This window comes from Verticiella sediminum (assembly GCF_007558815.1).
Classification (GTDB): Bacteria; Pseudomonadota; Gammaproteobacteria; order Burkholderiales; family Burkholderiaceae_B; genus Verticiella; species Verticiella sediminum.
Genome location: NZ_VLTJ01000026.1, coordinates 1 through 115074 on the forward strand (window position 1 = coordinate 1; position 115074 = coordinate 115074).

The 115074-nt window shown below is 68.5% G+C and carries 93 protein-coding genes, 3 tRNA genes and 2 pseudogenes (1 of these 98 only partly in view); 45 read left to right on the forward strand and 53 right to left on the reverse strand.

Annotated features, from left to right (window positions below; all coding sequences use genetic code 11):
* The first annotated feature begins 139 nt into the window (after positions 1-139).
* From thiC to FOZ76_RS13055, 3 genes are all read left to right on the forward strand, one after another.
* Positions 140-2053, forward strand: coding sequence for a phosphomethylpyrimidine synthase ThiC (gene thiC, locus FOZ76_RS13045; RefSeq protein ID WP_143948713.1), 1914 nt, complete (start codon positions 140-142; stop codon positions 2051-2053).
* A 105-nt stretch (positions 2054-2158) separates the two neighbouring features.
* Entirely contained in the window at positions 2159-2950 is a 792-nt protein-coding gene (locus tag FOZ76_RS13050) for a thiazole synthase (RefSeq protein ID WP_143948714.1), read from the forward strand.
* Between the two features lie 169 nt (positions 2951-3119).
* The gene (locus FOZ76_RS13055; RefSeq protein ID WP_143948715.1) at positions 3120-3956 is read left to right on the forward strand and encodes a symmetrical bis(5'-nucleosyl)-tetraphosphatase; all 837 of its coding nucleotides are present in this window, start codon (positions 3120-3122) and stop codon (positions 3954-3956) included.
* Between the two features lie 10 nt (positions 3957-3966).
* Here FOZ76_RS13055 and FOZ76_RS13060 read toward each other — a convergent pair whose 3' ends face one another.
* From FOZ76_RS13060 to FOZ76_RS13065, 3 genes are all read right to left on the reverse strand, one after another.
* Entirely contained in the window at positions 3967-4746 is a 780-nt protein-coding gene (locus tag FOZ76_RS13060; protein WP_143948716.1) for a DNA-binding transcriptional regulator, read from the reverse strand.
* Between the two features lie 112 nt (positions 4747-4858).
* Positions 4859-5005, reverse strand: a complete 147-nt coding sequence (locus tag FOZ76_RS27510; protein ID WP_170235427.1) for a hypothetical protein — start codon at positions 5003-5005, stop codon at positions 4859-4861.
* 8 nt (positions 5006-5013) lie between these two features.
* Complete coding sequence (locus FOZ76_RS13065; protein WP_143948717.1) at positions 5014-5967, reverse strand: tripartite tricarboxylate transporter substrate binding protein; 954 nt, start codon at positions 5965-5967, stop codon at positions 5014-5016.
* A 197-nt stretch (positions 5968-6164) separates the two neighbouring features.
* Between FOZ76_RS13065 and FOZ76_RS13070 the strand changes: the two genes are divergently transcribed.
* Positions 6165-6617: a nuclear transport factor 2 family protein gene (locus FOZ76_RS13070; protein WP_143948718.1), complete on the forward strand. Its 453-nt coding sequence runs from the start codon at positions 6165-6167 to the stop codon at positions 6615-6617.
* A 99-nt stretch (positions 6618-6716) separates the two neighbouring features.
* Here the strand turns inward: FOZ76_RS13070 and FOZ76_RS13075 are convergent, their stop codons facing one another.
* From FOZ76_RS13075 to phoB, 5 genes are all read right to left on the reverse strand, one after another.
* Positions 6717-7574 (reverse strand): cupin domain-containing protein, encoded by an 858-nt coding sequence (locus FOZ76_RS13075; protein ID WP_143948719.1) that lies wholly within the window; start codon positions 7572-7574, stop codon positions 6717-6719.
* A 26-nt stretch (positions 7575-7600) separates the two neighbouring features.
* Positions 7601-8227, reverse strand: a complete 627-nt coding sequence (locus FOZ76_RS13080) for a flavin reductase family protein (RefSeq protein WP_143948720.1) — start codon at positions 8225-8227, stop codon at positions 7601-7603.
* Between the two features lie 9 nt (positions 8228-8236).
* A complete protein-coding gene (locus FOZ76_RS13085) occupies positions 8237-9091 on the reverse strand; it encodes an amidohydrolase family protein (RefSeq protein ID WP_143948721.1) in 855 nt (284 codons plus the stop codon).
* A 216-nt stretch (positions 9092-9307) separates the two neighbouring features.
* Entirely contained in the window at positions 9308-10639 is a 1332-nt protein-coding gene (gene phoR / locus FOZ76_RS13090; protein ID WP_143948815.1) for a phosphate regulon sensor histidine kinase PhoR, read from the reverse strand.
* A 94-nt stretch (positions 10640-10733) separates the two neighbouring features.
* Positions 10734-11435: a phosphate regulon transcriptional regulator PhoB gene (gene phoB / locus FOZ76_RS13095; protein ID WP_143948722.1), complete on the reverse strand. Its 702-nt coding sequence runs from the start codon at positions 11433-11435 to the stop codon at positions 10734-10736.
* Between the two features lie 173 nt (positions 11436-11608).
* Between phoB and FOZ76_RS13100 the strand changes: the two genes are divergently transcribed.
* The 5 genes from FOZ76_RS13100 to ubiB all read left to right on the forward strand — a co-directional run bounded on the left by FOZ76_RS13100 (position 11609) and on the right by ubiB (position 16463).
* Positions 11609-11998 (forward strand): gamma-butyrobetaine hydroxylase family protein, encoded by a 390-nt coding sequence (locus FOZ76_RS13100; protein WP_143948723.1) that lies wholly within the window; start codon positions 11609-11611, stop codon positions 11996-11998.
* Between the two features lie 121 nt (positions 11999-12119).
* The gene (gene ubiE / locus FOZ76_RS13105; protein WP_143948724.1) at positions 12120-12890 is read left to right on the forward strand and encodes a bifunctional demethylmenaquinone methyltransferase/2-methoxy-6-polyprenyl-1,4-benzoquinol methylase UbiE; all 771 of its coding nucleotides are present in this window, start codon (positions 12120-12122) and stop codon (positions 12888-12890) included.
* Between the two features lie 154 nt (positions 12891-13044).
* On the forward strand, positions 13045-14055 hold the full coding sequence (locus tag FOZ76_RS13110) for a Tim44 domain-containing protein (protein ID WP_143948725.1): 1011 nt from the start codon (positions 13045-13047) through the stop codon (positions 14053-14055).
* A 246-nt stretch (positions 14056-14301) separates the two neighbouring features.
* A complete protein-coding gene (locus tag FOZ76_RS13115) occupies positions 14302-14901 on the forward strand; it encodes a ubiquinone biosynthesis accessory factor UbiJ (protein WP_143948726.1) in 600 nt (199 codons plus the stop codon).
* A complete protein-coding gene (gene ubiB / locus FOZ76_RS13120; RefSeq protein ID WP_143948727.1) occupies positions 14898-16463 on the forward strand; it encodes a ubiquinone biosynthesis regulatory protein kinase UbiB in 1566 nt (521 codons plus the stop codon). The genes FOZ76_RS13115 and ubiB overlap by 4 nt, the downstream gene beginning before the upstream one ends.
* A gap of 95 nt (positions 16464-16558) precedes the next feature.
* Here the strand turns inward: ubiB and FOZ76_RS13125 are convergent, their stop codons facing one another.
* The 3 genes from FOZ76_RS13125 to FOZ76_RS13135 form a co-directional block, all read right to left on the reverse strand.
* The gene (locus tag FOZ76_RS13125) at positions 16559-16918 is read right to left on the reverse strand and encodes an arsenate reductase (protein WP_143948728.1); all 360 of its coding nucleotides are present in this window, start codon (positions 16916-16918) and stop codon (positions 16559-16561) included.
* Between the two features lie 93 nt (positions 16919-17011).
* Complete coding sequence (locus FOZ76_RS13130) at positions 17012-17482, reverse strand: HIT family protein (protein ID WP_143948729.1); 471 nt, start codon at positions 17480-17482, stop codon at positions 17012-17014.
* Positions 17483-17678: 196 nt separating this feature from the next.
* The gene (locus tag FOZ76_RS13135; protein WP_143948730.1) at positions 17679-18221 is read right to left on the reverse strand and encodes a YqaA family protein; all 543 of its coding nucleotides are present in this window, start codon (positions 18219-18221) and stop codon (positions 17679-17681) included.
* Between the two features lie 162 nt (positions 18222-18383).
* On the opposite strand from FOZ76_RS13135, the gene ilvA reads away from it, so the two are divergent.
* Entirely contained in the window at positions 18384-19895 is a 1512-nt protein-coding gene (gene ilvA, locus FOZ76_RS13140; RefSeq protein ID WP_143948731.1) for a threonine ammonia-lyase, biosynthetic, read from the forward strand.
* A gap of 42 nt (positions 19896-19937) precedes the next feature.
* Here the strand turns inward: ilvA and FOZ76_RS13145 are convergent, their stop codons facing one another.
* Positions 19938-21392 (reverse strand): hypothetical protein, encoded by a 1455-nt coding sequence (locus FOZ76_RS13145; RefSeq protein WP_143948732.1) that lies wholly within the window; start codon positions 21390-21392, stop codon positions 19938-19940.
* Between the two features lie 256 nt (positions 21393-21648).
* Here FOZ76_RS13145 and FOZ76_RS13150 point away from each other — a divergent pair, with 256 nt between their 5' ends.
* On the forward strand, positions 21649-22500 hold the full coding sequence (locus FOZ76_RS13150) for a response regulator (protein WP_143948733.1): 852 nt from the start codon (positions 21649-21651) through the stop codon (positions 22498-22500).
* Positions 22497-24806, forward strand: coding sequence for a sensor histidine kinase (locus FOZ76_RS13155; protein ID WP_143948734.1), 2310 nt, complete (start codon positions 22497-22499; stop codon positions 24804-24806). The genes FOZ76_RS13150 and FOZ76_RS13155 overlap by 4 nt, the downstream gene beginning before the upstream one ends.
* Before the next feature lie 86 nt (positions 24807-24892).
* Here FOZ76_RS13155 and lnt read toward each other — a convergent pair whose 3' ends face one another.
* Positions 24893-26470, reverse strand: coding sequence for an apolipoprotein N-acyltransferase (gene lnt, locus FOZ76_RS13160; RefSeq protein WP_246129490.1), 1578 nt, complete (start codon positions 26468-26470; stop codon positions 24893-24895).
* On the reverse strand, positions 26467-27321 hold the full coding sequence (locus FOZ76_RS13165) for a CorC family transporter (protein ID WP_143948735.1): 855 nt from the start codon (positions 27319-27321) through the stop codon (positions 26467-26469). The genes lnt and FOZ76_RS13165 overlap by 4 nt, the downstream gene beginning before the upstream one ends.
* Positions 27322-27436: 115 nt before the next feature.
* Here FOZ76_RS13165 and FOZ76_RS13170 point away from each other — a divergent pair, with 115 nt between their 5' ends.
* The 3 genes from FOZ76_RS13170 (at position 27437) to FOZ76_RS13180 (ending at position 30030) form a co-directional block, all read left to right on the forward strand.
* On the forward strand, positions 27437-28267 hold the full coding sequence (locus FOZ76_RS13170; RefSeq protein WP_143948736.1) for a tRNA threonylcarbamoyladenosine dehydratase: 831 nt from the start codon (positions 27437-27439) through the stop codon (positions 28265-28267).
* A 59-nt stretch (positions 28268-28326) separates the two neighbouring features.
* On the forward strand, positions 28327-29097 hold the full coding sequence (locus FOZ76_RS13175) for a M23 family metallopeptidase (protein WP_143948737.1): 771 nt from the start codon (positions 28327-28329) through the stop codon (positions 29095-29097).
* 135 nt (positions 29098-29232) lie between these two features.
* Positions 29233-30030 (forward strand): phosphodiesterase, encoded by a 798-nt coding sequence (locus tag FOZ76_RS13180; RefSeq protein ID WP_143948738.1) that lies wholly within the window; start codon positions 29233-29235, stop codon positions 30028-30030.
* A 57-nt stretch (positions 30031-30087) separates the two neighbouring features.
* On the opposite strand, the gene FOZ76_RS13185 is transcribed toward FOZ76_RS13180, so the two are convergent.
* On the reverse strand, positions 30088-30891 hold the full coding sequence (locus FOZ76_RS13185) for an IclR family transcriptional regulator (protein WP_170235428.1): 804 nt from the start codon (positions 30889-30891) through the stop codon (positions 30088-30090).
* Positions 30892-31074: 183 nt separating this feature from the next.
* Between FOZ76_RS13185 and FOZ76_RS13190 the strand changes: the two genes are divergently transcribed.
* Together FOZ76_RS13190 and FOZ76_RS13195 are read left to right on the forward strand one after the other, a co-directional pair.
* On the forward strand, positions 31075-32007 hold the full coding sequence (locus FOZ76_RS13190) for a Bug family tripartite tricarboxylate transporter substrate binding protein (protein ID WP_246129493.1): 933 nt from the start codon (positions 31075-31077) through the stop codon (positions 32005-32007).
* Between the two features lie 14 nt (positions 32008-32021).
* Positions 32022-32837 carry an HpcH/HpaI aldolase family protein gene (locus FOZ76_RS13195; RefSeq protein ID WP_170235430.1) on the forward strand — a complete coding sequence of 272 codons (816 nt, stop codon included), beginning with the start codon at positions 32022-32024 and terminating at the stop codon, positions 32835-32837.
* Between the two features lie 982 nt (positions 32838-33819).
* Here the strand turns inward: FOZ76_RS13195 and FOZ76_RS28355 are convergent.
* The 4 genes and pseudogenes from FOZ76_RS28355 to FOZ76_RS13210 all read right to left on the reverse strand — a co-directional run.
* A pseudogene (locus FOZ76_RS28355) lies at positions 33820-36195 on the reverse strand (excinuclease ABC subunit UvrA); the annotation flags it as partial.
* A 111-nt stretch (positions 36196-36306) separates the two neighbouring features.
* Positions 36307-38814, reverse strand: a pseudogene (uvrA, locus tag FOZ76_RS28360) (excinuclease ABC subunit UvrA); the annotation flags it as partial.
* Between the two features lie 185 nt (positions 38815-38999).
* Complete coding sequence (gene purU, locus FOZ76_RS13205) at positions 39000-39854, reverse strand: formyltetrahydrofolate deformylase (protein ID WP_143948743.1); 855 nt, start codon at positions 39852-39854, stop codon at positions 39000-39002.
* Between the two features lie 101 nt (positions 39855-39955).
* Positions 39956-41164 carry an NAD(P)/FAD-dependent oxidoreductase gene (locus FOZ76_RS13210; protein WP_143948744.1) on the reverse strand — a complete coding sequence of 403 codons (1209 nt, stop codon included), beginning with the start codon at positions 41162-41164 and terminating at the stop codon, positions 39956-39958.
* A gap of 216 nt (positions 41165-41380) precedes the next feature.
* Between FOZ76_RS13210 and FOZ76_RS13215 the strand changes: the two genes are divergently transcribed.
* The 4 genes from FOZ76_RS13215 to FOZ76_RS13230 all read left to right on the forward strand — a co-directional run bounded on the left by FOZ76_RS13215 (position 41381) and on the right by FOZ76_RS13230 (position 45946).
* Positions 41381-42895, forward strand: coding sequence for a helicase HerA-like domain-containing protein (locus FOZ76_RS13215; protein WP_143948745.1), 1515 nt, complete (start codon positions 41381-41383; stop codon positions 42893-42895).
* Positions 42896-43139: 244 nt separating this feature from the next.
* Entirely contained in the window at positions 43140-44471 is a 1332-nt protein-coding gene (locus FOZ76_RS13220; RefSeq protein WP_143948746.1) for a fimbria/pilus outer membrane usher protein, read from the forward strand.
* 79 nt (positions 44472-44550) lie between these two features.
* The gene (locus FOZ76_RS13225; RefSeq protein ID WP_143948747.1) at positions 44551-45405 is read left to right on the forward strand and encodes a helix-turn-helix transcriptional regulator; all 855 of its coding nucleotides are present in this window, start codon (positions 44551-44553) and stop codon (positions 45403-45405) included.
* Between the two features lie 136 nt (positions 45406-45541).
* A complete protein-coding gene (locus tag FOZ76_RS13230) occupies positions 45542-45946 on the forward strand; it encodes a cupin domain-containing protein (protein WP_143948748.1) in 405 nt (134 codons plus the stop codon).
* A 22-nt stretch (positions 45947-45968) separates the two neighbouring features.
* Here the strand turns inward: FOZ76_RS13230 and FOZ76_RS13235 are convergent, their stop codons facing one another.
* From FOZ76_RS13235 to FOZ76_RS13250, 4 genes are read right to left on the reverse strand one after another with little or no spacing between them, the layout of a single operon-like run.
* Positions 45969-46820, reverse strand: coding sequence for an IclR family transcriptional regulator (locus tag FOZ76_RS13235; RefSeq protein WP_143948749.1), 852 nt, complete (start codon positions 46818-46820; stop codon positions 45969-45971).
* Between the two features lie 54 nt (positions 46821-46874).
* The gene (locus FOZ76_RS13240) at positions 46875-47969 is read right to left on the reverse strand and encodes an NAD(P)H-dependent flavin oxidoreductase (protein WP_170235431.1); all 1095 of its coding nucleotides are present in this window, start codon (positions 47967-47969) and stop codon (positions 46875-46877) included.
* A 55-nt stretch (positions 47970-48024) separates the two neighbouring features.
* On the reverse strand, positions 48025-49017 hold the full coding sequence (locus FOZ76_RS13245) for a Bug family tripartite tricarboxylate transporter substrate binding protein (RefSeq protein ID WP_143948751.1): 993 nt from the start codon (positions 49015-49017) through the stop codon (positions 48025-48027).
* A gap of 57 nt (positions 49018-49074) precedes the next feature.
* Positions 49075-50313, reverse strand: coding sequence for a CaiB/BaiF CoA transferase family protein (locus tag FOZ76_RS13250; protein ID WP_143948752.1), 1239 nt, complete (start codon positions 50311-50313; stop codon positions 49075-49077).
* A gap of 386 nt (positions 50314-50699) precedes the next feature.
* Between FOZ76_RS13250 and FOZ76_RS13255 the strand changes: the two genes are divergently transcribed.
* Positions 50700-51209 (forward strand): MarR family winged helix-turn-helix transcriptional regulator, encoded by a 510-nt coding sequence (locus FOZ76_RS13255; RefSeq protein ID WP_143948753.1) that lies wholly within the window; start codon positions 50700-50702, stop codon positions 51207-51209.
* A 30-nt stretch (positions 51210-51239) separates the two neighbouring features.
* Here the strand turns inward: FOZ76_RS13255 and FOZ76_RS13260 are convergent, their stop codons facing one another.
* The 4 genes from FOZ76_RS13260 to hmgA are packed head-to-tail and all read right to left on the reverse strand — an operon-like array spanning position 51240 to position 55151.
* Complete coding sequence (locus tag FOZ76_RS13260; protein WP_211366233.1) at positions 51240-51641, reverse strand: RidA family protein; 402 nt, start codon at positions 51639-51641, stop codon at positions 51240-51242.
* Positions 51638-52690, reverse strand: coding sequence for an ABC transporter substrate-binding protein (locus tag FOZ76_RS13265; protein WP_143948755.1), 1053 nt, complete (start codon positions 52688-52690; stop codon positions 51638-51640). The genes FOZ76_RS13260 and FOZ76_RS13265 overlap by 4 nt, the downstream gene beginning before the upstream one ends.
* A complete protein-coding gene (locus FOZ76_RS13270; protein WP_143948756.1) occupies positions 52687-53802 on the reverse strand; it encodes an amidohydrolase family protein in 1116 nt (371 codons plus the stop codon). The genes FOZ76_RS13265 and FOZ76_RS13270 overlap by 4 nt, the downstream gene beginning before the upstream one ends.
* Entirely contained in the window at positions 53799-55151 is a 1353-nt protein-coding gene (gene hmgA, locus FOZ76_RS13275; RefSeq protein WP_143948757.1) for a homogentisate 1,2-dioxygenase, read from the reverse strand. The genes FOZ76_RS13270 and hmgA overlap by 4 nt, the downstream gene beginning before the upstream one ends.
* Positions 55152-55325: 174 nt before the next feature.
* Here hmgA and FOZ76_RS13280 point away from each other — a divergent pair, with 174 nt between their 5' ends.
* Positions 55326-55970, forward strand: coding sequence for a flavin reductase family protein (locus FOZ76_RS13280; protein WP_143948758.1), 645 nt, complete (start codon positions 55326-55328; stop codon positions 55968-55970).
* A gap of 27 nt (positions 55971-55997) precedes the next feature.
* On the opposite strand, the gene FOZ76_RS13285 is transcribed toward FOZ76_RS13280, so the two are convergent.
* The 6 genes from FOZ76_RS13285 to FOZ76_RS13310 form a co-directional block, all read right to left on the reverse strand.
* Positions 55998-57242 carry an FAD-dependent monooxygenase gene (locus FOZ76_RS13285; RefSeq protein ID WP_143948759.1) on the reverse strand — a complete coding sequence of 415 codons (1245 nt, stop codon included), beginning with the start codon at positions 57240-57242 and terminating at the stop codon, positions 55998-56000.
* A 33-nt stretch (positions 57243-57275) separates the two neighbouring features.
* On the reverse strand, positions 57276-58265 hold the full coding sequence (locus FOZ76_RS13290) for a Bug family tripartite tricarboxylate transporter substrate binding protein (protein ID WP_143948760.1): 990 nt from the start codon (positions 58263-58265) through the stop codon (positions 57276-57278).
* Positions 58266-58751: 486 nt separating this feature from the next.
* A complete protein-coding gene (locus FOZ76_RS13295) occupies positions 58752-60173 on the reverse strand; it encodes an efflux transporter outer membrane subunit (protein WP_170235432.1) in 1422 nt (473 codons plus the stop codon).
* Positions 60170-63244 carry an efflux RND transporter permease subunit gene (locus tag FOZ76_RS13300; RefSeq protein WP_143948762.1) on the reverse strand — a complete coding sequence of 1025 codons (3075 nt, stop codon included), beginning with the start codon at positions 63242-63244 and terminating at the stop codon, positions 60170-60172. The genes FOZ76_RS13295 and FOZ76_RS13300 overlap by 4 nt, the downstream gene beginning before the upstream one ends.
* Positions 63244-66333, reverse strand: coding sequence for an efflux RND transporter permease subunit (locus tag FOZ76_RS13305; protein ID WP_143948763.1), 3090 nt, complete (start codon positions 66331-66333; stop codon positions 63244-63246). The genes FOZ76_RS13300 and FOZ76_RS13305 overlap by 1 nt, the downstream gene beginning before the upstream one ends.
* Positions 66330-67499: an efflux RND transporter periplasmic adaptor subunit gene (locus tag FOZ76_RS13310; protein ID WP_143948764.1), complete on the reverse strand. Its 1170-nt coding sequence runs from the start codon at positions 67497-67499 to the stop codon at positions 66330-66332. The genes FOZ76_RS13305 and FOZ76_RS13310 overlap by 4 nt, the downstream gene beginning before the upstream one ends.
* 211 nt (positions 67500-67710) lie before the next feature.
* Between FOZ76_RS13310 and FOZ76_RS13315 the strand changes: the two genes are divergently transcribed.
* The 3 genes from FOZ76_RS13315 to FOZ76_RS13330 all read left to right on the forward strand — a co-directional run bounded on the left by FOZ76_RS13315 (position 67711) and on the right by FOZ76_RS13330 (position 71759).
* Positions 67711-68229 carry a sigma-70 family RNA polymerase sigma factor gene (locus FOZ76_RS13315; RefSeq protein ID WP_143948765.1) on the forward strand — a complete coding sequence of 173 codons (519 nt, stop codon included), beginning with the start codon at positions 67711-67713 and terminating at the stop codon, positions 68227-68229.
* Positions 68226-69230 (forward strand): FecR family protein, encoded by a 1005-nt coding sequence (locus FOZ76_RS27515; protein WP_170235433.1) that lies wholly within the window; start codon positions 68226-68228, stop codon positions 69228-69230. The genes FOZ76_RS13315 and FOZ76_RS27515 overlap by 4 nt, the downstream gene beginning before the upstream one ends.
* A 153-nt stretch (positions 69231-69383) precedes the next feature.
* Positions 69384-71759, forward strand: a complete 2376-nt coding sequence (locus FOZ76_RS13330; RefSeq protein WP_143948767.1) for a TonB-dependent siderophore receptor — start codon at positions 69384-69386, stop codon at positions 71757-71759.
* Between the two features lie 69 nt (positions 71760-71828).
* Here FOZ76_RS13330 and FOZ76_RS13335 read toward each other — a convergent pair whose 3' ends face one another.
* The 4 genes from FOZ76_RS13335 to FOZ76_RS13350 form a co-directional block, all read right to left on the reverse strand.
* Positions 71829-72848 carry an LLM class flavin-dependent oxidoreductase gene (locus FOZ76_RS13335; RefSeq protein ID WP_143948768.1) on the reverse strand — a complete coding sequence of 340 codons (1020 nt, stop codon included), beginning with the start codon at positions 72846-72848 and terminating at the stop codon, positions 71829-71831.
* A gap of 65 nt (positions 72849-72913) precedes the next feature.
* Positions 72914-73765 carry a universal stress protein gene (locus tag FOZ76_RS13340; protein WP_143948769.1) on the reverse strand — a complete coding sequence of 284 codons (852 nt, stop codon included), beginning with the start codon at positions 73763-73765 and terminating at the stop codon, positions 72914-72916.
* A gap of 97 nt (positions 73766-73862) precedes the next feature.
* Positions 73863-74525, reverse strand: coding sequence for a TetR family transcriptional regulator (locus FOZ76_RS13345; RefSeq protein ID WP_143948770.1), 663 nt, complete (start codon positions 74523-74525; stop codon positions 73863-73865).
* Positions 74526-74874: 349 nt separating this feature from the next.
* A tRNA-Asp gene (locus tag FOZ76_RS13350) sits at positions 74875-74951 on the reverse strand.
* Positions 74952-75153: 202 nt separating this feature from the next.
* Between FOZ76_RS13350 and FOZ76_RS13355 the strand changes: the two genes are divergently transcribed.
* Entirely contained in the window at positions 75154-76548 is a 1395-nt protein-coding gene (locus FOZ76_RS13355; protein ID WP_143948771.1) for a TAXI family TRAP transporter solute-binding subunit, read from the forward strand.
* A gap of 24 nt (positions 76549-76572) precedes the next feature.
* Here the strand turns inward: FOZ76_RS13355 and FOZ76_RS13360 are convergent, their stop codons facing one another.
* Complete coding sequence (locus FOZ76_RS13360) at positions 76573-77484, reverse strand: LysR substrate-binding domain-containing protein (RefSeq protein ID WP_143948772.1); 912 nt, start codon at positions 77482-77484, stop codon at positions 76573-76575.
* A 322-nt stretch (positions 77485-77806) separates the two neighbouring features.
* Between FOZ76_RS13360 and FOZ76_RS13365 the strand changes: the two genes are divergently transcribed.
* Both FOZ76_RS13365 and FOZ76_RS13370 read left to right on the forward strand, forming a co-directional pair.
* A complete protein-coding gene (locus tag FOZ76_RS13365; protein ID WP_143948773.1) occupies positions 77807-79006 on the forward strand; it encodes an acyl-CoA dehydrogenase in 1200 nt (399 codons plus the stop codon).
* Between the two features lie 99 nt (positions 79007-79105).
* Positions 79106-79591: an AtaL-like protein gene (locus tag FOZ76_RS13370; RefSeq protein ID WP_143948774.1), complete on the forward strand. Its 486-nt coding sequence runs from the start codon at positions 79106-79108 to the stop codon at positions 79589-79591.
* 130 nt (positions 79592-79721) lie between these two features.
* On the opposite strand, the gene FOZ76_RS13375 is transcribed toward FOZ76_RS13370, so the two are convergent.
* Positions 79722-80117: a DUF2784 domain-containing protein gene (locus tag FOZ76_RS13375; RefSeq protein WP_143948775.1), complete on the reverse strand. Its 396-nt coding sequence runs from the start codon at positions 80115-80117 to the stop codon at positions 79722-79724.
* A gap of 283 nt (positions 80118-80400) precedes the next feature.
* Here FOZ76_RS13375 and FOZ76_RS13380 point away from each other — a divergent pair, with 283 nt between their 5' ends.
* Complete coding sequence (locus tag FOZ76_RS13380; protein ID WP_143948776.1) at positions 80401-82491, forward strand: TonB-dependent receptor; 2091 nt, start codon at positions 80401-80403, stop codon at positions 82489-82491.
* A gap of 102 nt (positions 82492-82593) precedes the next feature.
* Here FOZ76_RS13380 and FOZ76_RS13385 read toward each other — a convergent pair whose 3' ends face one another.
* On the reverse strand, positions 82594-83160 hold the full coding sequence (locus FOZ76_RS13385) for a cytochrome b (RefSeq protein WP_143948777.1): 567 nt from the start codon (positions 83158-83160) through the stop codon (positions 82594-82596).
* A 463-nt stretch (positions 83161-83623) separates the two neighbouring features.
* Here FOZ76_RS13385 and FOZ76_RS13390 point away from each other — a divergent pair, with 463 nt between their 5' ends.
* The 6 genes from FOZ76_RS13390 (at position 83624) to FOZ76_RS13415 (ending at position 92209) form a co-directional block, all read left to right on the forward strand.
* On the forward strand, positions 83624-84136 hold the full coding sequence (locus FOZ76_RS13390; protein WP_246129491.1) for a sigma-70 family RNA polymerase sigma factor: 513 nt from the start codon (positions 83624-83626) through the stop codon (positions 84134-84136).
* A 58-nt stretch (positions 84137-84194) separates the two neighbouring features.
* Positions 84195-85235 carry a FecR domain-containing protein gene (locus FOZ76_RS13395; RefSeq protein WP_170235434.1) on the forward strand — a complete coding sequence of 347 codons (1041 nt, stop codon included), beginning with the start codon at positions 84195-84197 and terminating at the stop codon, positions 85233-85235.
* 252 nt (positions 85236-85487) lie between these two features.
* Positions 85488-88028, forward strand: a complete 2541-nt coding sequence (locus FOZ76_RS13400; RefSeq protein WP_170235435.1) for a FepA family TonB-dependent siderophore receptor — start codon at positions 85488-85490, stop codon at positions 88026-88028.
* Positions 88028-89452, forward strand: a complete 1425-nt coding sequence (locus FOZ76_RS13405) for a class I SAM-dependent methyltransferase (protein ID WP_143948780.1) — start codon at positions 88028-88030, stop codon at positions 89450-89452. The genes FOZ76_RS13400 and FOZ76_RS13405 overlap by 1 nt, the downstream gene beginning before the upstream one ends.
* A 96-nt stretch (positions 89453-89548) precedes the next feature.
* Entirely contained in the window at positions 89549-90991 is a 1443-nt protein-coding gene (locus FOZ76_RS13410) for a YncE family protein (protein WP_211366239.1), read from the forward strand.
* Between the two features lie 102 nt (positions 90992-91093).
* On the forward strand, positions 91094-92209 hold the full coding sequence (locus tag FOZ76_RS13415; protein WP_143948781.1) for an ABC transporter substrate-binding protein: 1116 nt from the start codon (positions 91094-91096) through the stop codon (positions 92207-92209).
* Between the two features lie 480 nt (positions 92210-92689).
* Here the strand turns inward: FOZ76_RS13415 and FOZ76_RS13420 are convergent, their stop codons facing one another.
* The 5 genes from FOZ76_RS13420 to FOZ76_RS13440 form a co-directional block, all read right to left on the reverse strand.
* Positions 92690-93535, reverse strand: a complete 846-nt coding sequence (locus FOZ76_RS13420) for a 3-ketoacyl-ACP reductase (protein ID WP_143948782.1) — start codon at positions 93533-93535, stop codon at positions 92690-92692.
* A 113-nt stretch (positions 93536-93648) separates the two neighbouring features.
* Complete coding sequence (locus tag FOZ76_RS13425) at positions 93649-94623, reverse strand: Bug family tripartite tricarboxylate transporter substrate binding protein (protein ID WP_143948783.1); 975 nt, start codon at positions 94621-94623, stop codon at positions 93649-93651.
* Between the two features lie 116 nt (positions 94624-94739).
* A complete protein-coding gene (locus tag FOZ76_RS13430; RefSeq protein WP_170235436.1) occupies positions 94740-96149 on the reverse strand; it encodes an FAD-dependent oxidoreductase in 1410 nt (469 codons plus the stop codon).
* 382 nt (positions 96150-96531) lie between these two features.
* Positions 96532-97989 carry an FAD-dependent oxidoreductase gene (locus FOZ76_RS28175; protein ID WP_281283000.1) on the reverse strand — a complete coding sequence of 486 codons (1458 nt, stop codon included), beginning with the start codon at positions 97987-97989 and terminating at the stop codon, positions 96532-96534.
* On the reverse strand, positions 97976-98812 hold the full coding sequence (locus tag FOZ76_RS13440) for an IclR family transcriptional regulator (RefSeq protein WP_143948786.1): 837 nt from the start codon (positions 98810-98812) through the stop codon (positions 97976-97978). Before FOZ76_RS13440 ends, FOZ76_RS28175 begins: the two co-directional genes overlap by 14 nt.
* Before the next feature lie 113 nt (positions 98813-98925).
* Here FOZ76_RS13440 and FOZ76_RS13445 point away from each other — a divergent pair, with 113 nt between their 5' ends.
* The 6 genes from FOZ76_RS13445 (at position 98926) to FOZ76_RS13470 (ending at position 106073) form a co-directional block, all read left to right on the forward strand.
* Positions 98926-99915, forward strand: coding sequence for a Bug family tripartite tricarboxylate transporter substrate binding protein (locus FOZ76_RS13445; protein WP_143948787.1), 990 nt, complete (start codon positions 98926-98928; stop codon positions 99913-99915).
* Between the two features lie 21 nt (positions 99916-99936).
* A complete protein-coding gene (locus tag FOZ76_RS13450) occupies positions 99937-100932 on the forward strand; it encodes an NAD(P)H-quinone oxidoreductase (protein WP_143948788.1) in 996 nt (331 codons plus the stop codon).
* 61 nt (positions 100933-100993) lie between these two features.
* Positions 100994-101860 (forward strand): fumarylacetoacetate hydrolase family protein, encoded by an 867-nt coding sequence (locus FOZ76_RS13455; protein ID WP_143948789.1) that lies wholly within the window; start codon positions 100994-100996, stop codon positions 101858-101860.
* A 1-nt stretch (position 101861) separates the two neighbouring features.
* Positions 101862-103937 carry a hydantoinase/oxoprolinase family protein gene (locus tag FOZ76_RS13460; RefSeq protein WP_143948790.1) on the forward strand — a complete coding sequence of 692 codons (2076 nt, stop codon included), beginning with the start codon at positions 101862-101864 and terminating at the stop codon, positions 103935-103937.
* The gene (locus FOZ76_RS13465) at positions 103934-105697 is read left to right on the forward strand and encodes a hydantoinase B/oxoprolinase family protein (protein ID WP_143948791.1); all 1764 of its coding nucleotides are present in this window, start codon (positions 103934-103936) and stop codon (positions 105695-105697) included. The genes FOZ76_RS13460 and FOZ76_RS13465 overlap by 4 nt, the downstream gene beginning before the upstream one ends.
* Before the next feature lie 7 nt (positions 105698-105704).
* Positions 105705-106073 carry a hypothetical protein gene (locus FOZ76_RS13470; RefSeq protein ID WP_143948792.1) on the forward strand — a complete coding sequence of 123 codons (369 nt, stop codon included), beginning with the start codon at positions 105705-105707 and terminating at the stop codon, positions 106071-106073.
* A gap of 213 nt (positions 106074-106286) precedes the next feature.
* On the opposite strand, the gene FOZ76_RS28365 is transcribed toward FOZ76_RS13470, so the two are convergent.
* Both FOZ76_RS28365 and FOZ76_RS28370 read right to left on the reverse strand, forming a co-directional pair.
* Complete coding sequence (locus tag FOZ76_RS28365) at positions 106287-106616, reverse strand: Ku family protein (RefSeq protein ID WP_425473277.1); 330 nt, start codon at positions 106614-106616, stop codon at positions 106287-106289.
* A gap of 11 nt (positions 106617-106627) precedes the next feature.
* Positions 106628-106927: a Ku protein gene (locus FOZ76_RS28370; RefSeq protein ID WP_425473279.1), complete on the reverse strand. Its 300-nt coding sequence runs from the start codon at positions 106925-106927 to the stop codon at positions 106628-106630.
* A 388-nt stretch (positions 106928-107315) separates the two neighbouring features.
* Between FOZ76_RS28370 and FOZ76_RS13485 the strand changes: the two genes are divergently transcribed.
* Positions 107316-107579 carry a type II toxin-antitoxin system prevent-host-death family antitoxin gene (locus FOZ76_RS13485; RefSeq protein ID WP_143948794.1) on the forward strand — a complete coding sequence of 88 codons (264 nt, stop codon included), beginning with the start codon at positions 107316-107318 and terminating at the stop codon, positions 107577-107579.
* A 58-nt stretch (positions 107580-107637) separates the two neighbouring features.
* Positions 107638-108081: a type II toxin-antitoxin system VapC family toxin gene (locus tag FOZ76_RS13490; protein ID WP_143948795.1), complete on the forward strand. Its 444-nt coding sequence runs from the start codon at positions 107638-107640 to the stop codon at positions 108079-108081.
* A 525-nt stretch (positions 108082-108606) separates the two neighbouring features.
* Here the strand turns inward: FOZ76_RS13490 and FOZ76_RS13495 are convergent.
* From FOZ76_RS13495 to FOZ76_RS13520, 6 genes are all read right to left on the reverse strand, one after another.
* Positions 108607-108984, reverse strand: a complete 378-nt coding sequence (locus FOZ76_RS13495) for a ribonuclease HepT family protein (RefSeq protein WP_143948796.1) — start codon at positions 108982-108984, stop codon at positions 108607-108609.
* A gap of 208 nt (positions 108985-109192) precedes the next feature.
* Positions 109193-109268 (reverse strand) — tRNA-Glu (locus FOZ76_RS13500).
* Positions 109269-109366: 98 nt separating this feature from the next.
* A tRNA-Ala gene (locus FOZ76_RS13505) sits at positions 109367-109442 on the reverse strand.
* A 118-nt stretch (positions 109443-109560) separates the two neighbouring features.
* Complete coding sequence (gltX, locus tag FOZ76_RS13510) at positions 109561-110985, reverse strand: glutamate--tRNA ligase (RefSeq protein ID WP_143948797.1); 1425 nt, start codon at positions 110983-110985, stop codon at positions 109561-109563.
* 149 nt (positions 110986-111134) lie between these two features.
* On the reverse strand, positions 111135-111587 hold the full coding sequence (locus FOZ76_RS13515; protein WP_143948798.1) for a MaoC family dehydratase: 453 nt from the start codon (positions 111585-111587) through the stop codon (positions 111135-111137).
* Positions 111588-112044: 457 nt separating this feature from the next.
* A complete protein-coding gene (locus FOZ76_RS13520; RefSeq protein WP_143948799.1) occupies positions 112045-112695 on the reverse strand; it encodes a YiaD family glycine zipper/OmpA-like lipoprotein in 651 nt (216 codons plus the stop codon).
* A 286-nt stretch (positions 112696-112981) separates the two neighbouring features.
* Between FOZ76_RS13520 and FOZ76_RS13525 the strand changes: the two genes are divergently transcribed.
* Positions 112982-115074, forward strand: partial view of a bifunctional acetate--CoA ligase family protein/GNAT family N-acetyltransferase gene (locus tag FOZ76_RS13525; protein WP_143948800.1) — the 5' portion only. It continues 349 nt past the right edge of the window; 2093 of the gene's 2442 nt are visible here — the first part of the coding sequence; the start codon lies at positions 112982-112984; its stop codon lies beyond the right edge, outside the window.

Genomic DNA, 115074 nt, shown 5'->3' on the forward strand with positions numbered 1-115074 from the left:
CGACCGGGCCTGACGGGGTGAGAGCAAACCCTTCGTACCTGTGCGGATAATGCCGAAACAGGGAGCGTTTCTCCGCCGGGCACAGCACGCGCCCGGCGGGCTCGCCTCGTTTTCGGCTCCAACGTCATTTGGAGCTTTCATGAGTACTCAGCCTGCCTTCCTCGCCACGACGGCCGAGGTCGATGCGGCGGCCATCGCGCCGCTGCCCCGTTCCCGCAAGATCCACGTCACCGGCTCCCGGCCCGACCTGCGGGTACCCTTTCGCGAAATCGAGCAATCCCCCACACCGACGAGCTTCGGCGGCGAGCGCAATCCGCCCGTCACCGTCTACGACACCAGCGGGCCCTATACCGACCCGACGGTGGCGATCGACATCCGCTGCGGCCTGCCCGCGCCGCGCGCCGGCTGGATCGACGAGCGCGGCGATACCGACGTGCTCGCCGGGCCGTCGAGCCGCTACGGCCGGGAGCGCCTGGCCGACCCGGGGCTGGCCTCGCTGCGCTTCGATCTGCATCGCCCGCCGCGCCGCGCACGGCCGGGCGCCAACGTCACCCAGATGCACTACGCGCGCCGCGGCATCGTGACGCCGGAGATGGAATTCATCGCGATCCGCGAGAACCTGCGCCGTGAGGCGTATCTCGCGGCGCTGCGCCAGAGCGGGCCTACCGGCGATCGGCTGGCCGATCTGCTCTCGCGCCAGCATCCCGGCCAGGCCTTCGGCGCCGCCCTCCCCGCGCGCATCACGCCCGAGTTCGTACGCGACGAGGTGGCGCGCGGCCGCGCCATCATTCCGGCCAACATCAACCATCCCGAAACCGAGCCGATGGTGATCGGGCGCAACTTTCTCGTGAAGGTGAATGCGAACATCGGCAACTCGGCGGTGACCTCGTCCATCGGCGCGGAAGTGGAGAAGATGACCTGGGCCATCCGCTGGGGCGCGGACACCGTCATGGACCTGTCCACCGGCAAGCACATCCACGAGACGCGCGAGTGGATCATCCGCAACAGCCCGGTGCCCATCGGCACGGTGCCGATCTACCAGGCACTGGAGAAGGTGGACGGCAAGGCCGAGGAACTCACCTGGGAGATATTCCGGGACACGCTGATCGAACAGGCCGAGCAAGGGGTGGACTACTTCACCATCCATGCGGGCGTGCGCCTGGCCTTCGTGCCCCTGACTGCCCGGCGCATGACCGGCATCGTCTCGCGCGGCGGCTCGATCATGGCCAAGTGGTGTCTGGCCCACCATCGCGAGAGCTTCCTGTACGAACATTTCGAGGACATCTGCGCGATCATGAAGGCCTACGACGTGAGCTTCTCGCTCGGCGACGGCCTGCGGCCCGGCTCGATCCACGACGCCAACGACGAAGCCCAGTTCGCCGAGCTGAAGACCCTGGGCGAGCTGACGCAGATCGCCTGGCGGCACGACGTGCAGACCATGATCGAGGGCCCCGGCCACGTGCCGCTGCACATGATCAAGGAGAACATGGACCTGCAGCTCGAGCACTGCCACGAGGCGCCGTTCTATACGCTCGGGCCGCTCACCACCGACATCGCGCCGGGCTACGACCACATCACCTCGGGCATCGGCGCGGCCAACATCGGCTGGTACGGCACGGCCATGCTCTGTTATGTGACGCCCAAGGAACATCTCGGGCTGCCCAACAAGAAGGATGTCAAGGACGGCATCATCACCTACAAGATCGCAGCGCATGCCGCCGATCTCGCCAAGGGCCACCCGGGCGCGCAGATCCGCGACAACGCGCTCTCCAAGGCGCGCTTCGAGTTCCGCTGGGAAGACCAGTTCAATCTGGGCCTGGACCCGGACACCGCCAAGGACTTCCACGACGAGACCCTGCCCAAGGACTCCATGAAGGTCGCGCACTTCTGCTCGATGTGCGGGCCGCACTTCTGCAGCATGAAGATCACCCAGGAAGTGCGCGACTATGCCGCGCGCCAAGGCGTGAGCGCGGCGCAGGCGCTGGATCATGGCATGCGCGAGAAGGCCGTCGAGTTCGTGCGCCAGGGCGCGCAGATCTATCAGCAGACCTGAACCTCCCGCGGCTCGGCCCGGCCACGCCGGCGGGCTGCGCCGCGACCAGCGCAGGCCTGGCCTGCGCCAACCGTCGGCCGCGCGCCGACCGATTATCATTCCATCATGACAGACACACTCACCATCGCCGGCAAGAGCTTCGACTCCCGGCTGCTCGTCGGCACGGGCAAGTATCGCGACTTCGAGCAGACCCGCGAGGCGATCGAAGCCAGCGGCGCCCGGATCGTCACCGTGGCCATTCGCCGCACCAACATCGGCCAGCAGGCGGGCGAACCCAATCTGCTCGATTACCTGCCGCCGGACCGCTATACCCTGCTGCCCAACACGGCGGGTTGCTACAGCGCGGACGAGGCCGTGCGCACCCTGCGCCTCGCGCGCGAGCTGCTCGACGACCATCGCCTGGTCAAGCTCGAGGTGCTGGGCGATCCGCACACCCTGTTTCCGAACATGCCCGAGACGCTGGCTGCGGCCAGGACCCTGGTGGCCGAAGGCTTCGAGGTGATGGTGTATTGCACCGACGACCCGGTGCAGGCGCGCATGCTGGAGGACATCGGCTGCGTCGCCGTGATGCCGCTCGCCTCGCTGATCGGCTCGGGCATGGGCATACTGAACCCCTGGAACCTGCGCCTGATCATCGAGCAGGCCAAAGTGCCCGTGCTGGTGGACGCCGGCGTGGGCACCGCCAGCGATGCCACCATCGCCATGGAACTGGGCTGCGACGGCGTGCTCATGAACACCGCCATCGCCGGCGCGCAAGACCCGGTCCTGATGGCCCAGGCCATGCGCCTGGCCGTGCAATCCGGCCGCGCCGCCTTCCGCGCCGGCCGCATGCCGCCCAAGCACTACAGCGCCTCGCCCAGCTCGCCCACCGCGGGGCTGATCGGCAAGGCGGCCTGAGCGCTTGCGACATTGCGACAGTTGGGCCCCTCCCATCGCTTGCGCGCGGCCGCCCGCAGGAAACACGGGCGCGGATATTGCGGGTGCGCCGGGAGTCCGCGGGGTCGTGTATCGTTCCCCCTTTTCCACTTGCGCGCGCCCGTTTGCGGCGCCTTGACAGGAGTTGTGCATGAATCCGGTCTGGGCCATTGGTGACATCCAAGGATGCTGCCAGGCACTCGACAGGCTGCTTTCCCTGCCCGTCGTCGCCGCCGATGCCGACCGGAAGTTCTGGTTCGCCGGCGACCTTGTGAATCGCGGCCCGCAGTCGCTCGCCGCGCTGCGCCTGGTGATGTCGCTGGGCGAGCGCGCCGTCACCGTTCTCGGCAATCACGACCTGCACCTGCTGGCCGCCGCTGCCGGCAAGCGCAAGCTTCGCAAGAGCGACACCCTTGCCGAGATCCTGGACGCGCCCGACGCCGCCGAGATCCTCGACTGGGTGCGCCACCGTCCGCTCGCGCACGCCGAGGACGGCTATCTCCTGGTGCATGCCGGCGTGCTGCCGTCCTGGACGGTGGACCAGACCCTGGCCCGCGCGGCCGAGGTCGAGGCCGTGCTGCGCGGCAGGAACTGGCAGGACTTCCTCGGCAGCATGTACGGCGACGAGCCCGACGCCTGGAGCGACAAACTGCGCGGCGCCGACCGCTTGCGCGTGATCGTCAATGCCCTCACCCGCATGCGCTTTTGCAGCGCCGACGGCCGCATGGAGTTCGCCACCAAAGGGGAAGCCGCCGCGCCGCCCGCCGGCTACATGCCATGGTTCGAGGCGCCCGAGCGGCTCACGCGCGATACCACCGTGGTGTTCGGCCACTGGTCCACCCTGGGCCTGCGCATGACCGACGGCGTGATCGCCCTGGACACCGGCTGCGTCTGGGGCGGCAAGCTCACCGCCGTGCGGCTGGCGGATCGCAAGATTGCGCAGATCGAGTGCGCCGGGCTGCCGGGCATGCGCCAGCCCGAGGAATGAACACCGGCCGCTAAACCTCCTCGGCCAGTTCGGCCAGCCGCGCGCTGATGCCCTCGGCCAGTTCGCGCAGCTCCGGCAGAAAGCGCGCGACGGCCTGCTCGACCGTGACGGTCGACGAGAAGAAGGTCATCCCCACGCTGGCGACCAGCCGCCCCGTTTGGTGCACCGGCACCGCGAGGGTGTTGGACACCGGCCGCACGCCGGCCTCGCGCAGGGCGTAGCCCTGGGCGCGGATGCGTTCCAGCTCCACCTCCAGCGCATTCCAGTCGCGCCGCGGGCCGATCTCCGGGTCTTCCGACCGGCGCAGCGTACAGAGCAGCGCGGCGCGCTGCTCGTCGTCGCAGAACGCCAGGTAGGCCCGGCCCAGGGCCCGCGTCACCAGGCTCAGCCGCATGCCCAGCGAGGAATGCAGCAGGGCCAGGGGCGAGATCGGGATGGTGCTGTAGCGCACCACCACCGCGTCGCCGTCGGGCACGGCGATCGCGGCCGGCCATTTCAGCCGCAGCGTGAGCGCATCCAGCAGCGGCGCGCTGGCCTCCACGATCATGGGCTCGCTGTGATAGCCGGCGGCAAGCGAACGCACGCCCGAGGTCAGGTAGTAGGAGCCGTGCTGCGGCGCGTGACGCACCAGCTCCAGGCTCTCCAGCGTGCGCAGCAGGCGCACGATGGTGGACTTGGGCAGGCCGGTGCGCACGTGCAGCATGTCCAGGCTGGACAGGGGTTCGTGGTTCAGCGCACGCAGCACGGCGATAGCGCGCACGACCGAACGCACCGGCGGGGATGGAATCATGACGGGGACCTCGATACTTGCGCCCCGCCCCCGCGGCCGGCATGCGCCGTGCGGGGACGCGCAGCAGGGGCGATCAGTATCGCACCCGCGCCGTACGGCCGCGCGGGCTCGTTCAGGCCTTCGCGTGCGGCCTCGCCCCGTCCGGGCGGACGATGCCCAGCGCCGCCGGTCGCAGCAGCGATTGGTCCGGGCCGATGACGAACCGGTCGGTGCCCCCGGCGGTGAAAGCGTCGCGCGCAATCGTCTCGCGCATGCTCATGCCCGCGTTCATGGCGCCGCCCCCACGCCGGCCTGGTCCATCAGGCCGCCGAAATAGCGGTCCTCCTCCTGCACGGCGCTTGTATAGTCCTGCGGCCCCAGGAAGGCCACGTCGTTGTAGCCCTTGCGCATGGTCGCCACATAGGCGGGGTCGGCCACGGCGGCCTGGATGGCCCCGGCCAGGCGGCGCACGATGGCCTCGGGCGTGCCGCGCGGGGCGAAGAAACCGTAGTTCGCCACCACGTGCACGTCGACGCCGAACTCGCCCACCGCGGGCACGTCGGGCGTGGGCGCGAAACGCGCCGGGCCGGTCACCGCCAGGGCGCGCAGTGTGCCGGCTTCGACCTGCGGCATGACGATGCTGGGAGCGCCTATCATGGCATCGACGTGGCCGCCGAGCACGGCGCTCAATGCCGGCGCGCCGCCCTGGTAGGGGATCTCCGTCACCGCCGCGCCGCCGGCGGCCAGGATGGCATCCGCACCCATCTGCGTGGAGGTGCCGTGGCCGGGCGAGGCATAGCTCAACGTGCCCGGCCGGCTGCGGCCGAGCTCCAGCAGGCGGGCGAAGCTGTCGATCGGCGAGTCCTGCCGCACCACCCAGGTGAAGGGGATGGCGACCACGTTGGCGACCGGCGCGAAATCGCGCCAGGTGTAGCTCGCGCCGGTCAGGCGCGGCGCGGTGATGATGGCGCCCGTGCCGGCGAACAGCAGGGTGTAGCCGTCGGCCTCGCTGCGCGCGGCCTTGGCCGCGCCGACCGCGCCGCCGCCGCCGCCGACGTTCTCGATGACCAGGGGCTGGCCCAGGGCGGCCTGGAGCTTTTCCTGCAAGGGACGGATATACAAGTCCGCCCCGCCGGCGGCGTAGGGCACGATCACGCGGATCGGCTTGACCGGGTAGTCAGCAGCATGGGCGGCGAGCGCAACGAACGCGGACAGGCAGCCCAGGACGGCGCGTCTGAACATGATGGATCTCCTTTGGGGCCGGCCGGTCCGGGTGCCGGCCGTCTTCTGGCGGCGAGTATAGGTAGGGGCCGCGGGCGCTCCAATCGCCTCGTCGGCGTTTTCCGCCACGCGGAAAGTCGCTATGCCCGCATGGCTGGCCGCACGCGGGGCGCTGTAGGATGCGGCCGCATACCGCCCATACCACCACGGAGACAGCCATGACGATCCCCAACCCCGCCACCGCCGACCGGCTCGTGCTGAGCCAGGAACTGCAGGCCCTGGTGCTCGAGTACTGGTACGAAGTCGACATGCACCACGGCCGGCAGGCCCATCTGTTCTATACCGAGGACGCGGTGTTCGAGACCAGCCTGAAGCGCCGCCAGGGCCGTGACGCCATCCGCGAGTTCTACGCCGGGCGTGAGCAGCGCGGCCCCCGTGTGTCGCTGCACCTGGTGCACAATTTCCGCACGGTCCCGCAGGCCGACGGCACGGCGGCAATCAACTATGTGCTGGCCCTGCACGCGGCCGACGGCGCGCCCGTGCTGCCGTCCCGGCCCGCGATCATGCTGGCCGACGCCCGCGAAACCGCAGTGCGCACGGCGGACGGCTGGCGGTTCTCGTCGCGCACGCTGCGCCCGCTGTTCCGCGACGACACGCCGACGACGGGCTGAAGACTTCGCCGGTACCTGCGCCACGACGGTTCGGCAAGGCGCGAACCGCGTTGCGTGCTCGGCCTCGCGCGTATTCGGAAGGAGCAGATCCTCCGCGGCTCACCCCGCCGCGTAGTCCGCCGAGTTCGCGACCCAGCCCTTGGCGATGAAGTCCGCGCGCGGCGGCGCGAAGATGTCGAGCAGCAGATGGCGGCCCGCGCCCACGCCCTCGGTGGTGTGCATCAGGTTGACCGGCACCACCAGCAGCGACGGCGACGACGCTGGCAAGTGTTCGTCGTCCTGCCAGAGGTCGGCGTCGCGGCCCCAGGGCGCGCGCAGGTGGTGAACGAAGTCGCCCGCCACGGCCAGCGACCCCTGTTCGAACGTGGCATGGCTGTGCGGGCTCAGCGCCTTGCGGTCGCGCTGGCCGTCGTATTCCACCCAGTTGATGCTCAGGGTGTCGGTCTGCAACATCTTCAGCCTGGGGTTGTCGGCCGGCGCGCGGATCGCGTCGATGTCGTGCACCGCAATGCGCCCCGGTTCGCGCAGGCGCCGGTAGGGCCGGCCAACCTCGGCAATGCGCGGATCGGGCTCGCGGTAGGCCGCGGCGTTGAGCGCCTCGGCCAGCTCCAGGTCGGGCCGCTGCGAGGCTAGAACCACCAGGTTGCCCGCGCCGGCGGCGCGGATGCGGTGGCGGCCGGCCGGCAGGATGCACAGCGCGCGCGCCACAGCCTCGGTCGGCGCACCATGCCCGGCCTCGATGCGCGCAGCCACGTCCGGCAGGACCAGCAGGATCTCGACCGGGCTTGCCACATCGAAGGCCGCGCCTGGCGCGTCCGCGCGCACCCATTGCACGCAGAAGTTCTGGCCGCGCATCAGCCAGTGCGCGGCGCCGTCGCGTACACGCGGCGGCTCGCGGTTCAGGTCCATGAAGCTGCGGGGGCGTACGGGCTGCGGGGTGGTCGTGGTCGGGGACATGTCTATCGGCCTTGCTGGGGTTTGTCTTACCGGGCGCGCGCGAAGTGCGAAGGCAGTTCGAAGATCTCGCCGGGTGTGGCGTATTGCAGGCCGCCCAGCCGGGTGAGCGGCCGCGCCCTGGCCGTGTCGAAGCGGCCCTCGGGCGTCACGTGGGCATCGTCCAGGTGCACCCCCACCACGCGGCCGAACACCACGTGGCTGACGGTTTCGCCGGGATGCTCGGCGGGCAGCTCGATAATGCGCATGACGCGGCATTCCAGGCTCGCCGGCGAGGCCGCCACACGCGGCGCGCGCACGTACACGGCGTCGGCCTTGGCGAGGCCGGCCAGGACGAACTCGTCCTCGCCGGGGGGACAGGGGGTAGAGCTCAGGTTGACCGCCTCGCGCAGTTCCCAGGTCGCCAGGTTGGCGACGAACTCGCCGTTGCGCCGGGCGTTGGCGAGGGTGTCCTTCTCTGGCCGGTCGTCCGGCGTGTTGCAGGAGAACATGACCACCGGCGGTGCGGTGGAGACCAGGTTGAACTGCGAGAACGGCGCGAGGTTGGCGCGGCCCTCGGCGTCCAGCGTGCTGATCCAGCCGATGGGCCGGGGCGCGACGATGGCGTTGAACAGGGTGCGTTTGAAGCCGGGCGTGTGCAACGGATCGAGGAACACGGCCGGCCCTCAACGAAAGCCGAACAGCCGGGACGGGTTGTCCCACAGCAGGCGGCGGCGGTCGGCCGGGTCCGGGAACCAGCGCGACACCGGGTGCAGCTCCGGGCCGTAGTCCACCCGGGTGCCGGCGCGCAGGAACGGCCAGTCCGAGCCCCAGACGCAGCGCTCCAGCGTGCAGGCGTCGACCAGGGCACGCACGTAGTCGTCCACGTCCTCATAGGGCCAGCCGGCCTTCGAATAGCGAAACGGCGCGGACAGCTTGACGTGCGCCCCCTCGCGGCCCAGTTCCAGCAGGGCTTGGAAGCCGGGCTGCGCCAGGCCGCGCTCCAGGTGCGGGCGGCCGCAGTGGTCGAACACCAGCGGCAGCCCGGCGCGCCGCAGCACCGGCACGGCCTCCAGGATGTGCGCCTCCTCGTGGTAGTGGACCTGGGCGAACAGGCCGCGCTCGCGGGCCAGCGCGAGCAGGCGCTGGCCGCCCGCGCCGAACAGCGAGGGACTGGCCGGAAAGCTCAGGTTGAAACGGATGCCGACCACGCCGCCGGCCACCAGCGCGTCCAGCTCGGCCTCGGCAATGTCGTGCGGCACCACCGCCACACCCTTGAAGCGGCCGGCGGACTCGGCGAGGATCTGCATCATGTTGCGGTTGTCCACGCCGTAGCCGCCCAGCGGGTTGATGAGCAGGGCGTGCGAGAAGCCGTGGCTGTCGAGCACCGCGGCGTACTGGCGCGCGGTGCCGGGCTCGTTGGCCAGCAGCGAGAAGCCGCTGCTCGGATGGAAGGGGAAACGCGCCAGGTCGAATACGTGCGCGTGCGAATCCACCGCCCGCGCCAACCCGGTCATGCCGCTCGTGGATGATGCCGCCATGGCCTGTCACCTGCCTGCTGTACTTGGGATGGCAGAGTGTAGGAAGGCGCCGGAAAGAGGGTCAATCGCGGTCTTGGTGTTTTCCGCGCCGTGGAAAGCATGCCACGCCAGGCGCGCGGGGCCGGCTCGCACGAGCCTGTGCCGTGCGGGCCGGAGGGGCAAAGCAGCGGGGGCCGGCGCCGCCGGTCAGTCGGCCGCGCCGCCCGTCCCGCCTGCTCACGCCGGCTCTGGCGAGACCGCCTCCAGCATGGGCGTCTGCACCACGCGCTCCCGCGGAAACACGATCGAGAACGTGCTGCCCCGCCCCGCGTCGCTGGCGATCTTCAGCTCGGCGTCGTGGCGGATGACCACGTGCTTGGTGATGGCCAGGCCCAGGCCGGTGCCGCCCGAGGCCCGCGAGCGGCTGCGATCCACGCGATAGAAGCGTTCGGTCAGGCGGGGCAGATGCTGGGGTTCGATGCCGATGCCGGTGTCGCTCACGCTCAGCATGGCGCCGCCCTCGTCGGTGGGCTGCCATTCGACGGTGATGGTGCCGCCGGCGGGCGTATAGCGGATGGCGTTGGTAACCAGGTTCGAGACGGCCGAGGACAGCTCCGACGCGGTGCCGAGCACGTCCAGCGCCGGCGCCAGGTGCCAGCGGATCGTGTGCTGCCCGCCCGACAGTGCGCTCGCCTGTTGGCGCACCGTTTCGATGATCGCGCCCATGCCCGCCGGATTCGGCCGCTCGCTGGCGCGCGAAGACTCCAGGGTGGACAGGGTGAGCAGGTCGGCCACGATGCTCTGCATGCGCTGGGTCTGTTCGCGCATCAGGTCCATAAAGCGCGTGCGCTGCTCGGCGCTGAGCGCGCCGGCGGGTGCATCGCGCAGGGTTTCCAGGAAGCCGACCAGGACGGTGAGCGGTGTGCGCAGCTCGTGCGAGACATTCGCCACGAAATCGCGCCGCATGGTCTCGAGACGTTCGATCTGGGTGACGTCGCGCGCCACCAGCAGGTGCTGGTGACGGCCGTAGGGGATGACCTGCACCAGCAGATGACGGTCCGGCCGGCCGGGACCCGGCACCACGCGCGGCTCCGGCCATTCGGACTGCTGCGCGTAGCGCACGAACTCGGGGCTGCGCACCAGATTGAGCAGGTGCTGGCCGCGGTCGGCGGGCAGGCGCAATCCCAGCATGCGCCGCGCCTCGCGGTTGCACCAGTCGATGTGGAAATCCTCGGTGAGCGTGACCACGCCATCGGGCAGGGCCTGCGAGGCCGCCAACCAGCTCTGCACCGTCTCGCGCGCCTCGGCCAGTTCACGGTCGCGCTGCCGGCGCTGGCGATACAGGTTCACGAACACGTCTTCCCAGCTACCCTTGGCCGTCGGCGGCGGCTGGCGCAGATCCTGCAGCCAGACGAGCAGGCGCTGCAGATGCAGCAGGTGCCAGGCCAGCAGGCCCGCCAGGCCCAGGCACACCGTGACGAGCGCACCGACGTCGCCGGAAGTCAGACGGACGATCAGAGCCAGAAGGCCGATCGCAATCAGCCAGAACAGGGTACGCAACCAGACCATGGACGAAACGCGCAAGAGGGCCATCGCGCTGCGCCCCGCAGGGCCGCCCTCGCATGGCCGGGGGATACACCCGCCCGCGGACGCGGGCGCGGCCCTATGATACTTTGCCGGGTTCCTCGGCGAAGCGATAGCCGCTGCCGCGCACGGTCTCGACGTGAACGTCGTGCCCGCTCGCCGACAGCGCCTTGCGCAGGCGTCGGATGTGTACGTCCACCGTGCGCTCCTCGACGAACACGTGATCGCCCCACACTTGATCGAGCAACTGCGCGCGCGAGAACACGCGCTCGGGGTGGGTCATGAAGAAGTGCAGCAGGCGGAACTCGGTGGGGCCGACCGTGAGCTGCTGGTCATGGCCGATCACGCGATGCGTGGCCGGGTCCAGCTTGAGCCCGCCGACGTCGATCTGATCGTCCGTGAGCTGGGGCGCGCGGCGGCGCAGCACGGCCTTGATCCGCGCCATCAGTTCGCGCGGCGAGAACGGCTTGGTCATGTAGTCGTCGGCGCCGGTCTCCAGGCCCTCGACCTTGTCCTGCTCGTCCGTCTTGGCGGTCAGCATGATGAGCGGCACGTCGCGCGTGCGCGCTTCCGAGCGCAGGCGGCGGGCGAGCTGGATGCCCGAGGCGCCGGGCAGCATCCAGTCGAGCAGGATGAGGTCCGGCAGTTCGTCCCGGATGAGCTGCTGGGCCTGCTCAGCGTCGTCGGCGCGCAGCACGCGATGGCCCGCGATGCCGAGATTGACGGCGATGAGTTCCTGGATGGCGGGTTCGTCTTCGACGACGAGTACGGTGCTCGGCATGGATGGAGGCAGTTGGCTTGACTCTGGGCATAGTATGGGGCATTTGTTGCACCCGTGTGACGCTGTGGCCGAGGCCTGTGACAGACGCATGACACCCCGCGCGCACAGCATGACAGCCCCATGGTGTACAAACCGGGCATCCGCCCCGCGGGGCCCCACGACGAGAGACGAGCATGGCAGGATTGCAACGCGACACCCCGATTCCCGAGCGCATCGTGCTGCACCAGCGCTCGCGCGTGCTCGAGGTCGCCTTCAACAATGGCGAGACCTATCGCCTGCCCTTCGAGCTGCTGCGCGTGTACAGCCCGAGCGCCGAAGTCCAGGGCCACGGCCCGGGCCAGGCGGTCCTGCAGACGGGCAAACGCGATGTCGAGATACGGGCGCTCGAGCCGGTGGGCAACTACGGCGTGCGACCGATCTTCTCGGATGGGCATGAGACCGGCATCTACTCCTGGGATCTGCTCTACGAGCTGGCCCGCGAGCAGGACGCGCGCTGGCGCGACTACCTCGAGCGCCTGCAGGCGGCCGGGGCGAGCCGCGACGCGCAGACCGGCGCGGGTTGAAACGGCCCCCACGTTCACGACGTTTTCTGCCCCCCAGGAGGGCTGCAGCCTTCGGGCGGCCGCGCGGAGGCTGAGAGCCGCCCCATACTGGTAAAGTAGTGCCATTCAACAGGCAGAACCCATGAGCTCAGGCACCTCTTCCCCCGGCGAACGGCAAGCGTCCGGCACCACCCACTTCGGTTTCCAGACCGTCGCCGAGAACGAAAAGCAGCAGCGCGTCGCGCAGGTCTTTCATTCGGTCGCGCAGCGCTACGACGTGATGAACGATCTGATGTCGGTCGGCCTGCATCGCGCCTGGAAGGCCTTCACCATCGGCCGCGCCCACGTGGCGCCCGGCATGAAGGTGCTCGACATCGCCGGCGGCACGGGAGATCTCGCCAAGGCCTTCGCCAAGCGCGCCGGGCCCACGGGCGAGGTCTGGCTCACCGACATCAACGATTCCATGCTGCGCGTGGGCCGCGACCGCCTGCTCGACAAGGGCATGATGCTGCCGGTGGCGGTATGCGACGCCGAGAAGCTGCCCTTCCCGAGCGGGCATTTCGACCGCGTCTCGGTGGCGTTCGGGCTGCGCAACATGACGCACAAGGACCAGGCCCTGGCCGAGATGACCCGGGTGCTCAAGCCCGGCGGCAAGCTGCTGGTGCTCGAATTCTCGCGGGTGGCGCGCCCGCTCGCGCCCGCCTACGATTGGTATTCCTTCAACATCCTGCCCCGGCTGGGCCAGCGGGTCGCCGGCGATGCCGACAGCTACCGCTACCTCGCGGAGTCGATCCGCATGCACCCCGACCAGGAAACCCTCGCCGGCATGATGGCCGAGGCCGGCCTGGCGCGCGTGCGCTACTTCAACCTCAGCGCGGGCGTGGTCGCCCTGCACGAGGGCTACAAGCTGTAATCGCAAGGCAGCCGCCGTGTCCGCGCCGGCCCGCGGCGCGGGGACGCACGGCGTCCTTGCGCATGCCTTCCGGGGCGGGAACTTTTCCCGTCCCGGGGGCTCCGACCACTGTTCATTTACCAATACACGCTACAACACTCGGGAGATGCCCTTTATGTCCAGAAGCCTTACCTCTCGCCTGGCTGCGCTGGCGATCACCGTGTTCAGCACGGTCGCCATGCTTGGCGTGTCGTTCGAGGCCGAAGCACAGCGCCGCATGGGCGGCGGCAATTTCGGCAGACAGTCCTCCAACGTGACGCAGATGCGCGCGCCGGCCACACCGCCCGCCACCAATGCCGCCCGCACGCCGCAGGGCCAGCCGGCGCCGTCCGCCGCAGCCGCCGGCACGGGGGCCGCCGCGGGCGCCGCAGCGCGCTCCGGCGCCTCGCGCTGGTTCGGCCCGATCGCCGGCATCGCCGCCGGCCTGGGTCTGGCCGCCCTGCTCTCGCACCTGGGCCTGGGCGCCGCGTTCGCCGAATTCATGGCCAGCCTGCTGCTGATCGCCCTGGTCGCCTTCGCCGTGATCTTCCTAGTGCGTCGCCTGATGGGCGGTGCCCGCCGTACGGCCATGCAGGGCGCGGGCCAGGCTACGCCGATGCAGCGCCAGACGGCCCAGCCGGAGGCCCCGGCCTCGCTGTCCCGCCGTGCCGGCGTGATGCAGTCCACGGCGCATACGCCGCAGGCCCATCCGGCTGTCGCCGCCACGGCCGCTCCGGCCACCGTGCCGGCCGACGGCAACTGGCACATTCCGGCCGGTTTCGACACCCAGCAGTTCCTGCAGAACGCCAAGCAGCACTTCATCGCACTGCAGTCGGCCTGGGATCGCAACGACCTGGTCGAGATGCGCGAGTACATGACCGACCAGATGGTCGAGGCCCTGCGCGCCCCGCTCGCCGAACGCACCCCGGGCGGCAAGACGGAAGTCATGCTCCTCAATGCCGAAATGCTCGGTATCGAGAACATCGAGCAAGGCAACCTCGCCAGCGTGCGCTTCTCGGGCATGCTCAAGGACGACTCCGGCCCGGAAGCCTACCGCTTCGAGGAAGTGTGGAACTTCCTGAAGCCGGCCCAGGGCGGCTGGGTGCTCGCCGGCATCCAGCAGATCCCGGTCGAGTACGAAAGCTGATCGCCGCGCGGCTCGCCCGCGCAGCGCACGCCTCGGCAACGCCCTTCCCGACGGAAGGGCGTTTTTTTTGCCGCCGGGCCGCCAAGAGAACCCCCCCTACGCGCTGCGCGCGCCCCCTCAAGGGGGCGGCACCAGCGGACTGGCAAAGCAGCTCCGCGGTGCCCTGGATCGGTATGTCGGCCATTGCGAGAGCGGTTCCTTTTTGCCGCCTGGCCGCTCCCGCTTTTTCATTACAATGCCCAGTTCATGCCGCTGCCTCTGCCCTCCTCCGTCGCGACTCGCGTCATCAATGCCCTGCTGGCCCGCGAACCCTGGGCAAGCGAACGTTTGCGCCCCCACGCCGGCAAGACCGTCCGCGTAAGCGCGGGCGCGCTGGACGTCGCGCTGCGCATCCGGCCCGAAGGGCGGGTCGAGCCCAGCCCCGGCGGCGCGCCCAACGTGACCGTAAGGGTGGATACCATCGAGCTGCCCCGACTCGTCGCGGCTGACCCGGCCCAGCGCATGGGCGCCCTGCACGTCGAGGGCGAGGCCGCGCTCGCCCAGGTCGCGGCCGAGCTCGCGCGCGACCTGCGCTGGGACGGCGAGGACGAGCTGGCGCGGCGCATCGGCGACCTGCCCGCGCGCCTGCTCACGCGCTTCGTCGCCACGGCGCTCGGCCTGGCGCGCGAGAGCGCCTCACGCCTGGCCCAGAACGCGAGCGAGTACGTGACCTACGAAGCGCAACTGCTGGCCAGCCCGCCCGCCGTCGACGCCTGGCGCCGCGAGGCAACCGAACTCGAGGCCCGCGTCGACGCGCTCGAGGCGCGACTGGACGCCTACGCACGCTCGCGAGGCGAGCGCGCATGAAGCTCATCTTCGCCCTGCCCCGCCTGGTGCACATTCTCTTCGTGATGCTGCGCTATGGGCTGGACGAACTCGTCCTGTCGTCGCTGCACCGGCCGTTCACCACACGGCTCGCCCGCATCCTGCGCTTCGGCCGCCCGCTCAAGGCGCCGCGCGGGGAGCGGCTGCGCCTGGCCCTGGAGCAGCTCGGCCCGATCTTCGTGAAATTCGGCCAGGTGCTGTCGACCCGGCGCGATCTGCTGCCAGCCGACATCGCCGATGAGCTGACGCGCCTGCAGGACCGCGTGCCGCCCTTTCCGTCGGCGCAGGCCATGGCCACCATCGAGGCGGCCCTGGGCAACCATCCCGACGTCCTGTTCGCCAGCTTCGAGCGCGAACCCGTCGCTTCCGCCTCCATCGCCCAGGTCCACTTCGCCGTGCTGCACGACGGGCGCGAAGTCGCCGTCAAGGTGCTGCGCCCGGGCATGCTCAAGGTGATCGACCAGGACCTGGAGCTCATGCGCATGCTGGCCTCCATGGTCGAGCGCCTGATCCCCGACGGCAGGCGCCTGAAGCCGCGCGAAGTGGTCGCCGAGTTCGACAAGCACCTGCACGACGAGCTGGACCTCATCCGCGAGGCCTCCAACTGCTCGCAACTGCGGCGCAACTTCACGCGGCCCGGACGGCGCGACCTGCTGATCGTGCCGGAGGTGATGTGGGACTACTGCGCGCGCCCCGTGTTCACCATGGAGCGCATGCGCGGCGCGCCCGTCAGCCACGTCGAGCGGCTGCGCGAGACCGGCGTCGACATCCCCGCCCTGGCGCGCCATGGCGTCGAGATCTTCTTCATCCAGGTGTTCAGCGACGGCTTTTTCCATGCCGACATGCACCCGGGCAACATCTATGTATCGGACGCGCCGGAGACGCTCGGCCAGTACATCGCGCTCGATTTCGGCATCGTCGGCTCGCTCTCCGAGTTCGACAAGAACTACCTCGCGCAGAACTTCCTCGCCTTCTTCCGGCGCGACTATCGCCAGGTCGCGCGCCTGCACATCGAGTCGGGCTGGGTGCCCGCCGATACCCGCGAGGAGGAGTTCGAGGGCGCCATCCGCGCCTGCTGCGAACCCTACTTCGATCGCCCGCTCTCGGATATCTCGCTGGGCCAGGTGCTGATGCGCCTGTTCCAGACCTCGCGCCGGTTCCACATGGAAGTCCAGCCGCAGCTCGTGCTGCTGCAAAAGACCCTGCTCAACGTCGAAGGCCTGGGCCGCCAGCTCGACCCCGACCTCGACCTCTGGAAGACCGCCAAGCCCTACCTCGAGAACTGGATGCAGGAGCGCGTGGGCGTCAAGGCGCTGCTGCGCAACCTGCAGCGCGAATCCGAGCAATGGGCGCAGACCCTGCCCGCCCTGCCCCGGCTGGTCTACCAGCGCCTGGCGCACGAGGACACCCTGCCCACCGTCACCCAGGAACTCGCCGCCCTGCGCGACGCCCATCGCCGCATGACCCGCTACCTGGGCATGCTGACCGGCGTGCTGGCCGTGCTGGTGGCGCTGATCGGGTGGCTGGTGCTGGGTAGTTTCTGAAGGGCGCACCGCCAGGACGCTCGGCACGGCGTCGACTTGGCCCCTGCCCTATCTACGGGCCGTGGGCCGAGGCGCCGCCCGAAACGGCACACGCTTCACTTGCCGAAGCGCTCCGCCCACACGGGCGCCTTGAAGCCCACGCTCACCTGGCCATCGGGAGTGGTCAATACGGGGCGCTTCACCAGGGTGGGGTGTGCGGCGATGAGGGCCAGCCAGCCGGCGTCGTCCGTCACCGCCTTCTGCGCATCGGTGAGGCCGCGCCACGTGGTCGATGCGCGGTTGACGAGCTTGTCCCAGCCGCCCAGCTTGCCGGCCCAGTCGCGCAGGGTCGTTCCATCGACCGGATGGTCGCGATAGTCCACGAAGGTGTAGGCGACCTGATGCTGGTCCAGCCACTTGCGCGCCTTGACGCAGGTATCGCAGCGGGTCAGTCCGTAGACGATGGTGTCGGCCATGGCGGCTCCTTCAGCAAAGCCCGCACCATATCACGCCGCGCCACGGCGTATCGAGGCCCGCCGACGGTGTGCGCCCGTCCGGCGCGATGTGCCTCAGGCAGGCGCCGCTCCGGCATCCAGCGCGGCGGCCAGCGCCTCTCGATAACGGCCGAGCGCGCCCAGCCGCGCCTCGTCGGAGGCCGGCTCGCGCCGCGCCGGCGCCCAGATGGCGTCCGGGAAGGCGGGATCGTCGCGCCAGCGCGGAATGATGTGCCAATGCACGTGCGGCACCATGTTGCCCAGCGCGGCAAGATTGACCTTGTCCGGCTGCAGGACGTCGCGCAGCACGCGCTCGACGCGCCACACCAGCGCCATGAGCGCGGTGCGCTGCGCGGCCGGCAGGTCGGTCATCTCGGCATGATGCGCATGCAGGACGACGCGGGTGTAGCCGGGCTGGGCGGGGTCGTCGACCAGGACGACGCGCGCCAGGGCATTTGACCAGACAATCTCGCCGCCGGCGGTCTGGCACAGGGGGCAATCGGCAATGCCGCCCGCGGGCGGGATGAACTCGGTGTGTTGTGGCATGGACGTTTCGGGAAAGTGCGTCTGGCGCGGCGCGGGGGTGCGGCCCTTCGGCCCACCGCCCTTCGACGATCCGCTTCACGAGGGGGCGACAGGGGCGAACCAGGCCCGGTTGTCCGCCGGCAGGACGGCATAGCGCCAGCGGATGAACCCGCCCCGCCATTCTGGCACAGCCCGCAGCGCGAGCGCCAAACCGGCCTCACCCGCCGCCCGGAAACAACCACACCAGCGCCCCCGTGATCGTCAGATAGCGCACGAATTTGCCGATCGCCATGTAGACGAGGCTGGGCCAGAAGGCGAAGCGCAGCCAGCCCGCGACGGCGCACAGGGGATCGCCGATGGCGGGCAGCCAGGCAAGCAGCATGGCGGGCGGGCCGAACCGATCGAGCACGCTGCGCGCGTACCGATGCCAGCGATCGCCGGCATCCCGGTCGTTGGCGGTGGGCGCCGCGCCAGCCATCTCGCCGTCGCGCGCCTTCCACGCCTCGTAGCCGCGCCGCGCGCCGCGCCCCATGGCATAGCTGATGACGCCGCCCAGGGTGTTGCCCGCCGTGGCGACCAGGATCGCCGGCCAGTACATGTCCGGCACTTCGCGCACGTAGGCAAAGAGTATCGGTTCGGAGCCCAGGGGCAGCAGGGTGGCCGCCAGCGTGCTGACGAGAAAGATCGCGCTCAGGCCGACGCCGGGCAGCGCCAGCCAGGCGAGCACAGTGTCGGTGGCGAAGAAGAGCATGTCCTGCATGGGCGGGTTCGACTCGGCGGGTATGGCGGCGTTCCCCGGCGGCGGCCGCCGCGATGGGCCGACGTTCGGGTGGCGAGGCGGCCGCCGGCGCGCCTGACGCTGGCGGCGCACAGGTGCTCGCTATGGAAGGCCCGCAGCCCCGCGCGGTATAGTAACGGGATCATGTCCGCCGCCTATCTCAAACGCATCCTGACGTCGCGCGTCTACGACGTCGCCATCGAATCCCCCCTCGAACCCGCTCCGCAGCTTTCGCAGCGCACCAAGAACCAGGTGCTGCTCAAGCGCGAAGACGTCCAGCCGGTCTTCAGCTTCAAGCTGCGCGGGGCCTACAACAAGATGGCCAGCCTCAGCCCGCGCGCGCGTGCGCGCGGCGTGCTCGCGGCCTCGGCCGGCAACCATGCCCAGGGCGTGGCGCTGTCGGCCCAGCGCCTGGGTTGCCGCGCGGTCATCGTGATGCCGGTCACCACGCCCCGCGTGAAGATCGACGCCGTGCTCGCGCGCGGCGCCGAGGTGGTGCTGCATGGCGACAGCTTCTCCGACGCCTACGTCAAGGCGCAGGAGCTGGAGAAGGCGCAGAAGCTGACCTTCGTCCATCCCTTCGACGACCCGGACGTGATCGCCGGCCAGGGCACGGTGGGCATGGAGATCCTGCGCCAGCACCAGCAGCCGCTCGATGCGGTGTTCGTCGCGATCGGCGGCGGCGGCCTCATCGCGGGCGTCGCGACCTACATCAAGCAACTGCGCCCGGACGTGAAGATCATCGGCGTGCAGACCGAGGATTCCGACGCCATGGTGCGCAGCGTGCGCGCCGGGCGCCGCGTCACGCTGAACGATGTCGGCCTGTTCTCGGACGGCACCGCGGTCAAGCTCGTGGGCGAGGAAACCTTCCGCCTGACGCGCAAGTACGTGGACGATTTCGTCACGGTGGACACCGACGCGGTGTGCGCGGCGATCAAGGACGTGTTTCAGGACACGCGCAGCGTGCTCGAACCGGCCGGCGCGCTCGCCGTGGCGGGCGCCAAGCAGTACCTGGCGCAGCATCGCTGGAAGGACAAGACGGTCGTGGCGATCACCAGCGGCGCGAACATGAACTTCGACCGCCTGCGCTTCGTGACCGATCGCGCCGAAGTGGGCGAAGCGCGCGAGGCCGTCTTCGCCGTCACCATTCCCGAAGAGCGCGGCAGCTTCCGCCGCTTCTGCAGTCAACTGGGCGATCGCAACGTCACCGAGTTCAACTACCGCATGTCCGACAGCGAACGCGCCCACGTGTTCGTTGGCCTGCAGATCTCGGCGCACGGCGAATCCGACAAGATCGCCGCCCTCTTTCGCAAGCAGAAGTTCGAGACGCTGGACCTGACCCACGACGAACTGGCCAAGACCCACCTGCGTCATCTGGTCGGCGGCCATTCGCCGCTGGCCGAGAACGAGGTGCTGTACCGCTTCGAGTTTCCCGAACGGCCCGGCGCGCTGCTGCGCTTTCTGAACTGCATGTCGCCCGCCTGGAACATCAGCCTGTTCCACTACCGGCACCAGGGCTCGGACTACGGCCGCATCCTGGTCGGCATCCAGGTGCCGCCGGCGGACAAGAAGACGTTCAAGGAATTCCTCACCAACCTGGGCTACCGCCACTGGGACGAGAGCCAGAATCCGGCGTACCGGCTGTTCCTGCGCTAGACGAATGGGCCGACTGGGGCCCAGGGTGTCAATGGAAGCCGGTCACCGGAATGCTGGGCAGGGCGGCCGCCGGCTTGCTGTCGCCCGCAAGGTCAGGATCACGGTGCGGCCGTTGCCCGCGGCGACCGCCTCGAACGCCGCCATTGCCGGCACGGGGTGGACTGCGACGGTGTACCGGCCGGCGTCAGGCGGGCTGCCGTCATCCAGTAGCGGCTCCTCATCGTCGAGCGGCGTATGCAAGGCTGCTGCACCCGCGTCATCGAGGCTGGTCTCGGGATGGCGCGGCTCGGTGCCATTGGTGAACGGGCCGGCGAACCCGCCGTCCACCGGCGCAGTCTCGCCGCTGCCGCTCGACACGACGAGGGTGGAGCTCGCCAGCCCGGCCTCGCCTGTAGCCGGCGCGCCGACGGGGACAGGGGTGAAGGTGTATTCGCCGATGCCAGTGTTCACCGACAGCGTGCCGCAAAGGCTGGCCATCGCGCCGAAGCCGCCTGCGGTGCCGCCGCCGGGGATCGCGTCGGAGATCGGGCCGCTGCCTTCAGGAACGTCGGCTTCGAGGCTGCGCTCGATCCCCGCCGTAGCGGGATTCGTCGCGGCGTTCCAGTCTTTCGTCGGGCGAGAGCGCAGGCAGGTCGGCTCCTGCGGGTCGTTGATGTCGGTGCAATCGGGCTCGGTCGTACCCTGGACCAGGGTGCCACTGCCGTTGACGGCGCTGATCCGGACGTTGCGCCCCTGCGCCGAGTCGTTCGCCGTGGTCTCGTAGAGCACGTGCCGGGCGATGGCGCTCACCAGATGCTGGTCGACGGGGTTGCGGGGCAATAGAACGACGTCGTCGATGCGGACCTTGGAACCGACTTGCAGTCGGCCGCTGCCGTCATGCGTGCCGCCGACGAACACCAGGCGGTATTCACCCTCCGGCAGGTTGTCTGCCGTCACCGTCCTGCAGACCGACCTACCGTGCCCGCGTTCGGCAAAGAGGACGATGTCGTCGTCGATCGCGTTGCCGACGAAGTTCCCATTGCCGTCGACGCGGCGCGCCAGTCCGAACACTTCGTAGGCCCCGCCACGCCCGGCCGCGCGCAGTTGCAGCCGCAGGGCATCGCCTTGCTGCACGCTGATGACTCCGCTGATGATATGGGCGCCGTGGATGACGCCGCAGCCGGCCTCGAACTCCGAGTTCGGCAGCGGCACCTGGAACCGGATGGTCAGCGGCAGGCCGTCCTCCACAGGGTCGATCACGCCGATGCGTTCGACGCCGTCGCCGGTGCCCACATATACGCAGCCCTGTCCGTCCACCGAAATCGCGCCCACGGCCTGTGCGGCCGCGCCGGTCGCGCCCCGCAGGACGAACCGGTCGCCCGCCTGCAAGGGGTCGATGGAGAACGTGATGCGGCCCCCTCGGTAGCTGCCGCCGCTGGTAACGGTGATGTCACTGCCGACGGGTACCGGTGTGCCGTCTTCCTTGAGAACAATCGGGTTCGGAATACTGATGCTCATGTCGTACTTCCTGCTTGCTCGATCCTGGCGCGGAACCGGCCCAGGCGACGTTCGCCGTCCCGCCCGCGATGGCCCGCATATCTTGTCGCAATCGGCCGCGGCCGGCGTTTGCTGCAGCGCCGGTTTTCTTTTTTTGCCCGGATCGTTCATGGTATGCCGTGATATCTGGTATAGACTCGGCCATCACAGCGGTAACGTCCCGCAACCTGGAGTCGGCGGCAGTCGCCCCGGAAGGTTCAGTCTGCGCAGTTCCACCATGTCCTCCACCGCAAGTCCCGCCAAAGACGTCTCTCCGCACGTACTCATCGCAGACGACAGGCCGGACGATCTGCGCCTGCTGATCGAACTGCTGCGCGCCGCGCGCGTGCGCATCAGCGTTGCGCTGGACGGCGCGCAGGCCTATGCGCGGGCGCTGGCCCTCGTACCGGACCTGATCCTGCTCGACGTGCACATGCCACGCATGGACGGCTATACGGTGTGCCGACGGCTTGCCGCCGAGCCGACGACGGCGCACATTCCGATCATTTTTCTGTCCGCCGCCGGCGAGGTCGATGAACGCCTGGAGGGCCTGCATTCCGGCGGCGTGGACTACGTCGTCAAGCCGTTTTCGGCCCAGGAAGTGCTGGCGCGCATCGGCGTGCACCTGGGTCGCGCAGCCTTGCCCCCGCGCGCGGCCGGGATCCCCTCCACCATCGGAGTCTCCAGCGGCCGAACGTCCACCGGCAGCGAGCGCCGCGAGCGCGACCAGGCGCTGGTCGCCGCCGCCACCCGCTACTTGTCCGATCATCTGGCCCAACCGCCTCGCATGCAGGAACTTGCTCATCGCCTGGGCACCAACGAAAAGCGGCTGACGCGCGCCTTCAAGACACACCTGGGCAAAGGGGGATACGAGTTCCTGCGCGAGCAGCGGCTGGCCGTCGCTCGTCGCCTGCTGCGCGAGACCGACCTCAGCATCGCCGACATTGCCGGCGAGATCGGCTTTTCGTCCGCCGCCAACTTCGCCACGGCGTTCCGCGAGCATTCCGGCAGTACACCCAGCGCCTATCGCGAGGCGGCGGCCACCGAGGCGCCGCACGCGCCGGCCGCCCCTCTCGAAGAATCTCCATGACACGTGCGCTGCTCGTCTGCGCAGCATGGCTGTGGCTGGCGCTCGCGCACGCTGCGCCGGTCACGGTGGCGGTGGACGCGCACACCGCATGGCCGCGGCACCTGTCGGAGGCCGCCGAGGCCGTGGAGGACGTCGACGGCACGTTGACACTGGGCGACGTCGCCCGGCTGCCGCCGGGCCAGCCGGAGAGCTGGCGGCCCGTCGCGGCATGGCAGACCAGGCCCGGCATGAATGCCTCGGCCTGGTGGCTGCGCATGACGGTGCGCAACGATGGCGACCGCGCACTCGATCTGGTTGTGACGCCGGGCTCGCCCCGGCTGGGCGACGTCGACTACTACCTGCTCGCGCAACGGCCGGAGGGTACCGCCCCCTCTCTGCCGGACCCCGCGGCACAGGCGCCGGCCGCGGCCGGGTCGCGGACCAACAGTCCGCCGTCGCGCTACCAGGCGCTGGAATTCAGCCTGTCCGCTGGCCAGTCCGCCGACATCTACATGCGCGTGCGGAACCTGCGGTTCTCGGCGGTGCAGCCCAAGATCTACGAGAACACGGCGTTCGAGGCGCGTGAGCGCCGCGCCGCGCTGTGGGATGGGGTGCTGATCGGCGGCCTGTCGGCGCTCGCCTGGGCCACGTTGGTGATCGCCGCGCTGGCGCGCAGCCTGCCCTTCCTGTGGCTGAGTCTGCTCTCAGCCATCGTCGCCGCGCACGAGTACATCAAGCGCGGCTATCCCCGCCTCTACCTCGGGGCGGATTCGCCGCTGCTGGACGAGCGCGTTCCCCTCGTCGTACTTCCCTTGATCGGGCTTCTGCTGCTGGCCTTCGCCCTGCAGCTCGGACAGCGCGAAGGCATCCGCATCCCAGGCCGGGTCTGGTTCATCGCCCTGATGATGGTGGCCGCACTGCGCCTCGTGGCCGCCTTCGTGATCGGCCCGGCCCCGCTGATGTTCACGATCCAGACCGCGATGGGGATGGTCTTATCCGTGAGCGTCCTGGCCGCTGCCCTGGTCATGCTGATCCGGCGCGACCCAAGCGCCAGGCTGATCCTGATCGGCATGGCGATCAGCCTGGCCAACCTCGCGGTGCAACTGCTGGTCGAAGGCGGCTCCAACCTGCCTGTTCTGCGCTGGCTGGACATGGACCTGGAACCCCACCCGGTGACGGGGTTGCTGCATCTGGGCGGCAACCTGGCCATCATGGCGGCCTGGATCCACCACGTCGGCCGCCAGCGCAACCAGGCGCGCGACGAACTGGTCGAACGCCAGCTCACCGAACAGGAGCGCCTGCGCCGGGAAGTGGCGCAGCGCACCACCGAACTGAACGACGCCCTCAAGTACGCCGAGGCGCAGAACCGCCAGAAGGTCGAGACGCTGGGCTACATCACCCACGACCTGCGCGCCCCGCTGGCGACCATTTCCGGCTATACCCGGCTGCTCGCGGCCACGCAGACGCCCGACCAGGAGCCCCACATCCAGGCGATCGAGCGCAGTGTGGGCTACCAGATGGCGATGATCGACGAACTGCTCGAATACGCACGCGGCGAGCTGGCGCCATTGGAGGTACATTCGGGCGCGGTCGAACTGTCCAAGCTGCTGGAGGAAGTCGCCGGTTTTGGCGCGACGCTCGGCGCGCGCCAGGGCAACCGGCTGGTGTACGAGCCGCCGCCCGTGCTGCCCAGGCTGGTGCGGCTGGACGGCCGGCGCCTGCAGCAGGTGCTGCTCAACCTGCTGTCGAACGCGGCCAAGTTCACGCACCGGGGCACCATCACCCTGAAGCTGAATGCCAGCCCGGCGGAAAATGCCTGGCGCCTGGATTTCTCGGTGGCCGACACCGGCATCGGCATCGATCTCGCAGACCGCATGTCGGTCTTCGACGCCTTTCGGCAGATCCAGCGCGGACAGGGCGGCGTCGGGCTAGGCCTGTACATTGCGCAGAACATCGTGCGCGCCCTGGGCGGCGAACTGCAGGTTGAAAGCTCGGTGGGCAATGGCAGCCGCTTCAGTTTCACGCTGTCGGTGCAGGCGCTCGACATCACGCCGGTGCGGCCGCGCCGTCTGGCGCCCCACCCCGCCCCGCCGCACGCCAGACCCGTGCCGCACGCCGGCCGTGCCCTGCCCGACGCCGGCGAGCGGCTGCACCTGGCGGCTCTGGCGCGCGACGGCCGCCTGTCCGACATCGAACAATGGCTGGCCACCATGGCTGAAGCCGGCACGCGCTACGACACGTTCCTGCCGCAGGTGCGACAACGCTTGCAGATGCTGGATTTCGAGGGCATCGAGGCCCTGGCGCTGGCATCGGACCCGCACGGCTGATCCGGAGCCGCAGCGCGGCCGGCGCCGGGAGCGCTGCCGCCTTCAGGCGGCAGTGGCTTACGCCGCCATGATCGCGCCGTCGCGACTCATCGGAAACGCACCCTGGACCGCAGCCCCGCCCCCGCCAGGCACATGGCGATCAGCGTGAGCGCCGCCGCGTTGCCCCAGCGCGCGTAGGGCGTCCAGCCGGTCGTGCCCTGGACGACGGTGTCCAACACGCCGGCCGCGTGGGTGGGCAGGACGGCCTGGACGCGGCCACGGCTGTCGATGACGCCGGTGACCCCGGTGTTGGTCGCGCGGATCGAGGGGCGCCCCAGCTCGAGCGAACGCATGCGCGCGATGCGCAGGTGCTGCGGCAGCGCCCAGGAGTCGCCGAACCAGCCCAGGTTGCTCACGTTGGCCAGCAAAGTGGCGCCCGGCTCGCCGTTCGGCCCGGGACGCAGCGCCGGCAGCAGCTCCTCGCCGAACACGTCCTCGTAGCAGATGTTGAACGCGATGTGCTGGCCCGCGATGGCGAACGGCTGCTGACGCTTGGCGCCGCGATCGAAGTCGCCCATGGGCATGACCATGGCGTTGACGAACCAGCGAAAGCCGGTCGGCACGAACTCGCCGAAGGGGACGAGGTGCGCCTTGTCGTAGCGATAGGGCACGCGGCCGTTGACGAGATCGTTGGGGTCGGCGTCGCCCGTGAAGCCGATCACGCTGTTGGTGTAGCGCGAACCGCCATCCGGGCCGGGCGTGTGCAGGGCGATGCCGGTCGCCAGGGCCGTGCCCTGGGCGCCGGCGGCATCGATCCATTGCTGCCAGAGCGGCGCCGGCAGTTGGTCCTGGAACAAGGGGATGGCGGTTTCCGGCAGCACGACGAGGTCGGGCGAGAAGCCGGCCACGCCGGAAGGCTGCGTGCTCATGGCCAGATGGCGCTGCAGCGTGTCCAGGATCAGATTGGGATCGAACTTGTTGGACTGCTCGACGTTGCCCTGGACCAGGCGCAGGGAGATCGGCCGGCCGGCGGGCTCGATGCCCCAGCGCGCCACGGACAGACCGGCGCCGAGCGCGAGCACGATGAGCCCGGCGGCGCCGGCGCGCACCCGTGCCGGCCCGCGGCCGCAGGCAGCCAGGGCGAATGCCCCCGCCACCACCGCCGCGGCCAGTGCGACACCATGGACGCCCAGCACAGGGGCATAACCCGACAACGGCCCGTCGACGTGCGCATAGCCGGCGTTGAGCCACGGAAAGCCGGTGAAGATCCAGCCGCGCACCCACTCGGTGCCGGCCCAGCCCCCGGCAAAGGCCGCGACGAAGCCCAGGCCGCCGCTGCCCGGGCCGGCGAGCCGGCGCGCGAGCGCCATGCCCAGCGCGGGCAGCACGGCCAGTGCGGCGGCCAGCAAGACCACGGCGAGCCCGGCCAGCCAGACCGCCATCTCGCCATAGACGTGCAGGCTGATGAAAATCCAGTAGAAGCCGACCGCGAACGTGCCCGCGCCGAACCACCAGCCGCGCACGGCAGCCGCGCGCGGGCCGGATGCACGCCAGACAGCCCCGGCCAGCAAGGCCAGGGCGAGAACCTGGATCAGCGGAAGCAGCCAGACGGGCAGCGGCCCGGGCGCGAACGCAAGCGCATGCAGCCCGCCCGCGAACAGCAGGGGCCAGCCGCGCCGGATCACTTGACCTGCACGGTCAGCCAGAGCGCGCGCCGGGCGTCGGCGCGCGTGACCTGGAGAACGAGATTGTCGCGCTCGACGGTGTCGCCGCGACGCGGAATGTGCTCGAGCTCGTCCGCCAGCCAGCCGCCCACCGTGTCGTACTCGTCGGTCTCGAGGTGGGCGTTGAAGGCTTCGTTGAAACGGTCGATCTCCGTCGTCGCCATCACGCGCCAACGGTTCTCGCCATCGGGGAAGATGGTCTGCTCGGCTTCCTCGTCGAACTCGTCCTCGATGTCTCCGACGATCTGTTCGAGCACGTTCTCCATGGTGACCAGCCCGGCGATGCCGCCGTGCTCGTCGACCACGATGACGAGGTGGTTGCGGTTGACGCGGAACTCGCGCAGCAGCACATTCAGACGCTTGGACTGCGGAATGAAGACGGCGGGCCGCACGAGGCTGCGGATCTCGACCTCGGGATTCTGCATGCACTGCAGCAGATCCTTGGCGAGCAGGATGCCGATGATGTTGTCGCGGGTTTCCTCGTAGACCGGGAAGCGCGAATGGGCCGCCTCGATGACATAGGGCAGCAGTTCGGCCAACGGCCGGGAGATGTCCAGCGCGTCGATGCGCGAACGGGGCACCATGACATCGGCCGCCGTCAGTTCGGAGACGGCCAGGGCGCCGACGATCATCGCATAGGCGTCGGCATCGACGAGCTGGCGCTCGTGGGCGTCTTCGAGCAGGACTTTGAGTTCGTCGCGGTCTTCGGGCTCGCGCCGCAGCAGAGCGGAAAAGCGTTCGAAGAGCGACTTGGGGGATTTGACAGTGCGCGAGCCGGACGGCTGCGCATCAGCAGGGTAAGGGTCTGACATCGTCCGCGAGGACAAGTGAAGGAAGATGTAGCATACCGCAAGAGGCGACCTGCGCAAACCAAGGATGGAATTCGTGCATGTTCGCCGTGAATCGCAGGTTTTTCCCGGAATTTACATGCAAGACCCCGGCATCTCCAACGAACTGCCGAGCAGCGCCGACACCGAGCGCCGCTTCGGCGGCCTGCGCCGCCTCTATGGCGACGCTGCCTACGACCGCCTGGCCGGCGCCCACGTCGCGGTCGCCGGCATCGGCGGGGTGGGCTCCTGGACCGCGGAGGCCCTCGCGCGCTGCGGCGTGGGCGCGCTCACCTTGATCGATATGGACCACGTTGCGCCCTCCAACGTCAATCGCCAGATCCACGCGCTCGACGACACGCTGGGCCAGGCCAAGATCGAGGCCATGGCCGAGCGCATCCGCGGCATCCACCCCGGCTGCCGGCTGACCCTGGTCGACGATTTCGTCGAACCGGACAACCTCGGGCGCACGCTGCCCGGCCCTTACTCGGCGATCGTGGACGCCACCGACCAGGCCCGGGCAAAGATCGCCATGATCCTGCATGCGCGCGCGCACCGCGTCCCGCTCATCGTCTGCGGCGGCGCGGGCGGCAAGACCGATCCGCTCGCCCTGCGCGCGGGCGATCTGTCCCAGGCCGTCAACGATGCCCTGCTCGCGCGCCTGCGCAACGAGCTGCGCCGGCATCATGGCTACCCGCGCGTGGAACCGAAGACGGCCAGGCGCGCCGCCCGCGTGCCGCGCATGCAGGTGCGGGCGCTCTGGGTGGACGAACCCGTGCGCCGCCCCGCCGCCGGCGCCGACGCCTGCGAGGTGGCGCCCCAGGGCCTCTCGTGCGCAGGCTATGGCTCGGTCGTGACGGTGACCGCCGCCATGGGCCTGGCCGCCGCCAACACGGCGCTGCGCGAGGCGCTCACCGCACCCTCGGACTGAAATTTGCTGTTGCCGTCGCGCGCCCGACGGCCGGCGTGCCCATTGCTGGAAACCACAGGATGTCTGCCGCTTCACGCTTTGCCTTCACCCTTCCCTTGCACACCCTGCGCAACGCCGCGCGCACTGCCGCGATCGCCGCCCTGATCGCGCTGCTGGCCGCTTGCGGCTCGTCGCCCTCGCGCCCCAGCGGGCCCGGCTACCACGATGTCCGGCCCAACGAGACGCTATCGTCGATCGCCCGACGCTACGGCGCCTCGGTGGACGACCTGGTGCGCTGGAACAAGCTCGCCAATCCGAATCGCATCCACGTCGGCCAGACCCTGCAGGTGGTGGCCAACCCCGGCAAGCCCGGCGACACCGGCGTGGCGAGCGGGTCAACGGACAGCACACCGCTGGCCACCTCGCGCGGCGACCCTACGCAGGTGCAGCCCTCGGCGCCCGCCCCGCGCGCGACGGCGGCGGTACCGGCCAACGCCGTCAAGCTCGCCTGGCCCGCCGACGGCAAGACGGGCCGCATGCCCGGCCGCTCCGGGATCTCGATCGCCGCAGGCGCGGGCGCACCGGTGCGGGCCGCGGCCTCCGGACGGGTGGCGTACGTCGGCTCCGGCCTGCGCGGCTACGGCAACATGGTCATCGTGGACCACGGCTCGAACTTCATGACCGTCTACGCCCACAATCGCCGGCTGACCGTCCAGGAAGGCGCCCGCGTGTCGCAGGGCCAGCAGATCGCCGAAATGGGCAGCACCGACGCCAGCCAGGTCGTGCTCTACTTCGAAGTGCGCCACAATGGGGAGCCGGTGGACCCGCTGCGCGTCCTGCCCAAGCGCTAGGGCACATCGCCCCTCATCCCCCGGCGCTCGAATCCGTCAGCCAGCGCCTGGGATGATCCGCACCAGCGCGGAGCAACATGGCGCCGGCCAGTGCCACCGGCAACGCGCTCGCCCCGATCCAAGCCGAGGTACACCATGATCCTCGTCCAGATGTCCGACATGCACGTCATGCCCCCGGGCGCCCGGGCCTATGGTGTGGTCGAGACCAGCGCCATGCTGCCGCCCGCCCTGGCCGCCGCCGCACGGCTGACGCCGCACCCCGATTGCCTGCTGCTGACGGGCGATCTGGTCGACGCGGGCACGCCCGAATTCTATGCCGCCTTGCGCACGCTGCTGCAACAGGCGACGCTGCCGTTTCGGCTGATGCCGGGCAACCATGATGGCCGCGACGCGCTGCGCGCCGCCTTCCCCGAGCACACTTACCTGCGCGGACACGACGGCTACATCCAGTACGCCATCGAGGACTATCCCGTGCGCATCCTTGCCCTGGACAGCGTGGTGCCGGGCGAGGAGCGCGGCGCGCTGTGCGGCACGCGCCTGGCCTGGCTGGCCGAGCGCCTGGCCGAGGCGCCGGGCCGCCCGACCATCGTCGCCCTGCACCATCCGCCCTTCGCCTGCGGCATCGCGCACATGGACGCCATGGCCCTGACCGAAGGCCGGGCGGAACTCGAAGCGCTGATCGCACGCCACCCGAACGTCGAGCGCGTGATCTGCGGCCATGTGCATCGCGCGATCACGCGCCGCTTCGGCGGCACGCTGGTGTCGTGCTGTCCGTCGACGGCACACCAGATCGCGCTCGACCTTGCCCCCGACGGTGTAGCCGGCTTCACCATGGAGCCGCCCAGCCTGCTCGTGCACGCCTGGGTGGACGGCGCGCTCGTCACGCACCAGGCCTACATCGGCGAATACCCGGGGCCGTATCCGTTCGGCTGAAGGCCGCCCGGGTGTCGAGCCCAAGTGGGTCGATGTACAACACGTCCGGCATCGGCATCAAATCCCGATAGCTGCGTTCCAGTCCGCGGCAATGCCATCGATTTCTGCCTTGACGAGCGCGGCGAGGCGCCGCTGGCGTGCGGCGCCCATGCGATTCGACAAGGCGGTCACGGTAATCGAAGCACTGGCGAGCACCGGTGGGAATGGCACGCCCACCGACAATGCACCCGGAGCGCCTGGGCTGGGCCCAGTCGCATAGCCGATGGAGACGCTCTCGCGGACATGACGTAGAACGCGGGCGGCGGTCAGGCCGTCGAACCCCGTATAGCGCCGGCCGATCCCGCCGACCACCTGGCTCGCCTCGCGCGGGTCGAGCGCGGCCAGAATCGCCACGCCACCCACGCCGACTCCCAGCGGGCGTCGCACGCCGACATCCAGCGGGACGGCCTTGATCGGATAGTCGCCCACGCAGCAGGCAATGCATACCGCTTCGAACCCGCTGCGCTCACTCAGGTAGACAGTGTCACGGGTGTGTTCGGCCAACCGACGCAGCACCGGCTCACAGGCCTCGCCCAGCCGGTAGCGCGGCTGGGCGAGCAGACCCAGTTCATAGAGCAACCGGCCCAGGTAGAACTTGTTGGTATGGCCGTCCCTGGCCACCAACCCCTCACGACAAAGGCGGCCCAGCACGCGCACGCAGGTGGTCTTGGGCAGGCCCGACATGCCCACCAGCTCGTCGATCCGGATGCCGCGGCGGCCGCGCGAGGCGATGGCACGCAGCAGCGTCACAGCGCGGCCGATGCTTTGAGTACCGCGCGGCTCGTCACCCGGCGCGGGTGGGAGCAGGTAGAGATCCGTCATGTCAATGGAAGCCACATTGTGGTTTCGTGATATGTCGCGCCTATTGTTGCTCGCAAGGCGCCTGCTTAGCATGAACTGCGGATAGGTCACGAACCACGATGTGGCTTCGAGATCATCCATCCAGAACAACGACCAGGAGAAGACATGTCATTGCCCAGATGCAGCAAGGCCGCCTTGGCGGCCATGCTGTGCCTTGCGTCATACACCGCCGCCGCGAGTCCGTTCCCGTCCCGCCCCATCACCATGATCGTCCCGTATGCGGCGGGCGGCTTCGCCAGCACGCTCGCGCACATGCTGAGCGAACGCATGGCCAGGACGCTCGGCCAGCCGGTCATCGTCGACAACCGTCCCGGCGCCAATGGCAACATTGCCGCGCGCCTGGTGGCCAAGGCCGCGCCCGACGGCTACACGGTGCTGCTGGGTACCAGCAGCGTGCTGGCGATCAACCCCCATCTCTACAAGGACGTTGCCTTCCAGCCGCTGAGCGACTTCGCACCTGTCGGCCAACTCGTCACCACCGCCAACGTCGTCGTCGTCAACCCTGCCGACGGTATCGCCTCTGTCCAGGATTTGGTTGAGCACGCCAAGGCCCAGCGCGATGCCACCTTCGCCTCCTCGGGTATTGGAAGCTCCATGCATCTGTCGGGAGAGATGTTCAACGTACGCGCGGGCACCCACATGACCCACGTACCCTACAAGGGCAGTGCGCCGGCCCTGACGGACTTGATGGCTGGGCGGATCACCACGATGTTCAGCGACACGACGGCGCTGCCGCACGTGCAGGCCGGAAAGCTGCGCGCCATTGCCGTCACCGGAGCGCAGCGCATGGCGGCCATTCCCGATATACCAACCGTCCAGGAAGCGGGCATCGCCGATTTCGTCGTGGAGTCGTGGTACGCGCTCGTGGCGCCAACCGGCACGCCGCAGGATGCCGTGCTACGCCTGAGCCAGGCAGCGCAGTCTGCTGTCAATGACGACACAGTCAAGCGGCGGCTGGCCGAGATTGCCAGCCAGCCTGCCGAGGACGGCTCGCCGGCACATCTGGAGACCGTGCTGCGCAAGGAGTTGCAGACGTGGGCTGATGTGGTAGCGCAATCGGGCGCCAAAGCACAATGATGAGGATCTCCACCATGGTCAAACCACGAACCAACACTGTACGGGCCGGTCTGGCTGAGGGCCGCCTCCTGGCCGGCCCCGTCATGCAGGTCGCCTCGCCCGAACTGATCGAGATGGCCGGCGCCGCCGGCTTCGACTTTGTATGGATCGACTGCGAGCATGGCGCATTCCACTTGGAAACCGCCGTGCACATGCTGCGCGCGGCCGATGCAGTCGGGCTGACCGCGTTGGTGCGGGTGCCAGACCAGACCCCGAGCCTGATCATGCGAGTACTGGACGCCGGTGCACAAGGCGTGGTCGTACCCAACGTCTCGGACGGGGCCCAAGCCCAGGCCGTCGTCGATGCCGCCCGCTATCGCCAGGACGGGGGCAGCGGCCGTCGAGGTGCCTGCCCAGGGACACGCGCCTCGTGGCACCAAACCGAGGACTGGCCAGCCTTCTCGCGCCAGGCCAATGCCGACGTGCTGGTGTGGGTCCTGATAGAGAGTCCCGCCGCGGTGCGCAACATCGACGAGATCTTGCAGGTGCCTCACTTGGACGGCGTCGCACTGGGCCCGTTCGACCTGGCCCATGACATGGGCTTTCCCGGCGAGGTCGACCATCCCGAGGTCCAGGCGAGTCTGGACGAGGTGGTCAACCGAGCCCAGGAACGCGGCGTCGAAGTCATCGCCTCGTTGTTCTCCCCGGACCCTCAGGGCATGGCACGCGAACGGGCTCGATGGGCGGCGCGCGGCATTCGCCTCTTCAGCATCGGCAGCGACCGGCGCCTGATCGTGCGAGCCATGCGCGAGCGTCGCGCGGCCATTGGCACCGACCCGGAGGGCACCTAAGCGGAGGGCGGCCTCGCGCACCGCTTAGGTGCCCTCCGCGGATGCTCGACGCCGCAAAGGCAACCCCCACGGTCCGTCAAGCCGCGCGCTTGGCCTGCTCCGCCATGAACTCGGCCAGCACCCGCCCCGTGTGCGAATACCCCTTGGCCGCCATGACTTCCTCGGGCGTGCCCTGCACCACCAGCCGCCCGCCGCCGTCGCCGCCCTCGGGGCCCATGTCGAGCAGCCAGTCGGCTTCGGCGATCACGTCGAGGTTGTGCTCGATGACCACCACCGTGTTGCCCGCCTCGACCAGGCGGTGCAGCACGCGGATCAGTTTCTCCACATCGGCCATGGCGAGGCCGACGGTGGGTTCGTCCAGCACGTACAAGGTGTGCGGCTGCCGGCCCCGCCCGGTCCGCGTGAGGCCTTCGGTGATGCGCGCCTTGGCGAGTTCGGTGACGAGTTTGATGCGCTGCGCCTCGCCGCCCGACAAGGTGGGCGAGGGCTGGCCCAGGGTGAGATAGCCCAGGCCGACGTCACGCATCAGTTCCAGCGGGTGGCGCACGGCGGGATGGTGTTCGAAGTAGCCCACCGCATCGTCCACCTCCATGCCCAGCACCTCGCCCACGCTCTTGCCGCGCAGATGCACGGCCAGGGTCTCGGCGTTGAAGCGCGCGCCGCCGCAGGCGTCGCACTCCACCTTCACGTCGGGCAGGAAGTTCATTTCGATGGTGCGCATGCCCTGCCCTTCGCACACCGGGCAGCGGCCCGCGCCGGTGTTGAAGGAGAAGCGCGAGGCATTCCAGCCGCGCACCTTGGCTTCGGCGGTGTCGGCGAACTGCCTGCGCACGACATCCCAGAAGCCGATGTAGGTCGCCGGGCAGGATCGCGGGGTCTTGCCGATGGGCGTCTGGTCCACTTCGAGCACGCGGTCGATGGCCTGCCAGCCGTCGATGCTCTCGCAGCCCTGCCATTGGCGGAAGGCCTGCTCGCGCGGCGCAGCGACGGCGCGCGCCAGGTTCTCCAGCAGCACGTCGCGCGCGAGCGTGGACTTGCCCGAGCCCGAGACGCCGGTCACGACGGTGAGCCGGCCGACGGGAAAGCGCGCGGTGACGCCCTCCAGGTTGTGCCGGCGAGCGCCCTGCACGCTGATCGCGGGCACGACCTCGCCCACCGGCCGGCGCGCTTGTAGCGGGTGATGCAGCGGCCGCGCCAGGTAGCGCCCGGTGGTCGAGGCCGGGTTGGCGATCAGGTCCTGCACCGTGCCCTGGGCCACGACCTGGCCGCCGCGCACGCCGGCGCCGGGGCCGATGTCGATCACGTGCGCGGCGCGGCGGATGGTGTCCTCGTCGTGCTCGACCACGACCAGGGTGTTGCCGTTGGCCTCCAGCCGCTGCAGGGCATCCAGCAGGATGCGGTTGTCGCGCGGATGCAGGCCGATGGTCGGTTCGTCGAGCACGTAGCACACGCCCTGCAGGTTGGAGCCGAGCTGGGCGGCCAGGCGGATACGCTGCGCCTCGCCGCCGGAGAGCGTGGGTGCCGCACGGTCCAGCGCCAGGTAGCCCAAGCCGACCTGCTCCAGGAAGTCGAGGCGGCTGCGCAGCTCGGCGAAGATGTCGCGCGCGATCTCGGCCTCGCGGCCGCCGGCGTCCAGCGCCAGGAAGAAGCTGCGCGCCTGGCTGACCGACCACGACGTCAGTTCGGCGATCGAGCGGTCACGCCACAATACATTGAGCGATATCGGATTCAGGCGCTGGCCGTGGCAGGTCGGGCAGGCCACGACCTCGCCCTCGTAGCCCGCGTTCCAGCTCGATTCCTCCCCGCTCTGCTCGCCGTCGAAACCCGCCAGCTTCAAGCCGGTGCCGAAGCAGTCGGGACACCAGCCATGCTTGGAGTTGTACGAGAACTGGCGCGGGTCGGGTTCCGGAAAGCTCATGCCGCAGGCCGGGCAGGCGCGCTTGACCGAGAACACCTGGTCCTCGGCGTCTTCACGCAGGCCCTGGCCGCGCCGCATGGCGGCGGTGATGAGGCCGCCGCCCGCGGGCCGCGCGGGCGGCTGGGTGAGTTCGGACAACAAGGTCATGACGCCCTTGCCGTGCTCGAGCGCCTGCGCGACCGCATGGCGCAGCTCGTCCCCATGGTCCGCGTCGACAACCAGGTCGGCCACCGGCAGCTCGATGGTGTGCTCCTGGTAGCGGTCCAGCCGCGGCCAGGGCGCCGTCGGAATGAAGCGCCCGTCCACGCGCAGGTGGGTGTAGCCCTTGCCGGCCGCCCACTTGGCCAGGTCGGTGTAATAGCCCTTACGCGCGGTGACCAGCGGCGCCAGGATGCCGATGTGCTCGCCGCGGTGCTCGCGCAGGATGCGCGCGACGATCGCGTCGAAGCTCTGCGCCTGCACCGGGATGTGGTCCTTGGGGCAGAACTGCGTGCCCAGCTTCATGTAGAGCAGGCGCAGAAAGTGATGCACCTCGGTCATGGTCGCCACGGTGGACTTGCGCCCGCCCCGGCTGGTGCGCTGCTCGATCGCCACGGTGGGCGGGATGCCGAAGATGGCGTCCACGTCCGGCTTGCCCGCCGGCTGCACGATGGAGCGCGCATAGGCGTTGAGCGATTCCAGGTAGCGCCGCTGGCCCTCGTTGAACAGGATGTCGAAGGCCAGGGTGGACTTGCCCGAGCCCGACACGCCGGTGATCACCGTGAAGGTGTCGCGCGGGATGGTGACGTCCACGTTCTTGAGGTTGTGCTCGCGCGCATGGCGGATCTCGATCGCGCGCTCGCCGCCGCGGTTCGCCAGGGCGTAGGTCGCGGCCGACTCGTGCACCGCCGCCTCGATGGGCGCGCCCAGCGCGGCACGATACTCCGCCAGCGCCTGGCCGGTGTGCGAGGCGGGGTTGGCCATCACGTCGTCGGGCGTGCCCACGGCGACGACCTCGCCGCCGGCGTCGCCGCCCTCGGGACCCAGGTCGATCAGCCAGTCGGCCGCGCCGATCACGTCCAGGTTGTGCTCGATCACCACCAGCGTGTGGCCGGCGGCCAGCAGCTTGCGAAAGGCGCCCATGAGCCGCGCCACGTCGTCGAAGTGCAGCCCGGTGGTCGGCTCGTCGAACAGGAACAGGCTGCCCTTTTTTGCCGCCGGGCCGCCCCCAGGCGAAAAGCGCCCCCCCGGGGGGTAGCCGGCCGAAGGCACGGCGTGGGGGCCCTTTTCCGACACCTTGGCGCTGGAGATGCCGCTGCGCGCCGCCTCGGCGAGGTGGCCGGCGAGCTTCAGGCGCTGCGCCTCGCCGCCCGACAAGGTCGGTACCGGCTGGCCCAGGCGCACGTATTCCAGGCCGACGTCGGCCAGCGGCGCGAGGCCTGTCTGTACATGAGTCGCTCCGGCCTGAAGGCCGGAGTCTCCCCGCCACGATTCAGGGGAGCCTTCGGCTCCAGAACGCCGCCTGCGCTCGCTGACGCTCGCATCGTGGTCGTTGGCCTTGCCGTTCGCCGGCGAGAAGAAATCCAGCGCCTCGGTGACCGTCATCTCCAGCACGTCGGCGATGGAAGCCTTGCGCCCGCCGCGCTCGATGGTGACTTCCCGGATCTCGGGGCGAAAGCGCGTGCCGTCGCAATCCGGGCAGCGCAGGTAAACGTCGGACAGGAACTGCATCTCGACGTGCTCGAAGCCCGTGCCGCCGCAGGTCGGGCAGCGGCCGTCGCCGCTGTTGAAGCTGAAGGTGCCCGGCGTGTAGCCGCGCTCCTTGGACACCTTGGCCTGGGCGAACAGCTTGCGGATGGCGTCGAAGGCGCCGACGTAGCTCGCCGGGTTGGAGCGCGCGGTCTTGCCCACCGGCGACTGGTCGACCATCACCACGTCGGCGATCCAGTCGTCGCCCAGCAGGCGGTCGTGGGCGCCCGGCGCCTCGGTGGGCTGGCCCTTGGCCTTGCGCAGCGCCGGATACAGCACGTCCTGGATCAGGGTGGACTTGCCCGAGCCCGACACGCCGGTGACGACCACCAGCCGGCCCAGCGGGATCTGCACGTTCACGTTGCGCAGGTTGTGCTCGCGGGCGCCCTCCAGGATGAGGCGCGGCGTGTTTTTCGCGACCGGCGTGGGCCGCGGCGCCTGCACGCGCTTGCGGCCGGCCAGATAGTCGCCGGTGAGAGTGTCGGCGGCGCGCAAGCGGGCCGGCGTGCCGTTGAACACGATGTGCCCGCCGCGCTCGCCCGGGCCGGGCCCGATGTCGATCACACGGTCGGCGGCCAGCATCACCTGCGGGTCGTGCTCGACCACCACCAGCGAATTGCCGGCGTCGCGCAGGCGGTGCATGACCTCGACCACCCGATGCATGTCGCGCGGGTGCAGGCCGATGGAGGGCTCGTCCAGCACGAACAAGGTATTGACGAGCGAGGTGCCCAGCGCGGTGGTCAGGTTGATGCGCTGTACCTCGCCGCCCGAGAGCGTGCGGCTCTGGCGATCGAGCGTCAGGTAGCCCAGGCCGACGTCGCACAGAAAGCGCAGGCGGGCCCGCAGCTCCGTGAAGAGCAGGTCGGTGGCCGCATCCATCACGCCCTCGAAGCGCAGGCGCTCGAAGAACACCCGCACGCGCTCGATGGGCAGTTGCATGAGGTCGTGGATGTTCAGGCCGGGCAGCGCCGCCAGCGTCGCGTCGCTCCATCCGGCATGCACGGGCTTGAAGCGGCGATAGCGATCGTCGCCCGCGGGCAGGACCGCATCGGCGTCCTCGTGGGTGCCCACGCGCCACAGCAAGGCGTCGGGCTTCAGACGCGAGCCCTGGCAGGTGGGACACGGCGTATAGGCCCGGTACTTGGAGAGCAGCACCCGGATGTGCATCTTGTAGGCCTTGGTCTCGAGCCAGGCGAAGAAGCGCCTGGCGCCATACCATTGCCGATTCCAGTTGCTCGCGCCGCCCTTCCAGTGCGGCGTGCCCTCGATGACCCAGTCGCGCTCGCGCTGGGTCAGCTCGCGCCAGGGCACGCCCAGGCGGATGTCCTCGGCAGGGGCGTACTTGACCAGATCGTCCTGGATCTCCTTGAAGCTCGGGCTCTGCCAGGGCTTGACCGCGCCCTCGCGCAGGGTCTTGCCTTCGTCCGGGACGACCAGGCCGTAGTCCACGCCGATCACGCGGCCAAAGCCGCGGCAGGTCTCGCAGGCGCCCAGCGGCGAGTTGAACGAGAAGGTGCTCGGCACCGGCGTGCTGTAGGAGATGCCGCTGTCGGGGTCGTGGAGCTGGTCGCTGAAGCGCCAGATCTCGGCGTCCGGGCCGTCGGCCTCGCCCAGCACGCGCACGTCGACGCGGCCGGCGCCAAAGCGCAGCGCCGCGTCCAGCGCCTCGATCACGCGCGCGCGCTCGGCGTTGGCGAACCGGAAGCGGTCCTGCACGACGTGCAGTACGGCCTCGCTGCCCGAGGCGGCGTCGCGGCCGTGGACCCGGGTGTAGCCCTGGCGCTCCAGGAAGGCGCGGATCTCGTCCTCGGAGAAGTTGGCCGGCACCTTGACCGGGAAGGTGATGGCGAGCCGCGCATCGGGCCGCTCGGCACTGCGCGCGGCCATCTCGGCGTAGATCGATTCCGGGTCGTCCTTGCGCACCGGCCGCGCCGTCTCCCGGTCGTACAGGGTGGCCGCCCGGGCGAACAGCAGTTTCAGGTGGTCGTTCAGCTCGGTCATCGTGCCGACCGTGCTGCGCGAGCTGCGCACCGGGTTGGTCTGATCGATGGCGATGGCGGGCGGAATGCCCTCGATCCGGTCGACCTGCGGCTTGTCCATGCGGTCGAGGAACTGCCGCGCATACGGAGAGAAGGTCTCGACGTAGCGCCGCTGGCCCTCGGCGTAGAGGGTATCGAAGACCAGCGAGGACTTGCCCGACCCGGATACGCCGGTGACCACGATCAGCTCGTTGGTGGGCAGGGTGAGGCTGAGGTTCTTGAGATTGTTCTGGCGGGCGCCGGTGATGCGGATGGCGCCATCGTCGGGCGTAGCGCTGGGACGAGAGGACATGGAGGCGGAGGGAGATCTCGATGAAGGCCGGCAGTGGCGGCGCCACGGCGCGCGCGCAGGGTGCAAGCGCCCCTTCGCAAGCGGCGCGCCAGGCTCGATCCGCATGCTACACCCGATTCGGGATGCTGTGTTTTTTTACAGTCCTTTCCGCACCCGCCTGCGGCCCTGCTGCGCGCCAGGAGCCGTCAGCGAAACACCACCGTGCGGTGCCCGTTGAGCATCACCCGATGCTCGACGTGGCTGCGCACGGCGCGCGCCAGCACCTGCGATTCGATGTCGCTGCCCACTTGCGTGAGGTCGGCCGCGGTCATGGTGTGGTCCACCCGTTCGATGCCCTGCTCGATGATCGGGCCTTCGTCCAGGTCGGGCGTGACATAGTGCGCCGTCGCGCCGATCAGCTTCACGCCGCGTTCGTGCGCCTGGTAGTACGGGCGCGCACCCTTGAAGCTCGGCAGGAAGCTGTGATGGATGTTGATGGCGCGGCCGGCCAGCGCACGGCACATCTCGGGCGAGAGGATCTGCATGTAGCGGGCGAGCACCACGAGTTCGACGTCCAGCTCGTCGACCATGCGCAGCACCTGCGCCTCCTGTTCGGCCTTGGTGGCGGGCGTGACGGGCAGATGGTGGAACGGCACGTCGTAGGAACCCGCCAGCGTGGCGTAGTCGGGATGGTTCGACACCACGGCCGCGATCTCCACCGGCAACTGCCCGCTGCGCGCGCGGAACAGCAGGTCGTTCAGGCAGTGCCCCTGGCGGCTCACCATGATCAGCAGGCGCGCCTTCTGGCTGGCGTCGTAGATCTTCCACTCCATGGCGAAGGTGCCGGCAAGCTCGTCGAAGCGCTGGCCCAGCGCGGGCCGGCCCGTGCCTTCGGGCGCCGAGAAATGCACGCGCAAAAAGAAGCGCCCGCTGCCGCTGTCGCCGAACTGCTGCGCATCCAGGATATTGCAACCCAGCTCGAACAGGACGCCGGACACACGATGCACGATGCCGGTGGTGTCGGGGCAGGACAGGGTAAGGATGAAATCTTGACTGGACATGGTGGAGGCGGCGGCCGGCGGCGGCGAACCGGATGAGAACGATCGAATGATGGGAAGTGGGGCCGGGACGGAAGCGGGCAACCCGGCCCCCGGCATGGCGCTCAGAGATGCGACTTCAAGGGGATGGCGGGATCGACCAGTTGTTCGCGAGGCACCTGGACGCCCTGCTCGAGCAGTTTACGCGCGGCGATGTGATCGATCGGCGCGTTGATCGACTCCACGCAGACGAGCTGCCCGCCGACGAAATGCAGGACCGAGAAACTGCCGGGCTTGGCCCCGGGACGCAGCGCGCGCTCGGCGTCCGGCGGCGCGAGGCCCGCGATCTGCAGGCGCAGCGCCCCCTGATCGGACCAGAACCACGGCAGCGCGCCGTACGGCGCGGGCTTGCCGAGCAGGACGCCGGCCAGGGTACGCGCCTGGTCATTGGCGTTCTGGACCGACTCCAGGCGCAGCGACTTGCCCGAGCGCGCATACGGGAACGACGTGCAGTCGCCGATGGCGTAGATGGCCTGGTCGGCGGTGCGCATGTGCGCGTCGACCACCACGCCGTTGTCGCAGGCCAGGCCGGCAGCCTCGGCCAGCGAGGTCTCCGGCACGGCGCCGATGCCGGCGACCAGCAGGTCGACCGGGTAGCGCTCGCCGTCGACCATCAGGGCCGCCACGCGGCGCTCGTCATGTTCGACGTGCTCGACCTTGGCGCCCAGACGCACCTGCACCCCGGCTTCGCTCAGGGTGGCCGCGACATGCTCGGACGCCTCGGGCGACACCGACCGCGCCATCAGGCGCGGCGCCGCCTCGAACACCGTGACGGGCTTGCCCAGGTGGCCGGCCGTGGCCGCGATCTCCAGCCCGATGAAGCCGCCGCCCAGCACCGTCACCGTCGACGCGGTCCCCAGCGCCGAACGCAACCGCAAGGCATCGTCCGTGTTGCGCAGATACACCAGGTTCTCCAGCGACTCGGGCAGGCCCGGCAGGCGGCGCGCGCGCGTGCCGGTGGCAAGCACCAGAACGTCGTAATCGAGCGTGCGGCCGGAGGCGAGCACGACGCAGCGGCCGGCGCGATCGATGGAGCGCACGGCGTCGCCCAGCACGAGCTCGATGCCCGCGTCGCGGTAGGCGGCCTCGGCGCGCAGCAGTTGCGGTTCCGCGGCGGGGTCCTTGATGAAGGTCTTGGACAGCGGCGGCCGGTGATACGGCAGGTGCGGCTCGTCGGACACCAGGGTGACCTTGCCGGTGTAGCCGCCCTCGGTGAGGCTGGCGCAAAGCTGAGCGGCGGCATGGCCGCCGCCGACGATAACCACCTTCTGCATACTTGCTCCCGGAATTCGGCCGGGCGCCCCGGCCTTCCGGCGAATCGCCGGGCGAGCGCCCCGTGCCTGGGTGGGCGAGTCGCGCGCGAAGGGCGTCCCGCCAAGAAACGTAACCAGTCAGTATATACCCTGGACGCCCGGGCTCTCGAATGGCCGGACAGGCCACGCAGCGACGCGGCCTCGGTAAACTGCACGCTCTGCCTGGAGACCACCGCCATGCCGCAACCCCTGTGCATCGCCCGCGACGCGGGCGAGGAAATCTGCCTGCTCCCCGGCCTGGCCAATCGGCACGGCTGCATCACCGGCGCCACCGGCACCGGCAAGACCGTCACCCTGCAGGTGATGGCCGAGCAACTCTCGCGCATCGGCACGCCGGTCTTCGTCGTGGACGTCAAGGGCGACCTCTCCGGCATTTCGCAGGCCGGCGCGCCCAATCCCAAGCTGCTCGAGCGGCTCCAGCGCCTGCATCTGGACGAGCCCGCCTGGGCCGCCTGCCCGGCCGCGTTCTGGGACGTGCACGGCGCACAGGGCCATCCGGTGCGCGCCACGGTATCGGACATGGGGCCGCTGCTGCTCGCGCGCATGCTGGGCCTGAACGACACGCAGGCGGGCGTGCTGTCGGTGGCGTTTCGCGTGGCCGACGACAACGGCTGGCTGCTGCTCGACATGAAGGATCTGCGCGCCATCCTGCAGTACGTGGCCGAGAACGCCTCGGCGCTGCGCACGCAGTACGGCAACGTCTCGTCGGCCTCGGTGGGCGCCATCCAGCGCGCCCTGCTGACGCTGGAGGACCAGGGCGGCAAGCAGTTCTTCGGCGAACCCATGCTCGACGTGGACGACCTGCTGCAGACGGTGGACGGCCAGGGCGTGGTCAATATCCTGGCCGCGGACAAGCTGATCGCGACGCCGCGGCTGTATGCCACGTTCCTGCTCTGGCTGCTCGCCGAGCTGTTCGAGCGCCTGCCCGAGGTGGGCGACCCGGCGCAGCCCAAGCTGGTGTTCTTCTTCGACGAGGCGCATCTGCTCTTCAAGGACGCGCCCCCGGCGCTGCTCGAGAAGGTCGAGCAGGTCGTGCGCCTGATCCGCTCGAAGGGCGTGGGCGTGTACTTCGTCACCCAGAACCCGCTGGACATCCCCGACACCGTCCTGGGCCAGCTCGGCAACCGTGTCCAGCACGCGCTGCGCGCCTTCACTCCGCGCGACCAGAAGGCCGTGCGCACGGCCGCCCAGACCATGCGGCCCAACCCGGGGCTGGATCTGGAAGCCGCGATCACGGAACTCGGCGTGGGCGAGGCGCTGGTCTCGCTGCTCGACGACAAGGGGCGTCCGGGCATCACGCGCCGCGCCTGGATCGCCGCGCCGGGCAGCCGCATCGGCCCGGCCACGCCCGAGGAGCGCGCGGCCGTGGCGGCGGGCTCGCTGGTCGGCAGCACGTATGAACAGACGGTGGACCGTCAATCCGCCTACGAGATGCTGCAGCAGCGCGCCGCGCCGCAGGCCGCGCCCGCCGGCAAGGCAGGCGGGGATGCGCAGGCCGGCACGCAGGCAACGGGCGGCCAGGGCGGCGGCTGGCTCGGCAGCCTGCAGGATCTGCTTTTCGGCACCACCGGGCCGCGCGGCGGCAAGCGTGACGGGGTCGTGCAGACCATGGCCAAGAGCACGGCGCGCTCGCTGGGCAACCAGATCGCGCGCGGCATCCTGGGCTCGCTCACGGGCGGCCGCCGACGCTGACCGCCGCGTCCCTGCACGGTAAGACGCCGGCAACATTGCCCGATGAAAATCGGCGGCGGCAGCGCTTTTTCTGAAGCGCCGAAAATGGCCTGGGCCCTGGGGCTAGCCATGTGCCCCGGCCGCCGACGCCTGGCCTTCACCGGCAGGCTTCGGTACCATACCAGGGCCACACAGCAGAACCACACAGCGAGAGCGCCGCCAGAGCGCCAGGAGGAGCTACCCGATCCCATCCCGCCGCTCATCGATGAGACTGCCGTCCACACCCCGCTCCGGCCTCGCTGCCCCGACCGCCCTCGCGGCGCTGCTGGCCGTCGGCCCGCCCGCGCTGGCCGAGCAGTTCCGGCTGGGCGTGGACTACTCGATCGAGGGCACGCTGCGCGAGGGCTCGGCTTGGGAGCAGGTGCGGTCGGGCAATCTTCAGGGCCGCCTGGGCACGCGCCTCGCCACACCCTGGGGCGAAGTGGTCCAGTCCGGCGTCACGCGATACGACTCGCTGGCCGCCATACGCGAGGTCTGGCGCGACCAGGCCTATTGGCAATACACCGATCCCGCTACCCAACTGCACTATCGCGCCGGCGATTTCCGCGCCGGCACCAGCCTGGGCTGGGTTCGCTCCTACGACATGACCGGCATTCAGGTACGCCGCTCCAGCCGCAAGGCCTTCGACACGGTCGAGGCGCTGACGCCGGACCCCGCGCTGCTGCGCAACGTCGACCCCGGCACGTTCAGCGCGAACGCCATGCCCGCCCTGCCGCCCATGGACGGCTCGGATCTGCTGGGCCGCGGCGCCACCGAGTACGGCGCACAGGCGGGCTATCTGCGGCTGGACCCGGGTTCCCCCAACGCGCGGTACGCCCCGGTGCCCATGGCTTCCGCGGGCCTGCGCTACGGACTCGCTCCCGCGCTGACGGCAGAGAGCTACAGCGAGGCCGCGGGGAATCTTCTGCGCCAGGGCGCCGGCCTGGTCGGCCGAATGGGCGGCATGGGCTACCTGGGGGTGGGCGCATCCTACAGCCGTGACCTTCTGGACGGCGGTGCCCAGTTCATGGCGACCTACCGCGGCGGCGACGACGACTTCGGCTATTTCGCCGGCACCCAGCTTCGCTCGGACGGCTTTCAAGACGGGCAGAGCCATGTACGCACATTGCTGTCGGAGCCAGGCACTGACTATTCACGGATCGACACCGTGGGCGTCGCCTGGCAGTTGTCTCAGCGCCCGAGCCGCTTTCGCTTCAACTACGTGCGGCTCACGCCGAGCGGCGCGCCGGTCTCCCGCCTGGTGAATCTCACCCATGCGACGGAATACGACGGGCACTTCGGCTGGTACACCAGCGTCTACCGCGACATTGACGACGGCAAGGACTTCGGCATGTATGTCGGCGTGCAGGTGCCCCTGGGCAAGGTCACGCGCAGCCAACCGGGCCCCGCCTTCGACTTTCGCGTGAACGGAGCCCCCGCCAGCCTGCGCAGCAGCGTCGGCTCGGCGACCGTGGGCAGCACAGGCTCGCTGCGCCTGGACCAAGGCGTGCGCGTGCACACCGGGCTCTACGACAGCTATCTGCGCGAAACGCTGTGACGAACCGGGCCGGCAAAGAGCGGGCCTGGACATGAAATAATGATTCTCACCATCTACCAGACCAGGAGCTGCGAATCCCATGGTCCGGGTGAAACCGACCGCGCCCCTCGGCTGGCACGAAGCCGGCCTCTGCGGGCTACTGACGCTGAGCGGCGGGGAAATCCGTGCGCCGATGCCCAGCCGCGCACACGAGGACAACGACGCCGGCTTGAAGGTGGTGTACGTGCTGGGCGGGCGGCTCAGCTATGCGCTGCCCGGTGGCAGCCCTCGCGAGGTGCGTGGCCCGGCCTGGCATTGCAGCTACAGTCGCGAGCCCTTCGGGCTCGCCCATGAGTTCGCCGTCGGCGGCGCGATCCGCTACGTCGCCGTGCGCGTGGCCGGGCGCCGGCTGCACGAGCTTGCGCCCGTGTCCGCCGAACGCCTGTGCCGGCGTGCACCCGCGGCACCGCTGCTGGTCGACAGCCGCGCGGGCGCGCTGGCCATCACGCTGGCGAGGCAGGTGCTGGCCTGTCCGCAGGAAGGCCCGCTGCGCACCCTGTACCTTGCCGGCAAGGCAATCGAACTGGTCACGCTGGCCCTCGACGCCCTGGGCACGGCCGCCGACGGCGCAGATCATCTCTCGCCCGCTGAACAGCGGCGCCTGTGCGAGGCCCGCGAGATTCTCGACCAGCAACTGGACGATCCGCCCACCCTGCACGAACTGGCTGGCGCCCTGGGCATGAACGCGACCCGGCTGTCGCAAGGCTTCCAGCGCCTGTTCGGACGCAGCGTGTATGCGCACGTGCGCGAGGCCAGGCTGCAACTCGCCTACGAGATGCTGCGCGAAGGCCGCATGCGCGTCGGTGACGCGGCGCACCGCTGCGGCTACACCGATTCCTACTTCACCAAGGTCTTCAAGCAGCGGTTCGGCGTGCTGCCCAGCGACCTGCGCTGACGAAGCGGTACGGGATCGCCAGCGCCGGATACGCGATCGCTAACGGCCAGGCCGGACTTCGCGCGAGCATTGACGTTCCCGCGAGCCGTCAGCGACCAGGAGCTGCGCGCCGCGCACTGACCGGATGGAGACCAGCATGTCGAACATACCCATCAGCACCCCCACCGCGATCGCGAACCACCTGATCGTCCTCGGACCTGAACACCAGGCGGCGCTGCAGCCCTTCGCCCGGCGCGCGGCGATCCAAGGCGACTGGATGATCGGCCTCAAGCCCTTCGCCCAGGATGCCGACGTGCATGCGGACCACTGGGAACGTCACGCTGCCGGCGACGAAATCCTCATGCTGCTCGCCGGCCGCCTGCGCGTGGTGATCGGCGGCCCCGACAGCGACGACCCCGCCACCCTCGTCCTGGAAGCCGGCCACACCCTGCGCGTTGCGCGCGGCCACTGGCACGGCCTCTCGGTCATCGAGCCCGGCCAGCTCCTTTTCATCACGCCCGCCCAGGGTACCGAACACCGCTCCCGAAAAGACGGGCGATGAGCGCACCCGCCCGGCCGGCGGCTCAGCGCCGGGCCGGGCCGGCCGCCGGCCCGCCCGACGCATTCAGCCCGACCACGGCCTCGAAACCGCGCAGGGCCTGCGCGAGCCGGGGCCCGATCTCGTCGCGCATGCGCGCCTCGGCGGTAGTGGCGCGCGGCATGCCGCAATTGACGACCAGCCGCTCGCCGTCGACCGCGCCGGCCAGCGGCACGGCCACCGCCGTCCGCCCGGAAGCCTGGCCGCTCGAATAGCAATAGCCCTGCGTACGCAGCGCGTCGGCGTCCGCGCCCGCCTGCTGATCCAGCCGGCGCGCCGCGGCGGGACTGCCCGCCAGGCGCGCCAGCAGGGGTGCGCGCTCCTCCGGCCGCGCCACCGCCAGCCAGGCGCGCCCCATCGCCGTCGAAGCAATCGGAATCAGCGAACCCATCTCCGCCACCGCGTTCGCACTGCCCGGCGCATTGAAGCTCTCGAGATAGATCATGCTGTCGCGATGCCGCGTGCCGAGCGACACAGAGCCGCCGAACTCGCGTGCCAGCTCGGCCAGCAGCGGCCGCAGCGACTGGCGCACGATCAGCCCGCCCAGCATCGGATACGCGATGGCCAGCACGCCGTTGGCGAGCCGGTATTTGGCGTACCGGCTGCTGTAGGCCAGGTAGCCCAGCGCGACCAGGGTGTAGGTGAGGCGCGACACCGTCTGCGGCGGCAGGCCGACGCGGCGGGCGATCTCGCCATTGCCCAGGTAGCGGTCCCGGGGCGTGAAGCAGCGCAGCACCTCCAGACCCTTGGCCAGCGTGCGCGCAAAACCCGGCGCGGCGGGCGCCGCCGCGTCCTCCAGGCTGACGGACACGATAGTGCCCGCACGCTTGCGCACCATGCTCAGCCTCCTTCGGGGGGCAGCGAACGCAGTGAGCGTGGGGATGGTTTCACTTCAGCCGGGCACATTCGCGTAGCCCTGCACCGCTTCGTCGACCATGCGCCGCATCACGTCGGCAACCCGGCTCACCTCGTTGAAGTGCGCGATGCCCTGGCTGGCCGGATAGTGCATCAAGGGTTCGACGCGATGCGTGTCGATCGCGCCCAGCAGGTCACCCACCAGGATGTCCTGGTAGGGCATGCGCAGGGGCGCGGGCGCGTCGGGTCGCGCCCAGGCCTCGCTCCAGGCCGTGCGCACCTGGCGCAGGGTCTTGCCGCTGTCCGCGCGCGAGATCACGGTGTCGTCGCTGCCGGCGGCCTTGAGCTTGGCCTGAAGGAGCGGGTCCAGGCCGTACTCCTCGGTGAGCAGCCAGGGCGTGCCGCACCAGACGCCCTGCGCGCCGAGGGCGAAGGCCGCGTTGATGTGCCTGCCGGTGGCCACGCCGCCGGCGGCCAGCACCGGTACGTCGCCGGCGAGGTCCACCACCTGCGGCACCAGCGAGAACGTGCCGATGCGCCCGGTATGGGCGGCCGCCTCGTGGCCCTGCGCCACCAGGATGTCCGCGCCCTTGGCCAGCGCGCTGCGCGCATGCTTGGGGCTGCCGACCAGGGCGATGACGGTCTTGCCGCGCGCATGCGCGGCCTCGATCAGGCCGGCCGGCGCGCCGATGCCGCAGGCCACGATGTCCACGTCCGCCGCCAGCACCCGCGCCATCTGCTGCGCCGCCATTTCTTCCGAGCGCACGAAGCGCGAGCGCAGGCCCGGCTTGTCGGACGGCGGCACGCCGAACTCCGTGCGCAGCGACTGCACGAAGGCGCGGTGGCCCTCGGGGATCTGCGCCTCGATGGCCGCCCGGTCGTCGTGCTCGGGCATGCCGTCGGGCAGCACCAGGTTCACGCCGAAAGGCCGCCTGCCCACGGCCGCGCGTATCGTGCGCAGCGCGTCCTCGATCTCGTCCGGCGTGCTGCGGGTGGCGCCGAAGATGCCGACGCCGCCGGCCAGCGTCACCGCGATCGTCACCTCGACACTGTGCGAAAAGCCGAACACGGCGTAGTCGCAGCCTAGCCGGCGGGCGATCTCACCCTGCTGCAAAGGATGGCTGGAAGTCATCGTCATTCTCCTCGTGGGTTGTCCCGATATCGAATACCGCCCGCGGCGTCGGGCGTCATTGCGTGACCGCGCCGCGCGCGACCACCGCCTTCCATTTGGCGAGGTCGCTTTCCAGCAACTGCTGGAAATCCTCCCCGCCGATGGGCGCGGGCACGGCCCCCACCGCGAGCAGCGCCTGCACCACCTCGGGCTCGCGCAGGATGGCGTGGATTTCCTCGCGCAAGCGCGTCGCGATCTCCGGCGGCAGACCCTTGGGCCCCGCGATCCCCCACCAGGCGCTGGTGCCGCGCAGTTCGGGATGGCCGAGTTCCTCGAAGGTTGGTACATCCGGCATCAGCGGATAGCGCTCGTCGCCCGTGGTCGCCACCGGCAGCACGCGGCCGGCCTGCCAGTGCGGCTCCATCGGGCCGAAACTGTCCACCGACATCGGCACTTCCCCCGAGGCCACGGCCACCGCCGCCTCGCCGCTGCCCTTGAAGGGCACGTGCAGCAGGTCCAGGCCCAGGCTCTCCCTGAACAATTCCATGCTGAGATGGTTGGCTGCGCCCACGCCGCTGGAGGCGTAGGCCGTGCCCGGATGCGCGCGCAGCCATGCGACAAGCTCGTCGAAATTGCGCGCCGGAATGCGCGAGGTGTTCACCCACAGCCCGCCCGCGCTGCGCACGATCACCGTGATCGGCGTGAAATCGCGCGTGACGTCGTAGGGCAAGGCCGGGTCTATCGCCTGGTTGATCGGCCCCGCGGCGTTGAACATGCCGAGCACGTAGCCGTCTGGCGCGGCCTGCTTCAGCGCCTGGGTGCCGATGCGCGTGTTGCCGCCGGCGCGGTTCTCCACCACGAAGGTGCCGCCCATGCGCTCGCCCAGGCGCTTGGCGACGAGGCGGGCGGTGGCGTCGGTGCCGCCGCCCGGCGCGTAGGGCACGATCAGGCGGACCGGGCCGCGCGGGTAGGCATCCGCGGCGAACGCCCGGCCATGGATGGCAAGCGGGGCGAGCGCGCACAGGGCCGGCACGGCGAGCAGGGCTCGCCGGGAACGGGAAATGGTCATGACGACTCCGTCGGAAGAGAGGATGCGCGTCCGGAAAAGACGGACGCGCTCGGCAACTCAGGCCACCCGGGCCGGCGGCTCGGTCTCGCCGCCCACGGCGCCTTCGGCGCACAGGGCGCGGATGCGCGCTTCGTCGTAGCCCAGCTCGCGCAGCACCTGCACGGAGTGCTGGCCCAGGCGCGGTACCGCCGAAGCGGTGGGTTCGGGTGCATCGCGCCAGCGGCAGGGCGCGCTGGGCACCGGCACGGCCTTGCCCAGGCCGTTGTCCACGGGCTGGAACAGACCGCCCAGGCGTACGTCGTCGGCCGCGACCACCTGGTCGTAGTTGCGCACCACGCCGACGACCACCCCGTGCGATTCGAGCAGTTCGCGCGCGGCCTCGCCGGCCATGCCGCCGAGACTGGCGTGCAGCTCGGCGATCAGCGCCGGCCGGTTGGCCAGGCGGCTGACGTTGTCCACGAAGCGCGCATCGTCCGCCAGGTCCGGCCGCCCGATCGCCTGGCACAGGCGGCGCCAGTGCTCCTGCAGATAGGCCGAGATCACGATGTGGCCGTCGGCGACCTGCACCAGGTCGGCGGCCGGCGCGGCCATCGGCTGCGAGTTGCCGGCGCGCGGCGGCAGCTTGCCGCTGTGGTGGTATTCGGACCAGATCTGCGCCTGCAGGTGCACCGCCACTTCGAGCAGCGAGGTGTCGATGGTCTGCCCTTCCCCGGTGCGCTCGCGATGGAACAAGGCCGCCGTGATCGCGCCGGACAGCGCCAGCGTGGTCGCCGCGTCGACCACCGCGAAGCCCACCTTCAGGGGCGCACCGCCCGGCTCGCCGGTCAGCGACATCATCCCGCTCTCGGCCTGCGCCGCGATGTCCAGCCCCGGCCGCTCGCGCGACGGGCCGCGCGTGCCGAACCCGGTGACCGACGCGTAGATCAGCGCCGGCTTGGCCTGGCGCAGCACGTCCGGCCCGAGCCCCAGGCGCTCCATGACGCCGGCGCGCGCGTTCTGCACCACCACGTCGGCGGACAAGGCCAGCTCGCGCGCCACGGCGCGCCCGCCGGCGCTGCGCAGGTCGAGCGCGATCGAGCGCTTGCGGCGGTTGTAGGCGACGTACATGGGCGACTGGACGCCCATGGTGGACGACTGGCGCGCGGCATCGCCCGCCAGGCTCTCGACCTTGATGACCTCCGCCCCCATGTCGGCCAGCAGCATGCTGGTGCCGGGAACGGCGATGAACTGGCCGAACTCGACGACGCGGATGCCGGCGAGCGGCAGGCGGGCGGAAGGCTGGGGTGTGGCGGGCATGCGGTCTCCTCGATGGCGTCTCGGCGCCTCGATGAGAAGTAAATCACATGCATTAAATGGCGACAACCAAGAGAGGCAATTTCCAATATGCGGGAAATGCTGCGGGGCGCCCGAACGGCATCCGAGGTGGCGTCGGGCTTTCCCGGCCATCCCCCGCCGCGGCTCGATGGGATGCATCACCGGCAAGGCCCACAGCCCCGACGCAGCAGCCATGAGAACGTGGTTAAATAAGACTTACTGGCAACTTATTATTCAATAACGCCGAACACCTGAGGGTTCCGCGACGCATGCCCGATCGGGCGACGCCGGTGGCCCCCTCCCATCATGGATGCATGCGCGGACAGCCGACGCATCACCGCGTATTTAAGCTGAGATGATCCTCGCGCATGCTTTGCCTTCAGAACTTCCTTCCCTACAAGATCTCGCGGCTTGACAACGATTTGAGCGCAGGACTGCAGCGCACCTACTCCCTGCGCTTCGGTTTGAATGTGTCGCAATGGCGCATGCTGGCGGCGGCCGCGCAGCTCGAGCCGACGTCGGTGACCGAACTGACGGATTACTCCGGCATGGACAAGGTCACGGTCAGCCGCGCGGTGCGCGAGCTGGTGGATCGCGAGCTGCTGGCGCGCATCCTGAACGAGAACGACAGGCGGCGGGCGACGATCACGCTCACCGAGGCTGGACGCTCCTTGTACGAACAGATCGCCCCGGAGGCGACGGCCTACGAGCAGGAGTTGCTGAGCGTGCTCGACGGCAAGGAACTGGCGGCACTGCACGGTTTTCTCGACAGGCTGCTGGACCAGGCCGCCGTACTGCGGCAGAGCCGCAGCCGGGTCTTCCCGGTCCAGCCGGCCGCGCCCGCCAAGCCCGCCAGGAAGAGCCGGCGCAGCGCCTGAGCGGTGCCCCACGGAGGGGCAAGCCGGTGATCAGTTGTCCTCGACCACGGCCACGGCCTCCACTTCCAGCATCAGCTCCGGCTTGGCCAGCGCCTGTACGCCGACCAGCGTACTTGCCGGCGGCTCGGTCTCGGACAGGAAGCCGGCCCTCACACGGCGAATCGTCGCGATTTTCTCGGGCGTGAGGTCGCGCACGAAGATCGTCGTCTTGACGACATCCTTCAGGCTGGCGCCGAATGCGGCCAGCGCGGTGTCCAGATTGCGGTAGACCTGGGCCACTTGCGCGGCCAGGTCGCCGACGCCGACGATGTTGCCTTCGCTATCGTAGGCAACCTGGCCGGCGACGTGCAGTACCGCATTGCCGGTGGACCGGACGACGTGCGTGAAGCCGCCGGGCCGTGCGAGTTCGGGAGGATTGCAGAAGGTATTCACGATGAAGTCTCCATGCGGGACGAGAGTTCGAGCGGCCTGGGATCGATCCATTGCGCAAGCTCGAAATCCTGTGTGATGAAACCATGGCGCAGCAGAAAATCCTTCTGCGATGCCACGGCGGCGATGAGCCTGTCGTCGAGTCCGACGGCCAGCGCGTGCGACGGTCCGTTCCGATACGCAGGTGCGATCCACTCCTCCGGGGCACCCACCTCGCGTGCGCACGTGCGGTTGGCGTCCGCCTCGTGCTGCTGCGCCCATCCTGCCGCTTCCCGCAGCGCCCGTAAATACTCGGCGACGACTTCCGGATGTTCACGGGCCAGCGTGGCGTCCACGGTGAGAATGTTGGGTACCTGGTTGTTGATGCCGATGTCGGGGCCGGGATGCGAACCCAGATCGACCACCTCGGTCGCGCCCAGCAAGGCCCGCAACTGCAGGCCCTGCGCGCCGGACGTGTAGATCGCGTCGACCTCGCCCCGGATGAAGGCGAAGACCTCGGCCTGCTGGCGCCGCATGCGCGCGCCGCCGGCCCACATCCAGCCGGACTCGTCTTCGTCGTCGGCGCCCTCGGGGATGTAGCGTTCCCGCACCGGTAGCTCGATCAGTTCGACGTCGTCCAGCGACGCGCCCGCCAGGCGCAGTGCGGAGTCATAGCCGCGCAGGCACATGGCGCGCCAGAAATCGATCTCCCCGCTGGTGCGCACGGGCAGCCCGAGCCTGCGCCGGCGAAGATCGCCGACGGTGCGGATGCCGGTTTCCGGCCGTGCCAGGATGGCCTGGTATTCCGGCGTCCAGGCAATGCCGACCAGCGCGGTGCCGGCGCCGCGCGCACGCGCCCAGATGGGGGGAATGTTGCCCCCCTGGCGGAAAAGCCGTGCCGTCCCATGGGTGAAGTGGGAGGCGCGTGCCTGCGCATCGCCGGCGGCTTCGATCGTATCCACCGACCACCCGATACCCTCCAGGCGCCTTTGAAGGATTCCCGCATCGAGCGCGATGCCCGAGGCGGTGGGCAGGGGGCAACGCGTGTACCAGAGTTGCCGTTCGAGGCTCATACGGCACGTACCATCGGCTTGGGGTCTATGCCGTAGAGACGCGCCGCGTTGCCGCAGAACAGCTTGGCCATGAACGTGTCGCCCAGGTCCGCGCGCCGGCTGTCGAAGTCGCCGACCAGATCTTCATGGGCCGCTTCGTCCTGGTGGGGCATGTCGCTGCCGATGATGGCGAAGTCGGCCCCCATGCGCTTGGTGACGTAGGCAAGATCCTCGTTGGGCTCGCAACCGACGAACACGCGGCCGTCGTCGAACAGGCGCCGGGCGTTCATCTTGCCGGCACGCTCGAGCGAGCCGACCGCGCCCAGCAGCCACTCGCAGCCCGTGGCCTCGAGAAAGGCCCAGCGCAGGTTCGGGAAATCGGCGGCGATCGTGCTTTCGATCAGGCTGTAGAAGCCGAACTGCACGCTGATCGGGCCCACCAGACGCTTCATGTGCGCCGGCCAGAACGGCTCTTCGCCGGGAATCCGGCGCAGATGGTCGAAGACCTGCCGCATGCCGGGGCTGCCCGAGCCCACGTGGACGGCCATGGCCAGGCCGTGCCGCTGCGCCTCTTCGTAGATCGGAAAGTGGGAAGGGTCGGCGACCGGGCGGTCCCATTCGATGCCGCGCATGAACACGGCGACGGCCGAGCCCATTTCGGCCACGCGGCGAATCTCGGCCACCGCCGCCTCGGGATCGCGGAAAGGCACGACGGCGCTGTAGAACAGGCGCCCGCCCGACGCGTTGCACTTCTGCGCGAGAAAGGTGTTGTAGCTCTGCATGAGCGCCGACTCCAGCGCGACGTCCTCACAGAGGTTCATCAGCCCGAACGTGGGATGGATGACCTGGTAGTCGAGGCCGCGGCGATCCATGTCCTTGAGCCGCTCGTCGGGCACGGCCAGGTGCTGGGAGTCGAGGTTGTACTTCTTGCGCAGCGAACGCTCGCCGGCAGTCGGCGAGGCGCCGAACAGCCGGACTTTCTCGTCGATCAGCCAGGCCGCGTTGAACACGCCCAGCGAGGTATCTTCGGGAAACCGCACCACGACCGGGCGTCGCGGGTAAAGGGCGGGGTCGAGGAACGACCAGGTTTCCTCGGACTCCATCACATGCGCGTCGGTGTCGATCACAATCATCGTTGAATTTCCTCGTTGGGGTTGCGGACGGGGTTGAAATGCGTGGCGAGATCGGACCAGCAGCGCCAGTAGTCCGCCTGCAGGGTGGGAGACTCCATGGCTTCGCGCGTCGGCCGGATCACATAGCGGCTCTCGAACATGAAGGCCAGGGTGTCGGGCAGCTTGTGCGGTTCGAGCTCGGCCGACACCGCTTTCTCGTAGGTTTCCCGATCGGGGCCGTGGGCGCTGTGGCTGTTGTGCAGGCTGCAGCCACCGGGCACGAAGCCTTCCACCTTGGCTTCGTACACGCCGCGGATCAGACCCATGAACTCGCTCATCACATTGCGGTGGTACCAGGGAGGCCGAAACGATTGCTCGGCCACCAGCCAGCGCGAAGGGAACAGCACGAAATCGACGTTCGCCACGCCGGGATCGGGCGAAGGCGAGGTGAGCACGGTGTAGATCGACGGGTCCGGATGGTCATAGCTCACCGTGCTGATGGCCATGAACTGGTCGCAGTCGTATTTGTAGGGAGCGAGCGTGCCGTGCCATGCGACCACGTCGAACGGCGACCAGGACTGCTCCGCGACCCAGAGGTTGCCCTGGAACTTGGCCACTACCTCGAAATGTCCCTCCCGCTGCTCGTATGCCGCGACCGGAGCGAGGAAATCGCGCGGGTTGGCCAGGCCGTTGGACCCGATCGGCCCGAGTTCGGGCAGCCGGAACGGCACGCCGTAGTTCTCACAGACGTAGCCTGCCGCCTCGCCCTCGGGCAGGTCCACGCTCATGCGCAAGCCGCGCGGGATGACGGCCAGCTCGCCGGGGGACACCTCCAGGATGCCTAGCTCGGTACGTATGCGCAGCAGGCCGGCCTGGGGAACGATGAGCATTTCGCCATCGGCGTTGTAGAACGAACGGTCGCCCATGGCCCGGTTCACGCGGTAGCGATGGATGGCGATACCGACCTGGGTGGCGGCGTCGCCGTTGCCGGCCATCGTGACCAGGCCTTCGATGAAGTCGGTCGGTGTCTGCGGCGCGGGCAGAGGGTCCCAGCGCAACTGGGTGGGCGTGGCAGGCGTGTCCACGAACGGAGCCGTTCTCAGGCTTGCGCTGCCCATGGGCTTGAACGGCGTGTGCCCGGCGGAAGGATGGATGCGATAGACCCATGTCCGCAGGTTCTCGGTGCGCGGCGCGGTGAAGGCCGTTCCCGAGATCTGCTCCGCATACAGGCCGTAAGGAGCCCGCTGCGGGCTGTTCTGCCGGGGCGGCAGGGCACCCGGCAGGGCCTCGGAGCTGAAATGATTGCCGAAGCCCGGCTGGTACGACAGCGCCTGCGTTGCCGTGGCGGGTGGAGTGCTGAAAGAACTCATGAAAGCGACCTCTCTTTCAGGGCGTTGGGAAAGCCGCGGAGGACCCGCGGGCGGGCGCCGGAGCCGGCTCGACGCTGCCGCTTCAGGCCTGCTCGGCCATCGAACCGATCCTGCATAAAGTTTCGAGTTAGTTTATATTGATACTATATTCACGTGCAAGGGTTCGAGGCCGACATGTACTTCAATCTTTCCGAGCTGGATGGGCGCAGTACCTACAAATTGATGACGAGCACCATCGTGCCGCGCCCGATCGCCTGGGTGGTCACGCTGGACAGGGAAGGACGGCGCAACGCCGCTCCGTTCTCGTTCTTCGGCCTGCTGTCAGGCGACCCGCCACTGCTCTGTATCGGGGTCGGCGCACGCGCCGGGGCGGCCAAGGACACGGGCATCAATCTGCGCGAGGGGGGCGAATTCGTCGTCAACCTGGTGTCTCGCAACCTGCTAGACGCCATGAACGTGACCGCCATCGACTTCGGTCCGGAAGTCGATGAACTGGAGATGGCGGGCCTGCGGACCGAGGCCTCGGTCCATGTGCGGCCGCCACGGATCGCCGACAGCCCGGTCGCGTTCGAGTGTCGGGTCGAGCAGGTACTGAACATCGCAGCCAACCGCTGGCTGATCCTGGGCGTTCCCCTGGCCGCCCACATCCGGGACGACGCGGTGCTGAGTGCCGAGAAGTGCTACATCGACAGCGGCCGCCTGGAGCTGGTGGGCCGCATGCGGGGCGGCGACGGCGGCGGCTACAGCCTGCAGGACCACCTGGTCGAACTGCCCGCGCTGACCAGGAGCCAGTGGGAGGCCGGCAAGGGCAGGCGCTGACGTGTGCAGCGGCGCCGGGGCAGCGCCTCAGGCCGGCCGGGATGCCGGCGCGACGGCAGGCGGCAGCTCCAGCCCTTGCGTGATGGCAACGGTGCCGGCGTCGTAGCCGTAGACCCAGCCATAGCGGTCATCGACCCGCTGGGAAGCCCATTCGCGCTCGATGTAGCGCTGCGCGGACGCCGGGTCGGCCAGCTCCGGGTTGTGCACCCTGCGCAACTGCTCGGCCGAGGTGCGGGTGATGCGCGCGGTGCGCGGCCGCCGGGCGGCCTCGTAGCGGCGTAACGCGAGTTCGGGCTCGTCGTCCTGGCAGAGGCACCGGGCCAGGACCAGGCTGTCCTCGATGGCCATGTTCGCGCCCTGGCTGAGAAAAGGCAGGGTGGAGTGACAGGCATCGCCCAGCAGCGTGATGCGCCCGACGCTCCAGGCATCCAGGGGCTCGCGCACGCGCAGGGCCCATTTGTAGGGTATGGCGATGTTGCGCACCATCAGTTGCACGGTAGGATGCCAGCCCGCCAGGTCTCCCAGGCATTCCTCGACGGTACCGGCCTCGGTCCAGGACTCCGACAGCCAGTCGTCGCGGTCCACCATGGCGATGAAGTTCAGCAGCGCCCCCTGGCGGACCGGGTAGGTGACGATATGCGCGGTGGGCCCCAGCCACATGCTGCCGCCACGCAGGTTGACCGCGCCCTCGATGGGGGCCGCCGGGATCAGCCCGCGCCATGCGATACAGCCGGTGAACTCGGGCGAATCCGGCCCGAACAAGGCCTGGCGGACCCGCGAGTGGATACCGTCGGCGCCGACCAGGACCGGCTCTTCGGCGCTGCTGCCGTCGGAGAACCGGATCTGTACGCCGGCGGCTGTCTGCGCAATGCCGTCACAACGTTTGTCGAGGAGGACCGCATCGGGCTTGAGCGCCAGCACGGCCTTGAGCAGCATGGCGTGCAGATCCGCGCGGTGGAACGTGAGGTAGGGAGAGCCATACTGCTCGTTGGCGCGATCGCCGAGCTGCATGAAGGTGCTCTTCTGGCCCGTGTTCCAGAGATAGTTGTCCTTGCCCTGGGTCCGGGTGCCGATCGCCATGATCTCGTCCGTGAGCCCCAGTTCCATCAGAACCTTGCTGCCGTTGGGCGTGATCTGCACGCCCGCGCCGATCTCGCCCAGTTCGGATGCCTGTTCGTAGACTTGCACGTCGAACCCCCTGCGCAGCAGCGCGAGTGCCGCGGCAAGCCCTCCGATGCCCGCGCCCACGATGCCGATGCGACTCTTGTTCATTGCCATCTCCTTGCAGCGTTCCACCCGAAGTCATCATTCAAGGGTGATGTTGTTGGCCTTTATGACCGTACCGAGTTCTTTGCGCTCCTGCGTCAGCCGCTGTGCGAAGGCCGCCGGGTCGAGAAACTCGGGGTCCAGGCCGATGTCCCGCAGCCGGGCCTGGATCGCGTCATCCGCCATCGTGTCACGCAATGCCGCCACCAGTTTCCCGAGCACGTCGGCCGGCACCCCGGCCGGCACCGCGAGCCCCTGCAGGCCGGCGATCTGGAAGTCGTCGTAGCCGAGGCTGCGCATGGTCGGCACCTCGGGCAGGAAGGCCGTGGGCTCCGCGCTGCCCAGGGCGAGCGGGCGCAGGCGGCCATCCTTGATCAAGCCGGCCACGGCGGCGTAGTCGACGAGCATGGCCGTCACCCGGCCGCTCATCAAGTCCGGGATGGCGGGGGAAATGCCTCGATAGGGCACGTGCACCAGATCGATGCCGGCGCGGTACTTCAGTGCCTCCATGCCGAGGTGATGCGGCGAGCCGACGCCTGGCGATGCGTACGAATGCGTGCCGGGGGGCGCACTCTTGACGTTCTCCACCAGTTCCGCCATGGACTGGAAGGGGGAACTGGACGGCACCACATAGGCCATCGGGAAGCTCGCCACCATGCCGACCAGCGAGAGGTCGTCCAGCGTATAGCTGGACTTGACCTCGAGCAGCGGGTTCACGACGAAAGTGGTCAGGCTGCCGAGCAGCATGGTGTAGCCGTCGGGCTGCGCGCGGGCCACGAAGCCCGCGGCGATCGTCGTCGACCCCCCGGGTTTGTTCTCCACGACGACAGGCTGCCCGAGTTCTTCGCTCATGCCGCCCGCAAGAATGCGAGCGAGATTGTCGGAACCTCCACCGGCGGCGAACGGCACCACCATGACGATGGGCCGGGTGGGATAGGCATCGCTTGCACAGGCTGGCGCGGCGCCGAGGGCGGTGGCCAGCCCGAGGCCGAACAACGTGATCAGACAGGAACGTAGGCATGTCGACATGGCGGATCCTTGCGAGGGCGGTGAGAGCAGTGAGTCGCTTCCGCCTGAAGGCGGGAGCTTCCTCGCCACCAAATGGAGGCGCCTTCGGCGCCAGGATGGGCTTGCCTCGCTAGACCTCGCCGTCAACGGCGAGGCTTGCGCTTTGGCCCATGGTCAAGACAACCGGAATTCATCCAACAAGGGCGCCCGGTCGAACCGGGCGTTCCATTGTAGTTTCATAATAGACTACTTATTAACCTTCGGCAAAGATTCCTTGAACATGAAGATAGGGTCGCAGCGGTGGGCAGGGACGAGCCAGTCTCGACCGGGCTCCCCCGCGGCATCGCTTGCCGGGTCATTCATTACAACAGAGACTACAGAGAAACTTATTGCACGAGATACGCGCCGATGCGACGGGTCGCGCGAGTCCGCGCGTGCGACCGACGGCCCGGCCGCACGCGATGCCATGCTCCGCTCATCGCGATCGCCGCTTGCATCCGCCCGTGGTCAAAGGCCGCGCTCCCACCCGCCACCCGTCGCGGCGATCAGGGCCACCGTCGCATCCAGGCGCGCGCCGACGCGGTCGAGCAGGTCGCGCCGGGCCGCCAGCGTCGTGTTCTGCGCCACCGCCACGTCCAGGAAGGACACCATGCCGGCGGCATACTGGTTGCGCATCAGGCGCTCGGCCTCGGCCGCCAGGGCCACGACCTCCTCCTGCCGGGCGATGACATCGTCCAGCGTCACGATGGCCGCTAGCGCATCCTCGACTTCCTGCATGGCCGCCAGCACGCGCTGGCGATAACGGGCCGCTGCCTCGTCGGCTACGGCCTGGGCGCGCTCCAGGCCGGCGGCCCGCGCGCCGCCGTCGAACAAGGTGGCGGCCAGCGCCGGGCCGATCGACCAGACGCGGGCCGGGGCGCTCAGCCATTGCCCCAGCGTGGCGCTCTGCCAGCCGCCGGAAGCTTGCAGGGTGAAGTCCGGAAACCACGCGCGCTGCGCAACGCCCACGCGCAGGTTGGCCGCATGTGCATCGTCGGCCGCCTGCACCACGTCGGGCCGGCGCTCGAGCAGCGCCGACGGCAGCCCGGCCGGAACGGATGGCGGCGCCGGCACATCGGCGACGGGCGCGAGCCGGAAATCCGCGGGCGCCAGCCCGAGCAGCACCGCGAGCGCATGCTCCAGCGCTGCCCGCGCGCTCTCCTGCTCGCGCAACTGAACCCGCACGGCGGCGAGCTGAGTCTCGGCGAGCAGCACGTCCGAACGCGCCACCAGACCGACGTCGTACTGGTTGCGCGTGAGCGCCAGCGAGCGGGCGTAGGCTTCTTCGGTGGCGCGCAGCATGCGCGTCTGCGCGTCGAGCACGCGGATGCGCAGGTACTGGCGCGCGTACTCGGCCTCGACGAGCAGGCGGGCGCCGCCGACGGCGGCCTGCTGCGCGCGGACGTCGAACTGCGCGGCGTCGGCTTCTGCGCCGGCGCGTCCCCATACGTCCGGCGTCCATGCCAGGTCGAGCCCAGCCACGTAGCGACGCGCCGCGGCCTCTGCACCGCCGCCGCTGCGGCTGGCCGCCGCGCTGGCATCCACGCGGGGCCACAGGGTTGCGCGCGCACCGTTGGCGGCGGCAACCGCCTGTCGATGGCGCGCCTGCGCCTGCGCCAGGTCCTGGTTGTTCGCAGCCACCGAGGTCAGGCTTCGCAACAGTTCATCGTCGGCCAGCACGGCCCAGGTGGCACCTCCGGTCTGCGGCATCGCGGGCGCGGCTTCGCGCCACGGCCCGGCATGCCGAAAGCGTTCGGGCATGTCCGGCACAGCCGGTGTTACCGGCTCGATGGCGCACGCGGCCAGGGCAGCGGACACGGCCAGCACGGCCAGTCCGCGCATGCGTCGGCATCCGCGCGCCGCGCGGCCGCAATCTCGGCGCACAGTCATGACATCTCCTTGGAGGGGAACGCCCGGGCCCGGCCTCGCCACCATGCGCCCGCACGATCCAGCAATACGTACACCGCCGGCGTGGTGTAGAGCGTGAGCAGTTGGCTCACCGCCAGTCCGCCCACGATCGTGATGCCGAGCGGACGGCGCAGCTCGGCGCCCTCGCCCATGCCGATCACCAGCGGCAGCGCGCCCAGCAGGGCCGCGCAATTGGTCATGAGGATGGGCCGCAGGCGCAGGCGCGCGGCCTCGGCGATGGCCTCGCGCGCCGGCCGGCCGCGCCTGCGCTGCTCGGCCAGCGCGAAATCGACCATCAGGATCGCGTTCTTCATCACCACGCCGATGAGCAGAAACAGCCCGAGCAGCGCGATCAACGAGAACTCGGTACCGCTGGCGCGCAGGGCCAGCAGAGCGCCCAGTCCGGCGGACGGCAGCGTCGAGAGTATGGTCAGCGGCTGCCAGGTGCTTTCATAGAGCACGCCGAGCACGAGGTAGACCGCCACCAACACGGCCAGGATCATCCAGGGCTGCGCATCGAGCGCGGCGCGCAGGCTGCCGGTCTGCTCGCCGAGCCCGGCATGCACCTGGGTGGGCATGCGCAACTGCGCCATGCGCGCATCGATCGCGTCCAGGGCTGCGGCGAGCGACACCCCGGGCGCCAGCGAGAAGTCGATGCCCACGGCGGCGAACTGCCCATCGTGGCGCACGCGGTCGTTGACCATGTCGTAGCGGTGGCGCGCGAAGCTCGACAGCGGGATGCGCCGGCCATCCGCCGCGACCACCAGCACGTCGTCCAGCGCATCGGGGGTCTGCGTCTGGCGCGGGTCGATTTCCATCACCACGCGATACTGGTTGAGGGCGTCGTACAGCGTGGCCACCTGGCGCTGGCTGAACGAGTTGTTCAGCACGCCGTTCACCAGGCGCATGTCCACGCCCAGGCGCTGGGCGGCCTCGCGGTCGATGTCCAGCATCACCTGCAGCGTCGCTTCGTCGCCCACCGAGTCCACGTCGGCGAGCTCGGGCAGCTCGCCCAGCGCAGCCGATACGCGCGGCGCCCAGGTTCGCAGCAGCGCCAGGTCGCCCGAGCGCAGCACGAAGGAATACTCGCCGCTCTCGCTGAAGGCGCCCGGCGGGTTCAAGTCCTGGTCCACGTTCACGAAGAACATGCCGCCGGGCACGGGCGGCGTCGCCGCGCGCAGGCGCTCGAGCACCGCGCCGGCCGGCTCGCCGCGCTCGGCCAGCGGCTTGAGGCGGATCTGCATGGAGGAGTTGCTGCCGCCGAAGGCGCCGCCGCTCGAGCCGATGACGTCGGCCACGGCGGGGTCGGCCAGCAGCATGCGGCGGTACACGTCGATCTTGGGCTGCATGACCTGGAACGAGAACCCGTCGTCGCCGCGCGCGAAGCCGCGCAACTGGCCGGTATCCTGGGTCGGCAGGAAGACTTTGGGCAGGCCGGCATAGAGGAAGACGCTGCCGGCGGTGGCGAGCGCCAGCACGCCCACCGCCAGCCAGGGATGGCGCAGGGTGGCGGCCAGCGACCTGCCATACGCCTGGGCCAGCGGTGCCTGCCAGCGCGGCGCGCGCGCCGGCGCGGCGGCCCATGCGCCCTCGCGCGCGCAGAGGCTCGGGATCAGGGTGACCGCCAGCAGCAGCGACAGCAGGATGGCGGCGATCAGGGTCAGCGAGAACTCGCGGAACAGACGCTCGACCAGCCCGCCCATCAGCAGGACGGAGGCGAACACGGCCACCAATGCCAGCGTCATTGCGATCAGCGTGAAGCCCACCTCACGCGTGCCGCGCATGGCGGCGCGGCGGCCCGACATGCCGCGCTCGCGATGGCGGCTGATGTTCTCGGCCACCACCACGGCATCGTCCACCACGAGCCCGGTGGCCACGATCAACGCCATCAGCGACAGGTTGTTGAGCGAGAAACCCGACAAGTGCATGACGGCGAAGGTGCCGAGCACGGCGACCGGGATCGACAGGCTGGGCACGATCGCCGCACGCAGATTGCCCAGGAAGGCCCCGACCACCAGGACCACCAGGACGCAGGCCAGCACGAGCGTCAGGTGGGCTTCGTGCAGGGTCGCGCGGATGCCGGGCGAACGATCGATCACCACCGCGAGTTCGGCATCCCCGGGCAGCAGCTCGCGCAGCACGGGCAGCAGGTCGCGGATCGCATCGATGGTCTGCACGATGTTGGCGCCCGGCTGCCGGCTCACGCTCAGCAGCACCGCCGGGCGCTCGTTGTGAAAGCCGCTGCTGTAGCGATTCTCCACCGAATCGCTGACCGCCGCCACGTCGCCCAGGCGCACCGCGGCGCCGTCGCGGTAGCGCACGATCAGCTCGCGATACTCGGCCGCGGTGCGCAACTGGCCGGTGCCCCGCACATCCCAGCGCAGACGGTCCGACTCGATGCTGCCGGCCGGCTGCCAGGCGTTGGCATCGACCAGGGCCTGGCGCACTTCGTCCAGGGCCATGCCGTAATGGCTCAGCGCCTGCGGATTGAGCTGCACGCGCACGGCGGGCAGCGAGCTGCCGCCCACGCTGACGTCGCCCACGCCGGGCACCTGGGCGATCTTCTGCGCGAGCACACTGGCGGCCACGTCGTACAGCCGGCTCGGCGCCAGGTTGGGCGAACTCAAGGCCAGTGCCAGGATGGGCGCCTGCGAAGGGTTCACCTTGCGGTAGCTGGGGTTGCCGGGCATGCCCGCGGGCAGTTGGCCCCGCGCGGCATTGATGGCCGCCTGCACGTCGCGCGCGGCGGCATGGATGTCGCGGTCCAGGTCGAACTGCAGGCTGATCCGCGTGGCGCCCTGGTTGCTCGAGGAGGTGATCGAGGTCACGCCCGCGATGGCGCCGAGCGCCCTTTCGAGCGGTGCGGCAACCGTGCTCGCCATGCTTTCCGGGCTCGCGCCCGGCAGGCTCGCGCTGACCTGGATGGTCGGGAAATCCACCTCGGGCAGCGGCGCGACCGGCAGCAGCCGCCAGGCGAGCAGCCCCGCCAGCGCGATCGCGAGCGCCATCAGGCAGGCCGCCACGGGCCGCTCGAGAAACAGCCGGGGCAGCATCAGCCCGGCCTCGGCAGGCGGTCCCCGCGCGCGCGGGCGGGGCGGGCACGGCGCAGGCGATCGAAGGCCAAGTAGATCACGGGCGTGGTGTAGAGCGTGAGCACCTGGCTCACCAGCAGCCCGCCGACCATGACCAGGCCCAGCGGCTGGCGCAGCTCCGCGCCGGAACCCGTGGCGAACATCAGGGGCAGCGCGCCGACCAGGGCGGCGAGCGTGGTCATCAGAATGGGCCGCAGACGCTGCAGGGCCGCCTGGCGGATCGCATCGCGCGGCGCCATGCCGAGGCTGCGTTCGGCATCGAGCGCGAAATCGACCATCATGATGCCGTTCTTCTTGACCAGGCCGATGAGCAGCACGATGCCGATCACCGCGATCAGGTCCAGCGGACGGCCGGACAGCAGCAGCGCCAGCAGGGCGCCGACCGCCGCCGACGGCAGTGTCGACAGAATGGTGACGGGGTGCACCGTGCTCTCGTAGAGGATGCCCAGTACGATGTACATGGTCACCACCGCCGCCAGGATGAGCCACAGCGTGTTGGCGAGCGAGGCCTCGAAGGCCTGCGCGGCGCCCTGCAGGCGGAACTCGATCGCGCCCGGCAAGCCCATCCCCGTACGCACCTCCTGCACCACGGCGACGGCATCGCCCAGCGACACGCCGGGCGCGGTATCGAAGGACACGGTCGCCGCGGGAAACTGCCCGACGCGGCTCACCAGCAGCGCAGCCTGCTCCTGCCGCACGCGCGCGAGCGAGGACAGCGGCACCAGCGCGCCATCGGCCGAGCGCACGCGCAGGCGTTCGAGATCCGCCGGCCCGCGCGCCAGCGCCGGGTCGGCCTCGAGCACGACGCGGTACTGGTTGGCCTGCGTAAAGAGCGTGGAGATCTGGCGCTGCCCGTAGGCGTCGTAGAGCACGGCGGCCACGTCGGCCAGGCTCACCCCCAGCCGGGCGGCCGCGTCGCGATCGACCTCCAGCCAGACACGCAGGCCGTCACGCTGGCGATCGCTCGCCACGCCGGACAACGCCGGGCGTGCCGCCAGGGCCTCGACCACCCGGGGCACCCAGTCGTCCAGCAGCGCCTCGTCCGGCGAGGTCAAGGTGAAGCGGTACTGCGTGCGCGATACCGTATCCTCGATGCTGAGTTCCTGTACGGGTTGTAGGTACAATTGCAGTCCGCCCAGGCTCGCGGACGCCTGCTGCAAACGGGCCATCGTCTGCGCCAGTGGCCCCGTGCGCTCGGCCAGGGGCACCAGCTCGATCAGCATGCGGCCCATGCTGGGCGTTGCGTTGACGCCGTCCACGCCCACGAAGGCGGCCACGCCCGCAACGTCCGGATCTTCGCGCAGCGCTGCGGCCAGCGCCTGCTGGCGCTCGGCGAGCACCGAGAACGCCATGGTCTGCGGCGCCTGCGTCACGCCTTGCAGCACGCCGTTGTCCTGCACCGGAAAGAAGCCCTTGGGCACCAGCAGGTACAGCAGCGCCGTCAGCGCCAGCGTGGCCAGCGCAACCAGCAGGGTCAAGCCCTGGCGCGCCAGCACCCAATCCAGCGAACGCGCATAGCGCGCCAGCATGCGATCCATGAAACCCGGCCGCGAGCGCGCCGCGGCGTGCCCTTGCGCCGGCAGCATGCGCGCGCACATCATCGGCGTGAGCGTCAGCGAGACCGCCAGCGAGATCAGGATGGCCACCGCCAGCGTGATGGCGAACTCGCGGAACAGCCGGCCCACCACGTCGCCCATGAAGAGCAGCGGAATCAGCACGGCGATCAGCGATACCGTCAGCGAGACCAGGGTGAAGCCGATCTGGCGCGCGCCGGCCAGCGCGGCCTCGAGCCGGCCGGCGCCCTGCTCCCGATGCCGCGCGATGTTCTCCAGCATGACGATGGCATCGTCCACCACGAAGCCGGCCGCGATGGTCAGCGCCATCAGCGTGAGATTGTTGATCGAGAAGCCCGCGAGATACATCACGCCGAACGTGCCGATCAGCGACAGCGGCACGACCACGCCCGGGATCAGGGTGGCGCACAGTTCGCGCAGGAACAGCCAGGTGACGAACACGACCAGGCAGATGGCGAAGACAAGCTCGATCTGCACCCCGCGCACCGAAGACCGGATGCTGTGCGTACGGTCGGTGAACACCGCCACGTCGAGCGCGGCGGGCAGGCTCGCCGTCAGTTGCGGCAGCAGCGCCTGGATGCGGTCGACCACTTCGATCACGTTGGCGCCCGGCTGGCGCTGCACGTTGACCAGCACGGCCGGCTGCTCGCCCACCCAGGCAGCGAGCCGGCGGTCCTCCGGCCCGCGCTCGACGCGCGCCACGTCGCCCAGGCGCAGCGGCGCGCCGCCGGGCCAGGCCAGGACCAGGTCGCGGTATTCCTCCACGGTGCGCAACTGATCGTTGGCGTCCATCAGCACGGTGCGCACAGGGCCGTCGAAACTGCCCTTGGGCTGGTTCACGTTGGCCGCGGCGACGGCCTGGCGCACGGACTCGAAATCCAGCCCGCGCGCGGCGAGGGCGTCGGGGTCGAGCTGGATCCGGACGGCCGGGCGCTGCCCGCCCGCCAGGCTGACCATGCCCACGCCCGGCACCTGCGCGATGCGCTGCGCCAGCCGGGTGTCGATGAGGTCGTACACCTCGGGCAGCGGCAGCGTGTCGGACGTGGCCGCCAACGTGATGATGGGCACGTCAGCCGGATTGACCTTGCGGTATACGGGCGGCGCGGGCAGGCCGTCGGGCAACAGGTTGGCGGCCGCCGCGATGGCTGCCTGGACCTCCTGTTCGGCCACGCCCATGTCCAGACCGAGCGAGAACTGCAGGGTGATGACCGAGGCTCCCGCCGAGCTCGACGAGGACATCTGGTGCAGGCCCGGAATCTGGCCGAAACGCCGCTCCAGCGGCGCCGTGATCGTGCTCGCCGTGAGCTCCGGGCTGGCGCCCGGATGGAAGGTGAACACCTGGATGATGGGGTAGTCCACCTGCGGCAGCGCCGCCACCGGCAGCAGCCGCCACGTCAGCACGCCGCAGAGCACCAGCGCGAACATCAACAGGCTGGTGGCGACCGGCCGCAGGATGAAGGGCCGCGACAGGTTCATCGGCTTTGCGCCGCCTGAGCAGCGCCCTGGACGGCGACCGCGCGGCCCTCGCTGAGGCGGTCCAGCCCTTCCAGCACCACCTGCTCGCCGCCCGCCAAGCCCTCGGAGACAGCGACCTCCCCATCGGCCGTCGGGCCGAGCACGACACTGCGCGTGCGCGCCCTGTCCTCGCCATCGACCAGATAGACGTAGGTGCCGCGGGCGCCATACTGCACGGCATCCACCGGGATCACGACCGCGTCGTCCAGCGTGCGCACCTGCAGGCGCACGTTGACGAACTGACTGGGGAACAGCCGCTCCTCGGTATTGGCGAACTCCGCGCGCAACTGCAGCGTTCCGGTGGCGGGATCGATCTGGTTGTCGAAGGTACGCACCTGTCCCGTGGCGAGCACTTCGCGGCGTTCGCGGTCCCAGGCCTGCGCCGCCAGCGCCTCGCCGGCCCGCAGCGCGCTCAGGATGTGGGCCATCCGGGTCTCGGACACGCTGAACAGTACCGAGATCGGCCGCGTCTGCGTGATGAGGGCAATGCCGTCGGCGTCCGCCGCCTGGATCAGGTTGCCCGGATGGGCCCGCCGCAAACCCACGCGGCCCCCGATGGGCGCCACGACGCGCGTGTAGTCCAGCCGCAGTTGCGCTTCGTCGACGGCAGCCGTCTGCGCCTGCAGGCTGCCTTCATGCTCGCGCACCAGGGCCTCCTGCGTCTCCAGTTGCCGGCGCGCCACCGAATCCTGCTGGTGCAGCGTGCGAAAGCGCGCCAGGTCGGCCCGGGCGTTGCGCAACTGGGCCTGGATCTGGCGCAACTGGCCGCGCGCCTGCGCGAGAGCGATCTCGTAGGGCCGGGGATCGATCACGGCGAGTAGCTCGCCGGCCTGCACCTCCTGCCCCTCGGCAAAACGTATCTCGAGCAGCTCCCCGTCGACGCGGCTGCGCACCAGCGCCTGGCCGAGGGGCGCCACCGTCCCGACCGCATCCAGGTGTATCGGCAGCGGGGCGCGGCGCGCCGGCACGACGGTGACCGGCACCGGGCCGGCATACTGGCCGCGTACAGGCGGCGCGGAGGGCGCGGGCCGCAGCAGCAGGTAGAGCGCGCCGGCCACGATCGCGAGCACGATCGCGGCGACGAGGAACCGTCGAGAGCCGCGGCGCGGCGAGGATGCTTGAGCCATGAACCTGTCGGACGGCTGCGTCCGGGCAAAACCGCCATTATGCAGTAATGAGAAGCATTATCGGAACTTATGTCTGTCTTCGATAGGGCGCCGCTGGTGCCGAATTCGTTTCTCCAGTGCTGCGCAGCCTCTTACGCCCGCCAAGATCCCATGGTTAAATAAAAATCATTATTACTTGTGCAGCGGGTACCCTGCCCCTGCATCGCCTGCCATGAGTCAGTCCATCGACGTCGACGCGGTCGCCCGCATCTATCTCGAGCAGCATGTCTGGCTCGTCGGCTGGCTGCGCCGGCGCGTGGGCTGCCCGCATGCGGCGGCCGATTTCGCCCACGACACCTTCGCCCGCCTGATCGGCAGCGGCGCCGCCACCGCACTGAGCGAACCCCGCGCCTGGCTGACCACCACCGCGACCCGCCTGCTGGTGGACGACAGCCGCCGCCGGCGCATCGAGCAGGTGTTCCTCGCGTCCTGGAGCGCGCTGCACGGCAGCGACGTCCATCCCTCCACCGAGCTCGTTGCCCAGGCCTGCCAGTCCATCGCCCTGCTCGACGCCTGGCTCGCCGGCACCTCGCGCAAGGCGCGCGCCGCCTTTCTCATGGTGCGCGTCGAGGGCCTGACCAGTGCCGAAGCCGGCATACGCCTGGGCATCTCCCCGGGCCGGGTGCGGCAGTACGTCGCCGAAGTCCTGACGCACTGCTACACCGTGGTCTTCGACCCGCCCTCGCCGTGAAACGCCGGCACCGCACCCCGCCGGGCGAGCCCGACCTCGCCTGCGTCGAACAGGCGTCGCACTGGTACACCGCCCTGCACGACGGCACGGCCACCGAGGACGACCGCCAGCGTTTCGCCGAATGGATGGACACCGACCCGACCCACCGGCTCGCCTACGAGCGCGTGACGTGGCTATGGGGCCGCATGGACGAGTTCGCCCGGGCCGCGCGCTCGCCGGCGCGCCACACACTCGAAGCGCTCGCCGATCGGCCCGCCCGCAGGCGCACCGTGCGGCGCGCCGCCGCGCTCATGTTCGCCGCGGTCGGCGCGGGCATCCTGGCCGCGCATGGCTCCGATCTCGCAACCCTGGGCGCGGAACTGCGCACGTCGAACGCCGAACGGCGCAGCGTCGACCTCCCGGACGGCAGCCAGCTCGTGCTCAATGCGCGCTCCGCCGTCGACGTGCAATACACGGACGCCGAGCGGCGCATCGTGCTGCGGCGCGGCGAGATCCTGGCCAGCGTGGCGGCCGATCCCGCGCGCCCCTTCGTCGTCCAGACCCGCGACGGCACCGCCACCGCGCTCGGCACCCGCTACAGCGTGCGCGTGATGGAACACGGCAGCACCGTGAGCGTGCAGTCCTCCCGCGTGCGCGCCTGCGCGGCGGCCGGCCCGTGCCGCGACCTCGCCGCGGGCGACTCGGCGCACGTCTCGCCGGGCAGCGTCACCGCCGCGCAAGCCGTGGATGCCGCCGCGAGCTGGGCCTCGGGCCGGCTCAGCCTGGACGACCGCCCCCTGCCCGAGGTGCTCGCGCGCCTGGCCGACTACCGGCCGGGTTGGCTGGGCTACGACACCGAGGCCCTGGCTGGCCTGCGCGTTTCCGGGGTGATTCCGCTGGACGACTCGGATGGCGCGCTCGACGCCCTGGCCGGCACACTGCCCCTGCGCGTCCTGCGGCCGTTGCCGTGGGTCACGTACGTCCAGCCGGCCCCGCCCCAGCCGCGTCCAGCCGGCGACTAGAGGCCGGCCTCGCCCGGCAGGCGAGGTGGCGTTCCTGATGGAAGGGGCAGCGCGCCGTCGGCCCGCGCACGGCCGCCGATTTGCCGGCGCGACCTAACACTCACCCCTGCTCGTGCGTCATGACAGTCAGGAACCCTACGCACGAGACACCCCATGCCCCGCTTTCCACGCACCTCTGTTGCCGCCGCGCTGCTCGCCCTGGCCACGCCGGTGGCAGCCATCGCCGCCCAGGAAACCGCGTCCTACGTCGACATCGCTCCCGGCGCCCTCGCACCCGCCCTGAACCAGTATGCGCTGGCGGCCGGGATCACCCTGACCTTTCCGCCCGAGCTGACCGCCGGTCTGCGCACGCCGGGCGCCAGCGGCAGGTTCACTCCCGACCAGGCCTTTGCGACCCTGTTGGCGGGCACCGGGCTGCGCGCGGTATCGACCGGGCCGGCGCGCTTCCGCCTGGAAGCCGTGCCCCGTGTCGCCCAGCTCTCGACGGTGCAAGTCACCGCCGAACTCGAACGCGATCCCGACGCCTTCGTCGGCAGCGACACCACGACGGCCACCAAGACCGACACGCCGCTGATTCTGGTGCCCCAGACCGTCAACGTGGTCACCCAGGCGCAGATCGAGGCGCAGGGCTCGCAATCCGTCACGGAGGCGCTGCGCTACACGCCCGGCATGATCGCCAGCTTCGGCGACAGCGACAGCCGCAACGACGTGCAGCAGAGCCGGGGCTTCTACGTGCGCTACAACCTGAATGGCTCGCGCCTGCCCTACGGGGCGTACAGCTCGGCCATGCAACGCATCGAGCCCTACGGCCTGGAGCGCGTGGACGTGCTCAAGGGGCCGGCTTCCGTACTGTACGGACAGAACACGCCGGGCGGCCTGGTCGACCTGACGACCAAACAGCCCGACGGCAAGCGCCTGCGCGAGATCTGGCTGCTGGGCGGCAGCCACGCACGCAAGCAAGCCGCCTTCGACCTGGGCCAGCGCATCGACGCCGAGGGACGATGGGCGTTCCGCCTCACCGGCCTCGCCCGCGACGCCGACGGGCGCGTCGATTACGGTAACGACGAACGCCTCTACATCGCGCCCGCCCTGGCGTGGACACCGGATGCGCGCACCCGGCTCGTGCTGCACGCGCAGTACCAGCGCGACCGGACGCTGTCCGACTACGCCGCCCTGCCCGACGCCGGCACGCTGGACCCCGCCCCGTTCGGCCGGCTGCCGACTTCGCGCTACCTGGGCGAGCCGGATTTCGATGGCTACGAGCGCCGCCAGTACGCCACGGGCTATTCGTTCACACACGCTTTGAACGACGTCTGGACACTGCGCCAGCAGACGCAGTTCAACCATGTGGACGTGGACACCACCACCAGCCCCGGCTACCTGCTCGAAGACGACCGCTGGCTCTCGCGCGTCGCCTCGCGCGGCTGGGGGAGTGCCGACACGCTCACCGTGGACACCAGCGCCCAGGCCAAGTTCGCGGCGGCCGGCGTGCAGCACACCCTGCTGATCGGTTTCGATGCCCTGCGGCTGAAGGACAGCTACCGATTCTCATCCGGGCCGTACGCCACACCCATCGACATCCTCGATCCAGCCTACGGCCAGGCCCTGCCGGAACTGATCCCGCGTATCGACTATCGCCAGGTACGCGAGCAATACGGCATCTACCTGCAGGAGCAGGCGCGCTGGCAGCGCTGGGCACTCACACTGGGCGCCCGCCACGACCGCGCCTCGGCGCGCAGCACCAACGCGTTGCCCGGCCCCAGCGCCGCGCGCACCACCGATACCGCCTGGACCGGCCGCGCCGGCCTCACCTACCTGTTCGACAACGGCTGGGCCCCCTATGCCAGCTACAGCAATTCCTTCGAACCCGTAGACGGCACCACCGCCGAGGGCACGCCGTTCCGCCCGATGACCGGACGGCAGTACGAACTCGGCGCCAAGTTCCAGCCCGAGGGCAGCAAGGCCATGTTCACGGTCTCCGCCTTCGACTTGCGCCAGCACAACATCGTCACGCCCGACCCCGTCAACCCCGGCTTCAACGTCCAGAACGGCAGCGCCTCAGTGCGCGGCCTGGAGCTCGAAGGCAAGGCCGACCTCGCCCGCGACGTCGAGCTGGTCGCCGCCTATGCCTATACGCATTCGGAGATCACGCGGGCCAATCCTCCGCCCACCGGGGCCAGCCTGCTCGGCAATGCCTTGCCCATGACGCCCCGCCACCAGGCCGCCCTGTGGCTCAAGTACGGTCTGCACGAACTCGTCCCGGGCCTCGCCGTCTCCGCCGGGCTGCGCTATCAGGGCGAAAGCTGGGGCGACGCCGCCAACACCCTGCAGATGCCCGCGCGCACGCTGGTCGACGCCGGCCTGGAATACGACGCCGGCCGGGCCTCGCCCTCGCTGGCCGGCGTCACCGCGCGCCTTTCCGTCGCCAACCTCTTCGACAAGGCGTACGTGGGCTACTGCCAGAGCGCGCTGCTCTGCTATTACGGCCAGGGCCGCACGGTGATGGCGTCGGTGAAGTATCGGTGGTGAGGCGAGCCTGGACATCGTGGTCGCCCGCGACGCCGAGGTGGCAGGTGTACGACCCGACCAATGTGCCCATCAGGCGGTGTCGTGGGGAACGGCTCGACCCGCGCCGGCGATCCCCGCCGCCTCGGCGATGATCTCGAAGGACCGCAGCCGACTGGCGGGATCGAACACGTCGGAGACGATCATCAGTTCGTCCGCGCCAGTGCGCTCGAGCAACTGTTCGATGCCCCTTCGCACCGTCTGCGGGCCGCCGACGATGCTCAGGGCCAGCATCTGCGAGGCTTGCGCCTTCTCCTGCGGGCTCCAGTAGGTGTCGATGTCCGCAATAGGCGGTTGCGTCAGGCCGCGCACGCCGCGGAGGATGTCGACGAACGACATCTGCTGCGAAGTGGCAAGGAACCGCGCCTCGTCGTCGCTCCCGGCCGCCACGATGTTGACGCCCACCAGGGCATAGGGCTCGTCCAGTTGCGCGGACGGCTTGAACCGCTCCCGGTAGATGTCCAGCGCCGCGTCCAGCGATTGCGGTGCGAAGTGCGAGGCGAAGCCATAGGGCAGGCCCAGTTCGGCCGCGAGGTGTGCACCGAACAGGCTCGACCCCAGGATCCACAGCGGCACCTGCGTGCCCGAACCGGGGACGGCTTCGATCCGCTGTCCCGGTTGGACCGGTGCCAGGTAGGCCTGCAGTTCCTGCACGTCCTGAGGGAAGTGCTCCGCGCTCGCCGGATGGCGCCGCAAGGCCCGCAGCGTCACCTGGTCGGTGCCGGGCGCACGGCCGAGTCCGAGGTCGATGCGGCCGGGGAACAGGGTGGCGAGCGTGCCGAACTGCTCGGCGATGACGTAGGGCGCATGGTTGGGCAGCATGATGCCGCCCGCTCCGACCCGGATCGTGCGGGTGCCGGCGGCGATATGGGCGATCACCAGCGAGGTCGCAGCCGTCGTGACCGCGGGCATGTTGTGGTGCTCGGCCACCCAGAATCGCCGGTAGCCCCAGCCTTCGGCATGGCGTGCGAGGTCTCTGGCTTCGTCCAGCGCAACCCGCCGGCCCGAGCCTTGCCGGACCCGGCCTAGCTCAAGAATTGAAAAGTCGGGCATGGCGGAACCTCCATGAGAACCGCGCCGCTTCGAGAAGCGCGGTGGGGATGGAACGGAGCCGGCCCTCAGCGCGAGATCAGCATCGGCACATTGGCCCCGGACAACAGCGATCGCGTGACGCCACCGAACAGCAACTCGCTCGTGCGCGGGTGGCTGTAGGCACCGATCACCAGCAGGTCCGCGCCGCGCTCCTTCGCCTGGCCGAGAATCACTTCAGCGATCGGTGCGCCATGGGAGGAGATGGATGCAAGCTCGACCTTGGCGTCGTGCCTCGACAGGTGATCGACCAGATTCGCGCCCGGTGATTCGCCGAAGTGCTCGGGATTGCGGTCGCCGTCGATGACCAGCACCGTCACGCGGCCGGCCGCGCCGATGAAGGGCAAGGCATCGCCTACCGCGCGACGGGCCTCCCGGCTGCGGTTCCAGGCGATCAGCACGTTCTCGCCCAGCGCTTCGCCGGTCCAGCCCTCTGGAATGAGAAGCACGGGAATGCCCGTGATTAGCAACAGCCGCTCGGCAGACCAGTGCGGTGGCAGCCCTGCGGGTTGGGGCTGCGCCGACACGATGAGGTCGCAGTGCAGTGCTCGCAGGGGGGTGTCGTCTTTCGGACCGTCGCTCCAAACGACGCGGAACTCGGAGCCGATGCCATATTCGCGCGACAGCTCACCAAGGAAGCGGCCAGCGGCCAATATCTTCTGCTCATCCGCGGCACGACGCCGATCCATGACGTCCTTGATGGCTTGGGTGCCTCTGGCGTACCTCTCGGCATCGTGGCCTTCGTCGTCCCGCGAGACCCCGTAGACACCCACGAGATGCGCCTTGTGCCGCTGCGCCAGCCGCGCGGCATGCCGTCCAATCGCTGCGCCCGCAGGCGACCCATCGAGAAAAACAGCGACATCTCTCCACTGCGACGGCATCGACAGACCTCCGAATATTGGGGTGCTGACGGCATGAGACTGTGCGCTTTGCGCAGGACGGTCTGCCGTCTTCGTTTAATCATACACCTATGTATGATTAAACGAAGTCTCGGCTTGTGCCGTCTCGGCGTTCGGGTCCGGCAGTCGCAGGACGGTGCCCGAACGAGTCGAGCAACTGGTTGATGCAGGCGATGCCGACGGTCCGCACATCGAAGCGCTCCGGTGCGCGCAGCCATTGGTCGAGCAGGCCCATGATGGCGCAGTAGAGCGTGGTCGCCGCGATGGGCGGGGTCCAGTGCGGGGACAACTGGCCGGCTTTCCTGGCGCGCTCGAGCAGGCGTTCGTAGGCATGGCTCGATCGGCAGATCTCCTCGCGGCGAGCCTGCGCCAAAGGCTCCAGGTCGCCCAGCGCCTCGCGCCGGTGCATGACGATGCCGAATACGCGCTGGCGCAGCCGGTCTTGCACGAAGCGCTCGAACACGCCGATGCAGAACGCCCGCAACGTGGCCAGAGCATCCGCTTTCTCGCCTTCGGCAATGACGGGCAGGTCCGCATCCAGCGCGCGGGCGCGTTCGATCAAGGCCTCGAAGATCGCGGCCTTGTCCTTGAAGTGGTAGTAGAAGGCGCCCCGCGTGAGGTTCGCCGTTCGCGCGATGTCGAGCACCGAGGTGCGAGCCGCTCCCTGCGTCCAGAAAAGGCTCTCGGCCGCGTCGAGCAAGGCGAGTCTTGTCTGTTCAGTGTCGAGTTTCGTCTGGCGCATGGGTCTCCAGTCGCTGGCTTGCGTAGCCGACAAAGTAGCACTGAAGAACTCTGTCGAGTTTGGGCGCTATCGTCCGGGGAGTGCACTGGCAACCAAGGGCGCCACACCATCAGCGACGGCGACGCGTTGCGCAGTGCCGCGCGCGATGGCATGGCATCGCCCGATTTCCGACTTGGCCGGTGCCGGCGCCGCGCCCGGGAAGTTCGGTAAGGATGCCAAGCCCCGGTAGACCGCATCCGAGAAATCACCGGAATCGCCTAGCGTACGCAGCCAGGGACCAAAATACAAAAACCGGGCCACCCTTCGGTGTACCCGGCTTCTGTAAGTGCTCGATTCAGCATGAATTCGTTGGCGGAGCGGACGGGACTCGAACCCGCGACCCCCGGCGTGACAGGCCGGTATTCTAACCAACTGAACTACCGCTCCGCGGTTCTCTGTGACACTGGCTCGGGCTGCTTGCTTTCGCTTGCTGCCGTTGCGTACTGCGCTGCGTCAACCGAGATTCGAATTATGCCCCACCATTTTTTTCGTGTCAAACGCTTTCAGGAGATTTTCTCGAGTTTTCGTCTTCCCCGGACGGCCCAGCGTGAAGCACTGCGCGCCTCGCTCACGGCTTGCAGCTTGTATCATGGACAGCCGCACCCGATGTCAACGTTTTGCCGTTCGCGCTCGCGCAGGTCATGGCGCGGCAATCGATACAGGCGAGGAGAATGTCCGCGGTTTGAGCATCCGATACAAACGATTTCGTGAACAGGCCGGCATCTACGGCTCGGCCATCGTCCTGTCGGTGGCGGCATTGGCACTCGCCATCTGGTGGATCGAGCCTGCGCCCCCGTCCTCCATCCGGCTCGCGACTGGCGCTGCGGGCGGGGCCTACGCTGCCTGGGGCGAACAGTACAAGCAGATCCTCGAAGCGCAGGGGATCCGGGTGGAGTTGCAGGAAACGAGCGGGGCGGTCGACAACCTGCGCCGGCTGGCCGATGGCGAGGCCGACGTAGCCTTCCTGCAGGCCGGGCTGCCCCTGTCGGATGGGGAGCGCGGCGTACAGGCACTGGCCTCGATCGGCCCCGAGCCCTCGTGGATCTTCGTACGGCCCGGGATCGAAACGCTGCGCGACGCGGAAGGCCGCACGATCGCAGGTGGCGCCGCGGGCAGCGGCACGCTGGCCTTCTCCCGGGGGCTGGTCGAACTGACGGGGCTGGGCCGCAACGGTACGACAGTCCTGCCCATGGGCGGAGAGCAAGCGGTCGCCGCACTGCAGTCGGACAGCGTGGACACGACGATCTTCGTATCGAATGCGGTGACCTCGCCGATCGAACGCCTCTTGCGCGACCCCGAGGTCCGCTTGCTGTCGGTGGACGACGCGGCAGGCCTGATCAGCGCCAATCCATGGCTGACGAAAAGCACCCTGTTCCGGGGGTCGATCGACTATCGCGACACCATTCCGGCGCGGGACATCACGCTGCTGTCGACGACCGGCTTGCTGGCAGCCGGCAGCCATCTGCACCCGGCCTTCGTGGACGTGCTCCTCTCGGCCGCAATCACCATTCACGCAAGCCCCGGGCTGTTCACGCAGATCGGTGAATACCCCCAGCGGCCGCGCGCGCAGCAGCTTCCCGCCAATGCCAATGCACTCCGGTATTTCGAGGACGGCCCGACTTTCCTGCGCCGCTACCTGCCCTTCTGGGTGGCGAGCTTCGTCGAGCGCGGCTGGATCCTGATCTTCCCGCTGCTGACCGTCATGTTCCCGCTCTTCAAGATCGCCCCGCCGACCTACCGCTGGCAGATCAAGCGCCGGATCAATCGCTACTATCTCGAGCTGCAGAAGATCGAGATGGAACTCGACGCGTCGCCCGATCCCGCCAAGGCGCAAGCGCTGCGCCGGCGCACGCAGGAGATCGACGCCAATGCGGCCCGCACCAGCGTGCCGCTCGTCTACATGGACGATCTCTATCATCTGCGCCGCCACATCCACATCCTCCAGATGAAGATTGCGGAAAGGATGGCGGGCGAGGCGCGATAGGCAAGCACGGAATCGGTACGGCCCTCACCCCACCTCGCCGTCTGCCCCCGCCTCGTCGAGCAGCCACTCACGGAATTGCCGCAGCGCCACGCCCTCCTCGCGCTGCGCCGGCGCGACCAGGTAATAGTTGCGCTCGCCGGGCAGCATGCGGTCGCAGGCGACGACCAGGTCTCCCCTGGCCAGCTCGTCCTCGATGAGAATCCGGGGCACCAGCGCCACGCCGGCGCCGTGCACCGCGGCCATCGCCGTCATGGAAAAGAGTTCGTAGCGCGGTCCACGCAGCGCGTCCGGCGCCGCCACGCCGGCCGCGTCGAACCACTGCCGCCAGCCGTAGGGACGCGTGCTCTGCTGCAGCAAGGGCAGACGGGCGATCTCGGCCGGTGTCGCACCGGGCCGGTAGCCGGGCAGATCCGGGCTGCAGACGGGCAGCACATCCTCGCGCAGCAGCAGCGTCGCACGCGTGCCAGCCCAGTTGCGCACCTGCTCCGGCGTGCCGGCGTAGATGGCGGCGTCGAAGTCGGTATCGCCGAACATGAAGGGCCGCGTGCGCGTTTCCATGTGGATGATGAGCTCGGGATGGCGCGCGGCCAGGCGCGGCATGCGCGGCAGCAGCCAGCGGGTGGCGAAGGTTGCCACGGCGCCCAGCGTCAGCGTGCCGCCGCCATGGTAGGCGGCGGCGTCCAGCGTGGCGCGTTCCAGCGAGGCGAGCAGGCGCTCGGCCTGGCGCGCGTAATCAGCGCCGCAGGCAGTGAGCACGACGCCGTGCCGGGTGCGCCGAAAGAGCCGCGCGCCGAGATAGTCCTCCAGAGCGGCGATCTGGCGCGACACCGCGCCCTGGCTCAGCGCCAGCTCCTGGGCCGCCCGCGTATAGCTCTCGTGGCGGGCCGCGGCCTCGAAACAGGCCAGGGCCTGCGTGGATGGGATGCGCCTACGCATGACATGCAGAACCTGAACAATTAAAGATGCGTGACCACCGCGCCGGCCGACACCCTTCAGCCACTTACGAGGGAGGCCGCCGGACAAGGCGAGGCATACCCTACCGATATATGCGGAAATAGGATATCTCGATGCATATTACTCGCTTGCAGGGGCGGCCGCAGCGGGGCTACCATCGCCTCCTGATCCAGGGGCGCGCCGATACGGCGTCCCCGGCAGCGTACGCTGCGCCGGCCGCCAGGCCGTGTCGCTCGCGTACCGCGCCGGACGACGGCGGCATCTCACCCGTCCCACGCCAACTCTCAGACTCCAGGAGACATCCATGGCCGACCGCGCCGCTTTCCAGTGGGACGATCCGTTCCTGCTCGACCTGCAACTCACCGAAGACGAGCGCATGGTGCGCGACGCGGCCAAGGCCTATTGCCAGGGCAAGCTCGCGCCCCGCGTGCTGGAGGCCTTCCGCAACGAGCACACCGACCCGTCCATCTTTCGCGAGATGGGCGAACTCGGCCTGCTCGGCCCGACCATCCCCACCGAATACGGCGGCCCCGGCCTGAACTACGTGGCCTACGGCCTGATCGCCCGCGAAGTCGAGAGCGTCGACTCGGGCTACCGCTCCATGATGAGCGTGCAGTCCTCGCTGGTGATGGTGCCCATCAACGCCTTCGGCACCGAGGAACAGAAGCAGAAGTTCCTGCCCAGGCTTGCCACCGGCGAATGGATCGGCTGCTTCGGCCTGACCGAGCCGGACCACGGTTCCGACCCCGGCTCCATGGCCACCCGCGCCTACAAGACCGATGGCGGCTACAAGCTGGTCGGCAACAAGATGTGGATCTCGAACAGCCCGATCGCCGACGTCTTCGTCGTGTGGGCCAAGGAGGTCGACACGGCCGGCAACGTCGGCCCGATCCGCGGCTTCATCCTCGAGAAAGGCATGCAGGGCCTCACCGCCCCCGCGATCCACGGCAAGGTCGGCCTGCGCGCCTCCATCACCGGCGAGATCGTGATGGACAACGTGTTCTGCCCCGAAGAGAACGCCTTTCCCGAGGTGCGCGGCCTCAAGGGCCCCTTCACCTGCCTGAACTCGGCCCGCTACGGCATCGCCTGGGGCGCGCTGGGCGCCGCCGAGGACTGCTGGCACCGTGCTCGCCAGTACGTGCTCGACCGCAAGCAGTTCGGCCGTCCGCTCGCCGCCAACCAGCTCATCCAGAAGAAGCTCGCCGACATGCAGACCGAGATCTCGCTCGGCCTGCAGGGCTGCCTGCGCCTGGGCCGCATGAAGGACGAGGACGTCGCCGCAGTGGAGATCACCTCCATCCTCAAGCGCAACTCGTGCGGCAAGGCGCTGGACATCGCGCGCATGGCGCGCGACATGATGGGCGGCAACGGCATCTCCGACGAGTTCGGCGTGGCCCGCCATCTGGTCAACCTGGAAGTGGTCAACACCTACGAAGGCACGCACGACGTGCACGCGCTGATCCTGGGCCGCGCCCAGACCGGCATCGCCGCCTTCTCGAACTGAGCGGCCGCCGGCAGGCCGCCCTGGCCTGCCCGCCAAGGCGGGCCGCGCGCGCCTTGGCTATGATGGTTCCATCGCCTTCACCAGCGCCCAGGAACCATCATGCGCTTCGAACACATCATCCAGATCAACTCCCACGAGATCGGCGCGCCGGCCGTGCTCAGCCGCGAGCAGGTCTGGCGCGGCATCGCCCTGCGCGCCTACGACCCGGCGCACTTCATCATCGGCCTCGAAGGGCATGCGGTGCGCCACCATGAGCGCCGCGACGACGGCACCGAAGTGATCGAGCGCACCCTGCACTTCGGCGTGTTCGAGGTGGACGACAAGGTCACCCTCACGCCCATGGAACAGATCCACGTCGAGGTCGCGGCCACCGACAAATGGCCGGCCTGCACGGCCACCGCCCGCATCGAGGAGCCCGAACCCTCGTCGCTGTTCCTGCGCTTCGTCTACGAATGGAACGACGCCGACCCCGCCGAGCAGGCGCTGTCGGACGACGAGCGCCGCATGCGCGAACAGGCCCTCGTGGGCCTGGACATGGACACGGTGAGCCGGATTCGGGAACTGGCGGACAGCGGCATGCAGTGAGGCCGAGTGCATGGCCTGTCTCATGGTGGAGCAACGCATTGATACTGCCTCACCTGCTGCGATTCAACATCGAGACGCATCCCAAGCCTTACGCGAGGATTGCCGAACAGGGTTTTCTTTCAGCGCGCGCTCAACGCCTCGATGCCCCCGCGCTTTTCTTCGGCGAGCCGCGCCACCGTCGGCACAAGACGAGATAGACCGCCGCATTGCCGCCGATGAGCAGTGCGGCAAGCAGCGCCTGCACCGAACGGGTCAACCCCGGCGGGTAGATCATCAGCAAGAGATAGTGCTCGATGAAGCTGCCGCCGTACGCCTGCTGCCCCGCCATTTGCCGCAGCGAAGTCTCCAGGGGCGTGAGCGGGCATACCCAGCCCATGGCGACCACCAGCGCGCCCCAAGCCATGGCCGGCAGGTGCAGCCAGACCACCCAGCGCCGCCAGAAGCCGAGCAGGCCGCCGAACACCGCGAAGACGATGAACAGGGCATGCACGAGCAGGACGAGGTCGGCCAGGATGCGGTAGATCACGGGCAGCCCTATGGCGAGGTCGGCCAGGAATTATAGGTAAGGACCGGCGCGCGCAGACGGCTGCGCCGCACATGGCAACCGCAGCACGCGCCGCAGACCGCCTTGCCCCAACACGCAAGCCTTGCCGAAGACCGACGAGACCACCCTGCGCCCCGGGGTCGCGGATACCTCATTCTGTGGCGAGGAAGCTGCGATCCCCGGACAACAGCGGCTCGGCGATATTGCCGGCCGATCCCGCTATGAAATAACATATCGTTTCTTAATTGATACGTTATTACATACCATGCCCACGCATCCGCCCCCCTATCCCCTGCTCGTCCTGGCCGCGGCCCTCTGTGGCGCTGCTCCGCTCGTCGTCCACGCAGCCCAGCCCGCCGCCATTCCCCAGCTCGCTCCCGTCACTGTCTCCGCCACGCCCTTCGAGCGCCCCGCCGACGATCTCGCCACGCCGGCGTTCATCCTGGAAGGCAGCGAGCTGGTGCGCCGCCGGGAGGCGACGCTGGGCGATACGCTGGCGGGCGAACCCGGCATCCATGCCAATACCTTCGGCGCGGGCGCCAGCCGGCCGGTGATCCGTGGCCAGGACGCGCCGCGGGTGAAGGTGCTGCAGGACGGATCGGAGATTCTCGACGCCTCGACGGTGAGCCCGGACCATGCCATCGTCACCGAGCCGCTGCTGACGCGCCAGGTCGAGGTACTGCGCGGGCCGTCCACCCTGCTCTACGGCGGCGGCGCCATCGGCGGGGTGGTCAACGTACTGGACGAGCGCGTCCCGACTGCGGTGCCCGAGCGCGGCGTGGAAGCCGAGGCGGAACTGCGCTACGGCACGGCGGCACGCGAGCGCGCCGGCGCCGTCGGCATAACGGCCGGCACGGGCAATCTCGCCGTGCGTGTGGAAGGGGCGAGGCGCCGTGCCGGCGACTACCGCGTGCCGGACTGGCAGGAACGCCGCGTGCCCGGCACCGACAACGACACGACGACTGGCACGGTGGGCGCCTCGTGGGTCACGCCCCGCGGCTACACGGGCATCGCCTTCACCCGGCACAACAGCAAGTACGGCCTGCCCGGGCACGACCAGGCGCACGCCTACGAGGATTGTCATCCGCACGGCGCGCACCTGCACTGCGACGGCCACGACGATCACGATGACCATGACGACCATGACGATCACGGCGGCCACGACGACCATGATCATGACCACAGCCACGATCACGATCACGCCGCCCCGTACGCCGACCTGACCAGCAAGCGCTGGGAGCTGCGCAGCGAGTACCGCGACCCCCTGCCCGGCTTCTCGCGCGTACGCCTGCGCGCTGCGCACACCGATTACCAGCACAGCGAGATCGAGGAAGACACCGCCGTGTCGGCGTTCCGCAACAAGGGCTACGACGCCCGGCTCGAACTGCAGCACCAGCCGCTGGCCGGCTGGCAGGGGGTGGTCGGCCTGTCCACCCTGCGCAGCGACTTCACGACCGACGGCACCGAGGCCTTCATGCCGCGCACCGTCACGCGCAACCACGGCGTGTTCCTGCTCGAGGAGTATGAGCGCGGCGACTGGCGCTTCCAGGCCGGCGCCCGCCACGAGCGCCAGCGCGTAACGCCCGAAGATACCCAGCCCCGCTTCAGCGGCGGCGCCACCTCGGTGTCCGGTTCGGCGCTGTGGCGTTTCGCGCCGCAATACTCGCTGGGCCTGTCGCTCTCGCGCTCGCAGCGCCTGCCCACCGCCCAGGAGCTGTATGCGGACGGCATCCATCTGGCCACCCTGACCTACGAACTGGGCAACGCCGACCTCGGCAAGGAAACCTCGCACAACGTCGACCTCACCCTGCGCAAGTATCAGGGCGACACGACGTTCGAGGTGAGCGCCTATCACAACCGGGTGAAGGGCTACATCTACGCGGATACCCTGGACCAGCACGACGATTTCCGCCTCATCCAGTACGACCAGCGCGATGCCCGCTTCACCGGCATCGAAGGCCGGGTGCGCCAGCGCCTGAACGAGACCGTCAGCGCCAGCGTGTTCGGCGACTACGTGCGCGCGCGCTTCGCCGAGGGCGGCAACCTGCCCCGCATTCCTGCCGGACGGCTGGGCGTGGCCCTGGACGCGCGCTGGCAGGCCTGGTCGGCGGGCGGCGAACTGTACCGCGTCTTCACGCAGAACCGGATTGCGGATTACGAGAGCGACACCAGCGGCTACACCATGCTGGGCGCCTATGTCTCGTATCGCGGCAAGGCCGGCAGCACGGCTTACGAGGTTTATCTGAAAGGCAGCAACCTGCTCGACAAGCTGGCCTACAACCACGCCTCGTTCCTGGCACGCACCACCCCGCTGATGGGACGCAGCGCCACGCTGGGGGTGCGCATCAGCTATTGAGCGCAGCAGCGGCGCCGGCACGCCGCTGCGACCGCCCACGAACCCAAAGCGCCGCCCGGCACCGGCCCCCCGGGGTCCGGTGACGGGCGCGCGGTCTAGCGCTCAGCGCACCTTTGCCGAATCCGTCGGCAAAGGCCCCATCATGCGGCTGGCAACGTCGTCGCGCCACAGCCGCTGATGGACGATCACCATGACGATGTGGCCGGCGATGGCGGCGAGCAGCACCCACGCCAGCAGCCCGTGAAAAGCGCTCGCCGGCGCCGTCAGCGCCGGCACCTGCACACCGGTGGGCTCGATCAGCGTCATGCCGAAGAAGTTCAGCCCCTTGCCCGAACCGTAGGCGCGCAGGATCGCGAGCCCGGGGATGACGAGCATCAGCGCATACAGCGCCGCATGCCCCACGCGCACGGCCAGGCCGCGCGTGCCACCGCCGTGCGGCGGACGATGGCGCAGGTTGAGCAGCGCCCAGACGATGCGCAGCACCACCAGCGCGAACAGCAAAGTGCCGACCGAGGCGTGGGTACCCACCCAGAACGACACCAGGGGTGTGCGCCCCAGCGTGATGCGCAGGATCATCCCGGTGAACTGCCAGAGAAACAGCAGCGCCATGCCCCAGTGCAGACATCGGCTGATCAGGCCATAACCGGTGGGGGTGTCCCAGATGCGCATACTTTGCTCCCATGCCGGCCGATGGCCGGGCGTATTGACGAAGTCGTATCACGGCGACGCCGCGCCGCCCTTGCGCGGCAAACCTTCATGCGCTGCCGCGCGCGCAGGCCGGCGCCTGCGCCAGGCTCGTCGGACTGGCCAGCGGCACAAAGGTTCACGCCAGACCGCAACCATCTGGCGTCGCGCATAGCCTGGCGGCCGGGACAGCCCCGGGATCACAGCACAGCCGTCGTGCGATGCCGAACGCCACGCCCGGTTCTTCGGAACACCGCGCCGACGGACATCGTGCCCCCCGGCGATAGATCAAACGCAGATCGCCTTCGCCGGTCTCGTACAAAGGACCTCGATGTCATCCCGGTACTGCGACTGCAGCCGCTTGATCGGCTCGCATGCTGCGATCCGGCAACGTTCTCATTGAATCTATGCGTACAATTGTGAAACAATTCTCATTCTTAAATGTTCTGTGCTCCGGCTCAGCATGCAATCTCTCGACACTCTTTACCGCGAGCACCATGCATGGCTAGTGAAGCTGCTCCTGCGCAAACTCGACAGCCGCGAGGGCGCGGCCGATATCGCGCACGACACCTTCGAGCACCTGCTGCGCCAAGGCAGCGCGTTGCAGGCGCTGCGCGAGCCGCGTGCCTATCTGACCGCAGTTGCGCAGCGACTGGCGATCAGCCAGCACCGGCGGCAGATCCTGGAGCACGCGTATCTGCAAGCACTGCAAGCTCAACCCGAAGCGCTGGCGCCGCCCCCGGAAACCCGTTTGATGATCATGCAGGCCCTGGAGACCATCTGCAGGGTGCTGGAAGGGCTGAGCCCCCGCACGCGCACCATCTTCCTGCTATCGCGCCTGGACGGCCTGAGCCATCTCGAGATTGCCGCCGCTCTGCACATTTCGCCCAAAGCCGTACAGAAGGCGATATCGCAAGTCCTGCAGCACTGCTACGCCGTGATCTACGCGCATGACGTCTAAGCCTCGACCCCAGCCCCACGCTTCGCAATCTCCCCGCCCTGGCCTGGCCGATGGTGCGATGAACGCCGGCACGCCGTCAGCGTTCACCCCGCAAAGGCCGCAAGCCTGCCCACTGCCGCCCGCCGTCGTGGCCGAGGCCGCCGACTGGATAGTCCAACTGCAATCCGGCACGGCGGACGAGGCCGATATCCGGGCCTGCCAGGACTGGCGCGCCGCCGATCCGCGCCACGAGCTGGCGTGGCAGCGCCTGGCCTCGCTGGACCATGATCTGCAACACCGCCTGGCGGCCGACGCACAGACGCCGGCTGCCGGCGCGGCACTGCGCCGCGGCCTGGATGAAATCGACCGCCGCCGGTCACGCCGCAAGTGGCTGGGCCGAACCTTGGGTGTGGCCGGCGCCGGTGTGCTGGGCTGGCACCTGCACCGGCACGGTGCCTGGTCAGGGTTGACGGCCGATCTGCATACCGCAACCGGCAGCCGCCGCGTCCTGACGCTGGACGACGGCACGCTATTGCACCTGGCCACCGCCAGCGCGGTGGACCTGCGCTTCACGCCGCAGGAACGCCGCATCGTGCTGCATGGCGGGGAAATCCTGATCGCCACCGGCGCCGACCCGTTGGGGCGGCCGCTGCGCGTCGCCACGGCCGACGGCACGGTCTCGCCGCTCGGCACCCGTTTCGTCGTGCGGCGGCATGACAAACTGGCGGCTGCGGAGCCGACCACGTCCGTCGCGGTTCTGCAGGGCCGAGTACAGATTCAACCGCGCAGCGCGACCGGCATGCTGACGCTGGGTACCGACCAGCAGGCCGCCTTCAATGCCCAGCGCGTCGTGCGCGGGCCCATGCCCAGCGATCCTGGCGCGGGAGTCTGGACCGAAGGCATGCTGGTCGCCGAACGCCAACTGCTGGGCGAGTTCGTCGATGAACTGGCGCGCTGGCGTCCAGGCGTCCTGCGTTGCCATCCATCGGTGGCAGCGCTGCAGGTCACCGGCAGCTTTCCGCTTGCCGACACCGACCAGGTGCTGGCAATGCTTGCGCGCATCCTGCCTTTGCAGGTCGTCACACGCACGCGCTGGTGGGTCGAATTGCGGCCCGCCTGAACCTCGCTTCGGCGACCGCCGGGCTGCAATCGCCGCAAGAATTTTGTAACAAGAGGGGGAGTCCCCCTCTCCTCGTGCGTCAAGGAAAGCAGAGGCACCTAGTGCCGCCGGTGCGATGCACCGGCCAGCCACTGTCCCCTTCATTCAAGCCATCCGCACACGAGGACCTCCCTTTCCATGACCCGCACTACTTCCCGCTCTCAACGTCCCTTCCGGTCGCCTCGACACGCTCCGCTACGGCCGTCGCCGCTGATGCTGGCCCTGCGCGCCGCACTGCTGGCCGGCGTGCTGGGCACTGCAACCGCTCTTGCGCCGGTCGGTCAGGCACAGGCACAGGCCCAGGCCGAGACGCGCGCCTACGATATCTCGGCGGGGCCGCTGGACGAGGCCCTGAGCCGGTTCGGCCGCGCCGCGGGCCTGCTCCTGGCCGCCGACCCTCAGCTCACGGCAGGGCTACGCAGCCCCGGCTTGCAGGGAAGCTACCGTGTAGAACAGGGCTTGGCACGCTTGCTGGCCGGCACCGGGCTCGAAGCCGTACGCACAGCCGAAGGCGGCTACGCCCTGCGGCGCGTGCCCAACTCCCTCGGCGCGGCCGATACCGCACAGCCCGGCCCGAGCGAAGTGACCGTCCTGTCGACGATCCAGGTAACGGCCGAAGACCAGTTGCGCCAATCCCTGGGAGTTTCGGTCATCACCCAGGAGGACCTGGAGCTGCGCCCGCCCGCCAATGACCTGGCCGAAATCCTCATGACCCAGCCGGGCGTCAGCCTTTCGGGCGCCAGCTCCGTCGGCGCGTACGGCAACCAGCGCGAGATCGACCTACGCGGGATGGGTGCGGAAAATACGATGATCCTGGTCGACGGCAAGCCCGTGCAGTCACGCCAGGGCGCCATCACGCGCCGTACCGGCGATCGCGACACCAGCGGCGACACCAACTGGGTGCCGGTCGATGAGATCGAGCGCGTCGAGATCATCCGAGGCCCGGCCGCCGCCCGCTACGGATCGGGTGCCTCGGGTGGTGTGATCAACATCATCACCAAGAAGCCGTCGGACAAATTCCGGGGCTCCGTCACCACCTACCTGAGCATGCCGGAGAGCGACCTCGAGGGCAACGGAACACGCCGCCTGGGTGTCAATCTTTCGGGCCCGATCGCCGAGAATCTGTCGTTCCGCCTGTACGGCAACGTCGCCAAGACCGATGGCGACAAACCCACCATCAACGGGGTTCTCGACGACGGTTCGCCGAACTGGGTCGCTGGCCGCGAGGGCCGCCGCAACCGCGATATCAACGGTTTGCTGCGCTGGGATCTGACACCCGACCAGGTGATCGAATTCGAAGCCGGCTTCAGCCGTCTGGGCAATCGCTACGCCGGCGATACCTCCAACACCACGCCCTCGGGCGATGCGGCCGAGTTGCTGGGCGAATGGGCCGAACGGGGCGCCGAGACGCGGCGCGTCTACCGGCAGACCGCCGCCGTCACCCACCGCGGCAACTGGGGGGATCTGGGCAGCTCGCGCACGTTGTTCCAGTACGAAGGGACGCGCACCTCCAACTGCCGCCAGGGGTCGGGCGGGATGGGAGAAGGCAATTGCGGCACGACCGGCGAGCAGCAGCAATCCAACATGGACAACTTCTTCTTCAACAGCGAACTGAACACGCCGCTGAAGCTCGGCGGCCTGCAGCAGATGCTGACGACCGGCGTGGAGTGGCGCAAACAAAAGCTGAACGACAACAACGCGCTGCTGACTAGTGCCACGCCGCCGGAATTTGTCAAGATGGAAAGCAACACGCTCGCCTTCTACATGGAAGACAACATCAGCATCGGCAACGCCCTGATCCTGACGCCCGGCGTGCGGCTGGATCACCACAGCAAGTTCGGCAACAACTGGAGTCCCAGCGCGAACGCCACCTACGAGCTGGGCGGCGGCTTCATGCTGAAGGGCGGCATTGCCCGCACCTTCAAGGCCCCGACGCTGTACCAGACGGCGCCCTCGTACACCTCGAGCCTGGGCGGCGCATGCCCTTACAACGGCCTGGGGCTTCCTGCCGACAGCTACGACTGCACGGTCAACGGCAACCCCGATCTGAAACCCGAAATCAGCGTCAACAAGGAAATCGGCGTGGCCTGGGATGGGGAGAGCGGCGGGCACGCCAGCATGGCCTACTTCCGCAACGACTACAAGAACCGGATCGTCGCCGAGGCGCTGTCAGCCATCGACACCGTGCCCTCGCTGGACGAGCCGGCCATCTTCGAATGGCAGAACTCGGGCAAAGCGATAGTCCATGGCCTGGAAGGCAGTCTCACGATTCCCATCCTCGGTCGAAACGGCAGCACGCTACGGCTGCTGAACAACGTCACCTGGATGTTCAGCAACCGCAACAAGGACACCAATCAGCCGCTGTCCATCATCCCGAAGTACACGCTGAACAGCACGCTGGACTGGCGCGTCTCGGAGAGCTTCAGCATGCAACTGACCTCGACGCTGTATGGCCGCCGCAAGCCGCGCACGGTGAGCTATCACGGCTACCGAATGGAAGGCGACGCCTTGCGCGAGCGCGGGTCATACGTTTTGCTGGGCTTGAGCGGATCCTACAAGTTCAACGAGCAGCACCGCCTGACATTCGGCGTGAGCAACCTGCTGGATCGTCAGATCAAGCGCGCCGAGCGATTGGCCGCAGGCAACACCGCAAGCGGGCCGCTCGAGGAGCGCGTGATCACCAGCGGTGCCGGCGCACTGACCTACAACGAACCGGGTCGGGCGTTCTACGCCTCGTACACTGCGTCGTTCTGATGTCACAGCAAGACCTGGCCGGCTATGTTGCCGATGTCGAATACCCGCGGCATTTCTTCCGGGAAACCATGCCGCTGTGGCTGACCTCGGTGACGACGGCCCTCGGACGACGCGCGCCGGACCTGACCGCGCCTTACACGTGGCTGGAACTCGGCTGCGGCAGCGGGTTGGGCGCCGTGCTGGCAGCCGCCACCAACCCCCTCGGGCGCTTCATCGGCATCGACTTCAACCCCGATGCCATCGAGCACGCGCGCGCGCTGGCCGAGGCGGCCGGTGTGGCCAACGCACAGTTCCTCGCTCTCGGCTTCGAGCAGGCGCTGGACACGAGCGAGCAGGCGCTGCCGCCGTGCGACTTCATCGTGGTGCATGGCGTGTATTCGTGGATCGCGCCCACGCAACGCCGGGCCATCCAGGCGCTGGTGCGCCAGCGTCTCAAGCCCGGGGGCATTCTGTACTTGAATTACCTCAGCCAACCGGGGTCGGCCTCGTTCGCGGCGGCCCAGCGGATGATGTACCTGCACACGCAGGGCCTTGCGGGCAGCGCCGCCCGCAAGGCGCGCGAGGCCGTCGCGCTGCTGCACGACATGGCCGATGCCGGGCTGGGCTATTTCCAGGATTTTCCGAACGCGCTGGCGAACATCCCGGCCGCCGACGCCCTGGACGAGGCCGGTGCAGCCTATCATGCCCACGACTACTTGAACCGGCACTGGGAAGCCCTGCACGTCTCCGACGTAATGCAGGACTTCGCTGCCGCCGACTGCGAATTCGTCGGCAGCGCGGCTCCTTACGAAAATATCGACAATGCCTCGCTGCCGGGGCGTGCCCAGGCCCTGTTGCGCCGACTACGGAGGCGGGGCGCGAGCGCAGCCGAGGTCGAGACGTTCAAGGACCTGGCGCGCAACCAGCTCTCGCGCGCCGACCTCTACCAGCGCCGTCATCCCGACGGCAACCTGCTGGGCGACGAGGCGCTGCGCCAGGCGCTGCTGGCGCAGCGTGTGTGCCTGCTGCCCGCCGCCCCCCGTGGCGCCGTGACCATGCAGGGCACACTGACGCTCCAGTCGCGCATCGGCCCCGTCAGGCTGCCGATACACAACGTCGCCCCGCTGCTCGATGCGCTGCAGGGCAGCCCGCGCAGCTATGCCGAACTGGCGCAGCTACCAGCCTATGCCGACCGGCCCGGCACGATCAACGGCCTGCTGCAGATACTGGCCTGGGCGGGCTGGCTGCATTTCGTCCGGCCGGACCTCGCGCACGGCGCCGAGTGGAGCGACGCGGCCGACGACGCGGCAGGCAGGTTCAACGATGCGCTGACGAAGCTGCCCGAGCCCTACAACGGAGCCATCCGTGCCCACGGCTTGATCGGCTCCGCAGTCAGTGTGCCGGCCCGGCCGACCGACGCACCGCAGGCCTCGCACATGTCCTGAAACCGCTGTGCGTCGATTCCCTTCTCACAGCCGAAAGACCGGCATGGCAAGGACATTTTCCCGGTCATCCCTATTTTCTTTTCCAAGGAAACAACAGTGCTACACATTCATGCCTTCCCACCGTTGCGCACGGCCCGGACCGCCGTGGCGGCTTGCATCCTGCTCGCGGCCGGCACCGCCTGGGCCGACGCGCGCTTCGGCCAGCCCGACGACAACTTCCAGGGACGCGTGAGCGCGGGCGGCGTCGTCTACCCGGGCAGCACGGTCACGCTGCAGGGCACGAACTTCAAGCCGGGACAGAAGGTGCAGTTCCTCTACGAGGGCGAGACGATCTCCGGCGAACCCGTAGCCGCCGATGTCGATGGCAAATTCAGCGTCGAGACCACCGTTCCCAAGAACGCCGTGCCTGGCCGTCACTCGGTGGTCGTGAGCGCCACCGAGCCTTCTGCTGCACTGATACACACACTCAAGGTGTCGCCTGATCTTCCGGTCTCGGGCGCCAACCGTTTCGACATCAAGTCCGAGAAGACGGTGACCGGCGTGTATCAGTCCGGCTACAGCGCCACGAACAGCGCGCTGTTCGTGGCCGCCGCCGTCGGCCGTCCGCCGGTCAAGGAATCCGTGCTGGCCAGGCTCGACCCCCGAACCCTGAAGGTCGTGCAGCAGGTCACACCCGGCCCGGCGCCCGGCCGTCCCGACGCTCAGGGCAACGCGCAGGACGGCGGGGTCTACGCCGTCTACGGCGTGGGCGTGGACGACGCGAACGGCAACATCTGGGTCAGCAACACTCGGCAGAACACGGTTGCCGTGTACCGACAGTCGGATCTGACGCTGCTCAAGCAGTTCGACGCGGGCACCATCGGCCACCCACGCGACGTCATCGCGGACCAGAAAAACGGCAAAGTCTTCGTCAACCAGGCGCGCGGTACCAACGTCGCCGTGTTCGATGCGAAGACGCTGCTACTGACCACCACCCTGGAATTGAACGCGCCACCTCCGCCGGCTGGCGCTGGCGGGCCTCCCGGACGCGGCGCCGCGCCAGCCGCTTTCCCGACCATGAGCATGAGCCTGGACGCCAGCGCAGGCAAACTCTTCGTGGTGGGCGCCAACGGCGAAGTCGCCGTCATCGATGCGGCCAGCAACGCCGTGGAGAAGGCCTACACGGTCAAAGGCGCTGCCGGCGCCATCGGCATCGCCCATGACGCGCAAAGCAACCGAATCTTCATCGCGTCCCAAGGCGCCGACGCGATCGTCATCGCCGAAGCGGATACGGGTGACGTGCTGCACCGCGTGCCGGTCGGCGCCGGCCCGCTCAGCGTCGTGTTCGAACCCGTCAGCAAACGCGTCTACGCCGCCAACCGCGGTTCAGGCACGATCACCGTGCTCGACGTCGACGGCAAGATCGTGGCGAACCTGCCGGGTGGCCCGCTACCGAACCACTTGACGGTGGCGCCCGGTGGCGTGGTCTACGCACTGAACAAAGGTCAGGCCGACGATGCTGCCAGCAACCACGTCCAGCGGATCCACGCCAAGCAATAGGCTTTGTGCGTGGAATTCAAGCGGGTGACTTTCCGGCGGCCTGGATGGCCGCCGGCGTCCCCACATTTGTCATATAACGTTCACCAATCGGTGCTTCGACGCATGCCGAAGCGGATGCGATTCATCGTGCCCAGGAACCGCCCCTGGAACACCAGCCATGATTTTTGGAGAATTCTTTTGCAGACACCGATACTGACGCGCCGCCGTTTCACGGCGGCCCTGGGCCTGAGCCTGGTTGCAGCCGGCACTTTCGCAAGAGCTGCCGCGCCGAGCAGGAAAGTGGTGGCCCTGGACCTGACCGCGCTGGACACGCTCGACGCGATGGGCATCGAGCCGAGCATGGTCCCTGCTCCGCCGTCCGGCGAATCCACCGCCCGGTGGCCCAGCCACCTGATCGCCCAATACGGGCAGGATAAGTATGCCAAGCTGCCCGCGGGCCGCGCCGGCGAGGGCGAGCCCAATCCCCAACTGCAGCAGGTCGCGGCTTTCGCGCCCGACCTCATCGTGTCGGGGAGCCGTGGACGCGGCGGTTCGGCCGATGCGTTCAAGGACATCGCGCCCGTCGTCGTGCTGTCGGTCGACAATGCCCGCTTCGTCGAGAGCATTGCCGGAAATGTTGCGAGCTTGGGTGCGGCCCTCGGCCAGGAAGCCCTGGGACGCCGCGAGGCCGACGCGCTGCGCACCAGAGTGCGGACGCTGCATTCGAGCGCAGCCCGGCAGGGTACGGGCCTCGTGATGTTCAACGTCGGCAGCCGCGTGATGCCCCAACAGTCGGACGCCCGCTTTGGCATGCTTTATGAGTTGATCGGCATCCGTTCCGCCCTTTCTCCCGACGACGGCGCAGGCGGTCTGGGCAGCGGCCGCCCGCCGGCCAACAACGCGGCCAACGCAGACGACCCGGCTGCCAAGGCCGCTGCCGAGATCGAACAGAAGGCCCGCCAAGCAGCCGAAGCGAAGTACCTTGCAGACGCGCTGGCGCATGAACCCGACTGGTTGTTCGTGGTCGATCGCAACGCGGCATTCGGTGAGCTCAAAGCAGCGGAGACAATGGCGGCAACACCCGCCGTCGCCAACAGCCGGGCCTGGCGGCAAAACAAGGTCGTCTTCCTGGATCAGGACGGCGCGAGCTGGTATCTGATGGCAGGCAGCCTCGGGCTGCTGAATAACACGGTCGGGCTGGTGCAAGCCGCGTTCGATCAGCATGACGCTGGGAGGTGATGCTGGCGCGTGCCTGTTTCGCGACCCCCATTGAAAGGCTGGCAAGCGAGGGGGTAGTGCCACGACCGAGCTGCAGGACGGCAGGAACGTCGCACGCACCCTCCCGCCGGGCCGGTAGTTTTGGCCAAGCGCTGGCAGCTCGGAAATCAGCGGCGCAGCCGTCGCCGGGCCAGCCGCTCCATGGCTTTGGCGAAGTCGCTTTTTTCTACGCCCGACTCCAAGGGATTGTTGTTTACACGGCTCAGTCTAATCGCAGTGGCGGCGCTCGCTGCAGTGGCAGAGGCATCTGTGTCTTTGTTTCATGACCCGCCGCCCTGGATTTGTGGCAAGCCTACATAGAGCGCAACGGCTCGACTGAATTTGTGAACCTGAGCCAGGCGACTAACGTTCACGTACCGTACGTTCAAGCGACATTTCGGCGTCGCGCCTTCGAGCTTCTATCAATAGGCCAAGGCTTGGCAACCAAGGCCGTGCCCGCCGCTATGCCCTGCGGCTCGCATGTTCCAGCCGTGCACGCACGACGGGATTGTCGAATGCGCTCTTGGGAATATGCATGCCGCCGTCGACATTCAGCACTTGGCCTGTGGCGAACGGCAGGCCTCCCCCCGCCAGCGTCGCCACAGTGCAGGCAATGTCCCCAGGTTCTCCCCAGCGAGACATAGGGCAGACGCCCCCTTCCTCGATGACAACACCGTAAGCCTCGTGCAGGGAGACGTTGAGATCCGTCTTGATGAGGCCGGGCTGGACGTCATAGCAGCAAATCCCGTGTGGCGCCAGTTGCAGGGCGAGAATCTTGGCAAACATGGCGATTGCCGCTTTCGAAATACTGTATTCCGCGGCGCGCGTACGCGCATGGCTTGCGTTGACGGAGGATATCGTGACGATGGACTGGAACGCGTCCGCGCAGGTTGCTCGTCTGGCCACCATCTCGCGGGCAAAGGCCTGGGCAAGAAAGAACGTGCCCCTGAGGTTGACCGACATCACGTGATCGAAGCTGTCGACGGTGGTGTGCAGGACGTCCGCGAGACGGTCCTTTCCCATCACTCCCGCATTGTTGACCAGGCAATCGACGCGGCCGAAGGCGTCGAACGCAGCCTGGCAGACGTCGGCGGACCGAGCGACATCGGCGATATCGGCAACGATGAACTCGGCGGCGGCACCGCTGCCCCGGATGGCATCCAGGGTCGAACGCGCCGCTTCGTCCTCGACCAGGTCGATCGCGACAATGCTCCACCCTTGCATGGCCAGCGCCTGCGCGATGGCGCTTCCGATGCCTCGGCGCGCGCCCGTGACCACAGCGACCCGTTGCGCATCGATCGTCTTCATGTCGTGTTCCTGTGGATTCCCTTCATGTCGTCTCCTCCCGGGAGTGCCGGACCAGCGCAGCCTGCAAGGCGAGGGCGCCCCTTGCCCCTCCCCTCGGCCAAGGAGGCTGCGCGCTAGCTCTCCTGGATCGTCAGATTGGCGCTGCGAATCAGGCCCCCCCAGCGGTCCGCCTCGGATTTGATGAAGGCCTGCGTTTCGGCCTGCGTCATTTTCATGGCCACCTGGCCGGTCTCGAAAAGCGCATCTTGGATGCGCTTTTCCTCGGCCGCCTGCATGACGATCTCCGAAAGCCTGTCCACGATCTCGGCCGGGGTTCCTGTAGGAGCGGCCAGTGCCAGCCATGAGCCGCCGACGAGGTCCGGATAGCCGCTTTCCGCGAACGTGGGAACGTCCAGACCGGGCCAACGCTCCTGCTCCAGCAGCCCGACGATCCGGACGCGCCCTGCCTTGTGGTAGGGCAAGGACCCATTCAAGGCATCGAGCTGGCTGTCGAGCAGCCCCTGGATGAGATCCATGTTCGCGGGCACATTGCCCTTGTACGGAACGCCCGTCATCCTAATCTTCAAAGTCTGCGCGACCAGCACGCCAAGGAGATGGTTGGCGCTGCCGGCGCCGATGTGGCCGTAGGTCACGGGCTCGGCTTGAGCCGCCGCCCATTGCGCGAACTCCTTCGGATCCTTCACCGGGACCCGGTTGGCCACCGTCAATACGTAGGGAAGCCGGCTGAGCAGCCCGATCGGCGTGAGATCCGCCACGCTGTATCCCGGCTCCTTGAAAAGGAACTGGTTGATGGAGAATATCGATGAGCCTGCCAGCAACAGCGTGTAGCCATCGGCAGGCGAGCGGGCGACGAATTGAGCGCCGATGCGCGCAGCCGCCCCTGGCTTGTTCTCGACGACCACCGATCCGTTCAACTCGCGGGCGATGCTTTCACCGTACATGCGTGCGATGCCGTCGGTCGTGCCGCCCGCCGCAAAGGGCACGATGAGCCTGATGGGCCGCGAAGGATATTGCTGCGCGCGCACCGGAAGATGCACCGCTGCCGCCGCGCAGCTTGCGGCGGTCACGAACTTGCGTCGATTCATCATGGAATGGGAACCTGGAAAGAATAAGCAACGGGATGGGCGTGGCGCCCGCTATCGGTATTCGTTCGAAGCCAACCTGCGCTTGGCCTGGGGGCCCGCCGACCTGCGAGCCCGGTCGGTCAGTGCCCGCCGGCCGATGCCGCCGCCTGGGCGCCCGCCTTACGTCCCGTGACGAGAGCGCAAGCCAGCCCGCCCATGTAGCCGCGGTTGCTCAGTCCACCGACATCGCAACCGGCGGCATAGAGATTCGGAAGTGCGCAATAGCTCACGTCCGCTGCATCGGCCAGCACCATCGGAAGCGTGGAAATGGTGCCCGTGCGCCGCAGTACCCGCATGTCCACGTCCGTGGCCAGCCCGCCGCAGGTGAACGTGATGCCCGCTCGCACCTTGACGGCCATGAAAGGCGGCTTTGCGATGGGATGCTGATTTCGCCTTCTTGGCGGCACGAGCTGATCGGCCGTGCCGGCCGTCAGCGCCTCGTTGAAGGTCCGAAGCGTGTTCAGCACTTCCTGCGGGGGTACGCCCCAGGCTTTCAACGCGTGCGCCAAGGCTTCCAGGCTGTCCGCGCGGATGACCGACGCACCGGCAGCTTCGGCGCGAGACACACTGACATGGGGAGGCGCCAGCACGAATTCCTGCGATATCTGCGCGATATCGCTGTCGATGATGTAGATCGCCGTCGCCTCTTCCTGCCTGGCGACTTCGGCATTCAGCGTTTCTTCCCCGGTCCCGGCCGATTCATCCGCGAAGCGCCTGCCGCTGAGATTCAGCGCCAGCGCGTAATTTCCGTATCGCTGGGTCATCTCGGAGAATTGCTTCGGCCCGAAACGCGCCGGCGGCGCGGCCATGGCATGGCCGTAGCATTCGCCCATGCCGCTCGTCAGGGCCGCGCCTAGATCCATCGCCACGCTCAGGCCGTCTCCGGTGCTCCAAGGGTTTGCGCGCAGATAGATGAAGTCCGTGTTCGGGGTAATCCAGCGAGCGAGTAACGCCGGGTTGCCCTGGAAGCCGCCCGTCGCCAGGATGACGGCGTCCGCCTCGAACACCTCCTCTGCGGTCTCGGACACGCGCAACTCGGCTGCGTAGCCCCGGTCGCAGACAGGCCGTAATCGATGCAGCGCCACTCCGGTCCGGATCCGGCCGCCCAGCGCCTCGATCTGACGGGTCATGGCGGCGATCACCTGGTCGGGTGCCACCGTTCGACCACGGCCATACCACTGGAACGGTCGGAAAGGCCCGCATTCGACACCCAGCTTCGCCAGCCAGTCGAGGTCCCGGACCAGACTTTCGGACACCATATCCTGCAGCGACTCGTTGCCGCGAACCTCGCTGCGCAGCGCGGAGGTGTCCTTGAACGTCCACACCAGGCCGTTCGATAGCCGCATGGAACCGCCGAGCTTCTCGCCCTTTTCGATCATGGTGACTGCCGCTCCCATCTCGAGCGCGGAAACGGCAGCGCACAATCCCGCCATGCCACCGCCCACGATCAGGACTTTCGGAACGCGCGGCGATTTCGATTCAGTCGTCAAGGCGCACCCCGCTTCGAAGCGCGCCGCTCCAGACAATTCCCGCTCCGTGGCGTCGCCGGGCCATGACCCGGATGGTCGATCCATTGCAAAGCATGTCTCCTTCACGTCTCGGAACCAGCGCGCCGGGTTGCAAGGCCTGAACAGCCACCGCTTGCCGGACGATATGCGCACGCGCTCGATTCCGATTTCTTTTTGGGTAACCTGGGTTACTCGTTATTGGTAACCGAAGTTACCATGCAAGACGGGCATATACAAGGGCTTTCCTGCTCGATGATGCCCAGGGGAAATCAGGTCATTCGAATGTGCCGACGGAAGGAGCAGCCCTGCGTGGCCAGTTGCTCGCGATGTCGGCATGGAGCGCCGTCGACGCCGAGCGTCGACCTTATTCCTGGCGCGCAGCCGTAGCTGCGGATCTGCCCGCTACGCGACCGGAAACGAATGCCCAGGCAAGATGGTGGCCGTGGCCCTTGAGCAGCAGGCCGCCCTGCCCGGCCGCTCCGGCCGCATACAGGCCCGGGATAGGCACGTTCGCCGCGTCCAGGACTTCAAGGCGAGGGCTGACCGCCAGCCCGCCGTCCGCAATCACCGTCACGGCCTGGATGGGCCCCAGCAGCAGATACGGGCCGCTCTCGAACCCTGCAGCTTGGGCCGTCTGCTGCAGCGCGGCCAGGGGCATGCCGCTGCGGGCAGCCAATGTGCGAATATCCCGGGCCCGCGTGCACAGGTCGGGACGATTGCGCTCATAGTCGTCGATGTAGGCGTAGGCAACCCCCGGCGCCGTTGAGATGAAATTCGGCCAATGCGAGAAGAGCGCCAATCGGGGGCCATCCATGAACAGCCACGCAGCATTGTCCGGCTGCCGGGCGATGCCATGGCCGATCTTCTCGCTATCGCGCAGGAACACTTCACCCTTTCTGTTGACCAGGGAGGCCCCCAACTTGAGCAAGTGCGCCTCGGGAGCCAGCGCCGTCGTCACGAAACTCATGACGAACGGACGCGCCAGGCGCGGCGGCAGTACGCGCATCGCCCATCGCATGATCGTGGTGATCGGCCGTACAGGGGGCAGCGACAGGAACCAGGGCCGGCGCGCCGGCGGCGCAAAGCGAAAACGCGGATCGCTGAGCGCGATGTCGCCATTGACGACGCGCCCACCCGACTCGCGCCCCATGCGCTGGCAATCCCCGGTGGCCAGACGGTTGATCGCGGGAATGTCCACCTGGTCGGCGTTGCCGAACTCGAGCTTGAATTCGCGGCTGGCGTTGAAGTCGCCGCCGGCCAGCACGACGGCCCCGGCATTCAGGACTTGCATATCGCCGTCCGGGCCGCGCGCCTGGACGCCCGTGACGCGCCCATCGGGCGCCTGCAACAGTTTCTCGGCCCGCGTCTGCAGCAGGCACTGTACGCCGGCCCGCCGTGCCCGGCGCGACAAATGGTAGATATAGGAACCCGAATTGGGCAGCACGTTGTGCATGCGCGGCTTGCGGTGCGGCGGCTCTTCGAAGACACCGATGAATTCGACGCCGCTTTCGCGCAGCCACGCCACGGCCTGCGCGGCATGACGCGTCAAGACCTCGCATAGCGCCATGTTGTCGCGCGCGGCCTGGTCGCCGGCCCAGGCGGGCATATCGGCGAGGTGGTCTTCCCAATGGTCCTGCACGCCGGCCGCGCGCTGATCGGGCGTTCCCGCGGCCGTGATGGAGCCGATCGACCAGCCCGTACTGCCGCCCAGACGCTCGCCCTTCTCGAGCAGCAGCACGGAACAGCCGGCCTCCGCGGCCGTGATGGCGGCCGCCAGGCCGGCGCCACCGCCGCCGACCACCAGAACGTTAGGCTTCTTCATGAAGTTCACCCACATGGGTGTGCGGCCAGACGGCGGCCAACTTCTTCGCAGCGGCAATGACCTTCGGGGCGCAACGCTCCAGGGCGGGACGATCCATGTGGGCCACTGGAGCGGCCAGCGTGACGACCCCCACGCACAGGGGCTCGTCCTGATCGAACGGTTGAATCATGACGGGTGCGCCCACTGCCCCCACGCCCAGGCCATGCTCTTCATACGAAATGGCATAGCCGCGCTCGGCCGTCAGGCGCAGGTCGGCCATGACTTCCTTGATTCCCGTCAGCGAATGCGGAGTCATGCGCTGCAGCCCACTCGCCAGAATCAACCGGCGCGCCTTGGCAAGGTCCAGCGTAGCCAGCCACGCCTTGCCGGCGGCATGCGTATGAAGGCCGATCTCGGTACTGTAGTTCGGGTCGATCTGGAGGATCCGCTTCTTCGTCAGGATCGACATCACCCACGTAATGGTGTCCTGCTCGACCACGGCCAGGCGGATGAACTCGCCCGTCTGGTCCGCCAGCTCGCGCAGGATCACCTGGCTTTGATTCAACAGCCGCGAACGCGACATTTTCCTCATGCCGACATTGCTGATCCGGTAGGTCAGGCAGTAATTCCCGGTGCGCTCGTCCTTGAAGACGTAGTGGGTCGCGATGAGCGTGTTGAGCAGCTTGAAAGCGATGGATTTGTTCACTCCCAGCAGGTTGAGGATCTCCGTGAACGACAAGCCATCCTGGGAATCGGCCAACTGCTCGATGATGAACAGGGCTCGCTCCACGCCAGTGATGGTCTCGGCCTGCTTCTCTTCCTGGATTTCGGGAATCTTGCTCATAGGTCTCGGCCCTGATTGACAGATTTTAGGTAACCCATGTTACCATGCCGACAATTTCATAGGTAACCTTGGTTACCATAAAAGTCGGGACCCTTCCTGCACTGGAGAGAGACATGCTCGTCCATCTGCGCCGCTGGGCAATGCTCTACGCCGCCCTGGCACTCGCCGCCCACAGCACTCAGACCCTTGCCGTCGAGGCATCGACACAGGGCTTTCCCAACAGGCCGATCAGACTCATCGTGCCGTATCCCGCCGGCGGATCCACCGACCAGTTGGCACGCATGATTGCCGAACCCATGTCCAAGTCGCTGGGACAAGCGGTCTTCGTGGAGAATCGCGGCGGCGGCAACACCATGATCGGCTCCGCGGCGGCCGCGCGCGCGCCGGCGGACGGCTACACGCTGCTGGTCAACAGCCTCGCGTTCTCCGTGAACGTACTGGTCACCAAGGAGCCCTCCTATCGCACCGAGGACTTCGTTCCGGTTGCTCCGCTGGTGACCACGCCCTATGTGCTGAGCACCAACCTTGATGTGCCGGCGCATTCGCTCAAGGAGCTGCTCGACTACGCGCGGCGCGCGCCCGACGAGGTCAACGCGGTCTCTCTGGGACTGGGCGGCGTGACGCACCTGCTCAACGAACGGCTGGCCGCGGCGACCCAAGTGCCGATCACCAGCGTTCACTATCGCGGGGCTGGCCCCGCGATGATCGACCTGCTGTCGGGCCAGGTTCAGTTCTTCATCGACACGGCCGTGACGGCCATGCCGAACCTGCGGGCGAACAAGCTGCGCCCGCTCGCGGCGACCTCCGCGGAGCGCTCGACATTGCTTCCGGAGGTACCGACCTTCAACGAGCTGGGTTATCCGGGCATGACGCAAGACTCGTGGTTCGGCGTCTTCGCGCCCACGGGAACGCCCGCCGAGATCGTGCAGCGGCTCAACCTCGAAGTTCGCAAGGCCATGGCCTCGCCGGAGGTCCGACAGATCGTCGCCCGTGACGGACTGACGGTGCCGGACTGGACACCACAGGAGTTCGGCCAGTTCATCCAGCAGGACACCGCCGCCTGGGCAGCCATCGTGAAACAGCTAAACATCCGGATGGACTGAACGACATCGTCGGATGAAGCCATGAAAGCCATTGAGATCAGCCAGCCCGGCGGCCCCGAGGCCCTGCGTCTGTGCGAGCGCCCGGAACCCACCGTCGGCGAGCAGGACGTGCTCATCCGCGTCGCTGCAGCCAGCGTGAACCGCCCCGACGTGCAACAGCGCAAGGGCCTGTACGACCCACCACCAGGGGCCTCGGATATCCCCGGCCTGGACACCGCCGGCGTCGTCGAACGGGTCGGTGCCGCGGTGGAGCGTTTTCGCCCTGGCGACCGGGTTTGCGCCCTATCCACCGGCGGCGGCTACGCCGAACTGTGCGCCGTGCCGCAAGGCCAGGTGATGCCGGTACCCGCCGGGCTGAGCCTGACGCAAGCCGCGTCGCTGCCCGAAGTGTTCTTCACGGCCTGGCACAACGTCTTCCAGCTATGCCGGCTGGACCGGGGCGAGACCCTGCTGATACAAGGCGGCACCAGCGGCGTGGGCCTGGCGGCGACCCAGATGGCGCGCGTACTGCGCGATGCACGCGTATTCGCGACCGCCGGCACCGACGAGAAATGCGCCGTCAGCCAGAACTACGGCGCCGAGCGCTGCGTGAACTACCGCAACGCTGCCTGGGCCGAAAGCCTGCGCCATCTCGCGGGGACGCACGGCTTCGACGTGATCCTGGATTCGCAGGCCGGCGACTACGTCGGCATCGAGGTCGAACTCCTGGCCATGGGCGGGCGCCTGGCTTTGATCGGCAACCATCGGGGCGAGCACTCCACGCTCCGCACCCGCTCGTTCGTACAGCGCAGCCTGACGCTCACCGGCGCGCAGATCCGCCGACGCGATACCGCCTTCAAGCAACGGATCGCCGACGAACTCGTAGAGCACGTGTGGCCGGAACTGGAGCGAGGGCGCGTCCGCACGCTGGTGCAGGCCACGTTCTCGCTCGAACAGGCGTCGATTGCGCACGAGATCCTCGACCGGAACCAGCAGATCGGCAAGGTGGTGCTGATCGTCGATCCGGCCATGGCCTGATGGCATCCCTCCCCGCTTCTTTTCGACGTCTTCCCTTCCCTCCTTGATCAGAACAAGTCCCATGAAATTCGTCAGTTTTGAAATCGATGGCAGCGCCTCTTACGGTATCCAGCAAGACGATGGCATACACGACCTGGGCCCGGTATTCGCCGCACAGGCGCCCGACCTGAAGACCCTCATCGCCTGCGGCCTGCTGGATCAAGCCATGGCTCACGTCCGCGGCCGCGCAGCCCAGCTGCGGGCCGGCGACGTCAAGCTGCTGCCGGTGATCCCGAATCCGGAGAAGATCATCTGCGTCGGCCTCAACTACGGAGAGCACGTACGCGAAACGGGGCGCGAAGTCACCGAAAGCCCGACGCTGTTCCTGCGAGTCGCTTCGTCGCAGATCGCGCACGATGAAGCCCTCGTGCGTCCCGCCGAGTCCGCCAAGCTGGACTATGAAGGCGAGATCGCGGTCATCATCGGCCGCGGCGGGCGGCGTATCGCGGCGGCCGATGCGTGGTCCCACATCGCCGGGTATGCCTGCTACAACGACGGCTCCGTGCGCGACTGGCAGACCTCTACCTCGCAGTGGACCGCGGGCAAGAACTTCTGGCGCACCGGCGCCTTCGGCCCATGGATGACGAGCGCCCACGACATCCCGCCCGGACACGTGATGACGCTGGTGACGCGCCTGAATGGACAGGAGATGCAACGCACGACGACGGACAAGATGATCCACGACATCCCGAGCCAGATCGCCTACGTCTCCACCTTCGTCCCCTTGGCGCCGGGCGACGTGATCGTGACCGGCACCCCGGGCGGCGTTGGCGCCAAGCGCAATCCGCCGGTCTTCATGAAGCATGGCGATGTCGTGGAGGTCGAAGTCGACGCCATCGGGGTGCTACGCAACACCGTCTGCGACGAAAGCCGGCTGACGGAGGCCTGACATGCAGAAAGGCAGCAGACTGGCTGCGGACATCGGCGGCACGTTCACCGATGTCGCCTATTTCGATCCTGCCAGCGGCGCCCTGTCGCTGGGCAAGACGCTCAGCACGCCGGAGCGAATGGTGGACGGCATTGCCAACGGCGTCGGCAAAGCCGGCACGTCCTTCGATCAGGCGGAGACCTTTCTCCATGGATCGACCGTCGCGATCAATGCCCTGCTCGAGCGCAAGGGCGCGCGCACGGCATTACTGATCACCGAGGGGTTCCGGGACATCTACGAGATCGGCCGCATCAACCGGCCCGATGCCTACAATCTGTTCTTTCGCAAGCACGTCCCGCTGGTCGAACGGCGGCTGCGTTACGAGGTGCGCGAGCGGCTGACGGCCGAGGGAGACGTGGACACGCCGCTGGACGAAGCGGGCATACAGCGCATCTGCGATCGCATGCTCGAGGAGGGCATCGAAGCGGTGGCCATCCTGCTGCTGCACTGCTATGCCAATCCCAGCCACGAGCTTGCGGTCAAGGCGATCGTGCAGCGGCGCCTGCCCCAGGCCTTCGTCACGGCATCACACGAGCTTTCGCAGGAATACCGCGAGTTCGAACGCTGCTCCACCACCGTTGCCAATGCGTTCGTCGGGCCCATCGTAAGCCGGTACGTTGCGCAGATAGATTCGCGCCTGCACCGGGAGGGCTTCGACGGCAAGTTCCTCATCGTCCAGTCCACCGGCGGGCTGTATGAATCGCAGCAGGCACAACGCCAGTGCGTGCGCATGCTCGAATCGGGCCCGGCCGCCGGCGTGATCGGTGCGCACGCCCTGTGCCGGGCGCTCGGCTTGAAGGACGCGGTGGCTTTCGACATGGGGGGCACCACCGCCAAGGCGGGCGTGATCCATGACGATACCGTCATGACGACGAACCTCGCCATGGTCGGCGGCTACAACGAAGGCCTGCCGATCCAGATACCGCTGGTGGATGTGTTCGAGGTGGGCACGGGCGGCGGCAGCATTGCCGAGGTCGGCCTGGGCGGGGCGCTGCGTGTCGGCCCGCACAGCGCCGGTGCCGAGCCAGGGCCCGCCTGCTACGGCCGCGGCGGCGGCTTCGCCACGGTGACGGATGCCAACCTTGTCCTCGGGCGTCTGGATGCGCAGAACTTTCTCGGCGGCGAGATGCCGCTGGACGTCTCCGCGGCCACCGAAGCGATTCGCGCCAAGGTGGCCGAGCCCCTGGGCATGGACACGGTGGCGGCCGCCGAGGGCATCCTGCAGATCGCGGTGACCAAGATGTCCTACGCCGTCAAGGGCGTTTCGACCGAGCGCGGTTTCGACGCCGCGGCCTTTCCGATGATCGCGTATGGCGGCGCAGGCCCGCTGCACGCCAGCGCCATCGGGCGGGAGATCGGCATCCGGCACCTCATCATTCCGCGCGCGCCGGGCCACTTCTGCGCCTTCGGCATGCTGCACTCCGATCTGCGCTACGACAACGTACGCACCACGTTCCGCAAGCTGGAAGACCTGGACTTCGACGAGCTGGAACAGGCCCTGGCCGAGCTGGCCGCGCAGGGACACCGCTCGCTCGAAGAGAGCCGCGTACGGACCGCCCATGTCAGAGTCGACTACGCCGCCGACATGCGCTACGTGGGACAGGAGCATTCGGTGACGGTCGACATCACGGCGTCCCTGCTGAGCGCGCGCGACCACGCAGCGCTGAAGCGCCGGTTCGACGAAGTGCATCAGTTCCGCTACGGCACTTGCGCACCCGCCGAGAAGGTGGAAATCGTCACGCTGCGCGCCACGGTGGTCGGCGTGATGGACAAGCCGCCGATGGAGAAGATCCCGCAGGGCGAGGCGGCACCGCCGGTTGAGGCGCGCCGGGGCGCGCGCGAGGTGTATTTCAGCGAGACCGGCAAGGCTGTGCCCACCGAGGTATTCGACCGCGACCGCCTGTTGGCCGGCAATCGAATCAGCGGACCGGCTCTCGTCGAAGAGCACGCCTCCACCACCGTGGTGCTGCCGGGCGACGAACTCGAAGTGGACGCCTACGGGAACCTGAGAATCGATTTGGGAGTAAAGCAGGCATGACTCTGTCCAATCCACGCAGGCACGCGGATGCCGTGCTGACCGAGATCGTACGCAACGGCGTGCTGGCCGTGACCGAGGAGATGAAGACCAACCTCATGCGCACGGCCTACAACATGATCATCTACGAGGCCCTCGACTTCACGGTCGGCCTCTTTACCGCCGAAGGAGAGACGATTTCCATCGGTATCGGGCTGCCGAGCTTCATCCGCGGCATGTCCAATACGATCAAGGCCAAGCTCGCGTACTACGCCGCCCCGGAGAACGGCACGATCGGGCCGGACGACATCCTGGTGACCAACGACGCCTATATCACCGGCAGCCACCTGAACCATTTCACGTTCAGCCAGCCCATCTTCTTCGACGGCAAGCTCAGCGCCTGGGCGTGCTGCATGGCGCACTGGCCGGACGTGGGCGGCGCACTCGGCGGCGTGACCTCGGACATCTATTCCGAGGGCATCCAGATTCCGGTCATGAAGTACCGGGACAACGGGCGCATCAACGACGACCTCGTGCGTATCATCAAGACGAACGTGCGCCTGGCCGAGCGGGCGATGGGCGATCTGCGGGCGCAGATCATCGCCGTCAACACCGGGCACCGCCGCTTCACCGAGATCCTGCAGCGCTATGGACGGGAGCCTGTACTGGAATCGATCTCGCGCATCATGGACCTTTCCGAAGCGGCGGCACGCGCGCGCACCCGCTCGATTCCCGACGGCGTCTACGAAGCCGAGTCGTTCATGGATGACGACGGGCTGGATATCGGCTCGCGCGTGCCCATCAAGGTTCGCGTGATCAAGCGCGGCGAGGAGATTACGGTCGATCTGTCCGAGGTCAGCCCGCAGGTCAGGGGGTTCTTCAATTCGGGGCCCAGCACGGGCTATTCGTGCGCGCAGGTGGCATACAAGTGTCTTACTTCACCCACCGACTACCCCATCAACGAAGGCAGCTTCCGGCCGCTGAAGGTCATCGTTCCCGAAGGCACCGTGGTCAGCGCCAGCAAACCAGCCGCCATGCGCAAATGGATGACCTTCCCGATGACCGTGGTGGACACCATCTTCAAGGCGATGGCCAGTGCCATTCCCGACCGCACGATCGCGGCGCATCACGCGGACCTCGTGATCGCGCTGTTCCACGGCCTCTCGCCGCGCGACGGCAAGTTCTTCATCGGGTTCGTCGGCCCCACCGGCGGCGGCTGGGGCGCCAAGCAGAACGAAGACGGGATGAGCGGCGTGGTGTGTTCCAACGACGGAGACACGCACAACAGCCCATGCGAGCAACTGGAAGCCAAGTATCCGATCCTGATCGAACGCCAGGCCTTGCGTCCCGATTCCGGCGGCGCCGGCCGGTACCGCGGCGGCCTTGGCACCGAGACTGTCGTGCGCGCACGTGCCCCCATGTCGGTCGATGTGCAGTCCGACCGCATGCATTGCCCGCCCTGGGGGCTGGACGGCGGGCACGCCGGCCTGCCCAACGAAGTGTTCGTGGCCACCCGGGGCGAAGACCCTGACGACCAACAGACCGGCAAGGTGCGCAATCAGCGGCTGCGGCCAGGCGACCGGCTGTTCCTGCGTGCCGGCGGCGGCGGCGGCTTCGGCTCGCCGCAACAGCGCGACCCGGAGCAGGTGGCCCGAGACGTTCGCCAGGGCTACGTCAGCATGCAGAATGCGCGTGAGAAATACCGGGTGGCGCTGCACGAGAACGGCGCCGTCGATACGCAGGCCACGCAAGCCCTGCGCGCCGCTGACGCCACGGTGGAGTGAGCGGCCCATGGGAGGCGCAAACCCTGCGAGCAACCCTGCCCTGCGCGCCATCGGCCTGATGGCCGCATGGCGGCGCGCAACCGCCACCCACATGGCGCTGTCGGGTGGGCTCGCCTGCGCCTGCGGCTCGCCGTTCGACGGCCTGTCCGGCGCCGCGCTGGAGCGCGACCTGGTCCTGTACGTCTACGAAAAACACCGCGCCACGCACGCTCTGCGGCCGGTGTTCGAACAGGCCGGGTGCACGGACGATGACGATTGCGACCTCGCGAGCCTGATGCGCGCCATTACCGGGGCATCCTCGTCCGACGAGGCGGCGATCCAGCATCTGCTGGATGACCTGGAGACGGCCATCTCTGGGTTGAGCCAAAGTTGTTGATGACCGGCCGGCGGTGGTGCGTGCCGGCTCGATCCCGGTTTCAGGCACCGGTCCGGAAACCATCCCTGTCCACGCGGAGTCAGCTTCCTTCTTTGGGCCAGGTCATCGTGACCGGAAACAGTCACGGCCGCGGGCGAGACTGGCGCAGTCAGGCTCGATGCACAGCACGCGAGCCCGCCCCAGCTAACGGCCCAACACCAGTTGACAGGCCTGTTACAAACTTCCCGACCCGGATGATGGGCCTTGCGAACAAGGCTGCTGGGGCGCGGTCAGGTCCAACACCTCGGCGCCTGCCGGCGCACCGGCTTCTCGCTCCACTCTGACGACGTCTTCGATATCGCCGGCCTGCGCCTTTGCCTCGATCAGACGGTTGATTTCGTCAGCGAAGGAATTGCGGAAGTTGTCCGCATCCCACTTCTGCGTCATGTCCTCGATGAGCTGCATCGCCATCGTCAGCTTGGCGTCCTTGATGCCAGCTACCTTGGCGTCGAGCGGCGGCAGGTTCAGTTGCTCGAACGAGCGGATCTCGCCACCCCAACGCAAGAGGTTCAGGGTCAGCGCTCGGCCGCAGGCCGCTCCAGGTAGACGAATGGGATTTCATCGGCATCCAGAAATGCCTCGATCTCGATGGTCTGCGTGACCTTCGGAAAGGCGGCTTCGATCTCGTCGGGTGACAGGATCGCGTACCGCCCGTCCTCATAGGCAACGTCCTTCACGGTGTCTGAAGAAGCGATTTCCTTGCCGGTGACCTTATTGACGCGTTTGTAGCCGACTGGCTCCATTGAGCGTTTGTCGAGCCAATCAAAATCGATGCCGGATGCGGACCAAGCCAAAGCTGATGGCCCCTTTTCCACATCGTCCGGGACTCCTCTTCAGAAACGCCAGACTCTGAGTCCAGTCGCGCACCTCGTAGGGCGTATTCAAATCGATCAACTTGCGATCGTGGGCTGTCTTATTCTTGTCGTCGCCCATGGTGCGGACCTCGTTATAGAAGAGACGGTTGCTTCACATCACCAGCATGTTTCAGTCCCTCTGCACCAGAAAACAGAGCAACCCGATGTCAGCGGATTCTGGAGTATGCGCCGGCCCGACGCGAGCTACCTGAGCCCTTGCTGAACATTGCTAATGTTGCTAACATTGAAATTAGGTTGAATATCCTTGCCCAGCCCGAGGACAAGCATGGACCCGATAATTGCTCAAGGACTGGAGCTGACGCAGGTATGGATTCGGAGAGGTCACACCATGGGACACGCACACATCAAAACCGTCACGAGCCGTGAGTTCGTGCACAACGTGAGCGCAGCCAAGCGCGTGGCCAGCGCAGGCGGCACCGTCATCATCACTGACCGTGGCGAGCCCGCGCTCGCGCTCATTCCGATCGCCGAGTACCGTCGCCTGACGAAGACCGACAGGAACTTGGTCGAGCTGCTGCGCATGCCCGAGGCCGATGATGTCGACTTCGATATTGAGCCGATCCGCATCGACGCAAGGGAGCTGGACGCATGACGACAACGCAAGCCCTCAAGACAGGCCGCCTGGCCGTCATCAGCGGCCAAGTACAGCGATGCTGATACTGGACACCAACGTCATTTCCGAGGTCCGCAAGAGGGCGTGCGATCCCAGTGTGGAGGCCTGGATGGCCGCACAAGCCACTGACCAGCTATACATCACGGCCATCACGGTACTGGAGATCCAGCGCGGCATCAGCCAGGCCGCGCAGCGCGGGAACGACGCACGGGCGGCGGTATTGGCGCGCTGGCTTGATGACATGGTGCTGCCGGCATTCGCCGGCCGCGTCGTACCGATAGACCACGTGATCGCCCGGCGAGCCGCGAAACTGCCATGGGCCGACAGCCGTGACTATCGTGATCCGCTGATCGCTGCCACGGGCCTGGTGCACGGCGCGCCCGTGGTCACGCGCAACACTAAGCACTTTGAGGTGTCCGGGGTGCAGCTCATCAATCCCTGGGAGTTTCTGTCCGAGAAGCCCGGAGGCGGCCGAGCGTAAGGGCCCGCACCGCGGGCTGTAGATCTAGATGTGCTGCCCCGCGTCAACCACTGCCCGACAGTCATGGTGTGGGCACGCCTCTCCCGGCGGCTCACCCCACATCTCGTGGAGTTCTCTTAGCGCGGCGGCTTTGATGGCTTCCTGCTCGGCCAGGGGGCAAGCGCTCGTGGTACGCCGGCTCCAGAATGGGTGCTGAGCGGCAGAACCCGCAAGATCTATTACCGCTTCGGCAGCGGAAGGGGCGTCCTAGCCCGAAAACTCGACCTATCGGTGCTTCGATGCGTGCGCCAGGATCTCTGTAGCGGCGCAATCGAATTTGAGCTCATTTCGGCATGCCGACAGTCTCGAAAGTCGACGGGCGTGAGATCGCAGGCGCTCGCAAGCGGTTCAGAGGCGCCAGCGACCGGTTCGAAGATCTACGCACCGCCGCGATGGAGGCCGGCCCACACGGCTTACCGCAAGAAGACGCCCAGCAGCAGTTGGCCGCGGCCAGAGCCAGGCTGGGTCAACTGAGCGCTGAACTGGCTACCCTGGAACGTGTAGGGCACACACGGCGAGAAAAGCTGCAGCGCTGCAACCCAGTGATGTGCAGCCGCTGCTCCAGGACCGATGCGCCGCTGCAAACTCGCGGTAGAGCTGCCGGATGTTCGTACTGGCCTCGCCAATGATCTCGAAATTGCGGATCATGGGGTCCTGAACCAACGGGTTGTTGAGGAAGGCCAGTCCGCTCATGTCGCCGTGTGCAGCGTTCGATGGCTTCGAGGACATGATGCAGGCGCGGTGAGACTCGACCACATGCCGGATCGCGGCCCGGTTCGGGGCCAAGGCTTCGGAGGGCGCTCCTGCAATAAAGTCCGCTTCCGTATGAACATAACGGACGTCGAAAGGCGGCGTACCCTGCACGACCTCGCTATCTAGTCGACCCTGACACAGGCCCGACACGCGTCATATCGCCCCGCTTGGGCGACGAGCACCGGCGGCTTGTCCACGTAGCAAATTGCCGACAGGTAAACAAAAAAGGCCGCCCAAGGCAGCCTTTCGTCAGAAGCAATCATTGCCATTGCTTCTCTTGTTACGCCATCCGACTCTTTTAATAAGAGTAGGATAATATTGGCGTCCCCTAGGGGATTCGAACCCCTGTACTCACCGTGAAAGGGTGATGTCCTAGGCCTCTAGACGAAGGGGACAGGACCAGATTGCTAACTGCTAAAAACCAGCATTTTAGCAGTTTTTCCAGACTTTGCATCTTGCGACAACATTGCCTGTTCTCTTCGAAGAGAAAGCTTGGTGGAGGTAAGCGGGATCGAACCGCTGACCTCTTGCATGCCATGCAAGCGCTCTCCCAGCTGAGCTATACCCCCAAAGCAACGAGCCGACAGAAAATTCCTATTGACTCAGCCTCTCCGGGCTCCCACCAACACCGCGTTGCCGCGTTGTTTTTGTGTTCGCCCTGCGAAGAAACAAGATTATGCACGAGTTCTAAATCGTGCGCAAGCGGTTTTGCACGTTTTCTTTGCCGAGCAGTTCCAGCACGGCATCGATGGATGGCGTTTGCGCCTTGCCGGTCAACGCAACCCGCAGGGGCACGCCGAGCTTGGGCATCTTGACGTTGTGGCGGGCGAGGACGGATTTCATCACGGCCGACAACTCGGTGCGGTTCCACTCGTCGATTCCGGCCGCTGCAGTGGCGAAATCGCGCAGCAGCACGCGTGCCTCGTCGGTCAGGTGCTGCTCGACCAGGTCGGCGGGCAATGCGGCGGCATCGAAGGGGGCGTAGAACAGCATGGCTTCGTCGGCCAGTTGCTCCAGCGTTTCGGCGCGCGGCGCGATCAACGCCAGCACGGCGGCCAGGGGCGCGGCGCCTTCGAGCACGCCGCCGCGGGCGCGGATGCGCGGCTCGACCCGACGTGCCAGTTCGTCCACCGGCAGTTGGCGCAGATAGTGGGCGTTGACCCAGTTCAGCTTCTTCGGGTCCCATTGGGCGGCCGAGCGCGACATGTGCGTGCCGTCGAACCAGGCGACTAGCTGGTCGCGGTCGAACAGTTCGTCGTCGCCATGGCTCCAGCCCAAACGTGCCAGGTAGTTCACCATGGCCTCCGGCAGGTAGCCGAGGTCGTCGTACTGCATGACGCTGACCGCGCCGTGGCGCTTGGAGAGCTTCTCGCCGTCGGGGCCGAGGATCATGGGCACGTGGCCGTACAGCGGGGTCTCGCCGCCCAGGGCGCGCAGGATGTTGATCTGGCGCGGCGTGTTGTTGACGTGGTCGTCGCCGCGGATCACGTGGGTGATCTGCATGTCCCAGTCGTCGACCACCACGCAGAAGTTGTAGGTGGGCGTGCCGTCGGCGCGGGCGATGACGAGGTCGTCCAGTTCGTCGTTGGAGAACGTGATGGGGCCCTTGACCAGGTCGTTCCAGGTGACGTCGCCATCGAGCGGATTGCGAAAGCGCACGACGGGCTTGCGGCCTTCAGGCACGGGCGGCAACGCTTTGCCGGGTTCGGGCCGCCAAGTGCCGTCGTAGCGCGGCTTGCGCCCTTCAGCGCGGGCCTTTTCGCGCATCGCCTCGACTTCCTCGGGCGAGCTGTAGCAATGGTAGGCCTTGCCGTCGGTCAGCATCTGCGCCACCACCTCACGGTAGCGGTCCATGCGCTGCATCTGATAGAACGGCCCTTCGTCGGGCTGAAAACCCAGCCACTGCATGCCGTCCAGGATGGCCTGTACGGCCTCGGGCGTGGAGCGGGCCACGTCGGTGTCTTCGATGCGCAGCACGAAGGTGCCGCCGAAATGCCGGGCGTAGGCCCAGGAGAACAGCGCCGTACGGGCGCCGCCCAGGTGCAGAAAGCCCGTCGGCGACGGCGCGAAGCGCGTGCGGACCGGGCGCGAGGAAGAAGTGTCGATGCTCATGGGCGGTTATTGTATGACTGTCGCGGCCGGTGCATGGCTGGCCACGCCAACGAAAACGGCGCCGGCCCTCGAGGACCGGCGCCGTCGGAGGCGCCCGGTGTGCGCGCATCCAGTCGGGCGCAACCGCGCCCCACCGTGCGGGCAGCCGCTCAGTAGCGGCGCACCAGCGACTCGGCCACGCAGACCGGCTTGTCGCCGCCTTCGCGCTCGACGGTAGCCACCACCGTGAGCTGCACACCGTTGTCGGGCAGCGGCTTGTATTCCTTCAGCGTGAAGCGCGCGCGCACCTTGCTGTCGACCGGCACGGGCGACGGGAACCGCACCTTGTCCAGGCCGTAGTTCACGCCCATCTTGCCGCCGTCGATGCGATAGGCCGAGGCGGTCAGGATGGGCAACAGCGACAACGTCAGGAAGCCGTGGGCGATGGGAGCCTTGAAAGGCCCGGCCTTGGCGCGCTCCACATCGACGTGGATCCATTGCATGTCGCCGGTGACTTCGCCGAACTTGTTGATCTTGTCCTGATCGACCGTGAGCCAGTCGCTGACGGCGATTTCCTGGCCAACCAGGGGTTCGAGTTCGGTAAAGCTCTGGAATACACGCATGGAAATATCTCCGTATCTTGTCTTGAGGCGGGCGACGCGCGCCGGTGCAATAGGGGGCCACGCCGCGCCCGCAGGGCTGCTCGCCAGCAGCGGCCGTCGCCTTCGGCGCAAGGGCGGCCTGATCTCGGCTGGCAGGCCCTCGATGACGAGGCTCGGGCGTTGGCCCGTGGTGAAGACTACACCATGGCGCCCGGGTACGGCTGTATGCGGAACGCAGGCTTTCGCAATCCGAAAGCCACGCCGGCAAACCGGGCGTGCCGACCACGGCAGCAGGCCCCGGGCGCCAGCGCGTTGCCGCCACCCCGCACGCAAGAAAGCCTGGGCCCGGTGCGATACCGGACCCAGGCCTTGAGCCCTAGGCACCCACGGCCCGACACCCTGCGGTCGGTGCAATGCGCGCCTTCACGGCATGCGGGTCACGCCGGCCACAGCTCGCGGCCGACGCCCGTCACATGGATCAGCGCTGTTCCTGCGGGGCGTAGAGATAGATCTCGACGCGGCGATTCTGCGCGCGGCCGTCGGCAGTATTGTTGTCGGCGATCGGATCGGTCAGGCCACGGCCCTCGGAGGTCAGGCGCGAAGCCGCGACACCTTGGCGCGACAGGTAGTTCGTGACCGCGCGGGCACGGTTCTCGGACAGGGTCTGGTTGTAGGCGGCCTGGCCGGTGCTGTCGGTGTGGCCGACCACGTGCGCGCGAAGCTGCGGGTTCTCGCCGAGCGAGCGGGCCACCGTGTCGAGCACGGGGCGCAGCGCGGGCTTGAGCGTGTAGCTGTCGGTGTCGAAGGACACCGTGCTCGGCACGTTGACCTTCAGCGAGCCGTCCGGCTGCTCGGCCACGTCGATGCCCATGTCGCTGGCGCCGGAGTTCTGCACGTCGCCCTTGATCTTGTTCCAGTTGTAGCCTGCGACACCGCCGGCCACGGCGCCGATGCCGGCGCCGATCGCCGCGCCGCGGCTGTTGCCGATCAAGGCGCCCAGGCCCGCGCCCAGCGCGGCGCCGGCACCCGTGCCGACGGCCGTACGGTTCTGCTGATCGGTGGCGCAACCAGCGAGGAGGGCGCCGGCAGCGACCAGGGTTGCGATACGAAGCGAGACTGTTTTGTTCATTGTTGGACTCCTTGTGCCTTGCGGCGTCAGCTTGTTACCGAGGCATTATGGATTGAAAGGCGACCTCGACTATGGAACCATTCGATACGACTCGCAACAAAATCCGAGCCGTTCTGCCCGTCCGCCATGACTGCACCGCCGAGGACGCGGGCCCGACCCCCGGGAGCGAGTCCAACGGCAAGTTGCATGCCCGGCACGAATAGCCCGCCGCAGCTCTTGACGCCCGGCTCCGGCGGGCTCAGGGTATCGGGCAACGCGACTCGCCCCCAAGTCCGCACCCTCATCCATGCATCGCCACGCCCTTTCTCCGCTGTTCGACCCCAAGTCGCTGGTGCTCGTCAGCCGCTATCCGCTGCCCGTGACCCGCGACCTGCCGCCCCGTTTCGAAGGACGCACGACCCTTGCGAACTTCGCGGACGACGGCACGATCACGGTGCCGCCCCCCGCCGGCCTGGGGCCTGGAGAACGGCCCGACCTGGCCGTCGTCTGGGTCGAGCCCGGCGAGCTCGAACGCGCCCTCGCGGCACTGTCCAGCGTGCGCCCGCGCGCGGCCATCGTGCATACCCTGGCGCCCGACGCCGCCTTCTGTCGCGCCTGGGCGGCCGATCACGACTGCGTGCTGATCGGCCCGCATTCGCTCGGCATGCAGCGTCCGCCGGCCGGCCTGAACGCCAGTCAGCACGCGACGCTCGCCGGCGCCGGCCGTGTGGCACTGGTGGCGCAATCGCGCGCCATCATGGCCGCGGTCATGGACTGGGCGGACGACAGCCGCACGGCGTTCTCACTCGCCGTGGCGCTCGATGACGGCGACCTGGTCAACCTGCCGCGCATGCTGGACTTCCTGGCCTCGGACCCGCACACCGACAGCATCGCCCTCTATTTCGAGGAAGTCGGCAACGCGCGCGAGTTCATGAGCGCCCTGCGCGGGGCCGCCGGGGCCAAGCCCGTGGTCGTGCTCAAACCCGGCCGCGCCCAGGCCGGGCCCGCCGGCGCCCCGCTGCGCCCGGACACCGTGGTCGATGCGGCCTTGCGCCGCGCCGGCGCGCTGCGCGTGCAGTTCTTCGTCCAGCTCTTTTCCACCATCAAGGCCCTGAGCCAGTTCAGCCGGCCGCGCGGTCAGCGCGTGGCTCTGCTGTGCAACGGCGAAGCCCAGGCCCTGCTCGCGCAGGACCTCATGGCCGTGCAACACGCCGTTACCATTGCTTCGCTCTCCATGGAGACGCGGGCGGTGCTTGCGCAGACGCTGTCTTCGAGCGCAACCGTGCGCAATCCGGTGATCGAGCGGGCACCGCTCAGCCCCCGGCTCGTGACGGAAGCGCTGCGCCACCTGCTCGCCGACCCCGGTGTGGACGGCGTCCTCGTGCTGCTCACACCGGATGCGCAGAGCGACATGGCGGGCGTGGCCCAGGCGCTCAGCGTGACGGCGCCGCAGGCGCGCAAACCCGTCCTCACCTGCCTGCTCGGCGACGGCTCCATGCGCAAGCTGCGCGACAGCATGGCCCAGGCCGGCGTCGCCACCTTCCGCACGCCGGAAACGGCCACCGATGCCTTCGGACAGGTCGCGCGCTATCACTACAACCAGCAGCTACTGCTGCAGACCCAGCCGCCGGAGGAGTTTGGCGCCCCGCCCGACGTGGCCTGCGCCGAGACCATCGTCGACGACGCCCGCGCCGCGGGCCGCCGAGCCCTCGGGCCGGACGAAGCGGCGCGGCTCCTGGGCGCCTTCCATATTCCGGTCCTGCGCACCAATGCGCCGGCCGGCGTGCTCGCCGCCCGGTTGCGCATCGTGCGCGATGCGGTGTTCGGGCCGGTGCTGGGCATCACCGCCTCGCCGGCCTGGCCTTCCCCATCCAGCGCGGGGCTGGAGCTGGTTCCCCTCAACGGCTTTCTCGCGCGGCGCCTGATTGAGCGCAGCCAGCTCGCGCAGTACGGGCTGCTGTCCAGGATCTCGGCCGTGGTCCTGGACAAGCTCGAAGACCTGATGGTGGCCTTCAGCGAGATGGCCGCGGCGCTGCCCGACCTGCAGGAGGGCACGCTGGAGCCGGTGGCGCTCGGCGAAGCCAGCCTGTCGGTGCACGCGGCCTGCATCAAGCTGACCCCGGCGCCGGCGCCGCGCGTGGCCGGCCATCCGCATCTGACGATCGCCCCCTACCCCCGGCACTGGGTGCGCACCCTCGCCTTCGACAACGGCGAGCCCTGGACCTTGCGCCCCATCCGCCCGGAAGACGCCGAGCCGCTGCAGAACTTCATCCGGGGCCTGTCCGAGGAATCGCGCTACATGCGCTTCATTTCGGCGATGCGCGAGCTGCCCGCGCGCATGCTGGCGCGCTACACGCAGATCGACTATCACCGCGAGCTGGCGCTGATCGCCACGGTGCA

Coding starts and splice junctions, on each gene's coding strand:
- FOZ76_RS13460 (WP_143948790.1), top strand. CDS start 101,862: ATGCAGAAAGGCAGCAGACTGGCTGCGGACATCGGCGGCACGTTCACC.
- FOZ76_RS13470 (WP_143948792.1), top strand. CDS start 105,705: ATGGGAGGCGCAAACCCTGCGAGCAACCCTGCCCTGCGCGCCATCGGC.
- FOZ76_RS13055 (WP_143948715.1), top strand. CDS start 3,120: ATGAATCCGGTCTGGGCCATTGGTGACATCCAAGGATGCTGCCAGGCA.
- FOZ76_RS13455 (WP_143948789.1), top strand. CDS start 100,994: ATGAAATTCGTCAGTTTTGAAATCGATGGCAGCGCCTCTTACGGTATC.
- FOZ76_RS13380 (WP_143948776.1), top strand. CDS start 80,401: ATGCCCACGCATCCGCCCCCCTATCCCCTGCTCGTCCTGGCCGCGGCC.
- FOZ76_RS13240 (WP_170235431.1), bottom strand. CDS start 47,969: ATGACTTCCAGCCATCCTTTGCAGCAGGGTGAGATCGCCCGCCGGCTA.
- FOZ76_RS13215 (WP_143948745.1), top strand. CDS start 41,381: ATGCCGCAACCCCTGTGCATCGCCCGCGACGCGGGCGAGGAAATCTGC.
- FOZ76_RS13490 (WP_143948795.1), top strand. CDS start 107,638: ATGCTGATACTGGACACCAACGTCATTTCCGAGGTCCGCAAGAGGGCG.
- FOZ76_RS13465 (WP_143948791.1), top strand. CDS start 103,934: ATGACTCTGTCCAATCCACGCAGGCACGCGGATGCCGTGCTGACCGAG.
- FOZ76_RS13335 (WP_143948768.1), bottom strand. CDS start 72,848: ATGCCCGACTTTTCAATTCTTGAGCTAGGCCGGGTCCGGCAAGGCTCG.
- ubiB (WP_143948727.1), top strand. CDS start 14,898: ATGAAGCTCATCTTCGCCCTGCCCCGCCTGGTGCACATTCTCTTCGTG.
- FOZ76_RS13250 (WP_143948752.1), bottom strand. CDS start 50,313: ATGCCCGCCACACCCCAGCCTTCCGCCCGCCTGCCGCTCGCCGGCATC.
- FOZ76_RS13300 (WP_143948762.1), bottom strand. CDS start 63,244: ATGCTGCCCCGGCTGTTTCTCGAGCGGCCCGTGGCGGCCTGCCTGATG.
- FOZ76_RS13100 (WP_143948723.1), top strand. CDS start 11,609: ATGGCAGGATTGCAACGCGACACCCCGATTCCCGAGCGCATCGTGCTG.
- FOZ76_RS13150 (WP_143948733.1), top strand. CDS start 21,649: ATGTCCTCCACCGCAAGTCCCGCCAAAGACGTCTCTCCGCACGTACTC.
- FOZ76_RS13225 (WP_143948747.1), top strand. CDS start 44,551: ATGGTCCGGGTGAAACCGACCGCGCCCCTCGGCTGGCACGAAGCCGGC.
- ilvA (WP_143948731.1), top strand. CDS start 18,384: ATGTCCGCCGCCTATCTCAAACGCATCCTGACGTCGCGCGTCTACGAC.
- FOZ76_RS13330 (WP_143948767.1), top strand. CDS start 69,384: ATGCCCCGCTTTCCACGCACCTCTGTTGCCGCCGCGCTGCTCGCCCTG.
- FOZ76_RS13395 (WP_170235434.1), top strand. CDS start 84,195: ATGAACGCCGGCACGCCGTCAGCGTTCACCCCGCAAAGGCCGCAAGCC.
- FOZ76_RS13190 (WP_246129493.1), top strand. CDS start 31,075: ATGCTGTGCCTTGCGTCATACACCGCCGCCGCGAGTCCGTTCCCGTCC.
- thiC (WP_143948713.1), top strand. CDS start 140: ATGAGTACTCAGCCTGCCTTCCTCGCCACGACGGCCGAGGTCGATGCG.
- FOZ76_RS13280 (WP_143948758.1), top strand. CDS start 55,326: ATGTACTTCAATCTTTCCGAGCTGGATGGGCGCAGTACCTACAAATTG.
- FOZ76_RS13050 (WP_143948714.1), top strand. CDS start 2,159: ATGACAGACACACTCACCATCGCCGGCAAGAGCTTCGACTCCCGGCTG.
- FOZ76_RS13070 (WP_143948718.1), top strand. CDS start 6,165: ATGACGATCCCCAACCCCGCCACCGCCGACCGGCTCGTGCTGAGCCAG.
- FOZ76_RS13185 (WP_170235428.1), bottom strand. CDS start 30,891: ATGACGGATCTCTACCTGCTCCCACCCGCGCCGGGTGACGAGCCGCGC.
- FOZ76_RS13415 (WP_143948781.1), top strand. CDS start 91,094: ATGCCGAAGCGGATGCGATTCATCGTGCCCAGGAACCGCCCCTGGAAC.
- FOZ76_RS13405 (WP_143948780.1), top strand. CDS start 88,028: ATGTCACAGCAAGACCTGGCCGGCTATGTTGCCGATGTCGAATACCCG.
- FOZ76_RS13445 (WP_143948787.1), top strand. CDS start 98,926: ATGCTCGTCCATCTGCGCCGCTGGGCAATGCTCTACGCCGCCCTGGCA.
- FOZ76_RS13235 (WP_143948749.1), bottom strand. CDS start 46,820: ATGGTGCGCAAGCGTGCGGGCACTATCGTGTCCGTCAGCCTGGAGGAC.
- phoR (WP_143948815.1), bottom strand. CDS start 10,639: ATGGTCTGGTTGCGTACCCTGTTCTGGCTGATTGCGATCGGCCTTCTG.
- gltX (WP_143948797.1), bottom strand. CDS start 110,985: ATGAGCATCGACACTTCTTCCTCGCGCCCGGTCCGCACGCGCTTCGCG.
- FOZ76_RS13400 (WP_170235435.1), top strand. CDS start 85,488: ATGCTGGCCCTGCGCGCCGCACTGCTGGCCGGCGTGCTGGGCACTGCA.
- FOZ76_RS13515 (WP_143948798.1), bottom strand. CDS start 111,587: ATGCGTGTATTCCAGAGCTTTACCGAACTCGAACCCCTGGTTGGCCAG.
- FOZ76_RS13170 (WP_143948736.1), top strand. CDS start 27,437: ATGCAAGACCCCGGCATCTCCAACGAACTGCCGAGCAGCGCCGACACC.
- FOZ76_RS13285 (WP_143948759.1), bottom strand. CDS start 57,242: ATGAACAAGAGTCGCATCGGCATCGTGGGCGCGGGCATCGGAGGGCTT.
- FOZ76_RS13125 (WP_143948728.1), bottom strand. CDS start 16,918: ATGGCCGACACCATCGTCTACGGACTGACCCGCTGCGATACCTGCGTC.
- FOZ76_RS13130 (WP_143948729.1), bottom strand. CDS start 17,482: ATGCCACAACACACCGAGTTCATCCCGCCCGCGGGCGGCATTGCCGAT.
- FOZ76_RS13265 (WP_143948755.1), bottom strand. CDS start 52,690: ATGAGCCTCGAACGGCAACTCTGGTACACGCGTTGCCCCCTGCCCACC.
- FOZ76_RS13085 (WP_143948721.1), bottom strand. CDS start 9,091: ATGGCGGCATCATCCACGAGCGGCATGACCGGGTTGGCGCGGGCGGTG.
- ubiE (WP_143948724.1), top strand. CDS start 12,120: ATGAGCTCAGGCACCTCTTCCCCCGGCGAACGGCAAGCGTCCGGCACC.
- FOZ76_RS13355 (WP_143948771.1), top strand. CDS start 75,154: ATGGACAGCCGCACCCGATGTCAACGTTTTGCCGTTCGCGCTCGCGCA.
- FOZ76_RS13180 (WP_143948738.1), top strand. CDS start 29,233: ATGATCCTCGTCCAGATGTCCGACATGCACGTCATGCCCCCGGGCGCC.
- FOZ76_RS13520 (WP_143948799.1), bottom strand. CDS start 112,695: ATGAACAAAACAGTCTCGCTTCGTATCGCAACCCTGGTCGCTGCCGGC.
- FOZ76_RS13340 (WP_143948769.1), bottom strand. CDS start 73,765: ATGCCGTCGCAGTGGAGAGATGTCGCTGTTTTTCTCGATGGGTCGCCT.
- FOZ76_RS13255 (WP_143948753.1), top strand. CDS start 50,700: ATGCTTTGCCTTCAGAACTTCCTTCCCTACAAGATCTCGCGGCTTGAC.
- FOZ76_RS13135 (WP_143948730.1), bottom strand. CDS start 18,221: ATGCAGGACATGCTCTTCTTCGCCACCGACACTGTGCTCGCCTGGCTG.
- FOZ76_RS13220 (WP_143948746.1), top strand. CDS start 43,140: ATGAGACTGCCGTCCACACCCCGCTCCGGCCTCGCTGCCCCGACCGCC.
- FOZ76_RS13345 (WP_143948770.1), bottom strand. CDS start 74,525: ATGCGCCAGACGAAACTCGACACTGAACAGACAAGACTCGCCTTGCTC.
- FOZ76_RS13365 (WP_143948773.1), top strand. CDS start 77,807: ATGGCCGACCGCGCCGCTTTCCAGTGGGACGATCCGTTCCTGCTCGAC.
- hmgA (WP_143948757.1), bottom strand. CDS start 55,151: ATGAGTTCTTTCAGCACTCCACCCGCCACGGCAACGCAGGCGCTGTCG.
- FOZ76_RS27510 (WP_170235427.1), bottom strand. CDS start 5,005: ATGAGCATGCGCGAGACGATTGCGCGCGACGCTTTCACCGCCGGGGGC.
- FOZ76_RS13360 (WP_143948772.1), bottom strand. CDS start 77,484: ATGCGTAGGCGCATCCCATCCACGCAGGCCCTGGCCTGTTTCGAGGCC.
- FOZ76_RS13245 (WP_143948751.1), bottom strand. CDS start 49,017: ATGACCATTTCCCGTTCCCGGCGAGCCCTGCTCGCCGTGCCGGCCCTG.
- FOZ76_RS13060 (WP_143948716.1), bottom strand. CDS start 4,746: ATGATTCCATCCCCGCCGGTGCGTTCGGTCGTGCGCGCTATCGCCGTG.
- FOZ76_RS13450 (WP_143948788.1), top strand. CDS start 99,937: ATGAAAGCCATTGAGATCAGCCAGCCCGGCGGCCCCGAGGCCCTGCGT.
- FOZ76_RS13315 (WP_143948765.1), top strand. CDS start 67,711: ATGAGTCAGTCCATCGACGTCGACGCGGTCGCCCGCATCTATCTCGAG.
- FOZ76_RS13485 (WP_143948794.1), top strand. CDS start 107,316: ATGGGACACGCACACATCAAAACCGTCACGAGCCGTGAGTTCGTGCAC.
- FOZ76_RS13305 (WP_143948763.1), bottom strand. CDS start 66,333: ATGAACCTGTCGCGGCCCTTCATCCTGCGGCCGGTCGCCACCAGCCTG.
- FOZ76_RS13210 (WP_143948744.1), bottom strand. CDS start 41,164: ATGCAGAAGGTGGTTATCGTCGGCGGCGGCCATGCCGCCGCTCAGCTT.
- FOZ76_RS13420 (WP_143948782.1), bottom strand. CDS start 93,535: ATGAAGACGATCGATGCGCAACGGGTCGCTGTGGTCACGGGCGCGCGC.
- FOZ76_RS13385 (WP_143948777.1), bottom strand. CDS start 83,160: ATGCGCATCTGGGACACCCCCACCGGTTATGGCCTGATCAGCCGATGT.
- FOZ76_RS13195 (WP_170235430.1), top strand. CDS start 32,022: ATGGTCAAACCACGAACCAACACTGTACGGGCCGGTCTGGCTGAGGGC.
- FOZ76_RS13425 (WP_143948783.1), bottom strand. CDS start 94,623: ATGATGAATCGACGCAAGTTCGTGACCGCCGCAAGCTGCGCGGCGGCA.
- FOZ76_RS28175 (WP_281283000.1), bottom strand. CDS start 97,989: ATGAAGAAGCCTAACGTTCTGGTGGTCGGCGGCGGTGGCGCCGGCCTG.
- FOZ76_RS13440 (WP_143948786.1), bottom strand. CDS start 98,812: ATGAGCAAGATTCCCGAAATCCAGGAAGAGAAGCAGGCCGAGACCATC.
- FOZ76_RS13310 (WP_143948764.1), bottom strand. CDS start 67,499: ATGGCTCAAGCATCCTCGCCGCGCCGCGGCTCTCGACGGTTCCTCGTC.
- FOZ76_RS13370 (WP_143948774.1), top strand. CDS start 79,106: ATGCGCTTCGAACACATCATCCAGATCAACTCCCACGAGATCGGCGCG.
- FOZ76_RS13145 (WP_143948732.1), bottom strand. CDS start 21,392: ATGAGCATCAGTATTCCGAACCCGATTGTTCTCAAGGAAGACGGCACA.
- FOZ76_RS13230 (WP_143948748.1), top strand. CDS start 45,542: ATGTCGAACATACCCATCAGCACCCCCACCGCGATCGCGAACCACCTG.
- FOZ76_RS13165 (WP_143948735.1), bottom strand. CDS start 27,321: ATGTCAGACCCTTACCCTGCTGATGCGCAGCCGTCCGGCTCGCGCACT.
- FOZ76_RS13065 (WP_143948717.1), bottom strand. CDS start 5,967: ATGTTCAGACGCGCCGTCCTGGGCTGCCTGTCCGCGTTCGTTGCGCTC.
- FOZ76_RS13155 (WP_143948734.1), top strand. CDS start 22,497: ATGACACGTGCGCTGCTCGTCTGCGCAGCATGGCTGTGGCTGGCGCTC.
- FOZ76_RS13270 (WP_143948756.1), bottom strand. CDS start 53,802: ATGATTGTGATCGACACCGACGCGCATGTGATGGAGTCCGAGGAAACC.
- FOZ76_RS13295 (WP_170235432.1), bottom strand. CDS start 60,173: ATGACTGTGCGCCGAGATTGCGGCCGCGCGGCGCGCGGATGCCGACGC.
- FOZ76_RS13075 (WP_143948719.1), bottom strand. CDS start 7,574: ATGTCCCCGACCACGACCACCCCGCAGCCCGTACGCCCCCGCAGCTTC.
- FOZ76_RS13110 (WP_143948725.1), top strand. CDS start 13,045: ATGTCCAGAAGCCTTACCTCTCGCCTGGCTGCGCTGGCGATCACCGTG.
- FOZ76_RS13115 (WP_143948726.1), top strand. CDS start 14,302: ATGCCGCTGCCTCTGCCCTCCTCCGTCGCGACTCGCGTCATCAATGCC.
- FOZ76_RS13290 (WP_143948760.1), bottom strand. CDS start 58,265: ATGTCGACATGCCTACGTTCCTGTCTGATCACGTTGTTCGGCCTCGGG.
- FOZ76_RS13175 (WP_143948737.1), top strand. CDS start 28,327: ATGTCTGCCGCTTCACGCTTTGCCTTCACCCTTCCCTTGCACACCCTG.
- phoB (WP_143948722.1), bottom strand. CDS start 11,435: ATGCCGAGCACCGTACTCGTCGTCGAAGACGAACCCGCCATCCAGGAA.
- purU (WP_143948743.1), bottom strand. CDS start 39,854: ATGTCCAGTCAAGATTTCATCCTTACCCTGTCCTGCCCCGACACCACC.